Origin of the sequence: Glutamicibacter sp. AOP12-B1-11, from assembly GCF_052379245.1 — a bacterium.
Taxonomy (GTDB): domain Bacteria; phylum Actinomycetota; class Actinomycetes; order Actinomycetales; family Micrococcaceae; genus Glutamicibacter.
In genome coordinates, this window is record NZ_JBQSYL010000019.1 from 1 (window position 1) to 99,337 (window position 99,337).

General features: G+C 59.6%; 85 protein-coding genes, 1 tRNA gene, 1 pseudogene and 1 riboswitch. Of the genes and pseudogenes, 52 read left to right on the plus strand and 35 right to left on the minus strand.

What is annotated here, in order from left to right:
- Positions 1-213: 213 nt before the first annotated feature.
- The 4 genes from ACT3UQ_RS12195 (at position 214) to ACT3UQ_RS12210 (ending at position 5,844) form a co-directional block, all read left to right on the plus strand.
- Positions 214-1,623 carry an L-serine ammonia-lyase gene (locus ACT3UQ_RS12195; RefSeq protein ID WP_105568667.1) on the plus strand — a complete coding sequence of 470 codons (1,410 nt, stop codon included), beginning with the start codon at positions 214-216 and terminating at the stop codon, positions 1,621-1,623.
- Between the two features lie 408 nt (positions 1,624-2,031).
- The gene (mgtE, locus tag ACT3UQ_RS12200) at positions 2,032-3,396 is read left to right on the plus strand and encodes a magnesium transporter (protein WP_444637182.1); all 1,365 of its coding nucleotides are present in this window, start codon (positions 2,032-2,034) and stop codon (positions 3,394-3,396) included.
- Positions 3,397-3,461: 65 nt separating this feature from the next.
- Positions 3,462-4,571 (plus strand): oxidoreductase, encoded by a 1,110-nt coding sequence (locus ACT3UQ_RS12205; RefSeq protein ID WP_444637184.1) that lies wholly within the window; start codon positions 3,462-3,464, stop codon positions 4,569-4,571.
- Between the two features lie 142 nt (positions 4,572-4,713).
- Positions 4,714-5,844 carry a baeRF2 domain-containing protein gene (locus ACT3UQ_RS12210; RefSeq protein ID WP_258133549.1) on the plus strand — a complete coding sequence of 377 codons (1,131 nt, stop codon included), beginning with the start codon at positions 4,714-4,716 and terminating at the stop codon, positions 5,842-5,844.
- 71 nt (positions 5,845-5,915) lie between these two features.
- Here the strand turns inward: ACT3UQ_RS12210 and ACT3UQ_RS12215 are convergent, their stop codons facing one another.
- Complete coding sequence (locus ACT3UQ_RS12215; protein WP_105553327.1) at positions 5,916-7,073, minus strand: CPBP family intramembrane glutamic endopeptidase; 1,158 nt, start codon at positions 7,071-7,073, stop codon at positions 5,916-5,918.
- 156 nt (positions 7,074-7,229) lie between these two features.
- Between ACT3UQ_RS12215 and ACT3UQ_RS12220 the strand changes: the two genes are divergently transcribed.
- Genes ACT3UQ_RS12220 through ACT3UQ_RS12230 form a run of 3 tightly spaced genes read left to right on the plus strand, consistent with a single transcriptional unit; the run spans position 7,230 to position 10,751 of the window.
- Entirely contained in the window at positions 7,230-8,507 is a 1,278-nt protein-coding gene (locus tag ACT3UQ_RS12220; protein WP_444637186.1) for a YibE/F family protein, read from the plus strand.
- 46 nt (positions 8,508-8,553) lie between these two features.
- The gene (locus tag ACT3UQ_RS12225; protein WP_105553325.1) at positions 8,554-9,612 is read left to right on the plus strand and encodes a metal ABC transporter solute-binding protein, Zn/Mn family; all 1,059 of its coding nucleotides are present in this window, start codon (positions 8,554-8,556) and stop codon (positions 9,610-9,612) included.
- Between the two features lie 20 nt (positions 9,613-9,632).
- The gene (locus ACT3UQ_RS12230) at positions 9,633-10,751 is read left to right on the plus strand and encodes a CDP-glycerol glycerophosphotransferase family protein (RefSeq protein WP_105553324.1); all 1,119 of its coding nucleotides are present in this window, start codon (positions 9,633-9,635) and stop codon (positions 10,749-10,751) included.
- On the opposite strand, the gene ACT3UQ_RS12235 is transcribed toward ACT3UQ_RS12230, so the two are convergent.
- The 5 genes from ACT3UQ_RS12235 to ACT3UQ_RS12255 all read right to left on the minus strand — a co-directional run bounded on the left by ACT3UQ_RS12235 (position 10,748) and on the right by ACT3UQ_RS12255 (position 16,770).
- Positions 10,748-12,238, minus strand: a complete 1,491-nt coding sequence (locus tag ACT3UQ_RS12235) for a gamma-aminobutyraldehyde dehydrogenase (protein WP_444637187.1) — start codon at positions 12,236-12,238, stop codon at positions 10,748-10,750. The genes ACT3UQ_RS12230 and ACT3UQ_RS12235 overlap by 4 nt on opposite strands.
- Before the next feature lie 37 nt (positions 12,239-12,275).
- Positions 12,276-12,644 (minus strand): cupin domain-containing protein, encoded by a 369-nt coding sequence (locus tag ACT3UQ_RS12240; protein ID WP_105553322.1) that lies wholly within the window; start codon positions 12,642-12,644, stop codon positions 12,276-12,278.
- The gene (locus ACT3UQ_RS12245) at positions 12,644-14,089 is read right to left on the minus strand and encodes an NAD(P)/FAD-dependent oxidoreductase (RefSeq protein ID WP_105553321.1); all 1,446 of its coding nucleotides are present in this window, start codon (positions 14,087-14,089) and stop codon (positions 12,644-12,646) included. Before ACT3UQ_RS12245 ends, ACT3UQ_RS12240 begins: the two co-directional genes overlap by 1 nt.
- Before the next feature lie 358 nt (positions 14,090-14,447).
- Positions 14,448-14,846 carry a hypothetical protein gene (locus ACT3UQ_RS12250; RefSeq protein WP_105568673.1) on the minus strand — a complete coding sequence of 133 codons (399 nt, stop codon included), beginning with the start codon at positions 14,844-14,846 and terminating at the stop codon, positions 14,448-14,450.
- Positions 14,847-14,850: 4 nt separating this feature from the next.
- On the minus strand, positions 14,851-16,770 hold the full coding sequence (locus tag ACT3UQ_RS12255) for a primary-amine oxidase (protein WP_105553319.1): 1,920 nt from the start codon (positions 16,768-16,770) through the stop codon (positions 14,851-14,853).
- 127 nt (positions 16,771-16,897) lie between these two features.
- Here ACT3UQ_RS12255 and ACT3UQ_RS12260 point away from each other — a divergent pair, with 127 nt between their 5' ends.
- The 4 genes from ACT3UQ_RS12260 to ACT3UQ_RS12275 all read left to right on the plus strand — a co-directional run bounded on the left by ACT3UQ_RS12260 (position 16,898) and on the right by ACT3UQ_RS12275 (position 21,491).
- Complete coding sequence (locus ACT3UQ_RS12260; protein ID WP_444637189.1) at positions 16,898-17,485, plus strand: TetR/AcrR family transcriptional regulator; 588 nt, start codon at positions 16,898-16,900, stop codon at positions 17,483-17,485.
- A 107-nt stretch (positions 17,486-17,592) separates the two neighbouring features.
- The gene (locus tag ACT3UQ_RS12265) at positions 17,593-18,522 is read left to right on the plus strand and encodes an AraC-like ligand-binding domain-containing protein (RefSeq protein ID WP_444637191.1); all 930 of its coding nucleotides are present in this window, start codon (positions 17,593-17,595) and stop codon (positions 18,520-18,522) included.
- 104 nt (positions 18,523-18,626) lie between these two features.
- Positions 18,627-20,063: an APC family permease gene (locus ACT3UQ_RS12270; protein ID WP_105650104.1), complete on the plus strand. Its 1,437-nt coding sequence runs from the start codon at positions 18,627-18,629 to the stop codon at positions 20,061-20,063.
- A 15-nt stretch (positions 20,064-20,078) separates the two neighbouring features.
- On the plus strand, positions 20,079-21,491 hold the full coding sequence (locus tag ACT3UQ_RS12275) for an aldehyde dehydrogenase family protein (protein ID WP_444637193.1): 1,413 nt from the start codon (positions 20,079-20,081) through the stop codon (positions 21,489-21,491).
- 69 nt (positions 21,492-21,560) lie between these two features.
- Here the strand turns inward: ACT3UQ_RS12275 and ACT3UQ_RS12280 are convergent, their stop codons facing one another.
- From ACT3UQ_RS12280 to ACT3UQ_RS12300, 5 genes are all read right to left on the minus strand, one after another.
- Positions 21,561-22,034, minus strand: a complete 474-nt coding sequence (locus ACT3UQ_RS12280) for an HtaA domain-containing protein (protein WP_181148204.1) — start codon at positions 22,032-22,034, stop codon at positions 21,561-21,563.
- Between the two features lie 100 nt (positions 22,035-22,134).
- Entirely contained in the window at positions 22,135-22,596 is a 462-nt protein-coding gene (locus ACT3UQ_RS12285; protein WP_444637195.1) for a hypothetical protein, read from the minus strand.
- A 106-nt stretch (positions 22,597-22,702) separates the two neighbouring features.
- On the minus strand, positions 22,703-24,073 hold the full coding sequence (locus tag ACT3UQ_RS12290; protein ID WP_444637196.1) for an FAD-binding oxidoreductase: 1,371 nt from the start codon (positions 24,071-24,073) through the stop codon (positions 22,703-22,705).
- A 93-nt stretch (positions 24,074-24,166) separates the two neighbouring features.
- Entirely contained in the window at positions 24,167-25,537 is a 1,371-nt protein-coding gene (locus tag ACT3UQ_RS12295) for an aspartate aminotransferase family protein (RefSeq protein ID WP_105553312.1), read from the minus strand.
- A 45-nt stretch (positions 25,538-25,582) separates the two neighbouring features.
- Entirely contained in the window at positions 25,583-27,091 is a 1,509-nt protein-coding gene (locus tag ACT3UQ_RS12300; protein WP_444637198.1) for a CoA-acylating methylmalonate-semialdehyde dehydrogenase, read from the minus strand.
- 124 nt (positions 27,092-27,215) lie between these two features.
- Here ACT3UQ_RS12300 and ACT3UQ_RS12305 point away from each other — a divergent pair, with 124 nt between their 5' ends.
- Positions 27,216-28,838, plus strand: a complete 1,623-nt coding sequence (locus ACT3UQ_RS12305; protein ID WP_105553310.1) for a PucR family transcriptional regulator — start codon at positions 27,216-27,218, stop codon at positions 28,836-28,838.
- A 52-nt stretch (positions 28,839-28,890) separates the two neighbouring features.
- A complete protein-coding gene (locus tag ACT3UQ_RS12310; protein ID WP_444637199.1) occupies positions 28,891-29,703 on the plus strand; it encodes a shikimate 5-dehydrogenase in 813 nt (270 codons plus the stop codon).
- Here ACT3UQ_RS12310 and ACT3UQ_RS12315 read toward each other — a convergent pair.
- Both ACT3UQ_RS12315 and ACT3UQ_RS12320 read right to left on the minus strand, forming a co-directional pair.
- Positions 29,700-31,676, minus strand: a complete 1,977-nt coding sequence (locus ACT3UQ_RS12315) for an acyl-CoA dehydrogenase family protein (RefSeq protein WP_444637200.1) — start codon at positions 31,674-31,676, stop codon at positions 29,700-29,702. The genes ACT3UQ_RS12310 and ACT3UQ_RS12315 overlap by 4 nt on opposite strands.
- Positions 31,677-31,910: 234 nt before the next feature.
- Entirely contained in the window at positions 31,911-32,576 is a 666-nt protein-coding gene (locus ACT3UQ_RS12320; protein WP_105553307.1) for a helix-turn-helix transcriptional regulator, read from the minus strand.
- Between the two features lie 93 nt (positions 32,577-32,669).
- Here ACT3UQ_RS12320 and ACT3UQ_RS12325 point away from each other — a divergent pair, with 93 nt between their 5' ends.
- Positions 32,670-33,086, plus strand: coding sequence for a hypothetical protein (locus tag ACT3UQ_RS12325; RefSeq protein WP_105568679.1), 417 nt, complete (start codon positions 32,670-32,672; stop codon positions 33,084-33,086).
- A gap of 86 nt (positions 33,087-33,172) precedes the next feature.
- Here the strand turns inward: ACT3UQ_RS12325 and ACT3UQ_RS12330 are convergent, their stop codons facing one another.
- Together ACT3UQ_RS12330 and ACT3UQ_RS12335 are read right to left on the minus strand one after the other, a co-directional pair.
- Positions 33,173-34,555: an aspartate aminotransferase family protein gene (locus tag ACT3UQ_RS12330; protein ID WP_105568680.1), complete on the minus strand. Its 1,383-nt coding sequence runs from the start codon at positions 34,553-34,555 to the stop codon at positions 33,173-33,175.
- Positions 34,552-35,025, minus strand: coding sequence for an Lrp/AsnC family transcriptional regulator (locus ACT3UQ_RS12335; protein ID WP_105553304.1), 474 nt, complete (start codon positions 35,023-35,025; stop codon positions 34,552-34,554). Before ACT3UQ_RS12335 ends, ACT3UQ_RS12330 begins: the two co-directional genes overlap by 4 nt.
- 270 nt (positions 35,026-35,295) lie before the next feature.
- Here ACT3UQ_RS12335 and ACT3UQ_RS12340 point away from each other — a divergent pair, with 270 nt between their 5' ends.
- The 9 genes from ACT3UQ_RS12340 (at position 35,296) to rpsN (ending at position 42,625) form a co-directional block, all read left to right on the plus strand.
- Positions 35,296-36,528, plus strand: a complete 1,233-nt coding sequence (locus ACT3UQ_RS12340; RefSeq protein ID WP_105553303.1) for an ABC transporter substrate-binding protein — start codon at positions 35,296-35,298, stop codon at positions 36,526-36,528.
- Positions 36,529-36,538: 10 nt separating this feature from the next.
- On the plus strand, positions 36,539-37,762 hold the full coding sequence (locus ACT3UQ_RS12345) for an ABC transporter substrate-binding protein (RefSeq protein WP_444637203.1): 1,224 nt from the start codon (positions 36,539-36,541) through the stop codon (positions 37,760-37,762).
- Positions 37,763-37,768: 6 nt separating this feature from the next.
- Positions 37,769-38,929, plus strand: a complete 1,161-nt coding sequence (locus ACT3UQ_RS12350; protein ID WP_105553301.1) for an ABC transporter ATP-binding protein — start codon at positions 37,769-37,771, stop codon at positions 38,927-38,929.
- Positions 38,926-39,858: an ABC transporter permease gene (locus ACT3UQ_RS12355; RefSeq protein ID WP_105553300.1), complete on the plus strand. Its 933-nt coding sequence runs from the start codon at positions 38,926-38,928 to the stop codon at positions 39,856-39,858. Before ACT3UQ_RS12350 ends, ACT3UQ_RS12355 begins: the two co-directional genes overlap by 4 nt.
- A gap of 9 nt (positions 39,859-39,867) precedes the next feature.
- On the plus strand, positions 39,868-40,665 hold the full coding sequence (locus tag ACT3UQ_RS12360) for an ABC transporter permease (RefSeq protein WP_105553366.1): 798 nt from the start codon (positions 39,868-39,870) through the stop codon (positions 40,663-40,665).
- Between the two features lie 409 nt (positions 40,666-41,074).
- Positions 41,075-41,575, plus strand: coding sequence for a MarR family winged helix-turn-helix transcriptional regulator (locus ACT3UQ_RS12365; protein ID WP_444637204.1), 501 nt, complete (start codon positions 41,075-41,077; stop codon positions 41,573-41,575).
- Between the two features lie 332 nt (positions 41,576-41,907).
- On the plus strand, positions 41,908-42,144 hold the full coding sequence (gene rpmB, locus ACT3UQ_RS12370; protein WP_096283268.1) for a 50S ribosomal protein L28: 237 nt from the start codon (positions 41,908-41,910) through the stop codon (positions 42,142-42,144).
- 1 nt (position 42,145) lies between these two features.
- Complete coding sequence (gene rpmG, locus ACT3UQ_RS12375; RefSeq protein ID WP_022874359.1) at positions 42,146-42,316, plus strand: 50S ribosomal protein L33; 171 nt, start codon at positions 42,146-42,148, stop codon at positions 42,314-42,316.
- A gap of 3 nt (positions 42,317-42,319) precedes the next feature.
- Positions 42,320-42,625: a 30S ribosomal protein S14 gene (gene rpsN / locus ACT3UQ_RS12380; protein WP_060702423.1), complete on the plus strand. Its 306-nt coding sequence runs from the start codon at positions 42,320-42,322 to the stop codon at positions 42,623-42,625.
- A gap of 91 nt (positions 42,626-42,716) precedes the next feature.
- Here the strand turns inward: rpsN and ACT3UQ_RS12385 are convergent, their stop codons facing one another.
- Positions 42,717-43,328, minus strand: coding sequence for a DnaJ family domain-containing protein (locus ACT3UQ_RS12385; protein ID WP_105553298.1), 612 nt, complete (start codon positions 43,326-43,328; stop codon positions 42,717-42,719).
- A gap of 136 nt (positions 43,329-43,464) precedes the next feature.
- A complete protein-coding gene (locus ACT3UQ_RS12390) occupies positions 43,465-43,611 on the minus strand; it encodes a hypothetical protein (RefSeq protein WP_444637217.1) in 147 nt (48 codons plus the stop codon).
- Between ACT3UQ_RS12390 and ACT3UQ_RS12395 the strand changes: the two genes are divergently transcribed.
- The 11 genes from ACT3UQ_RS12395 (at position 43,591) to ACT3UQ_RS12445 (ending at position 55,247) form a co-directional block, all read left to right on the plus strand.
- The gene (locus ACT3UQ_RS12395; RefSeq protein ID WP_444637214.1) at positions 43,591-44,424 is read left to right on the plus strand and encodes an SDR family NAD(P)-dependent oxidoreductase; all 834 of its coding nucleotides are present in this window, start codon (positions 43,591-43,593) and stop codon (positions 44,422-44,424) included. The genes ACT3UQ_RS12390 and ACT3UQ_RS12395 overlap by 21 nt on opposite strands.
- Positions 44,425-44,596: 172 nt before the next feature.
- On the plus strand, positions 44,597-44,881 hold the full coding sequence (locus tag ACT3UQ_RS12400; RefSeq protein ID WP_096255549.1) for an HU family DNA-binding protein: 285 nt from the start codon (positions 44,597-44,599) through the stop codon (positions 44,879-44,881).
- A 286-nt stretch (positions 44,882-45,167) separates the two neighbouring features.
- Positions 45,168-45,452 carry an HU family DNA-binding protein gene (locus tag ACT3UQ_RS12405; RefSeq protein WP_096255549.1) on the plus strand — a complete coding sequence of 95 codons (285 nt, stop codon included), beginning with the start codon at positions 45,168-45,170 and terminating at the stop codon, positions 45,450-45,452.
- A 185-nt stretch (positions 45,453-45,637) separates the two neighbouring features.
- Entirely contained in the window at positions 45,638-46,228 is a 591-nt protein-coding gene (locus ACT3UQ_RS12410) for a hypothetical protein (RefSeq protein ID WP_105719003.1), read from the plus strand.
- A gap of 58 nt (positions 46,229-46,286) precedes the next feature.
- Entirely contained in the window at positions 46,287-46,889 is a 603-nt protein-coding gene (locus ACT3UQ_RS12415; RefSeq protein ID WP_181148206.1) for a copper resistance CopC family protein, read from the plus strand.
- Between the two features lie 158 nt (positions 46,890-47,047).
- Positions 47,048-47,596 (plus strand): copper chaperone PCu(A)C, encoded by a 549-nt coding sequence (locus ACT3UQ_RS12420; RefSeq protein WP_105568685.1) that lies wholly within the window; start codon positions 47,048-47,050, stop codon positions 47,594-47,596.
- Positions 47,597-48,820, plus strand: a complete 1,224-nt coding sequence (locus tag ACT3UQ_RS12425; RefSeq protein ID WP_105553293.1) for a Dyp-type peroxidase — start codon at positions 47,597-47,599, stop codon at positions 48,818-48,820. It abuts the gene before it with no gap.
- Positions 48,821-48,925: 105 nt separating this feature from the next.
- On the plus strand, positions 48,926-51,040 hold the full coding sequence (locus tag ACT3UQ_RS12430; protein ID WP_444637206.1) for a cytochrome c oxidase assembly protein: 2,115 nt from the start codon (positions 48,926-48,928) through the stop codon (positions 51,038-51,040).
- Positions 51,030-51,797: a hypothetical protein gene (locus tag ACT3UQ_RS12435; RefSeq protein ID WP_105553291.1), complete on the plus strand. Its 768-nt coding sequence runs from the start codon at positions 51,030-51,032 to the stop codon at positions 51,795-51,797. The genes ACT3UQ_RS12430 and ACT3UQ_RS12435 overlap by 11 nt, the downstream gene beginning before the upstream one ends.
- Before the next feature lie 105 nt (positions 51,798-51,902).
- Positions 51,903-53,819 (plus strand): NHL domain-containing thioredoxin family protein, encoded by a 1,917-nt coding sequence (locus ACT3UQ_RS12440; protein ID WP_444637207.1) that lies wholly within the window; start codon positions 51,903-51,905, stop codon positions 53,817-53,819.
- A 162-nt stretch (positions 53,820-53,981) separates the two neighbouring features.
- The gene (locus tag ACT3UQ_RS12445) at positions 53,982-55,247 is read left to right on the plus strand and encodes an MFS transporter (RefSeq protein WP_374954987.1); all 1,266 of its coding nucleotides are present in this window, start codon (positions 53,982-53,984) and stop codon (positions 55,245-55,247) included.
- 7 nt (positions 55,248-55,254) lie between these two features.
- Here the strand turns inward: ACT3UQ_RS12445 and ACT3UQ_RS12450 are convergent, their stop codons facing one another.
- From ACT3UQ_RS12450 to ACT3UQ_RS12485, 8 genes are all read right to left on the minus strand, one after another.
- Positions 55,255-56,256, minus strand: coding sequence for a hypothetical protein (locus ACT3UQ_RS12450; protein ID WP_105650086.1), 1,002 nt, complete (start codon positions 56,254-56,256; stop codon positions 55,255-55,257).
- 40 nt (positions 56,257-56,296) lie between these two features.
- Entirely contained in the window at positions 56,297-58,000 is a 1,704-nt protein-coding gene (locus ACT3UQ_RS12455; protein WP_444637209.1) for a helicase HerA-like domain-containing protein, read from the minus strand.
- A 63-nt stretch (positions 58,001-58,063) separates the two neighbouring features.
- Positions 58,064-58,834, minus strand: a complete 771-nt coding sequence (locus ACT3UQ_RS12460; protein WP_105650085.1) for an amino acid ABC transporter ATP-binding protein — start codon at positions 58,832-58,834, stop codon at positions 58,064-58,066.
- Positions 58,824-59,486 (minus strand): amino acid ABC transporter permease, encoded by a 663-nt coding sequence (locus tag ACT3UQ_RS12465; RefSeq protein WP_105553285.1) that lies wholly within the window; start codon positions 59,484-59,486, stop codon positions 58,824-58,826. The genes ACT3UQ_RS12460 and ACT3UQ_RS12465 overlap by 11 nt, the downstream gene beginning before the upstream one ends.
- 89 nt (positions 59,487-59,575) lie before the next feature.
- On the minus strand, positions 59,576-60,382 hold the full coding sequence (locus tag ACT3UQ_RS12470) for an amino acid ABC transporter substrate-binding protein (RefSeq protein WP_105553284.1): 807 nt from the start codon (positions 60,380-60,382) through the stop codon (positions 59,576-59,578).
- A 158-nt stretch (positions 60,383-60,540) separates the two neighbouring features.
- Positions 60,541-61,470, minus strand: coding sequence for an AEC family transporter (locus tag ACT3UQ_RS12475; protein WP_105553283.1), 930 nt, complete (start codon positions 61,468-61,470; stop codon positions 60,541-60,543).
- Between the two features lie 84 nt (positions 61,471-61,554).
- Positions 61,555-61,625, minus strand: a tRNA-Gly gene (locus tag ACT3UQ_RS12480).
- 104 nt (positions 61,626-61,729) lie between these two features.
- Entirely contained in the window at positions 61,730-62,215 is a 486-nt protein-coding gene (locus ACT3UQ_RS12485; RefSeq protein WP_181150397.1) for an SseB family protein, read from the minus strand.
- 111 nt (positions 62,216-62,326) lie between these two features.
- Between ACT3UQ_RS12485 and ACT3UQ_RS12490 the strand changes: the two genes are divergently transcribed.
- Entirely contained in the window at positions 62,327-64,033 is a 1,707-nt protein-coding gene (locus ACT3UQ_RS12490; protein WP_096283286.1) for a fumarate hydratase, read from the plus strand.
- Positions 64,034-64,108: 75 nt separating this feature from the next.
- Here the strand turns inward: ACT3UQ_RS12490 and ACT3UQ_RS12495 are convergent, their stop codons facing one another.
- Positions 64,109-64,972, minus strand: coding sequence for a M15 family metallopeptidase (locus tag ACT3UQ_RS12495; protein WP_096283287.1), 864 nt, complete (start codon positions 64,970-64,972; stop codon positions 64,109-64,111).
- 242 nt (positions 64,973-65,214) lie between these two features.
- Here ACT3UQ_RS12495 and ACT3UQ_RS12500 point away from each other — a divergent pair, with 242 nt between their 5' ends.
- Both ACT3UQ_RS12500 and dcd read left to right on the plus strand, forming a co-directional pair.
- Positions 65,215-65,709, plus strand: a complete 495-nt coding sequence (locus ACT3UQ_RS12500) for a hypothetical protein (protein ID WP_096283288.1) — start codon at positions 65,215-65,217, stop codon at positions 65,707-65,709.
- A 101-nt stretch (positions 65,710-65,810) separates the two neighbouring features.
- Positions 65,811-66,392, plus strand: a complete 582-nt coding sequence (dcd, locus tag ACT3UQ_RS12505) for a dCTP deaminase (RefSeq protein WP_096283289.1) — start codon at positions 65,811-65,813, stop codon at positions 66,390-66,392.
- Positions 66,393-66,492: 100 nt separating this feature from the next.
- Here dcd and ACT3UQ_RS12510 read toward each other — a convergent pair.
- Both ACT3UQ_RS12510 and ACT3UQ_RS12515 read right to left on the minus strand, forming a co-directional pair.
- Positions 66,493-67,202 (minus strand): annotated as a pseudogene (locus tag ACT3UQ_RS12510) (VIT1/CCC1 transporter family protein).
- A gap of 66 nt (positions 67,203-67,268) precedes the next feature.
- Positions 67,269-68,597, minus strand: a complete 1,329-nt coding sequence (locus ACT3UQ_RS12515; RefSeq protein WP_096283536.1) for an MFS transporter — start codon at positions 68,595-68,597, stop codon at positions 67,269-67,271.
- A gap of 210 nt (positions 68,598-68,807) precedes the next feature.
- On the opposite strand from ACT3UQ_RS12515, the gene ACT3UQ_RS12520 reads away from it, so the two are divergent.
- From ACT3UQ_RS12520 to mnhG, 6 genes are read left to right on the plus strand one after another with little or no spacing between them, the layout of a single operon-like run.
- Positions 68,808-71,783 carry a Na+/H+ antiporter subunit A gene (locus ACT3UQ_RS12520; RefSeq protein WP_444637211.1) on the plus strand — a complete coding sequence of 992 codons (2,976 nt, stop codon included), beginning with the start codon at positions 68,808-68,810 and terminating at the stop codon, positions 71,781-71,783.
- Positions 71,780-72,229: a Na(+)/H(+) antiporter subunit C gene (locus ACT3UQ_RS12525; protein ID WP_096283292.1), complete on the plus strand. Its 450-nt coding sequence runs from the start codon at positions 71,780-71,782 to the stop codon at positions 72,227-72,229. Before ACT3UQ_RS12520 ends, ACT3UQ_RS12525 begins: the two co-directional genes overlap by 4 nt.
- A 2-nt stretch (positions 72,230-72,231) precedes the next feature.
- Entirely contained in the window at positions 72,232-73,836 is a 1,605-nt protein-coding gene (locus tag ACT3UQ_RS12530) for a Na+/H+ antiporter subunit D (RefSeq protein ID WP_096283293.1), read from the plus strand.
- A 12-nt stretch (positions 73,837-73,848) separates the two neighbouring features.
- Positions 73,849-74,481: a Na+/H+ antiporter subunit E gene (locus ACT3UQ_RS12535; protein ID WP_105553278.1), complete on the plus strand. Its 633-nt coding sequence runs from the start codon at positions 73,849-73,851 to the stop codon at positions 74,479-74,481.
- Positions 74,478-74,744 (plus strand): monovalent cation/H+ antiporter complex subunit F, encoded by a 267-nt coding sequence (locus ACT3UQ_RS12540; RefSeq protein ID WP_096283295.1) that lies wholly within the window; start codon positions 74,478-74,480, stop codon positions 74,742-74,744. Before ACT3UQ_RS12535 ends, ACT3UQ_RS12540 begins: the two co-directional genes overlap by 4 nt.
- Positions 74,744-75,157 carry a monovalent cation/H(+) antiporter subunit G gene (gene mnhG / locus ACT3UQ_RS12545; RefSeq protein WP_096283296.1) on the plus strand — a complete coding sequence of 138 codons (414 nt, stop codon included), beginning with the start codon at positions 74,744-74,746 and terminating at the stop codon, positions 75,155-75,157. The genes ACT3UQ_RS12540 and mnhG overlap by 1 nt, the downstream gene beginning before the upstream one ends.
- Before the next feature lie 63 nt (positions 75,158-75,220).
- Here mnhG and ACT3UQ_RS12550 read toward each other — a convergent pair whose 3' ends face one another.
- Positions 75,221-75,472: a DUF4235 domain-containing protein gene (locus tag ACT3UQ_RS12550; RefSeq protein WP_096283297.1), complete on the minus strand. Its 252-nt coding sequence runs from the start codon at positions 75,470-75,472 to the stop codon at positions 75,221-75,223.
- Positions 75,473-75,546: 74 nt separating this feature from the next.
- Positions 75,547-75,665, plus strand: a riboswitch (TPP riboswitch).
- 71 nt (positions 75,666-75,736) lie between these two features.
- Between ACT3UQ_RS12550 and ACT3UQ_RS12555 the strand changes: the two genes are divergently transcribed.
- A complete protein-coding gene (locus ACT3UQ_RS12555; RefSeq protein ID WP_096283298.1) occupies positions 75,737-76,354 on the plus strand; it encodes an ECF transporter S component in 618 nt (205 codons plus the stop codon).
- A 1-nt stretch (position 76,355) separates the two neighbouring features.
- Positions 76,356-78,692, plus strand: coding sequence for an ATP-binding cassette domain-containing protein (locus ACT3UQ_RS12560; protein ID WP_105553365.1), 2,337 nt, complete (start codon positions 76,356-76,358; stop codon positions 78,690-78,692).
- On the opposite strand, the gene ACT3UQ_RS12565 is transcribed toward ACT3UQ_RS12560, so the two are convergent.
- On the minus strand, positions 78,689-79,564 hold the full coding sequence (locus ACT3UQ_RS12565; protein ID WP_105553276.1) for an aminodeoxychorismate lyase: 876 nt from the start codon (positions 79,562-79,564) through the stop codon (positions 78,689-78,691). The genes ACT3UQ_RS12560 and ACT3UQ_RS12565 overlap by 4 nt on opposite strands.
- Before the next feature lie 160 nt (positions 79,565-79,724).
- On the opposite strand from ACT3UQ_RS12565, the gene cls reads away from it, so the two are divergent.
- On the plus strand, positions 79,725-81,221 hold the full coding sequence (cls, locus tag ACT3UQ_RS12570) for a cardiolipin synthase (protein WP_105553275.1): 1,497 nt from the start codon (positions 79,725-79,727) through the stop codon (positions 81,219-81,221).
- A 10-nt stretch (positions 81,222-81,231) separates the two neighbouring features.
- Here cls and pabB read toward each other — a convergent pair whose 3' ends face one another.
- The 4 genes from pabB to ACT3UQ_RS12590 all read right to left on the minus strand — a co-directional run bounded on the left by pabB (position 81,232) and on the right by ACT3UQ_RS12590 (position 84,988).
- Positions 81,232-83,244 (minus strand): aminodeoxychorismate synthase component I, encoded by a 2,013-nt coding sequence (pabB, locus tag ACT3UQ_RS12575; protein WP_444637213.1) that lies wholly within the window; start codon positions 83,242-83,244, stop codon positions 81,232-81,234.
- On the minus strand, positions 83,231-83,740 hold the full coding sequence (locus ACT3UQ_RS12580) for a low molecular weight protein-tyrosine-phosphatase (RefSeq protein ID WP_105553364.1): 510 nt from the start codon (positions 83,738-83,740) through the stop codon (positions 83,231-83,233). Before ACT3UQ_RS12580 ends, pabB begins: the two co-directional genes overlap by 14 nt.
- Positions 83,741-83,854: 114 nt before the next feature.
- Positions 83,855-84,478 carry a LysE family transporter gene (locus ACT3UQ_RS12585; protein ID WP_105553273.1) on the minus strand — a complete coding sequence of 208 codons (624 nt, stop codon included), beginning with the start codon at positions 84,476-84,478 and terminating at the stop codon, positions 83,855-83,857.
- Positions 84,479-84,487: 9 nt separating this feature from the next.
- A complete protein-coding gene (locus ACT3UQ_RS12590) occupies positions 84,488-84,988 on the minus strand; it encodes a MarR family winged helix-turn-helix transcriptional regulator (RefSeq protein ID WP_105553363.1) in 501 nt (166 codons plus the stop codon).
- A 111-nt stretch (positions 84,989-85,099) separates the two neighbouring features.
- Between ACT3UQ_RS12590 and ACT3UQ_RS12595 the strand changes: the two genes are divergently transcribed.
- From ACT3UQ_RS12595 to pulA, 3 genes are all read left to right on the plus strand, one after another.
- The gene (locus tag ACT3UQ_RS12595; RefSeq protein WP_374954771.1) at positions 85,100-87,217 is read left to right on the plus strand and encodes an MMPL family transporter; all 2,118 of its coding nucleotides are present in this window, start codon (positions 85,100-85,102) and stop codon (positions 87,215-87,217) included.
- Positions 87,218-87,520: 303 nt separating this feature from the next.
- Positions 87,521-89,068 (plus strand): DEAD/DEAH box helicase, encoded by a 1,548-nt coding sequence (locus tag ACT3UQ_RS12600; protein WP_105553272.1) that lies wholly within the window; start codon positions 87,521-87,523, stop codon positions 89,066-89,068.
- A 403-nt stretch (positions 89,069-89,471) separates the two neighbouring features.
- Positions 89,472-95,132: a pullulanase-type alpha-1,6-glucosidase gene (gene pulA / locus ACT3UQ_RS12605; protein ID WP_444637216.1), complete on the plus strand. Its 5,661-nt coding sequence runs from the start codon at positions 89,472-89,474 to the stop codon at positions 95,130-95,132.
- A 177-nt stretch (positions 95,133-95,309) separates the two neighbouring features.
- On the opposite strand, the gene ACT3UQ_RS12610 is transcribed toward pulA, so the two are convergent.
- Positions 95,310-95,618: a PLD nuclease N-terminal domain-containing protein gene (locus tag ACT3UQ_RS12610; protein ID WP_105650079.1), complete on the minus strand. Its 309-nt coding sequence runs from the start codon at positions 95,616-95,618 to the stop codon at positions 95,310-95,312.
- A 173-nt stretch (positions 95,619-95,791) separates the two neighbouring features.
- Here ACT3UQ_RS12610 and dnaK point away from each other — a divergent pair, with 173 nt between their 5' ends.
- The 3 genes from dnaK to ACT3UQ_RS12625 all read left to right on the plus strand — a co-directional run bounded on the left by dnaK (position 95,792) and on the right by ACT3UQ_RS12625 (position 99,292).
- Positions 95,792-97,648: a molecular chaperone DnaK gene (dnaK, locus tag ACT3UQ_RS12615; RefSeq protein WP_096283306.1), complete on the plus strand. Its 1,857-nt coding sequence runs from the start codon at positions 95,792-95,794 to the stop codon at positions 97,646-97,648.
- A 15-nt stretch (positions 97,649-97,663) separates the two neighbouring features.
- A complete protein-coding gene (locus tag ACT3UQ_RS12620) occupies positions 97,664-98,236 on the plus strand; it encodes a nucleotide exchange factor GrpE (RefSeq protein ID WP_096283307.1) in 573 nt (190 codons plus the stop codon).
- An 87-nt stretch (positions 98,237-98,323) separates the two neighbouring features.
- The gene (locus ACT3UQ_RS12625) at positions 98,324-99,292 is read left to right on the plus strand and encodes a DnaJ C-terminal domain-containing protein (protein WP_105568695.1); all 969 of its coding nucleotides are present in this window, start codon (positions 98,324-98,326) and stop codon (positions 99,290-99,292) included.
- Positions 99,293-99,337: the final 45 nt, after the last annotated feature.

Genomic DNA, 99,337 nt, shown 5'->3' on the forward strand with positions numbered 1-99,337 from the left:
GGAACTCGCGAAGGTTTCCGAGTAGCAGCTTTTAAGTAAGGAAGGCCCGGAAAGCAAAAACATCGCGTTCCGGGCCTTTCGTCTCTTGTGCGAATGCCAAACAGGCCACTATCGTGCATCACCGGGGACGGGGATCATCCTATTCTCTGCCTCACCACACACATTAGGTGTGAGCATCACCTATTGCCCTAAGTTCTAAGGATGTGAACCGTCATGGCGGTTAGCGTATTCGATCTTTTCTCGGTTGGTATCGGACCTTCCTCCAGCCACACCGTGGGACCAATGCGTGCGGCGCACGCATTCATTGCCCAGGTAATTCGCGAGGGGAAGATTGAGGCACTCGAATCCCTGCGCATCGACGTGTACGGTTCGCTTGCAGCGACCGGACGCGGGCACGGGACCTTCACCGCAATTATGCTCGGGCTGGAGGGCTTCGAACCTGAAGCCATTCTCCCGGCACAGGTAGATGAGCGTCTGGCACAGATGGAATCCACCGGTATTCTTCGTCTCGGGTCTCAGCTGGAGGTGCGCAAGGACCTGAATTACAAGGTCAGTGACATGATTCAGCACCCATTGACCGTCCTGCCCCGGCACACCAACGGCGTGAAGTTCATAGCCTTGGATGCAGCAGGTGCAGAACTGCTCAACGAAACGTTCTTCTCCGTCGGCGGCGGTTTCATTGTCCGCGAAGGCACCGAAGAACGTATCGAGAAGAATATCGAAAAGAAGGTCAAGCAGCAGCCGTATCCCTTTACTACTGCTGCGCGACTGATGGAACATACGCAGGATACCGGCAAGTCGATTGCCGAGATCATGATGGCCAATGAGGAGACCTTCCGTACCCGGGAGGAAATCCGTTCCGGCCTCGTCCACATCTACGAGGTGATGGAACAGTGCAAGGACGCATCGCTCGAACGCACCGGCGTGCTTCCCGGAGGATTGAAGGTTCGCCGCCGCGCACCAGAATGGCACGAACGCTTGCGCAAGGAAGACAAGGACCGCGATCCGGTCTACTGGCAGGAATGGATCAACCTCGTGGCGCTGGCCGTCAATGAAGAAAACGCTTCGGGCGGTCGCGTCGTGACGGCTCCAACCAACGGTGCCGCGGGCATCATCCCTGCCGTCCTGTTCTACGCAACCCACTACGCACCAGGGGCCAAGTACTGGAACGAAGAGGAAAAGAACGACGCCGTGGTTCGCTTCCTGCTCACCGCCGGTGCCGTTGGCGTGCTGTACAAGGAACAGGCCTCGATCTCCGGTGCCGAGGTCGGCTGCCAGGGCGAAGTTGGTTCGGCTTCGTCGATGGCGGCCGGTGGGCTAGCCGAAATTCTTGGCGGTACCCCAGCCCAGGTTGAAAATGCCGCGGAGATTGCCATGGAACATAACCTTGGACTCACCTGCGACCCGATCGGCGGCCTCGTGCAGATTCCATGCATTGAACGCAACGCGATTGCCGCTTCCAAGGCGGTGAACGCGGCCAAGATGGCGTTGATGGGCGACGGCGAACACCACGTCACCTTGGACGAAGTCATCATCACCATGCGCGAGACGGGCAAGGATATGAGCGACAAGTACAAGGAAACCGCAATGGGCGGCCTGGCCGTCAACGTGGTTGAATGCTAATTCAGCACCCCGAAAAAGCGTGCGGCGGGCTCTTGCCCGCCGCACGCTTTTTTCATCTGACGGATGTGATCTTGTCGCCTACGTGGCAACTATTGCCCAAGATGATGATAGAACTAAGGAGAAGGTTCTCGGGCGTACACCCGAACGGATTCCAGGAGGTGAGCTGCATGGACGACGGTTCTAGTCGATCTATGTCCACGCGACCTCCGCATTTCAGCCGCTGAGCTACACGACAATTCCTGTGCAGCGGTGAGTGAGCTTTGGAGAGCCGCGCTTCAAATCCCTCCTCCACGCATGATTCCCGCCAACGATCACTGATGGACTTTTCACCTAGATTTCGCTAGGTGAACGCCTGCCGGTGATTCGCCCGCACCTCTGGAATGATGCGCCAATACACCGTTTGGGCTGATGACCTTGCACATTTCCAAAGAAGTAGACTTCTCTACTATTTCAACGCTGATCCAGGAGCATCTCGGCTCACCGGATTTCAACGAGCTTGCCTTCCTGCTGCGCGGGCTGAGCTTGCAGCAAACCCTCCAGCAGCTGCACCGGCTGCCGGCCAAAGACATGGCAATCGTCTACCGGCTGCTCGCCAAGGATCAAGCCCTTGGTGTTTTCCAACGCCTGGATCCTGCCATCCAGGCCGAACTGATTGGCAGCTTGCAGCAGGACGCGGTCAGCGAAACCTTTGCCGGGATGGCAACCGATGATCGCGTGGCGCTGCTCGATGAACTACCGGCGCAGCTTGCGGCGAAACTGCTGCGAGGCCTAGCCCCGGAGCAGCGCGAGGCGGTCAACGTCCTGCTCGGGTATCGCGCTGGGGTGGTGGGGCACCTGATGAATCCTTACTTTGTCACGACCCGCCCAGAGCTGAGCGTTGCCGAAAGCCTGCAACGGGTACGAGGCCAATTGGATAGTGCAGAGAGTATCTACACGCTGGTAGTGACCGATGAAACGCGTCGCTTGCTCGGGGTAGTTTCACTGCGCGCACTGATGGCCGCCGACGAAGAACAGCGGGTATCGGAGCTGCTCACCGTTGGCGCCGGTCTGCACGCCGAGCAGCCCGCAACCGAGGCGGCTCGCCAAGTGGTGCTTAGCAAGGAACTGCTGATCCCGGTGGTGGATTCCGAGCAGCGGGTCGTCGGAGTCTTTAGCTCCACCGACGCGATCTCGATTCTCGCCGCAGCCGATGAGGAACGCGCTGCGCGCGGTTCCGGTGCCGAACCTCTGCGGCGTCCCTACCTGAGCACCGCGGTGGGTTCTCTGGTAAAAAGCCGCATTGTATGGCTGCTGGTGCTTGCCGTCGGGGCAAGCCTCACGGTCCAGGTGCTTTCGAGTTTCGAAGAAACCCTCGAGTCGATGGTGGTGCTCAGCTTATTCATTCCACTGATCGTCGGCATCGGCGGCAACACCGGAAACCAGGCGGCGACCACGGTCACCCGAGCAATTGCGATGGGCGATGTTCGCGTCGGGGACCTCGGGCGGGTCATGCTGCGTGAGCTCTGTGTGGGGCTCATCCTCGGATTATGCCTGGGAACCCTCGGATTTGCGCTGGCCGGATTCATCTTCGGCGGATCCATTGCGCTGATTATCGGGATCACGCTGGTGGCACTGTGCACGATAGCGGCAGGAGTCGGCGGCATCATGCCGATTATCGGCAAATGGCTGAAAGTCGATCCTGCGGTCTTCTCGAATCCATTCATCTCAACTTTTGTGGATGCCGCCGGGCTGATCGTGTACTTCAGCGTGGCAGTTGCCGTACTCGCAAACTAGCATGCCCCAGCTCATGGCAACTTGCCTGTTGGAATAATATCCCGGGCTACAGCGTCACACTAGATATGCCTCTAAGTAAATTGTTCACCCCAGTCACCATCCCTACGCGCAGCGGAGCGGGCCTGATGCTGCGCAACCGGGTCGTGCTGCCACCTATGTGCCAATACGCCGTTGACAAGACAGACGGCGTGCCCACGGACTGGCAGCTAGTTCACCTCGGCTCGATGGCCCATGGCGGTTTTTCGCTGATCGTCACCGAAGCTTCGGCGGTGGTACCCGAAGGCCGGATCTCGGATCGTGACGCCGGAATCTGGAACGAGGAGCAGGTCCAATCATGGGCACGCGTCAACGAATACGTGCACGCGCACGGTGCCGCAACGGCCATCCAGCTGGCCCACGCCGGGGCGAAGGCCTCGACCTATGGCTGGCTCCAGGAGCTCGAAGCAGAGCAGAAGACCGGAAGCCTCGCCGCGTCCGAGGGAGGGTGGGACACCGTCACCTCCACGCCGAGCGAAATTTACGGTCTGAAACCAGCGAGCGGAATGACTCAAGAGCAGATCGCCGACTCCGTCCAAGCCTGGGCCGCGGCGGCGGAGCGTGCCGATGCTGCAGGTTTTGACATGATACAAATCCATGCGGCCCATGGATACTTGATTCACCAGTTCCTCTCGCCATTGTCGAATAAGCGAACCGATGAGTATGGCGGAAGCTGGGAAAACCGCACACGCTACCTTCGCGAGATCGTGCATGCGGTCGCGGCCCGCTGGCCCGAGAACAAGGCCCTGGGCATTCGCTTCTCTGGAGACGATTGGGTCGAAGCCGGCTGGCGCATCGCCGACACCATTAAATTGGCCGAGGAGCTCTACGCGGCAGGAGTGCGGGCCTTTGACCTTTCCAGCGCCGGAATCGGTGCCTTCCATGGCCCCAGTGGTCCCGGATACCAAGTCCCATTGGCCCAGGCGGTTAAGCAGGCACTGCCAGATGACGCCTTTGTGACCGCCGTGGGCGGAATTACCGAAGCCCATCAGGCCGAGCAGATATTGGTGACCGGACAGGCCGACGGCGTATGCATCGGACGGGCGGCATTGGGCGACCCGCAGTGGCCAAACCGCGCCGCGCAGGTCTTGGGGGCCAGTAAGTCGCACCCCTCGCATTACTGGCGTGGACGCTGGTAAAAAACTTAGGTCGGGTGGCTATTTGGGCTTTGCCCATGCGATCTTTTCGCTTTGCTCTTCCAGCTATCGACGCGCGGTGTTAGGTTAGTCACACGGAGCTAGTCGCACGGCGGCCAGGGGTCGCGTGCGGAAGGGAGTCAGCATGGCACTACGCGCGGATTCTAATGGAATCGACGCTTCGCTTTATCGGGAAAATGGTTCGTGGTGCACCGCTTTGGTGGATGCATCATTGGGAACCACCGCGGCGCACGAAGCAGCTGACCGATTGCCGGGGGAAGTGGCCAAACTACTGAAAAGCCAGCAGGCCAGCTCCAATGATATTGAAGCTGTGACCGGGGCTTTGGAACCGGCGAAGGGGCTTCGTGCACCGGTAGCTCGATTCATCGCAGTCCATGACGGGACGGTGGTACTCAACGAACTCATTCCCGGATTGAAGGTCGAATCCGCCGCCGTGGATGCGGGGCCATTTCCGAATTTCACCGCCCTAGCCAGGGCGCGGGGTGGGGCATTTTCCTATCTTGTGGCCGAGGTCGGGCGCGATGGCGGAGAGGTGCACCTGTACAACACCACGTCCCCGGAGCGAGTGGGCAGCCGCGGGATCGTGGGCTCACCGGAAGAAACCCACCATGCACGCAAGGTGCCAGGCGAGTATGACCAGCCGAAGAATCAGTCCGCGGCCGATGAGATGGCGCGACGCAACGCCGAGGAAGTTGCGGAACTGATCACCGAAATGTGCAAGGACACCTATATCAGGCTCATTGTGCTTTCCGGTGACGTGAAATCGCGAGAGGCCATCGCTGGGATGCTTCCGGTGGCGCTCAAGCCGTATGTCGAGGTCTTGGATGCGCACACGCGCACCGGCGGCGCGGATACCAAGCAGGTTGATGACCGCATTTCGCAGTTAGTCTCCGATACGCACGCCGAAGCGATAGCGGAGCTTGAGCAGCGGGTGTCGGCTCAGGCTGGCAACGGTCGCGCGCAACTGGCCGTAGGCCTCGCCGAGGTGGTGACAGCGCTTCAATCCGCTCAGGCAGAAGTGGTGCTCGTTGGACAGTATCAAGATGAACACACCCTGCGGGCGCTATCCGCCGAACCTTGGGTGGCCCATGAAGAGGGCGATGATCATTCGGACCTGGTCATGGGGCAGTGGCCGGCTCCAGAGGTGCTGCTTCGAGCGACGGCGTTGACGGATGCCACAATCCGTTACGTTCCCGACTCGATTCTTCCCGATGGCGTGGGCATCGCAGCCTTGCTGCGCTGGGCCAAGTCCTAAAACCGAGAAAGCTTCGCCGGTGAGAGCGCATGATGCGTGCTCACCGGCGAAGCTTTTTAGCGCCACCCTAGCTACGGGTTAGGTGCGTTATGGTCGTGGGGGTTCGCGTCCGGCTGGCTGGGATTGGGGTAGCCTTCCAGCGGTGGCTGCGCCGGAGGGTAGGCCGAACCGCTCTGCGGGGCGGGCGGAGCCCAATACGCCGGTGCCGGCGGAACCGCAGGATAGGCCGCCGGCCAAGGCTGCAACAGCTGTGGGGCACGGCGCTGCGGTGCCGGCCCGGCCGTTCTCTCGATATGCCGCCGCTTGGCCACCCAAAGCAGGATGTAGGTCACCAGCGCGGTGAATCCTATCGAAGTAAGCAGGCTAGAGAGCGACGATTGCGTGGCGTTGATATCGACCGCTCCGACGGCGGCCAGCAGGAACAAGCCCACATTGTTGATCACGTGTATTGCGATGGCCGCTTCCAAGCCGCCGGTGCGCCAGGTGAGGAATCCTGCGGCTATGGCGAAGAACGCCACATCAAGCAGCCCGTAAATATCGTATAAGTGGCCAAAGGTGAATAGCGGCACCGGAAGCAATATCGCGAACAACGGGTGTTTAAGCCAGCTGCCAATGGTTTGCATGAGCATCCCGCGGAATACGATTTCCTCCGCCGCTGCCTGGAACGGCACCAGCAGCACCACGAGCAAGGCGAAGAAGAGCGGATTCGCGGGGAGGTTCTCTGCGGGGACATTCGTCGGAGCCACGAGGCCGGCGGCCTCGATGCCTAAACTAATCCCAAAATAAATTGCGTAGAGCACGACCGCGATCCCGGTGCACAGGCCCAGCCATTTCCAGCGAATCCTGCCGGCCACGGAGATCAAGAGCCCCAGTGGTTTGGGGCCGAGCAGCAGGTAGGCGAAATACGCTACCGGGATCAATACGATCAGCGAGAGCATGGTGAAGAGGAAGACCGCAGGGTCGGCCATGTTCATGCTGTCGAAAGCCATCATCACCGGATCGGTCGGCTCGTCAAGCCGCGTCCCCAGCGAGCTGAAGAGCACGATCATGAGGCCTATGAGCAAGATGACAATTGCCACCAGGTAGAAACCCGTGGCCGTTCCCAGCAATGCCAACGGGCGCCACCACGCATATTTCGGATCCCGGCGCATCAGACGATGGAACTCGTATCGAGGTTCATCGGCGCTTGCTGCATTGGGTGTAGGCCCATTTATCTCTGGCTTGCTCATAATACAATTTTCGCCCCGAACAGGTTCTTTAGGTATGAACCTTGCGGAGGATTTGTTGGATCATCCTTTAGGGGTGTTCATTACCGGGTGTACAGGTTGGCTGACTAGACTTGGGCGCGACGAGTTCTGAAAATTCCTTTGAGGAGTACACCGCACGTGGGGCATCACCATCACGATCAGCCGATTTTGCAAGACCCGAGCCGCAGGCGCCGCGCTTCAATCATTCTGTGGGCCCTGCTCGCCCCCGTCGGGGCGCTCGCTTTGATCATGGTCATCGCGCTCTGGCCGCAGGGCAACTATGATCGCTTTGCCCTGAATGGCGCAATGGAGACAACCGGTGGCGCGAGCATGCAAGTCGGCACCGTGACCAGATCGGCGATTGAGGACTGCCCCTCGAGCATCGGGCTTGAAGATGTCGGAGGCAAGACGCTGGAATGCAACGTCACCTACCTGATGCCAGATAGTGGCGGCGCCGAAATTCAGCTGGAGATTCCGCCGGAGACGCTGCATTCCCGCGAAGCGCGTTCCGGTGACCAGATTCGATATTTGGACCTGTCAAGCGTTGACTCGGGCAGCGGCAGCCCCTATGTCTTTGTGGATTTCGTGCGCACCTTGCCGATGGCCCTGCTGGCGGTGGCTTATGGCCTGGTGGTGGTACTGGTAGCTGGCTGGCGTGGTGCTCGCGCGGTCATTGGGCTCGTTGGCGGCATCGCGTTCATGATCATCTTCATGGTGCCGGCGTTGTTGGAGGGCGGGAATCCCGTGCTGATTGCGCTGACGGGTTCGACCGCGATCATGTTCGTGGCGTTGTATTTCGCCCATGGGCTCAACGCGAAAACGTCCACCGCACTGCTCGGAACGCTCTTTGGCTTGGCGGTGACAGCCGGTTTGGCGGTGTGGCTGACCGACGCCGCGGCGCTCACCGGCGCCAATGATGAACATGCGATGACGCTCTCCACCGTGGTGCCGCAAATATCCCTGCCCGGCCTGCTGATCTGTGGCCTGCTGGTGGGCGGCATGGGTGTGTTGAACGACGTCACCATCACCCAGTCCGCAACGGTCTGGGAGTTGGCGGAGACCGCTCCGCATGCTTCGGCCAGGGAGTTGTTCTTCAAGGGCATGCGCATCGGTCGCGACCATATCGCCTCGACCGTGTATACGATTGCCTTCGCCTATGCCGGTGCGGCACTGACGATCTTGGCCATCGCGGCATTGAGCGATCAAAGCTTCGGGACCACCCTGAGCTCGGGCTCGATGGCGGAGGAAGTCATCCGAATCCTCATAGGCTCCATCGGCTTGGTCCTCGCGATCCCGGTCACCACGGCTATCGCCGTGGTTGTCGTGAAGGCGACTGGTACCGGCGGTGCACACGGTAAAAGCAGTGTGCCGCTCGGACGGCGAGCAGCGCTAAGTGCGAATGGTTCTCAAAACTAATGTAGAATAGTTCTCAATAGCGTGATGGGTGAATGGAGACTAATAGATGAAAAACCGTGGAATGCTGGCCTCATTGGTGACGATCCCACTGACCGGCTTACTGCTGGCAGGATGCTCGGCAAATACAACCGCCGAGGCGCAGGGCACCGAGGAGCCAGCTGCCGGTGGCAAGGTTGAGGTTGTCACAACGATGAATGTGTACGGGCAGATTGCCCGGGCTGTCGGCGGCGAGCATGTAGAAGTCACCGAAATTATCACCTCCACGGCGCAGGATCCGCACTCTTACGAGCCAACCGCCCGGGACAAGCTCACCGTGTCCAAGGCCTCGATCGTCTTGGCCAACGGCGGCGGCTATGACCAATTCATGGACTCGCTGGTTTCCTCGTTGCCTGCCGAGCAAGCCGAACAGGTGCAACTGATCCACGCTGTGGACTCCTCTCCGGTAGCGGCAGAGCACGAAGAAGGCGAAGCGCATGCCGAGCATGAGGGCGAGGAGCATGCCGAGCATGAGCATGAGGGCGAGGAGCATGCCGAGCACGAGCATGCAGAAGAAGCAGCCGATGACCATGCTGGACATGATCACGCGGAATACAACGAACATATTTGGTATGACCTGGATTCAATGGAAGCCCTCGCAGCCAGTTTGGCTACCGAGCTTGGCGAATCCGACCCAGAAAACGCCGAGACCTTCAAAGCCAACGCTGCAAGCTTCGCGGAGGGGATCGGTGGATTGCAGGAGCAGCTCGCATCCGCGAAGCTTGGCAAGCGCAGCTACGCCATGACCGAGCCGGTGCCATTCCATCTGCTCGAGGATGCAGGAATGGAAAATAAGACTCCCGCTGGACTGAGCGAAGCCGTCGAAGCCGGCGAAGGGATCGCGCCTCTGACGCTCAAGTCATTGAGCGACACACTGGATGCAGGCGAACTGGATGTGCTGGCTTATAACGTGCAGACCGAAGGGCCTGAAACTACGGCACTTCGTGCGAGCGCCGAATCCGGCAAGGTGGCGGTAGTGGACTTCCGCGAAACCATCACCGACGACTCCAGCTACCTTGAATGGATGGAGAAAAATATTAGCTCCTTGGCTTCCGCGATTGGCGAGTAGTTAAAACGTAGACTAGAGGCATGTCTCTGATTACCTCCCAAGTCAATCAAGTCGCAGGCCGTGCAAGGTCAATTTTCGCTGAACGTGCGGTGCGAACGCAGATTGCCGAGGCCAAGCAAGACTTGGATAAGGCGGAGAATGTCCTCTTTTTCGCCGAGGGTCCCGGACAGTTCTACCAACTTGGGGTTTGGCTGGAAACCTTCGAACGGTTGGCGGCGCAGGGGCAATCTGCCGGCGTAGTGGTCATGGATGCATTGACTGCCCGCGAAGTGCTCAAGGTCAGCAAATTGCCGGTCTACTTCACGCGGTCCATTGAGCAGATCGAGCGAAAGCTTACCGAGTTGGGAACCAGGACCATTTGCTACGTGAATAATTCACAGCGCAATTTCACCATGCTCCGTTTTAATGGACCGGCGCATATTCACCTGAACCACGGGGAGAGCGAAAAGGCCTCCATGGTTTCAAACCAGCTCAAGGCCTATGACTATGCCTGCGTTGCCGGCCCGGCCGCCGTGGCACGTATTTCCGAGTCAATAGCTCGTTTCGATATCAAGCACCTGGTGCAGATAGGCCGACCGCAACTGGACGCGTTGACTCCTGAAAGCCCGTCGACAAAAATTCGAGTGCTCTACGCGCCGACGTGGGAGGGCGACTCGGAGGCGATGGATTATTCCTCGGTGGTGCGGTTGGGTGAAAGCATCCTGACCCAGTTCGAGGGCGACCGCCGCTTCGAGGTGCGATTCCGTCCACATCCCAAAACCGGTGACAATTCTGCAGCGACCAAACGCGAAATCGCGGCGCTACGCACCCGATTTGCCGCGGAACTTGATCCGCTGGCCGACCCGGGACAGTCATTGGTTTGGGCAGACGTCGCGATCTGCGACACCTCGGCGATGGCCTACGACGCGGTGGCGTTAAACGTTCCGCTGTTCCTGACCGGAAAACGCCCCTCGCAATTGCGTGATCGCCTACCGCAGGAGCAGCTATTGGGCTCGGCAAACGGGCTGGCGCAGCGTGTGGCCGAACTGGCCAAGGCCGGCGTATCTGGGCGACAAAAGCAACTGGCCCAGTATTTCTTCGCCACCACCTCTCCGGGAGACGCTACGAAAAAGTTGGGCCAGTTGCTGGGTTCCGTCTAGCGCTGCAGAAACACGGTATTCTGCCATTCGCGGTGAGTATCCGTGTCGTGCGAGATCAACACATGCTTGACGTTGGTGTATTCATCAAATGAATACTGGCTCATGTCCTTGCCCATGCCGGAGGACTTGTAGCCGCCGTGAGGCATCTCGGAGACGATGATGATGTGTTCATTGATCCACACGCATCCGGCCTGAATCTGCGCACTGGCACGCATGGCCCGGTTAAGGTCCTTAGTCCAAGCGCTGGCAGCCAGGCCGTACGGAGTATCGTTGGCTAGCTCGATCGCTTCCTCATCGGTTTCGAAAGGCAAGGCCACCAGCACCGGGCCAAAGACCTCGTGCTGTACGATCTCGGAATCTTGGCTGGCCCCAACAAGCAGCGTAGGACGATAGAAGTTCCCCGGGCCTTCGAGCCGGCGTCCACCGGCCAGGACGCTGGCACCGGAGCCAACCGCGCGCTGCACCATCGAGGAGACCTTCTGCAGATGGGCCGCGCTGATCAGTGCTCCCATATCGGTGTTCGGATCCTGCGGGTCACCGACCACCATGGCGTCCATCAGCTGGGCAACCCGCCGGGTGAATTTCTCGAATACCGACGAATGCACATAGGCGCGCGTGGCGGCGGTGCAGTCCTGCCCCGCATTGATCGTTGAACCGGCAACCGCCCCATGGGCTGCCGCCTCGATGTCCGCGTCGTCGAAGACCACAAATGGAGCCTTGCCACCGAGCTCCAGATGCACACGCTTTCCGGTCTCGGCCGCCATCGTCATGACCTTCTGGCCGACTTGGGTGGAACCGGTAAAGGAAGTCATGCGAACCTGCTTGTGCCTGACCAATGCCTCACCGACGCTTGCGCCGCTGCCAACCACAACGTTGATCACGCCGTCGGGCAGACCCGCATCCTTGGCGGCCTGAGCGAAGAGCAGGCTTGTTCCGGGAGTTAGCTCGCTGGGTTTGAGCACGATGGTGTTTCCGGCGGCGATGGCCGGCAGCACTTTCCAAGCGGCCATCTGCAAGGGGTAGTTCCACGGCGAGATAGAGCCAACCACGCCGATGGGCTCCCGGCGAATCATCGAGGTCGTATTACCCGCGTAATCTCCGGAAGCCAGACCCTGCAGGTTGCGTGCGGCTCCAGCAAAGAAGTTCACGTTGTCGATCGAACCGGGCACATCAAACTCGGTGGACATGCGCATGCTCTTGCCGGTCTGCGCGGTCTCCACTTCGGCCAGTACCTGTGCGTGGGATTGCAGCTCGCGGGCCAGCGCCAACAGATGATCGGACCGCTCCCCGGGGGTGAGGGCCGACCAGATCTCGAAGGCCTTCGCCGCCGCCTGGACCGCTTCGTCTACCTCGGCCACGCTCGCAGTATCAACTTCTTCGAGTTGCTCTCCGGTCGCCGGATTGATTCGAATAAGTAGCTCACCGGTACCGTGGCGCCAGGAGCCGTTGATGAATTGGTGTCCTTGTGAAAAATTGAAACCTGACATGTTCTATCGTTCCTTGGATTTGTGGATTCTTTGCGGGCTAGAGACTCAGATAGATCTTGCGCAGAGTTTTCGTGACGCGCCATTCGGTATGCATCTGGGCGTGCAGCCGCACCAGGGCACCGGGGAATAGCTCAATTTCTTGCGCGGCGAAACCCGCGCTCTGCGCAATCTTGATATTTCCGGACCCGGAAAGCACCACGAAGTATTCGTCCGCTTCGATGTCGCGCATTGCGCCGATCGACATCTCCCAGATCCCGATGGACGTCCCGGCCAGGTCACCGACCTCGTGCACGGCGGTGCGGGTGCCGGCCGCGTCTAGTTCCAGATGCTGCGGAATTGGTTCGGCCGCTAGCGGGATGCTGGCAGCGTCAACGAGGGTGGCTAGCGGTCTGTTTTCATCTGCCATTAGGAATCGAAGCCCATGCCGATCTTGTCCATGACCTTGAGGAAGGCCGGCCGTTTACCCTCATTGCGATCGGCGCTGATCAGCTGACTGGTCATGAGCTTAACCCCGACATACGCGGCGGGTTCCGGAGGGAAGGGAATCGGCTTGGTGCGAACCATTTCCAGCTCGGTGAGCTCGGTCTTTTCGCCCGAGAGCAGATCCAACATGACCTTCGCACCGAATCTTGTGGCGCCGACACCGAGTCCGGTGAATCCTGCGCAGTAGGCCACCTTGCCGCCGTGAGCCAGGTCAAAGAAGGAGAAGAAGCGTGAGCAGGTATCGATTGCCCCGCCCCAGGCGTGGGAGAACTTCACGTCCTTCAGCTGCGGGAAGTTTCCGAAAAAATGGGCTGCGAGCTTCTCGAATGTGGAGTTATTGGTGTCGTAGCTCGAGCGGACTTTGCCACCGAAATGGTAAATGGCATCGTAGCCCCCGTAGAGGATCCGGCAGTTGCCATTTTCATCTACGGTCGGTCTGGCGTAGTGGAATCTATTGTTCAGATCGGCCAGCCCGACTGGCTCTTTCCAACCCAGCGAACGGTGTTGCTCTTCGGTCAGCGGTTCGGTCATCAACGCGTAATCGTAGACGGGGATGACCCTTGCCCGGTGACGTTTGAGCAAGGAGGGGAAGACGTTGGTGGCTAAGGCCACGCGCTGGGCCCGAATGCGCCCGGCTGCCGTCAATACGAGTATTTGCCCATTGTCCTCTTTCAGCTCGGCAGCGTGGGTGTGCTCGTAGATGCGCACTCCCAGCTCCCGGCAGACCCGGGCCAGTTCCCAAGCGAGTTTTGCTGGGTGCACCAGCGCCGTGGACGTTCGATCCAAGGAGCCCGCGAGGAAATCCGGGGAGTTGATGACTTCCTTGACTTGTTGGCCATCGAGATATTCGGTGCCTTCGGACTCGGCCGCTTCGGCAACCCAAGGGACCTGATGCGGCTCGGTGGCCACTTCGAGTACGCCAGCACGAGTGAACTCCACATCCATGCCATAGCGCTCGACGGTGGCTTGGAACTCATCGAGGTTTTGAGTTCCCAGCTTGCCGAGCAGAGCATTTTCCCGAGGCAAGTGGTTTTCGCCGTTGGCCTCACCGTGTACTAGTGAGGCTTCGCAGAAACCGCCATTGCGCCCCGAAGCAGCCCAGCCGATGCGTTGCCCTTCGATGAGGACCACATCCCGGTGGGGGTCTCGTTCTTTAGCTTGAAGCGCCGTCCAGAGACCGGTATATCCACCGCCGACAACGAGCAGGTCTGCCTCGATCGAACCGTCTAAAGCGTGCGTTGCATCGGGGCGGTGCTCGTTATCAAGCCAGTATGAGGTGTGCTTGGCACCGGACAGGGATTCTTTGATGTGCCCGGCCGCGGCATTTGCTTCGTGCCGGTCAAAGGTAAGGGGCAAATTCGTGCTCATTATTGGTCCTCGAGTCGTATCAGTGTGAAGTTTGCTGTGTTGGGCTACGACAGGGGAACCACGAGCGGGCACAGGATGGCAGCGGGGATCTGGTCCCCAGGGATTGCAGGCATGACGGATGCCGATTGCCGAAGGGCAGGATCGCGTTTTGCGGCAATGCGGTGCGCGGCATGATTCGATAGCCATTGGCTGGCCACGGATATCCCTCTTCTCGGAGTGCTTGCCTCGCAGTGAACGTCATTCATTACTTATCTAAGCCCGGTTTCTCGGGCAGGTCAAGGGAAAATTCAATTCTCTGTGCAGCGAAATGATGACATGAAACGGCTGAGGACCAGATCCATGATCTGATCCTCAGCGATTAATTTGCCGCGTATTGCGGTTTTGGCGTCCGACTTCGTGAACGGTTGAGTAACACGGCCGCGAAGAACATCAGCAGGAGCTCGGCGACTCCCACCACGAGCATTGGCACGGCGTGGGCAACATGTTCAGGCGCGGCGCCTGATGAGTGATGGGCGGCGCCTCCGGGGAGTCCTAGCACCATGATGATGTGCGCCAGCCCCATCAACGCGCTCATCAGCATCAGCGCCTGCGGTGACTCGCCTTTCGCCACCGCCAGCGCGCATTTTATGCACCATGCGGTCATGAGGAGCAGCACCAAGGACCAGCCAAGGTCATGCGGCGCCGCGATGAGCAGCACCAGATGGGTAGCTGACATGATGAGGGTCGCGGCCACCAGGACCCGGAGAGCCGCCGGCACGGGATTAGCTGTTCGTGGAGCAGCATCCACCGGCGGAGTCCGATGCGGTTGAGCAGCAACCGTGCTTGGCTGGTTCCGGGACGTCTAGTGCCGGTGAACGGTCAAAGAACCCTTCGGGGCGGATCTTGAATCCAACGGTGTCCACCGGCATGATTGGCCAGTCTTCGGTGCGTGGGAAATGGGTCAGCGCAAAGGTGTGCCAGAGGCTCACCGCCTCGCCGTCAATGTTCTTATCTTCCTCTATCCAAGAACCAATGCCGGCAACTCCCGGGTTCTGGTTGACGAAATCTCCGGTGGGGTAGCGCTGTGCCGCATTGCGCTGGGTAACCCAAAGGGCCTTGGAGGCAAATTCGGCACGCTTCTGCACCGAGGAGCCCTCGGCGGCAAGCAAGGTCGGCAGCCCCTGCGGCATGAGCTTGTAGCCTACCGGCTTGCCGAGGTAATTCTTCGACTCGGGATTGGTCACTACCCATGAACGTCCCGCGGCCATATTCGCATCGCGGACCGCTTGCTGCTCGGTGGCCAGCACGGTGTGCGAACGGCTGAAGGCGTTGCCGCGCGGGTTCTCTGCGCTGATCGGCAGGCGGACGGCTTCCTCCTCGATGACCTGGCTGGGGCCGCCGTCGAGGGCGAAATCGAGGCGGGCGCCGAAGATGTGCTGGTGGAATGGTGCCCCTAGTCCCGGTGCCATTTCGGAGGCGAAGCGCTCATCGAGCATGGCGGAGGTGAAGACGACGCCGGTGGCCTTGGCCTCGAACTCGATGGTGCCGTCCAGGTAGAGGTACCAGTAGAAGCCGTAGTCGTAGTTGCCCACGGTGGTGAAGAAGCTGATCACCAGGCGACGGTTGCGCCGGGTGTACTTGACCCCCGACCAATCATCGGAGTGCTTTGCGAGAATCGAGGCATCCTCCTCGTGCATGCAAATTCCGTTGGTAATTGTTTGGGCCTCGCCGTTGGCGTCGGTGATCACCGGGGAGATGTAGTGGATCTCGCCGAGGCAGTCACAACCCAGTTCCAGCGAGTTGGCGAATCGGCCCACCAGGTATTCGCCGGTATCAAAATAGTTCTGCCAGCTGCGCACCGGAGAAGGGTCGCCGTAGGGGACCACCATTTCGGCGATGGAAGCGCGATCCAGGATGCGGCGGCGCTGCTCCTGGTCGTCAAAGGCGATGTTGTAGAGCACTAGGCCTTCGCGCATATCGAAGCCGATATCCAGCGACCATTTCTCCCACTCGACGTGGTTTCCCTCGGTTACCGTGAAGCTTGCGCCCTCGGGCTGCGTGATTTCGATCGGTCGTTGGGTGGTGCGGACCGGACCGGTGAGTTCCGGATCCGTGTAGTTTCCATGTGTTTCCGGCACCGGAACGATACCAAAATCCAGGAGCTGGTCCACGGTGCCGGCGATGGTGTCGAGGTAGACCACGAGCCCATCCACCGGGTGGGCCCAGGCGGAATCTTCGGCAAAGTCCTGGCGGAAGGCCAGGCCGCGCAGGATCCGGCGTCCGGATTCCTGCGGGTACTCGAAGACGCCGGCGGATAATGGCGCGACCCGAACCTGCTCGGGCTTCAGATTTCTTTTGGCTAGGGCCGCGGCCCACTCCTCGCTCTTGGCCAAGATTGCTTCGACCATTTCGAATTCTTCCACGAGCACCGGCAGCTGGCCGGTGGCCCCTGGATCCAGCTCCACGAGCGTTTCAATCTTCCCAGTGGAGAGGTCAAGGACTACATCCTTCGGCTCATTCTCCAGCCGGTCCATCAGCATGGCGCGGACCCTGCGCCCAGGGGCCTGCGGGTTTGGATCTTCAAGTCCCATGTAGGCAATGCGGGTGTTCTGTCCGTAAATCCCCGCGGTCACCAAGATCTTCTTGGCCGCGGCAATTTCTTCTGCAGAAAGCAGGGAGAAGTTAGTTTTTGTATCTTGCATGACAAACGCATCCTTTGGATTGATGTGAGTCGAACCACTTTTTATTCTCTGCTTGTAGAGAATACGGAAAATGGCGACTCGTGGCAATAGCGCGCCGAAGAAAACTTGTCTTAGCTAGGCTGGGTGCATGCCAAGAATTGTTGACCACAACCAGCGGCGCCGCGAGATTGTCGAAGTCACCTGGCGCTTTATTGCCAGGCAAGGCTTCGACAAGCTGAACCTGCGCGACCTGTCCGCCGCGGCTGGCTATGCCAACGGTGGATTGAAAACCTATTTTCCGAACCGTGACGCGATTCTGGTTGCGACATTCAATTACGTTGCCGACTCAACCAGCCGACGCATTGCCGAAAAGACCGCGACGCTCAAGGGCGTAGACGCGATTCGCGCCTTTGCGCTAGAGGTGCTCCCCTTGGATGAGGAGCGTCGGGACGAGGGGCGTGTTGCCGTGCATTTCTGGCATCTGGCACTCGGCGAGCCGGATTTGGCTGAGGTGAATGCGGTGGCGATGGATCGCTGGCGCACCATGCTGGACGGCTGGCTGGTCGATATCTTGGGTGATGGGCACCCGGGTGCGATGGTGGCACGTGACTCGCTGCTCAACTTCATGCTTGGTGCGCAGGGTGCGAGCGTGCTCGACGCCCGGACGAATACCGCTCAATCGCTGGTTGAGCAGCTCGAATACCAGCTGCGTGCGCTCGTGGCCCCGCCGCGATAAATATTCTTTATTCTCCGCCTGAAGAATAAAGGTGACTTTGGAGTAGAACTGCCGTACCCTCAAACGTGATGCCCGACACAACAGGGGTGCGTTCCAGAGAGGTCTCGATGTATCAGATTCAACATGTTGACTCGTTCAGCGCATGGTCCAGGCTGATCTCTGATGCCTTCGTGCAATTACGCAGCGAGCAGGTAACCGCCGGTCACTTCTCGGCCAGCCTCGGGGTCAATATGCTCGGCAACATCGGACTGATGCGAGTGAATTCCAAGGCGCACACCGTCTTGCGTACCGAGGACCTGACCTCCACCGGAGACGGGGAATTCTACAAAGTCTCTTATCAGCTCGCCGGGCACGGCCTGTTGATTCAAGATGGACGCGAAACCGTTTTAGCCCCCGGAGACTTGGCAATCTACGATACTCAGCGGCCCTACACGCTGAGCTTTGACCAGGCGGCCTCACTGATGGTGGTGCTCATTCCGCATCATCAGTTTCGGCTCTCGCGCCACCAGGTCGGCGAAATCACCGCTACTCGAATGGAAGCCGGGCATCCGCTCACCGGAACTGTTACGCCGCTGTTGCGGCATTTGGGCGAAAACCTGGCACAGTGGGATCGATATGGTGGCGCGGGGCTTGCCCGCAATACCGTGGATCTGCTGGCGACCTCGCTGGGCGGTGTGCTATCCCATGCCCATGCGGTGGACCCACGGATTGCCCAGCGCGAACGCATTATCGAATTCATAGAGCAGCGCCTGGACGCTCCGGAGCTAACGCCCGCTTATATTGCAGAAGCCCACTTCATCTCGGTGCGAACCCTGCATGCTCTCTTCGCGGAGGAGCCACGCAGCGTTGCCGCCCTCATCCGGCATTATCGGATGAAATACGCTGCCGAGCTTTTGAGCGACCCATTGCTGGCACAGGTGTCGGTCCAGAGCGTCGGCACGCGCGTAGGCATCGTCGATGCACCCGGATTCACCAGAGCCTTCGCCCGCGAATACGGGCTGACTCCCGGTAAATTCAGGCTCAAGGCGTTGGCCTGAGCCATCCTATGCGCGCATGGGCAAGAGCCCTGCACGCAACGGCAACGTGAATGTGAACCCCGCCATGGATCCTTGAGATATCGATAGATTGAGTGGGGAAACCAATGGGACTCGAACAACGCACCTTATCGGTGCCAGCACTGGTAGTCATGATTATCGCGGCCAGCGCACCGCTGACGGTTGTCGCCGGCGGCGTAACGACAAACTATGCGGTGACCGGCATGGATTCGGTGCCGCTGTCATTTGTCATTCTGGGAATTATCCTGTTGATCTTCAGCATCGGCTACACCGCGATGAGCCAGCATATACCTAACGCGGGCGCCTTCTACGCGTATATCGCCGGAGGCCTGGGCCAAGCCGCCGGCGTCGGCGCGGCTATGGTCGCGGTTGTCAGCTACAACCTCATGCAGATCGGCATCTATGGGCTCTTCGGGTTCGCGGCGGCTTCCTTCGCTTCCGGCCTCTTAGGCTCCACCATCCCTTGGTGGGTTATGGCGCTAGTCGCTTGGATTCTGGTCGGTGCGCTGGGTATGAACCGGGTCGATTTCTCCGTCAAAATTCTTGGATTCGTCGTCGCGCTGGAATTCCTCGTGGTCATTGTTTATGACGCGATGACCTTCGCGGTCGCTCCGGAAGCACCAGAATTCAACGCTGCATTCAACGTCGGTGACGCGATGGCGCCGGGCATGGGCGCGGTCATGGCGTTCAGCATCGCGGCATTCATGGGGTTCGAGTCTGGAACTATCTACAACGAAGAGGTCAAGGATCCAAAGCGCACGGCCCGCAGTGCCACGCTGATTGCCGTCACGATCATCGCAGTATTCTATGCCTTCTCCGCGTGGGCCGTTGCCGTGGGCGAGGGGCAGGGAAATGTCGCCGCGGCCTCGGCAGAATTCGGACCCGATCTGATCTTCGTATTCCTCGGTGCCCATGCGCCGGGCTGGTTCGTTGACATCGCTAACCTGCTGTTCATCACCAGCCTGTTCGCCGCGCTGCTTGCCTTCCACAACGTGGTGGCACGCTACTTTTACTCCATGGGCCGCGGTGGCGCCTTGCCGAAGTTCCTCGCGAAGACCTCACGCCGAACCCACGCGCCGGTCGCCGGTTCCCAGGCCCAGTCATTGCTTGCCTTGCTGGTGATCGTGGTATTTGCGGTGGTCTCCGCCGGCAAGGACCCGATATTTATCGTCTTCACCATGTTCACTTGGATGACAAACTCCGCCGCCTTCGGGCTGGTGCTGCTGATGGCGCTGACTTCATTCGCGGTGTGCGGATACTTCGCCAGGAACCGTACGGCAGATTCGCTGCTCACCCGTGTTATCGCCCCAATTGCTGCCGGGCTGGCGCTGAGCTTTGTCTTTGTCCAGATCGTCATTAACTTCGATGTTCTGATCGGCTTGGAGGAACCAGGGGCGTTGCCCTATATCTTGCAAGCAATAGTCATTGTGCCCGGTATCCTCGGCTTCCTGCTTTCTTGGTGGGTGCGAAAGATCCGGAATAAGTCTGCTCAATCTAAAATCCATGAAACAACTCTGAACTAACCAAGGGAGATCTCAATGTCATACTCCAACGCACAGGAACTGCTGTCCGCTATTCAGCCGGCTTCCGGCGGCACCGAAATCTTTGACCCGGCCACCGGAGAGCTCGTCGGCCGGGTAGCCCAAAGCAGCGTGGCAGATTTGGACGCCGCGGTGAGCGCCGCCCGAACTGCGCAACCTGCATGGGACGCACTCGGCCACGAAGAGCGCAATCGTCTGCTGAACCTGGCCGCGGATCGCATCGAAGCCAACGCCGAGGCCTTGGCCGAGCTGCTTTCCCGGGAACAGGGCAAACCGCTAAACGGTCCCAACGCTCGCTTCGAAATTGGAGGATGCGCGGCTTGGCTGCGCGCCGCCACCGCCTATGAGGTGGAGCCGGAGGTCGTGGTGGACGACGGGGAAACCTACGCCGCCAAACACTACCGTGCCCTAGGCGTGGTCGGCGCCATTGGACCGTGGAACTGGCCGATGATGATCTCCATCTGGCAGCTGGCGCCTTCGCTGCGCATGGGCAACACCGTGGTCATGAAGCCAAGCGAATACACCCCGTTGTCGGTGCTGGCCTTGGAGCATGTCCTCAACGAGGTCTTGCCAGCGGATGTGCTGCATGTAGTGGCCGGTGGCCGTGAAGTAGGAGAGAAGCTCTCCGCCCACCCAGAGATCAATAAGATCATGTTCACCGGGTCCACCCCGACAGGAAAGGCGATCATTCGCTCTTCGGCCGACACCGTCAAGCGGCTGACCCTCGAGCTGGGTGGAAACGATGCGGGAATCGTCATGGAGGACGCCGATCCGAAGGCCATCGCCGAGGATCTGTTCTGGGGCGCATTCATCAACACCGGCCAAACCTGTGCCGCCTTGAAGCGCCTGTACGTCCCGGAATCCATCTACGCGCAGGTCTGCCAGGCCTTGACCGAGGTGGCCGCCAAGATGCCAATGGGCGTGGGCCTTGATGAAAACAACGTCCTCGGCCCGCTGCAGAATAAGGCCCAATATAAGATCGTCGCCGACCTGGTCCAGAGTGCGGTGGACTCCGGTGCGACGGTGCTGCTGGGGGCCGACCCGGACAGCGAAGCTGCCGGATACTTCTACCCAACCACCCTGGTGGCAGATATCAATCCGCAAAATCCTCTGGTCACCGAGGAGCAGTTCGGTCCGGCCTTGCCGATTGTCAAGGTTAAGAACGTGGAAGAAGCCATAACCCACGCTAACTCGTTGGAGACCGGACTGGGCGCTTCGGTCTGGGGCTCGGATCGCGAGCAGGCTCTTGCCGTAGCGGCACGGATCCAGGCCGGTACGGTCTGGATCAATTCGCACGGCACTATCGATCCGCGCATTCCGTTCGGCGGGGCCAAGCAGTCCGGCTATGGTTTGGAATTCGGGTTGGATGGGCTCAAGGCACTGGCTCAGCCGCAGCTGATCAAGGGCTGATAAAAAAGCGCAAAGGGTCCGCAACTCCGGCAAGGAGCTGCGGACCCTTTGAAGCATGGTGCCTGCCCGCTAGCCGCGCAAGACGACCTCAACCGGTTCCATGTCTTGGCCGGACTTGTACTGGCCGTTGAACAGGGCCGAGCCCTGTTCCGTCAGTGATGCCGCGAAGCGGGTTTTGACCAGACCGAAGGCATTGGACACCGCGGTTTCGACCAGCTCGGCGATGGGCAGGCGCTCGCCGTTTTCGTTGGCGACGCTGAGCAGGACCAAATCATCGTGTTCTTCGATGCGCGGTTCGATGAGGTCCAGCTTCATCATTCCGCCATGGCCCACGAAGGAGACACGGCCGTTGAAGCGCAGCTCGCCTTCGGGGGATTCGGCGTCCACGGCGACCGGGAACGCGAGGTTATTGCCAACCTGCCACACCCCGTTGGACGCTTCGATACGGCCGTCGGGAAGCGACGAAATATAGCCCACAAAGGAAGCCTTCAGGCCCCACTCGAGGTGAGGCTGGAACGGATCACCCGCCGGTGCACCATTCATACCCATCATCGTGTTCATTCCCCTTTGCGGCTTGACGTCGCGCGCGGTGCGCAAATTAGATCCGGGGATCAGTATTGCATATACATTAGCTTGAAAGAGACTACTGGCTACCTTGTTTGCGCTCGTGGTACCAAATCTCCTCGATAAATGGTTCCCCGGCCTCACGAACCTCGACGACGACGTCGCTGAACGACGTGCCGTCGGGCAGCACCAAGCTGGTGGTAGCCCAGGAACCATTCCAATAGCCCAGATCCAGGCTTGTCGGCTCGTACTTCAGCGCAATGTTCGCCTCGAGGTGCTTCATGGCGGTGAAATAGCCGCTGGCGGCGACGATCGTGCACACGATGGCAAGCAAGCCGGAGGCACCGGCAACGATCAGTTCGGTGCGTATCGAAGACTTCAAGGCATAGGTTTGCAGCCCGTCGGGCTTCCGCTGGAAGTCGCCGCGGCGGATCAGCCCGTGGATGAGCGTGGGGAAGCAGATCAGCACCAAGGTCACCGCGACACCAAAATAAACCAGTGGCCGCAGAAAATCTATCGGTTCGTATCCCAGCATCTCCATGGTCCGATCCTAGCCAAAGATACGCTAGCTGACCAGAGGTATTAAACACCAGTAGATCGTCCAATGAGTGGGGACCGGTCCCTTGTGGGCGCCGGGCAGCACGCGCCTAGATCCCCTTGCCGGGGTTGAGGATTCCCTGCGGATCGAATACCTGCCTGATGGAATGCTGCAGCCGCAGCGAACGCGACCCGATTTCTTCCTCGAGCCAATCCTGCTTGAGCAGGCCGATGCCGTGCTCGCCGGTCAGCGTGCCGCCCAAGCGTTGGGCCAGATGGAACATGTCGGCCAGTGCCGCCTTGGGCGCCCCTGAGGTGATGGACTGCCCCGGATCCACCACGATGACCGGGTGCAGATTGCCGTCTGCGGCATGGGCGATGGTGAAGATGCGCACGCCGCGCCGCTCGCCGATTTCGGCCAGGCCGGCCAGCGCCTCGGCGAGTTTGCTGCGTGGCACCCCGATGTCGCAGATCGATACCGTACCTAGCCGCTCCATGCTGGGGATCGCCTGGCGCCGTGCTTCCATCAGCTGAGCCGCCTGCGCTTCATCCTCGGCGCGGTCGATGCGCGAGGCCAGCGGCGTAATGGCCTCCACCAGTGCCTGCATTTCCAGTTCGGCGCCGAACCCGTCGGTTTGCGCCAGGAGCAGGGCGCCACCTAGCTCCCGGTGCCCGGTGCCCAGGGCGCCATCGATGGCCCAGAGGCTGGGCCCATCCATGAGTTCCAAAACCGAAGGCTGCAGCCGAGCGGAAATAATCGCCGCCGCGGCCTGCGCGGCGCGGGACTCATCGGGGAAATAGGCGGCGGCGGTCGCGGTGCGAATCGGCTTGGGGCGCAGGCGCAGCACGGCTTCCACCACAATGCCCAAGGTTCCCTCGGAGCCGATGAAGAGGGCATTCATGTCGTAGCCGGCCACGCCCTTGATGGTGCGGCGCCCGGTGCGCAGCAGCTGCCCATCGGGGAGCACCACGGTCAGGGCCAAAACCGATTCGCGGGTCACCCCGTACTTGGCGCACCACATGCCCCCGGCGTTGGTGGCAATATTTCCACCGATGGAGCAGATGGCGGTGCTTGCCGGATCCGGGGCATAGAACAGGCCGAGCTCACCGGCGGCGGCATTAACCGCCGCATTGATGACGCCGGGCTGAACCACCGCGATCTGCTCGACGGGATCGATGGAGATGATCCGATCCATTTTCGAGACGTCCAGGACCACTTCGCCGCGCCGGGCCGTTGCGCCGGCCGCCAAACCGGTTCCGGCGCCACGCGGCACAATCTTCACCCCGAACTTGCTGGCCAGCTCCATGGCCAGCACCACGTCCGCGGTGCTCCGGGCAAAAACCACGCCGTCCGCGAAGGATTCCGGGAGATATCCCGAGCGGTCGATGCTTGCCCGTTGGCAGTCTTCCGGACGTATCGAGGCCTGTGGATGCGCGTCTAATAGCTGCTTGCTGGACTGGTTGGCTTCTCCGGGGATCACTGGGACGTCCTTGGCTCGAGAGGGGGTGGGGGTGTTAAAAAGGCCCGGCGGGAGCGCATAATGCACTCCCGCCGGGCCCGATACAACTCATGGCTAGCCGGTCACGAACTTGTCGGCGACAACCAGCGCCTGCTCCAGCCGGTCCAGGGCTTCGACCAGGACATCGTCCGGGATGTTCAGCGCCGGAACCACATGCAGCCGGTTGAAGTTGGCGAAGGGCAGCAGCCCGGCAGCCTTGGCCGCGGCCACCACCTCGTTCATCTCGGGGGAGGAGCCGCCGTAGGCCGCCAGCGGCTCGCGGGTTTCACGGTTCTTGACCAACTCGATGGCCCAGAACACCCCGGCTCCGCGGACCTCGCCCACCGAGGGGTGCTGCGCGGCGAACTGCGCCAGCCGCGGGCCGATGATCTCATCGCCCAGGCGCTTGGCATTGGCCACCATGGACTCGTCCTCCATCGCGTGGATGGTAGCGACCGCCGCCGCGCAGGCCAGCGGGTGGCCCGAGTAGGTCAAGCCGCCAGGGTAGGGGCGTTCGCGGAAGGTCTCGAAGATCTCGTCGTTGATCGCCACGCCGCCCAGCGGCACGTAGCCCGAGTTCACCCCCTTGGCGAAGGTCAGCAGATCCGGGGTGACGCCCCAGTGGTTGACCGAGAACCACTGGCCGCTGCGCCCGAATCCCGCCATCACCTCGTCGGCGATGTACACGATCCCGTACTTGCGGGTCAGCTCGCGCACCCCGGCCAGGTAGCCGGCCGGCGGCATATAGATGCCGGCGGTGCCCGGAATGGATTCGAGGATCAACGCGCCGATGGTCGAGGCGCCCTCCAGGACGATGGTGTCTTCCAGGTGCTTCAGCGCCCGCTCGGTTTCCTCCGCTTCGCTGGTTGAGCCGAAGTAGGACCGGTAGGGGTAGGCGGGGAAGAAATGCACTACCCCGTCGGTGGCATGGTCCGAGGCGAAGCGCCGCGGGTCGCCGGTCGCATTGATCGCCAGCTGCGTGCCGCCGTGGTAGGAACGGTAGGCGGAGAGCACCTTGTGCTTTCCGGTGTGCAGCCGAGCCATGCGGATGGCATGCTCCACCGCGTCGGCCCCGCCGTTGGTGAAGAAGATCCGATTCAGGTCTCCCGGGGTGCGCTCGGCGATGAGCCGGGCCGCCTCGGAACGCGCATCGTTGACATGCTGCGGGGCGATGGTCGCGATCTTCGCGGCCTGCTCCTGGATGGCCGCGATCACCTTGGGGTGCTGATGGCCGATATTCGTGTTGACCAGCTGGCTGGAAATGTCGATCAGCTTCCGGCCTTCGCCATCCCAGACGTAGGAGTCCTGCGTCTTCAGAATGGTCATCGGGTTGAACGGTCCCTGCGCCTGCCACGAATGGAAGACGTGGTCGCGGTCCAGCTGGTAGGCGCGCTTGCCTGCTTCGATCTCTTCCGCCGAGATGTCGGCGGTGAGCTGTTCGGTCATGAATCTAGATCCTTCTACTCAAACCACGTGGGCACGCGGGGAAAATTAGTCGTTCTGCGGGAAGCCGAGGTTGATTCCGCCGTGGCTCGGGTCCAGCCAGCGCTTGGTGATCACCTTGTTGCGGGTGAAGAACTTGAATCCCTCCGGGCCGTAGGCATGCTGGTCGCCGAACAGCGAGGCCTTCCAGCCGCCGAAGGAGTGGTAGCCCACCGGGACCGGGATGGGCACGTTCACGCCCACCATGCCGACCTGGATTTCGTTCTCGAAGCGGCGCGCGGCGCCGCCGTCGTTGGTGAAGATCGCGGTGCCGTTGCCGTACTTCGAGGCGTTGATCAGCTCGATACCCTCGTTGAAGGTATCCACGCGGACCACCGAGAGCACCGGGCCGAAGATCTCATCGGTGTAGATGGACATGTCGGTGCCGACGTTGTCGAACAAGGTGGGGTGCAGGAAGAAGCCGTTGCCGTCCGCGTCCAGCGCCCCGGTGCGGCCGTCGACCACCAGCGAGGCGCCGGACTCGATGCCCGCCTCGATGTAGCCGGCGACCTTGTCACGGTGCTCGCCGGTGATCAGCGGGCCCATATCGCAGCCGCGGGTGCCGTCGCCCACGCGCAGGTTCTTGGCGCGCTCGGCGATCTTGGCGACCAGCTCGTCGGCGATGTTCTCCAACGCCACCACCACGCTGATCGCCATGCAGCGCTCGCCGGCCGCGCCGAAGCCGGCGTTGATGGCCATGTCCGCGGCCAGGTCCAGATCGGCGTCGGGCAGCACGAGCATGTGGTTCTTGGCGCCGCCGAAGGCCTGGACACGCTTGCCGTTGGCGGTGCCGGTGGAGTAGACGTACTGGGCAATGGGGGTGGAGCCGACGAAGGACACCGAAGCGATGCGCGGATCGTTCAGCAGCGTGTCCACGGACTCCTTGTCACCGTGCACCACATTGAGCACGCCCTCTGGCAGGCCCGCCTCGGCGAACAGTTCGGCCATCCACTGGGCCGCGGAGGGATCCTTCTCCGAAGGCTTGAGCACTACCGCGTTGCCCGAGGCGATGGCGACCGGGAAGAACCACAGCGGCACCATGGCCGGGAAGTTGAAGGGGGAGATGATGGCGGAAACGCCGACCGGCTGGCGCTGGGACTGCACGTCCACACCGGTGGAGGCGTTCTCCGAGTATTCGCCCTTGAGCAGGTAGGGGGCGTTGCAGCACAGCTCGACAACTTCCATGCCGCGGGCCACTTCACCCAGTGCGTCATCGAGCACCTTGCCGTGCTCCGCGGTGATGATGGCTGCCAGCTCGCCCTTGCGCTCGGCGAGCAGCTGGCGGAAGTTGAACATGATCGCGGTGCGGCGGGCCAGCGAAGTATCGCGCCACTTGGGGAATGCTGCGTGGGCTGCGGCGATGGCGGCTTCGGTGGTGGTCTTGGACGCCAAGGCGACTTCGCGGGCAATCTCGCCGGTGGCAGGGTTGTAGACCTTGCCGGTGCGGGTGTCGCCTTCGCCGGAGAACGGTGCGTTATTGACCCAGTGCTGCAGAGTTTCGGTCATCGTAGTCGTCATGAGAAAGTCCCTTCAAGTGCGTTCGTGGTTATCTGATTCCATCTTGCGCCACCAATATGACAAGTAACACAAGCGATGTGTCATGATTTAGGCGGAAGGTCTTACGCTTTGTAAAGGTTGACGGATGAGTGCTGAAACAACTGGTTCCCTGACCATGGCCGACGTGCTGGCGCTGAAGGTCGTGCAGAACGCCGAACCGCTGGTCCTTTCGGGGGAGAAGAACCTCGATGTGCGCCTGCGCTGGGTGCATGTCACCGAGTCGGCAGAGAACGTCGATCTGCTCTTCGGCCGCGAAGTCGTGCTCACCACCTTGCGGAATGTGGAGCCCAGCGTGCAGCGGCTGCGTGCGTTCATGACCAAGCTGGAGGATTCCGGAGCGGCCGGGGTGGTGGTGGAACTGCTGGAGGATCCCGGCGGCGCGGATGCCGGCATCGGCGCACGCCTGGCCGAAGCGGTGAATGCCCTGGCGCTGCCGGTGATCCGGTTGCGCAAGAAAGTGCGTTTCGTGGAGATTACCGAGGTCATCCACGAGCGTCTCGTGGCGGAACAGCTGGCCGCGGTGCAATTTTCCCGAAACGTCCACGAGATCTATACCGAGCTTTCGCTGCATGAAGCCGATGAACAGCGCATCGTTGAGCGCACGGCGGAGCTTTTGCAGGCTCCGGTGGTCTTGGAAGATGTCCGCCACCATGTGCTCGCCCACGCCGGTGCCGGATACGGGGCCGAATCGGTGCTGGAACACTGGATCAATCGCTCGAAATTCGTCGGATACGCCGAACAGACCGGGCGTGGCCACGGCGCCGAAAGCTGGCTGCAAACCCCGGTCGGCGCGGTCCGCAGCCGATGGGGCAGGCTGGTGGTTCCGGCCGAGCTCGAGGACGAGCACAACGCCGCTCTGGTCTTGGAGCGGGCGGGCCAAACCTTGACCATCGCCCGATTAGCCGGCCGCGACCAGCGCGAACTTCTCTACCAAGCTCGCACCTCGATGCTGCACGAGCTGCAGCAGCACCACTCCTACACCGACAAGGAAGTGGCCGTACGCGCCGAGTCTCTTGGCCTGGATGCCGGAGCGCACTATGTCCCGCTGGTGGTCTCGCTGGCCGTGGGGGAGGCCCACAGCCCCACGGACATCCAGCTCCGCGAACGAGAAGTGCTGGAAGTCGTAGACCAGGTGGCCGAGAATATGCGTCTGGGAGTGCTCGCCGGATCGCTGCGCTCCGGATACCTCGGGGTCATTCTCCCCGTCGCGGCGAAGCAGCTGGTGGAAAACTCGCTGCAGCGGTTCACCCGACAGCTGACCGAGATGCTCTCCGCCCAGGTCGCCGTCGGGGTGGCGGCCGAAGAAACGAGCATCAGCGCGAGCGCTCGCCGGTTGGAAGAGGCGGCCCTCGTCGCGGAGATCGTTCCCAACCTCCCGACCCGAGCCCGGCCCTACTACCGCTTCGCGGACCTGCGCTTGCGCGGGGTGCTCTCGGCCATGGGCCAGGATGCGCGCATGCGCAGCTTCGCGCTGACCGAACTATCCGGGCTGCTGAACCCGCCAGATGAATCCGGCCTGGAGCTGCTTCAGCTATATCTGGAGCATGCAGGCAACAAAAGCGCGTTGGCCAAACAGGGCTACCTCTCGCGGCCAACCCTGTATGCCCGATTGGCGAAGCTCGAAGAGAAGCTTGGGGTATCGCTGGATTCTGCAGAATCCCGAGCCAGCTTGCAGGTAGCGTTGCTTTGGTATCGAATGCACGGATAACTGGATCCGGCAGTTGCACCCACCACGAGGCCAGCGGAGAAACGGAGCACCCATGCCCATACTGAACAAAGATATGACCCTGTGCATTTCGCTCTCGGAGCGTCCCTCGAATCTCGGCACGAGATTCCACAACTACCTCTACGAGGAACTCGGGCTGAACTTCATCTACAAGGCGTTTGCTACCCAGGATCTGGACGGTGCCATCGCCGGGGTTCGGGCCTTGGGCATCCGCGGTTGTGCCGTCTCAATGCCGTTTAAAGAAGATGTGATGGAGCTCGTGGACGTCATCGAGCCCTCGGCAGCGTCCATAGAATCGGTGAACACCATCGTCAATGACCAGGGTGTGCTTCGCGCGTCGAATACCGACTACGAAGCCATAGCGAAGTTGATAACCCACCACGGGCTGAACCCGAACGCCTCGGTGCTGGTCCGGGGATCCGGAGGCATGGCGAAGGCGGTCGTCGCAGCATTCCGCGACGCGGGATTCGAAAACTTGACGGTGCTGGCCCGCAACGCAGCTAGTGGAAAGGAACTGGCCACGAAGTATGGCTACCGCCATCAGGTTGGCGACCCCGAACCAGGGCACGATATTTTGGTGAATGTGACCCCGCTGGACATGGACGGGCCGCACCAGCAGGAGTTGGCCTTCGAATTACCCCATCTAGCGACCGCAGAAACCGTCTTCGACGTGGTAGCTTTTCCGGCGCAGACACCGTTGATCCGCGCCGCAGAACAGCTGGGGAAACAGGTCATTACCGGTGCCGAGGTCATCGCCTTGCAAGCGGCGGCGCAATTTGAGAAGTACACCGGAATTCGGCTCAGCGAGGACCAGGTGCGACGCGCTTCGGAGTTCTCCCGCAGCTAGTCCGCGCTGGGGCGCCGCGCGGCGGCGCCGTAGGGTCTGCGGACATCCTCGCGAGGTTCCGCGGACCATTCGGCGATCCACGGGCCGGTGCCTTCCGAGACGTCACGCACGCCCTCTTCGAGCCATTGGAAGTCACCATCCAATAGCTTGGCGGCAACCTGTTCGTCACGGTGCGTGGTATTGCTCCACAGGTGGCTGAAGTGCTCTTCGCAGCGTTTGGTCGCCTGTTCGCAAAATGCCTGGGCCAGGGTTTCGGCAGAGAATCTTTGGGCGGCGCCCGAATCGTGGAGCGACAAGGTCTTGGTGATCGTTGCCGACATGGCGAACAGCTCGGCGCCGATGTCCACGATGCGTCCCAGGAATACCTGCTGTTTCTCCATGCCGGACTGCCACCTCGCCATTCCGGCAAAGGTCTGGCGTGCCAGGCGGCGTGAACTGCGTTCGATATACCGCAAGTGCTTGGCCAGCGGCCCCCGGTCCGAAAAGGACCCCGGCACGGTACCGGCTCCGACCATCAGCTTTGGCAGCCAGCGGGCATAGAAGCCGGAGGCCTCCATGGCGGCTCGGGCCTTTTCTTCCAGCGTGGCATCGCTCTGCGCCAATGCCCCGGCGGCTTGGAGGTGAGCGTCAACCGCCTCGCGGGCGATCAACAGGTGCATGATTTCGGTGGAGCCCTCGAAGATGCGGTTGATGCGCAGGTCGCGCAGCAGCTGCTCGGCCGGGACCGCCCGTTCGCCCCGGGCGGCCTGGGAAGCGGCGGTTTCGAAGCCACGCCCCCCGCGGATCTGAATGAGCTCATCGGCGATCTTGCAGGCGGCTTCGGAACTGTAGAGCTTGGCGAGCGCCGCTTCGATGCGGACATCTTTCATTCCCGCATCGGCGAGGCTCGCGCTCAGTTCAAAGACCGCCTCTAGCGCGTAGGTGCTTGCCGCCATATAGGAGAGCTTGGCGACCACCGCCTGGTGCTTGCCCACGGGGTGGCCCCATTGCACCCTGGCTGCGGACCATTCGCGAGCAATTTTTGTTGCCCATTTCCCGGCGCCCGCGCACATCGCGGGAATTGACAACCGTCCGGTGTTCAAGGTGCTCAGCGCGATTCTCAGCCCCGAGCCCTCTTTGCTCAGCCGATTCTCCACCGGTACCTTGACGGCGGAGAAACGGGTGACACCGTTTTCAATCCCGCGTAGCCCCATAAATGCGTTGCGGTTTTCCACCGTGATGCCCGCAGAGTTCGCCTCGAGGACAAACGCGGTGATCCCGCCTCGTCCTGCCGGCTCGGTTCCGCAGACTTCGTGGGGCTTCACCGCTGCCATCACCACCAGCAGGTCTGCCACTACGCCATTGGTGGTCCAGAGCTTCGAACCTTCCAGAAGATAATGCGTACCGTCCTCGCTCAACGTCGCGTGGGTGCCCAAGCGCGCCGGATCGGAGCCGACATCGTTCTCGGTCAGGAGAAAGGCGCTGATTTCCCCTGCCGCGCAGCGTGGCAGGTATTCGCGTTTCTGGGCATCCGTGCCGAAGCGCTTCACGGGCTCTGGGACGCCGATGGATTGGTGCGCCGAAAGCAGCGCGCCGAGTGCGGGGGACACCGAACCGACGCGCATCAAGGCGCGCCCATAATCCAGCAAGCTCAGTTCCATCCCGCCGTATTCCTCAGGGATTTTCATGCCGAACGCGCCCACATCCCGTAGCGCGGCTATGTATTCATCCGGTACGCGTGCGTCTTCTTCAATACCGGAAACGTTGAAGCCATCCAGCACGGTTTTCAGCTCGGCAAGGAATTTTTCTCCGCGCGCCGCGGCCTTCGGGTCCGGAACTGGCATCGGGGTGATCAGCGAGAAATCAACCTCACCCATATAGAGGCCCTTGGCGAAACTAGGTCGTTCCCAGCCTTGCTCGCGAGATGTCTCGGCAACTTCTCGGGCTTGGGCCGCGTCGATGCTTGCGCTTGATGGTTCCGGATTCGGGCACATGGCAGATCCTTTGCACTCCAGGCGCGTTTTGCCCTGGTGGCATCTGCGCCTGTCCTTTGGTTGGCCCAAGCCTAACCCTGAACTAGCAGACAAGAAAGGGGGCGTGCCTTGGCGTGCAGAAGAGGAACCGCCACTCGATGAAGAAGTCGAACAGCACCGATGGCTGCTGGCCGGCGAGCACCACGGAGCATGAAGCGAAAATGCTGCAAGACCTAGCCCTAGCATTGCCTCTCGCTAGGTCAGCGGGTCCAAACGTACACAGCAATGCCCGGTTTCTGGTGTGACCGGACAGGCACGATAAGGGGCATCGCCGGATTCGAGGAGCGCCGCTAAGAGCTCGCGGTTCATCAGGCATACGGTGTCCCGGTGCTGTGCCGAAAGCTGGTGGAAGGGACAATCGGTGAGGTGAATCGAGCCTGCGGTATCCGTCTGTGGCAGATAGCCGCCATTGGCCAGGGTCTGTTGCAGGGAGTCTTTGGAGGCCGCGATACCCCGTCCGGTTTCGCGCGAGACTTCGGCGAGCAATTCATTGACCGGCCGTTGTTCCAGTGTCGCCCGTTCGATGGCTTTAGCCATAATTTGAGCGGCCAGCGTGTATTCGCGGTGCGGGACGCTCGCCTCGATCTCCCGTGCAACGGGTGAATACAGTTTTGCGGGACGTCCCGAGCCGGGGCCGGTGTTTTCGCGCAGCTTGCGAAACTCATAGCTCAGCAGGCCCTCCTTGACCAGCCGTTCAAGCTGAAATGACACCGTATTTCGCGGTAGTTCCAGCGCTTGCGCCACCGCATCGCGGCTGGCCGGCTCCGCGGAGCGGGAGAGGAATTCGTAGATTCTCGCGCGGAGCGGGTCGGCTAATGCGGAGACCGCCTGGACCGAACGTTTGCGGGGAAAGAACTGCATAAGTTAAGTGTAAATCTAAAATTGGTTTTTGTTGACTTAGAGAGTACGGGGTTCTAAAATAAGATTATCTGATTTTAGAAAGGAGGGGTGGACATGGCTTCGACGGCTATGAGCGCAGCGGAAGTCCGCTCGCGCGCACTGGAGCATCAGGCGTTCGTGCTGCTGCGCACAATCTTTACGGTGGCCCCGATCTTGTTCGGCTTGGACAAGTTCTTCAACTTGCTCACCGACTGGACGGTTTACCTCGCACCATTGGCCACCGACATCATTCCGGTGTCGGCCCAACAATTCATGTACGCCGTCGGTATCGTGGAAATTGCCGCCGGCATCTTGGTGGCTCTGCGGCCAAAACTGGGTTCTCTCGTGGTGAGCCTCTGGCTGCTGGGAATCATCGTGAACCTGCTGATCCTGCCCGGGTACTTTGACGTTGCCTTGCGCGACTTCGGACTGCTAGTCGGCGCACTGGCGCTCAATCGGTTGGCTGCGGCACGAGCGGCGGCGCACCGATAGAGCTGACTTCCAGATGAATGTAGCGACCGGCTCCTTGACGGAACCGATCGCTATATCCAGTTTGGAGCCTATTGTCCTGGGGTCGACTAGATCTTGTTGGAGGCCTCAGAAAGTACCGCACGCAAGATCGATTCAATTTCATCGAATTCCGGTTGCGCGATGGTTAGCGGGGGCGCAAGCTGGATGACTGGGTCTCCTCGGTCATCGGCGCGGCAGTACAGCCCGGCCTCCCACAACGCAGGGGAGAGATACTGGCGGAGCAGCCGTTCGGATTCCTCATCGTTGAAGGTCTCCTTGGTGCTCTTGTCCTTGACCAGTTCGATCCCGTAGAAGTACCCGGCACCGCGAACGTCACCGACGATATCCAGGTCCTTGAGTTTGTCCAGCGTCGACTTGAAGTTCTCGGCATTGTTCTTGACATTGTCGTTGAGTCCCTCGCGCTCGAAAATGTCGAGGTTTGCCATAGCAACGGCTGCCGCCACCGGGTGACCGCCAAAGGTATAACCGTGATAGAACGTGGTGTCGCCCTTGGTGAATGGCTCGAAGAGCTTGTCCGAAACCACCATGACGCCCAGGGGTGCGTAACCGCTGGTGAGCGCCTTCGCCGAGGTGATGATGTCCGGAACGTAGCCGAAGTCATTGCAAGCGAACATCGAGCCGATGCGGCCGAATGCGCAGATGGTTTCGTCTGAAACGAGTAGCACATCGTGCTCATCGCAGATTTCGCGTACGCGATCGAAGTACCCCGGAGGCGGTGGGAAGCAACCGCCGGAGTTCTGGACCGGTTCCAGGAAAACCGCCGCGACGGTGTCGGGGCCCTCGAACTCGATAGCCTCGCGGATTCTTTCCGCCGCCCACAGCCCGAAGTCCTTTTCATTGTCGGCAAACATTTCGGGTGCTCGGTAGAAGTTGGTATTCGGAACCCTGAAGGTTCCCGGAACCAGCGGTTCGAAGGGTGTCTTCATATCCGGCAAGGAAGTAATCGCCAACGCACCTTGCGGTGTGCCGTGGTAGGCCAAGGCCCGCGAAATGACCTTGGTTTTTCCCGGCAGACCCTTCATCTTGAAATGTTGCTTGGCAAGCTTGAAAGCCGACTCCACCGCTTCACCGCCACCGGTGGTGAAGAAGACCCTGTTCAGATCTCCCGGTGCATAATGCGCTAGCCGCTCGGCCAGGTCGATTGCCGGTTCGTGCGCGTAGGACCAAAGCGGCATAAACGCCAACTTTTCGGCCTGTTTGGCGGCCGCTTGCGCAAGCTCGGCGCGCCCGTGTCCGGCGTTGACCACGAACAGTCCCGAGAGCCCGTCAATATACTCCTTGCCCTGATCGTCATAGATCTTATGCCCGTCGCCGCGGGAAATAATTGGCACATTGCCACCGTTGTGAAGGCCTGAGTGGCGGGCCATATGCATCCAAAGATGATCGCGAGCTGCCTGCTGGCGATCGGTACCGCGTGGAGTTGTACTCATCGTGTTCCCCAGTTGTATTCCTGTTTTTTCAAAGAAAGGTACGTGTACGTATTCGTGCTGACGACGCCTTCGGTGCCGCGGATCTTGCTGATGACGCGGAGGAGGTCTTCATCGCTGGAACAAATGACTTCGGCCAGGATGTCGGCGCTTCCTGCGGTCACCACGCAGTAGTCCACTTCTTGAACTGCTGCGATGCGGTCCGCGGTCCCGTTGATGTCGCTTGAAGCGGTAATTCCGATCATTGCTTGCCGGGTGAAACCCAGCTCCAATGGGTTGGTTACCGCCACAATTTGCATGGCTCGACTGTCCACCAATTTCTGCACGCGTTGACGGACTGCTGCTTCGCTCAGGCCCACGGCCTTGCCTATCGCCGCGTAGGATCGGCGACCGTCTTCTTGCAGCTGTTCGATGATTTCCTTGGAAATCTCATCGATTATCGCCGTCGCGTGGCCATTCGGTGGCATGGTCATTCGGTATCGACCTCCCAGGTCTTTCGATGCGTATTCGCCACCCAAAAGCATCAAGCGTTTGGGTATAGCACCGACCCTACAGCTACTGATCCAGTTGCGAAAGGGGGAAATTTTGTTTGTTTCCAGCATTGGAAACACGAAATTAACAAGGATTCTTGCGTCCAACCCTTGTTTCGCCAGCAAGGAACTGACATTATGAACGTCATTGATATGTTGTGTGGCACGTCACAGTCACCCGATAATTTGGACAATTCAAGTTAGGACAGATCCATGTCTCACTCGCGAGGACAACTTCCTGAAGATCCAAAGATCCGAGCTCTCGTGCAAGCGATGAGCCAGCGATCGATGTCTCGACGCGGCGTGCTGGGGGCAGCCGGCGCCTTGGGGCTAACCGGTTTGCTGGCAGCCTGCGGCACCGGCGGATCCGGCGGTGGCTCCAACGGGCCAGCGGCCGCCGTCAAAGACATTTCGGAAACCGACCCCACGGTCAATTGGGCCAACTGGACCTTGTATCTGGATTATGACGACAAGGAGAAGACCTACCCCACCCTTGACCAGTTCACGAAGCAGACCGGAATCAGCGTCAATTATGTCGAGGACATCGACGGCAACGACACCTATTACGGGAAGGTGCAAGGCCAGCTCAATGCCGGTCAGGACATTGGACAGGACCTGATTACGCTCACCGACTGGATGGCTGGACGCATCATCCGCCAGGGATACACCCAAGAGCTGGATCACGCGAACATCCCAAATATGGCCAATTTGCTTCCGAACCTCCAAAATGTCGACTTCGACCCAGGGCGAAAGAATTCGCTGACCTGGCAGACCGGCTACGCCGGAATCGCTTGGAACAAGAAGAAGTTCCCGAAGGGGCTGAAGAACGTCTCGGATCTTTGGGATCCTGCGCTCAAAGGTCGCATCACGGTGCTCGATGAAATGCGCGACACCATGGGCCTGCTGATGTTGGAAAACGGCGTCGACATCACCGGTTCGTGGGGCGAAGCGGAATTCGGTGCGGCACTAGATGACCTGCGCAAAAACATCGGCAACGGCCAGATTCGACAGGTTAAGGGCAACTCCTACAAGGAGGACTTCATCTCCGGCGACGCGGTGGCAGGCGTTGTCTGGTCCGGGGACATAGTGCAGATGAACTTCGAAAACGATGACCAATGGGAATTCATCATCCCGGAGGCTGGCGGAGCCCTGTGGAGCGATAACTTGATGGTTCCCATCGCTTCACCGCGAAAGAGCAATGCCGAAGAGCTCATGAACTTCTACTATGACCCGAAGGTTGCCGCGGAAGTTGCAGCCTATGTGAACTTCATTTGCCCGGTTGTCGGCGCCAAGGAAGAAATGGAAAAGATCGATCCTAGTTTGGTGGACAACCCGCTGATCTTCCCGACAGACGAAGACCTGAGCCACGCACACGTCTTCCGTTCGTTGAGTGCTGAGGAGGAAAACACCCTCGGCAGTGAATTCCAAAGCGCGATTGGAGCCTAGGGATAAAAATATGTCACGCCAACGAGCCATTAACGAACAACGAGGCCGACTTTCCCAAGCCATCGGGCAGGCACAAGCGAGCCGACGCGGAGTGCTTGCCGGGGCGGCAGGCCTTGCGCTCGCTGGACTGCTCGGCGCCTGCGGAACCAAAGGGGCCAGCAGCGGTCCGGCGCAAGCATTAACCCCGGGAATAGATATTTCGGATACCGAAGAACTCGTGCGATGGGCAAACTGGACCCTGTACTTGGACTATGACGACAAGGCCAAGCACTATCCAACGTTGGAACAGTTCAAGAAATCCAGTGGTTTGGAGGTGCGGTACGTAGAAGACATCGACTCCAATGATTCCTACTACGGAAAGGTGCAGTCGCAGCTGGCATCCGGACAAGATATCGGCCAAGACCTGATGGTTCTCACCGACTGGATGACCGAACGCGTGATTCGGCTGGGATACGTACAGGAGCTTGAGCATGCAAATATTCCGAACCTGAAGAATTTGCTTCCCAGCCTGAACGATGTCCGGTTCGACCCTGGACGCACCAAGTCACTGACCTGGCAGTCCGGTTACACCGGTCTGGTATGGAACAAGGAAGCGTTCCCTAAGGGGCTACGCAACGTGGAAGACCTCTGGGCTCCTGAGCTCAAGGGGCGGGTGACGCTACTCGACGAGATGCGCGATACCATCCCGATTCTGCTCCTTGACCAAGGTATCGATATCACGGGCCAATGGGGTCAAGACGAATTTTCCGGCGCGATCGAAATTGTGGAGAAGAACATCCAAAACGGACAGATCCGCCAAGTTAAAGGCAACTCCTATAAGCAGGACCTCATCTCAGGCGATGCATTGGCCGGGATCGCTTATTCCGGCGATATCACGCAGCTGAACTATGAAGAGGGCAACAAGTGGGAGTTCATCATGCCCGAGCGCGGTGGATTGATCTGGTCAGATAATTTCATGGTTCCCATCGGAGCGACGCATAAGAAAAATGCCGAAAAGCTGATGGACTTCTACTACCAGCCAGATGTCGCGGCAGAGGTCGCAGCCTACGTCAACTATCTGTGCCCGGTGGTTGGGGCACAGGAAGAAATGGGAAAAATCGACCCGGATCTGGTCAACGATCCGCTGATATTCCCAACCGAAGAATTCCTGAACAAAGCAAGCACGGAACGAGAACTGTCGGTCGAAGAAGAAAACGACTTCCAAAACCAGTTCCAAGAAGTAATTGGGGTATAGAACGTGATGAATACCAACACCGCAGAGCCATCGATCAAGCAGGTGGAACTGCCGCGCAGCGACGGCGCGGACCTGAATCTTAAAGGCGTCACCAAACGCTTCGCGGAATTTATTGCGGTCAAAGACCTGGACCTCATGGTTCCCTCCGGGACATTTTTCGCTCTGCTCGGGCCTTCGGGCTGCGGCAAATCAACCACTTTGCGCATGATCGCCGGATTGGAAGCGCCAAGCGAAGGCCAAATTTCTATTGGCGGCAAGGACGTTACCGCGCTGCCAAGTCATCAACGCGAAGTCAACACGGTCTTCCAGTCCTATGCGCTCTTCCCGCACATGACGGTGCTGGAAAACGTGGCTTTCGGGCTAAAACGCAAAAAAGATAAACAGGCCATGGAAAAGGCCAGGGCCGGGCTCGAAATGGTGGAATTGGCGCACCTGGCAAACCGCCGCCCCGAACAGCTCTCTGGCGGACAGCAACAGCGTGTCGCCCTGGCGCGGGCACTGGTGAACCGACCCCAGGTGTTATTGCTTGACGAGCCGCTCGGCGCCCTCGATATGAAGCTGCGCCGGCAGATGCAGATGGAACTGAAATCCATTCAAACCGAAGTCGGCCTGACCTTCATCCATGTGACGCACGACCAGGAAGAAGCCATGACCATGGCGGATGTCGTCGCGGTGATGAACGAGGGCCGAATCGAACAGATGGGCGCGCCGCGCGACCTATACGAACTTCCTAAAACAGCCTTTGTGGCAAACTTCCTGGGTAAATCAAACCTCATGCGCGGAACGGTTACCGGGGAACGCGACGGACTGCTGGAAGTTGCGGCCTCCGGGCACAAAATAGTCGTCGCCGTGGACCGGGCAGTGCAACACGAAGGCGAGATCGTTGTTGGAGTGCGCCCGGAGAAGCTGCACTTGAACCGTGAAGCGCCCGCCGAGGCGACGGGGTACAACGAGCTCAGCGGTGAGGTTATCGATGTTTCGTTCACCGGAACCACAACCGAATACCTGATCGAAGTCGCTGGCATTGGCCGAATCGGAACTTTTGCGCAAAACCGTGGACAACAATCGGCCGAAGTGGGGGAGACCGTATATCTCAGCTGGGATAGCGCACACTCCTTCGGACTAGCCGGCGATGAACTTGTCGATGCCGGAGTTGATAAGACATGAGCAATACGGTGATGACCAAGAAAGGAAAGATTGCGGATCTGCGCAGCCGCGACGAGATCAAGGCCGAACGACGCAAGGGGCGAACCGGTGTATATCTGGTGGTGCCCGGCCTGCTGCTGCTTTTGTTGTTCTTCGCAGTTCCGGTCATGGTGTTGCTTTCGATGTCGCTGTACGCGAGACCAGAAGGGGCCAGCATCGGTGAATTCGTCCCGGCACTTGAATTCCGCAATTATGCGACGGTGCTCGGATCGTACTGGCCCGACTTATTGCGCTCCTTCGGTTTTGCGCTCATCGCTACGGTGCTGGCACTGCTGATCGGCTATCCGATGGCGTACCTCGTCGCCGTGCGCTTGCGCCAGCATGGGCTGCTTCAAGGAATCTTGCTGGTCCTGCTGATCGCACCTTTTTTCTCCAGCTTCATTCTGCGCACCCAGGCGTGGAAGCAAATCCTGGCTGATGAAGGATTCGTGGCGCAAACGATGAAATTCCTTGCGATCCTGCCCGCGGATGGGCACCTGACCGCCACCCCATTTGCTGTGGTGGCCGGTTTGACCTATAACTTCCTGCCGTTCATGGTGCTTCCCATCTATGCGAACCTTGGCCGTTTAGATACGAGACTGCTAGAGGCCTCCGGAGATCTGTATGCCGGGCCAATGACCTCGTTCTTTAGGGTGACGCTGCCGTTGTCTGCGCCAGGTGTTTTTGCCGGCACGCTCTTGACCTTCATCCCGGCGGCCGGCGACTACGTGAACGCTGCGCTGCTGGGCAACAACCGCAACACCACGATGATCGGACAAGTCATCGATTCACGATTCTTCAAGGTCATCGACTACCCGGGAGCCGCGGCGCTGAGCTTCGTGTTGATGCTCTCGATCTTGGTACTGGTCACGATCTATATCCGACGATTCGGAACCAAGGAATTGATGTAGGAGACCATGATGAAACAAAAAATAGGGCGCTGGATCATTCCCGCCATTGCTGGACTGGCTTTCATCTACCTGCTGGTACCGATCGCGTATATCTTCGTCTTCTCATTCAACGATGCAGGACGTACAAACCTTGAATGGCGCGGCTTTACCTTGGACAACTGGCAGAACCCCTGCGGTGCGCCGGCTGTTTGCGAATCCTTGGTCAATTCCTTGCAGGTCGGCGTGGTTGCCACGATCGTGTCCACCGCGCTGGGCACCTGTATTGCTATCGGCCTGGTCCGCTACAAGTTCCGCTTCCGCAAGCTGACCGACGTGCTGATCATCCTTCCCCTGGCAACTCCAGAGGTTGTTCTCGGTGCTTCGCTCCTGGCCCAGTTCCTGAACCTCGGGTGGGAATTGGGGTACACCACGATTGTGATCGCGCATTCGGTGTTCTGCATGTCCTTCGTCATCGTGACAGTTCGGGCTCGAGTCTCTTCGCTGGATCCGCGCCTGGAAGAAGCAGCAGCCGACCTGTACTCCACCCCGCGGGCAGCCTTCTTGAAGGTCACCTTCCCGCTGTTGGTGCCCGGCATCGTTGCCGCAGCGTTGCTGTCCTTCGCGATGAGTTTTGACGATTTCATCATCACGAACTTCAACTCCGGAACCTTCCAGACCTTCCCGAAGTTCATCTATGTTGCGGCGACACGTGGCATTCCGGCTCAAGCCAACGTCATCGGTTCGGCCATGTTCATCACTGCGTTGCTGGTGGTAGTCATTGGACAGGTGATGGCCTATCGAAAGCGCAAACGCCTAGAGCAGGTCTAGGGCAGCATAACCATTGCTCGGGGTCCGCCGGTTCCTCCGCGCTGAGGAGCCGGCGGGCTCTGCCAGTTGGAGCAGATACTTGGGACTAGTTATTTGAGAACCCCGGGGCAAGGTACTGGTCGCGGGTTCCGCTTCGGCACTCGATGATATTCTCCGATTAGCTGTCGAACCGTGGCTCGAAGCATTGAGGCCCTGAATATCTTGCGACGTTCGCCGAGCCCAACCCTCGGAAACATCGTGGCCTTTCAGCTACGGGTCGGCAGCTCGGGGTCGCTTACTTGCATTGCTGCAGGAGCGGAGCTGGCCTCAGTATCCGGCAGGCGACAGGGTAGGATTCAACCGATTAGAATATTCCCACAATGTGGTAACGACTTACTGCGTGTGCGGTAGAGGAATGGTGTGAAAATACATGGGTGAACAGGTCGTCTGGCTTTCTGCTGAAGAGCGAAAGGCCTGGCTGGGGCTGAACACAATGATGTCCTTGCTGCCCGCCGCATTAGATTCAGACCTTCAAGGCCTCGAAGGGATCACTCTCTTCGACTACCATATGCTGGCCATGCTTTCCGAAACGCCGGACCGTGAACTGACCATGACCGATCTGGCCGCTCGCACCAGCGCTTCACTGTCGCGCTTGTCTCATGTGGTGAAGAAGCTGGAGAAGCGCGGATGGGTAGTTCGTGCTCAATCTGCCGGAGACGCACGTGTGAAGATCGCCTCATTAACCAAGGAAGGTTGGGACGCGGTGGTCAAGATGGCACCGCATCATGTCTCCACCGTCCGTGCGCTTCTCCTTGAAACCTTGGATGACAAGGACGTTAAGGATCTTGCGAGGATTTCGCGCAAGGTCGTGAAGGTTTTGGACGCGGATCACTGGGTCTTAGCGGATTCCACCTCCGATTTGGCTCCCTGAGCAATCCCAGATATTCTTATAGCGCGTTAATCGCGTGTTTCGTTGTGCCGCCATTTCGGTGGAGCAGCGGGTACGCGTAGCCCGTAATACCGAATATTGCGACCATCTGAGTACGGGGAAATTGCTCAACCGGTTGCGAAGTTCACCGACTTACATACTTTAAGGCTCTTCGGTTGGTTCTCACCCAGCCTGGTTACCTTCCTAGTGTGCAGTATTAACGGTGTTTCACTGGTTGGCGGGGCTCATAACGCACTAAGTGGTGTCGTTATTTCGGTAAAGACACTGCGCGCGAGAACCGCCGAATTTTACTACTAACTAACTAAGGAGTGATCATGGCAGCTGTTTGCCAGGTAACCGGTACTACCCCGGGCTTCGGACATAGCATCTCCCACTCGCACCGTCGCAACAAGCGTCGTTTCGATCCGAATATCCAGAAGAAGCGCTACTGGGTTCCGTCCCTGCGCCGCAACGTGACCTTGACCCTTTCGGTTAAGGGCATCAAGCTCATTGACGTTCGTGGCATCGACGCTGTTGTTGCCGACATGCTTGCGAAGGGTGTGAAGCTCTAATATGGCAAAGAAGGATAAGGACGTACGTCCTATCATCAAGCTGAAGTCGACCGCCGGTACCGGATTCACTTACGTGACCCGCAAGAACCGTCGTAACGATCCAGACCGCATGGTTCTGAAGAAGTACGACCCAGTTGTCCGTAAGCACGTTGAATTCCGAGAGGAGCGCTAAGACATGGCCAAGAAGTCCAAAATCGCAAAGAACGAACAGCGCAAGGTCATTGTCGAGCGTTATGCTGAAAAGCGCCTCGAACTGAAGAAGACCTTGGTTGACCCGAACGCAACCGATGAAGCCCGCGAGGCTGCACGCGTTGGTCTGCAGAAGCTTCCACGCGATGCTTCGCCGATCCGCGTCCGCAACCGCGACTCCATCGACGGCCGTCCACGTGGTACCTTCCAGAAGTTCGGTATCTCCCGTGTTCGCTTCCGCGACATGGCACACCGTGGTGAGCTTCCGGGCATCACCAAGTCTTCCTGGTAAGCCACAAAGTCTTACGGCTTTAGCTTTCTAGCACGAATGCCGCCTCAATCCCGCAAGGGTGTGAGGCGGCCTTCGTCGTTTAATCCGCCAGCTACTTGCGACGCGACCACCAGCGGCGCCTCGGCGTAGGCGCTTGCTGCGTCGGTTCAACATTCTGGACGGTCCGGCGTGCTGTCCAGGCCCGCACCTCGGCCTCGATATCGCGCAGTTTGGTGACCACCGGTGGACCGCCGAGTAACTGGCGGCGAGCGTCGACGATGCGCTGATTAAAATTGGCGAGGTGCTCGCGTACCGCGGCGGTAGTGGGCAGGCGATCTAGGGTCTGGTGTAGCTGCTCGTCTTCAACCCGCAAGGTCAAGGCCGGCGGACCGAGACCGGAGAGCTGCTCTCGCTGCATCATGGATTTTAACCACCAATCTGGATCGGTAGTGGCCGTGATGTGGTCAATATTCTTGCCAGCCAAGGGCAGGTTATCGAAATCTCCTCGGGCGAAAGCCTCATCCAAGGCGCTATTTGCCACTTCCCAGGCTTCATCTTGGGCATGATATTGCAGGGGTGTACGCGCCGGTCCGGTGACGCTTGGCTTACCCGTTTTCTCGGCATACTCGTCTACCGGAACCGGTGCATCGGAGCCGGCGGCCATTTGATAGCGGGCGGCATTCAACGCTGCGTTCTGGGCCGATTTCTCCGGTTTGTTGCTCACCTGTTAATGGTGGCATCCCGAGCACAGACCGGCAATAGGGCACGGTAAGGAGGGCTAGTGGCATCGCGATCTGCAGAGCAAGGCATAGTAGCGTTGAGCCATGAGCATTGAAGCCCGTGCCGGAACCCTGGACCGCTTAGGCTATGGAACGCCGCACCACGACGTATACGCCAATCGAGCCCGTTGGGCAGGCCTCGGCGAGGGGAAAGCCGCCGTCGTAACCGGCGCTAATTCCGGCCTTGGATTCTTCACGAGCCTCGCACTGGCGGAAAGCGGCGCCCATGTGGTGCTCGCCTGTCGCAATGAGGCGAAGGCCGAAGCGGCCATGAAAGAGATCCAACGGCGTGTACCCCAGGCGAAATTAGAGTATCTTCCCTTCGAAGCCTCGTCCCTAGAATCTGCAACGGCGCTTGGGAACATTTTGCGTCACCGGGAACTTGATATCTTGATCGCCAATGCCGGGATGATTCGCACGCCGGCAACCCGAGTGGTCGGCAGTCTGGGATACGAGTCAACAATGAGCACAAACTTTTTGGGACACGCCCGACTAGTAGGGGAGCTCGCCGAAAATTTCCGCAGCCGGCCGATGCGCTTCATCGGCCTCGGATCGGTGTCTACACTGTTGCTGAAAACAGACCCAAATAACTTGGCGCTGGATCACGGCTACCACGCCTATCGGGCCTACGCCCAATCCAAGGCCGCGGTTCAAGCATTCACTCTAGCCATGGACCACCGCTTGAAGCAGCTTTCGTGGCCTTCGCGCGCCATCGCGGTACACCCCGGATATTCCATTTCGGGATTGACCCTCCAGGTGCCCGGAATCAACGAACCACCCTATTTCAAGCGGGTCCGGGACCAAATGCAGGCCAGTTTCGCGCAGGGCAAACATGAAGGTTCGGTGTCCCTCGTGGAGGCGGCGCTTAACCCCGGGATATCCGCAAGTCCCCGGGGGACCTATCTTGGCCCGCGATTCCTCTCAAAAGGCGAATCTTCGCTGGCCAGACCGGCAAAAGTCACTCGACAGAAGCGACTTATGGACCCCGTTTGGAAGATCTTTATTGAAGCGAATCAAGGGATGGATCCATTCAAAATCTGAGCTTCAGTGAACTTTCACACCATGTAACTTGACCGAATATCGGTAAAAACCGCGGATCCGTGCGCCTTCTGTCGGTAATTGCTGGTAAGTTCTCTCAAGTAAGCCCGTGCGAGCGTGCGGCATCCGGCCCCCGGATTGGGGCGGCGGATCACTAGTCCAGGAGGACCACACATTGGCTATGAACCGTAGCGAACTTGTTGCCGCTGTTGCAGCTAAGACCGAAAACTCCCAGGTAGCCGTCAACGGTGTGCTGGATGCGCTGTTCGAAGTTTTCGTTGACCAGATCTCCCAGGGTGAGAAGGTTTCGATCCCAGGTTGGTTGGCAGTGGAGCGCACCGATCGTGCAGCTCGCACCGGACGTAACCCACAGACCGGTGAAGCTATCCAGATCCCAGCTGGCCACTCGGTCAAGCTGACCGCTGGTTCGAAGCTGAAGGCTGCTGTCTCCAAGAAGTAATGCCACGGCGCACTTTGTGCATTTCATTGACCCGTTACCCGAATTTATTTCGCGGTGGCGGGTCGATGTCGTTAACTACCAGATTCTCGGTATTTGCTTCCCCTCAACCTAAAAAATAGACCGTCTGGCGTTTTGAACCGTAAATAGTTGAAAAAATCCCCAGAATTCGCACGTTTTCGTCGGTTTCGGGGTCAAAGATTTGATATGTTCTCACTGATAAGTCCGCACGAACGTGCGGCACCGTGGCCCGCCGGGTCATGGACCACTAGTCCAGGAGGACCACACATTGGCTATGAACCGTAGCGAACTTGTTGCCGCTGTTGCAGCTAAGACCGAAAACTCCCAGGTAGCCGTCAACGGTGTGCTGGATGCGCTGTTCGAAGTTTTCGTTGACCAGATCTCCCAGGGTGAGAAGGTTTCGATCCCAGGTTGGTTGGCAGTGGAGCGCACCGATCGTGCAGCTCGCACCGGACGTAACCCACAGACCGGTGAAGCTATCCAGATCCCAGCTGGCCACTCGGTCAAGCTGACCGCTGGTTCGAAGCTGAAGGCTGCTGTCTCCAAGAAGTAAGTCCCCCAGACTTTTGCCGAGGGCCCGATTCTCTTCAAGGAATCGGGCCCTCGCATTCTTTAACGGTGAATGACGCCAACCCCTTTGGGACATTGTTCTACCTAGCGTAGAATCGATCTGCAGGGTCAAACACTCCAACTGAACGGTAGCTCTTCGTGCTCAAGGACTTCGGCGCAGCTCGCGTAATGCGCGGTTGGCTAGCTGCGAGCCTGTGCACCTGGACGGCATTTGCTGCGCACGCGCACAGTGCGCCAACGCGAGCTTCGCTCGTGGTGATGGTTTTGATTACCTGCGTCTCGGCGGTCATTGCTATCGCCATGCTTGGCAAGAAATTCAGTTTGCTAGCTACCAGCATCGTGGTGCTGCTCAGCCAAGGGCTCTATCACCTAGCACTGTCCGTCATGACGCACCATGCGCCGGCCGCATTGCCGATGGCTCAACAACATGCCGGGCACCATCACGGTGTTGAGCTTGCAGGAAATATTGCTTCCCAGTACGGTGCGGTGCAATCCGATTCGATGCTTTACGCCCACATCTTGGCCGCGGTGACCAGCATTGTCGTATTGCATACCGGCGAACAGCTCTTGGCGATCATTGGCGGCCTGCTGACGTTGAGCACGGTGCGCCATATTCTGGCCCGCGCCCGAAAGCTCGTTCCAGAATTCCCGCAGGTACCAGCGACATTCATCGAACCGGTACTGAACCAAATCTCTGTCCTGCTCCGACTTCCGGCCCGGCGCGGGCCACCTTCCAACGTATTGACCCTCTTCGCCTAAACGAATCAATACGCTTCGATCGTGCACCGTGGTGCACCGATCATTGGAAGGAAAAATCTTGAAAACCCTCACTAGCCAGCAGTCATCCCGTACGCATCTCGCGCGAATTTCGGCCGCCATTCTCGTGGCATTCTTCGCGGTGTTCAGCAGCGTTAGCGCCGCTTCGGCCCACGACCAATTGATCTCCTCGGATCCAGCCAGCGGTTCGACAGTGACCGAATCACCGGAACAGATCGTCCTGGAATTCTCCGGAGTTCTGCAGCAGCTTGCTGGAGCGGAAACCAGCGTGGTGGCCTTGAGCTCCGAGGACGGGACAAAGATCGCCAGCGAAGCCACGACCAAGGGCACCAACGTCACAGTGGTACCAGAAGCGAATCTGAGCTCGGGAACTTACACATTGACCTACCGTGTTGCCTCCTCTGACGGTCATCCAATCGAGGACAGCATCTCCTTCACCGTGGACGTGGCAGCGGAAGCCCGCGAGTCCGCTAGCGCCTCAGCGAACAACGCGCCGGTTGAATCGGAACCAGCAGACCAGCAGCCTGAGCCGATCCAGGAACTTGGCTCACAGGTGAACCCGATTATTTGGGTCGTGATTGGCGTGGTTATCCTCGGTGCTGCCATTGCGGTACTGGTGAAATTCACTCGCCAGAATAAGTAGGCCGTAGCGCCCCACGCGCAACAGCATCCTCCCTTATGAGATCTTCGCAAGGCGACGTGAGCCAGATTAATACAGGCTGACCTATCGCGCGCATTTGCGCGCCCGATTCGCCGGCCCTGCTGGATCAGCCTTGCGAGCTAGCGAAAGCTGACACACCAATGAAGTATTTCAAGCTCACCGCCGCTCTTGCCGCGGCCACCACGCTACTGTTGACCGGCTGCGCCCAAGAACCTTCGGCGGTAGCACCACAAAGCTCCACCGACCAGATGCAGGGTACCCAGGCAGAAGATCTGCGCACGAACGAGACCTGGGCTAAAGCCGCCGAGCATGGAATGAGCGCCGCGTTCGGCGAATTGCGCAATGAAGGCGCATCAACGCTGGAACTTGAATCTGTCACCGATAAAACTCACGGCACGGTGATCGAAATCCATGACACGCAGGGCCAAGGAGCCGAAGCGCGGATGGCGCAGCACGAAGGTGCATTGCTCATCAAGCCAGCCGAAGAAGTTGTTTTGACTCCCGGCGGCACGCACTTCATGTACATGGATCTGAAGACCGAGCTGGTGGCTTCGCAAACCTCGACGCTGCAACTGAACTTTAGCGACGGTTCCAGCGCTGAAGTGCAGTTCCCGATACGCAACTTCAGCGGCGCCAACGAAAGCTATCACGGGTCGCCCGAAGAGCATGCTGATCACGAGGGCCACTAGATGGCAGCGGCTAATGTCCAACCGACTAGGCGCGTAGTACTCGGTGGTTCGGCCGCCGCGGCCATTGGCGGCGTCTTTGCGGGCTTCGGAGCTGGGCGCGCTACCGCCGCCGAGAACGGTGGTGCCGCGCCAAAGGCAACCACGGCTGCGCACAACCCGCGATTCCAACCTTTCCACGGCAAATATCAAGCGGGTATCCTCACCGAACCGCAGGCTCATGCGGAATTCCTCGGATTCAACGTGCATTTTGAAGATCTGGCTCGCTCCGAAGGGATCGAAAGGATTCGTTCGATCCTCAAAATGCTGTCCACGGATGCCCAGAGGCTGATGTCCGGTAGGGGAGTGCTTGCGGATACCGAACCGGAAATGTCGCATGCGGCATCCGATTTGACCGTGACGGTGGGAGTCGGCCAAGGCATCTTGGACGTTCTCGGGTATAAATCCGCGTTCTTGGGAAAGCTTCCGGCATTCGCGGGAGAGAAACTCGACGCGCGCTATGGCCAGAGCGATTTGATCATTCAATGCTGTGCTCAAGATCCGACCGTGCTGCACCATGCGGTACGTGCGCTGCGTAAGAATCTACGTGGAATTACCGAACCCGCCTTTGCCCAAAGCGGTTTCCTGCACGCGGCTCACCCCGTACGCCAGGGTCCGGGATTCCGAAACCTGTTCGGGCAACTCGACGGGATCAACAATCCCACCGGGGAGGCGCGCGAATTAGCGGTGTTTGGCGATGCCCAGGAGCCGAGTTGGATCGCTGGCGGCACCACCTTGGTGCTTCGCCGCATCGAAATGAATCTGGACAAGTGGGACGAGGTGGATCGGGCCGGACGCGACTTCGCCTTGGGCCGACGGCAAAGCGACGGCTCCCCGCTGTCCGGGACGAAGCCAACGGATCCGGTGGATCTGCAAGCGGTCGACGGTCTGGGGCTGCCTGCTATTGCCGCTCATGCCCATGTCGCCAGGGCGAAACCGGAAACGGCTGATGAGGTACTGTGGCGCCGCGGCTATAACTACCACGAGACCCAGAGCTCGGGGTTGTTATTCGCTTCGTACCAGCGCGATCCGAGGAGCAGTTTTGTGCCGGTCCAACGCCGCCTGGCGCAAGTGGATGCGCTCAACGAATGGATCACACACGCGGGCTCGGCGTTGTACGCGATCCTCCCAGGGGTCGCGGAAGGCAAATATTTGGGGGAAGAACTATTCTCCCAAAATAAGCAGTAGGAGCGTTACCAAGCGGTGAGGCGGTGTGAGATGCACCGCCTCACCGGCCTAAAACCACTACCCGATTCAAAGCCGGGTAAATGCAAGTGAGATGATGGAGAGGTTATGGCCACTCAAACTCCAAAGCCACCGGCGACCAGGTCGGCACCGCAGCAACCCTCCATATCGCGATATCTGCTACCGGCAATCCCGGTTATGGCGCTGGTCTTCCTCGGCGCGGCGCTATTCACCGGAATCGCCGCTCCCAGCCAGCTCGCAGACCCCGGGGCTTTCGTGCGTTGGGCGTTGCCCATCTCCCGAGCGATCCACCACAGCTCCATGGCAATCACCATCGCTGCGCTGATCTTTGCCGCGGTCATACTTCCCCGCAGCACCAAGATCCGGCGCCCCAGCGTCGACGACGCGCGCGTAGAGGTGGGCCAGAGCCATCCGGCTTTCAACCGCGCCATGAACATTGCCGCCGGCGCCGGTGTGGTGTGGACCCTCGCGGCAGCTACCGTGCTGCTGCTGACCTTCTGGGACCTGGCCGGTGTCCCGATGAACCTCGACGCGAGCTATACCGCGGCAATTCTTGACTACATTCTGCAGTTGGCCACCGGCCGGGCCTGGGCTTGGATGATCGTCATTGCTGCGATCACTAGTTCTCTGGCCCTGGCCATCCGTTCCCACACCGGGGTGGGACTGGCCGCGGTGTTTTCGCTATTCGGCATTGTCCCCATGGCATTTATCGGCCACGCTGCCGGCGGAGATGACCACTACGGCGCGGTGAATTCCATTGCCCTGCACCTGTTGGCCGTGGTCATCTGGTTCGGCGGCATCGTGGTGCTGGCCTTGCTTTCGCCGACGCTGACTTCCGCGGCCCCCGGACGCTTCGAATCCCGTCCGGTGCTTGCCGGGCTGGTGCTCAAGCGTTTCTCCGCCTTGGCAACCGTCGCCATTGTCTTGATGGTGGGATCCGGTCTGGCCTCTGCAACGATCCGCATCACCGAGCTGGACCAATGGCTTTCGAGCTACGGGCTAGTGGTGATCGCCAAGGTGGTCCTGACTCTGGCGCTGGGTTTCCTAGGCTTCATGCACCGCCGCCACGTCATTCCGCAACTGCTGGCCGGGAAACTCACGACACTCAATGCGGCTTGGCGTGTGGTGCTGGCCGAACTCATCCTGATGGGCGCCACGATGTCGCTGGCTACGGTGCTGGCACGGACCGCGCCGCCCACCGATGACCAGCCCCCGGTGGAGGCCACCCCCGCGCGTCTGCTGACCGGCTATGAACTTCCGGCGCCGCCGACCACTGCCAGCTGGTTCACCGTCTGGCGCCTGGATTGGCTGTGGGTTGCGGTGTGCTTCTTCCTGCTGGCCTTCTACCTCTGGGCGTTTATCATCCTGCGTCGACGCGGAGATAAGCCAAGCTTCCCGCGGCTCTTCAGCTGGATCATCGGCTTGGTGGTGCTGTTCTACATCACCAGTGGTGCGCTGGCCGTCTATGGCAAGGTGCAGTTCTCGGTCCATATGGTCGACCACATGTCGCTGACCATGATTGCGCCGATCTTCTTGGTGCTCGGAACCCCGATCACCCTGGCCCTGCAGGTGCTTGGCTCACGAACCGATGGAACGCGTGGACCACGCGAATGGATCTTGTGGGCGGTGCACTCGAAGTATTCGGCTGTGGTTACCCATCCGATCTTCGCCGCGGTGATGTTCGCCGGATCGATTGTCGTTTTCTATTTCACCCCGATCCTGGAAATCGCGATGAAGTACCACGCGGGGCACGAACTGATGAACGTGCATTTCCTGCTCACCGGCTATATCTTCGCGCTGTCGCTGGTCGATGCGGACCCGATCCCTAAACGCTACCCGTACCCGATGCGACTGATCGTGCTCCTAGCCACCGTCGCCTTCCACGCCTTCTTCGGGGTGGCGCTGATGGGCAACGAAAACCTGTTGGCTCCGGACTGGTACGGCAATATGGGGCGCACCTGGGGCGGCACCGCGATGGAGGATCAAGTGGTGGGCGCCGGGGCGATGTGGGCCATTGGAGAGGTGCCAACCTTGGTTTTGGCCATGCTCGTGGTGGTTTCCTGGCTGCGCCAAGATAAGAAGGACACCAAGCGATATGACCGCCAGGCTGACCGTGATGGGGATGCCGAGCTGGCAGCCTACAACGAGATGTTTGCGAAGATGAAGCAGCAAGATACAAAGGGAGAATATCGTGGCCGCTAAGGTATGGAAGCTGACCGCCGGAATGCTGGCCGGGGCACTGCTGTTTTCCTCCTGCTCGGCCCAAGAAGCTGGCACTGAAATGCCTGATGACCTCACGCACCAAAAGGCCACCGAGCCACCGAGCGAATCGGCCAAGGATCCAGCGCCATCAGGCTCCGCGGAAGCCGAACTGACTAAGGCGCAGGTGGTTGCCTCCACCGGTGCGGTGATGGCAGCGACCCTGGGTTTCCCCAACTCACGTCAGATTACCGCGGAGGAGCTCGAAGGCCTCGCGGTTGCCCCGACCGACACGCTGAAGGGTGTGGTCGTGCTGCCCGCGCAGTGCTCGGAACCGGTCGAAGAGCTGAATTGGTCCCCGGCGCAGCTGGGTACCGAGGTTGCGCGCACCGACTTCACCAATGAGGCGCAGAACATTGCCGGTTCCATCGAAGTCGCCGAGGTGAAAAACCGCGAGAAGCTCGAGGATCACTACCGCACCGTGTTGGAGATCCGCACCGAATGCAAGAGCGTGAAGCTCAACGGACCGGAATACACCGAGACGCTGAAGTTCTCCAGCCCCGGAATATCCGAGGTCGAGTCTCAGTTGTACTACACACGCACCGGAGATTCCGCGAACGCCCGCGAATCGCTGGTGTTATTGCAGAGCAAGGGAGACTATGTGGTGATGGTTTCATTCATGTCCACCGCTTCGCTGGCCGAGCAAGAGTTCAACGACGTAGCCAAGACCATCATGGACACCGCAATCGCTCAGCTCTAAACGGCTTAGCATCGCTTCATACTGTTCTGCGGTGCAGGGCTAGTGGCAGATAATTGAAATCTCACTGTCGCATCTAGATAGTGAAGTCGCCTTGAAAGGACAATCATGAGTGCAACTTCCGACTCGGTACGCGCAAACTACAAGGTCAGGGCCAGCGAACTGGTGGGCCGCAACTGGCTGAATACCGGCGGTGAACAACTGAATCTCGAGGCCCTGCGCGGTAAGATTGTCCTTCTGGATTTTTGGACCTTCTGCTGCATCAACTGCCTGCATGTGCTGGATGAACTGCGTCCGTTGGAAGCGGAGTACTCCGATGTCTTAGTCACCGTAGGCGTGCACTCGCCAAAATTCGAGCACGAGGCAGACCCGGAGGCGCTCGCCGCCGCCGTGGAACGCTACGAAATCCACCACCCGGTGCTTGACGATCCAGAGCTTGTCACCTGGCAGGCCTACGGCGCTCGCGCCTGGCCGACGCTGGTGGTGCTCGATCCCGAAGGCTACATCGTGGCGCACCTTTCCGGCGAGGGCCATGCTCAGGGGCTGGGCTCCCTGGTCGACGAACTCGTGGCAGAGCATGAGGCCAAGGGAACCCTGCACCGCGGCGACGGACCCTACGTGGCGCCCGAGGCCCGCGAAGGGGATCTGCGCTTCCCGGGCAAGGCAATCGCCTTGGAGAACGGGAACTTCCTGGTCGGCGATTCCGGCCACCACCGCCTCGTGGAGCTGGGCAATGACCTGAGCACCGTGGTGCGCACCATCGGTGCAGGGGTCAAGGGCTATGCCGATGGCGACGCGGATACCGCACAGTTCAACGAGCTGCAGGGCCTGACCATACTGCCGACGGAACTTGCCGCGAAGGTCGGCTACGACGTGATCGTCGCAGATACCGTCAACCACCGGCTGCGCTCGGTCAAGTTGAGCACCGGGGCGGTCGGAACCGTGGCAGGCAATGGAGTGCAGCGCCTCCTGGACGCGGAGAACGCCCGCCAAGAACAGCAGCCAACCGAGCTTGGCACCGACGCGTTGAACATCTCGCTGTCCTCGCCCTGGGACGTGCTCTACCACCCTTCGGGCAAGGTCATCATCGCAATGGCCGGCACGCACCAGATCTTCTCCTTCGACCCGGTCACCAGCGCGGTTAATGTCTTTGCCGGCAGCGGCCTGGAAGGCCTGGCCGACGGCAAGCCGCTCGAAGCGTGGTTTGCCCAGTCCTCGGGTTTGAGCCTGGACACCAATGACGATGTGTGGATCGCCGACTCTGAGACCAGCGCCCTGCGCCGGTTGGAAATCGACGCGCAGGGCAATGCGGTCGCGGTGCACACCGCGATTGGCGCGGGACTCTTCGACTTCGGTTTCCGCGATGGCGAAGCCGAGCAGGCTCGCCTGCAGCACCCGCTGGGCGTGACCGCATTGCCAGATGGTTCAATCGCGGTGGCCGACTCCTACAATGGTGCGGTGCGCCGGTTCGACCCGGTGACCGGTATGGTTTCGACCTTGGCCAAGGGGCTGAAGGAACCTGCAGACGTGTTGCTGGACGATTCAGTCGATGGGGCCCCGGTGCTGCTGGTTGTGGAGACCAACACCCACCAGCTGATCCGTATCCCGGTTCCTGCCGAGGCACTAGTGGTGGACGAGGGTGCGAGCCAGACCCAGCGTCCGAAGACCAAGGTGCAGTCCGGCAACCACGAGATCCTGGTGCGTTTCGCCGCACCGAAGGGCCAGAAGCTCGATGACCGCTGGGGCGACCCGACACAGCTGAAGATCTCGGCCAGCCCCGAGGAACTGATCCTCGAAGGTTCCGGTACCTCGGTGGGGCTGACGCGTACCTTGGTGCTGAACCCTGAAATCACCGACGGCGTCCTGCATATCACCGCACGCGCGGCGGCCTGCGATGGCGAGCCAGGCGGCGAGATCCCAGATCATGCCGCGTGCCACCTGTACCAGCAGGATTGGGGCATCCCGGTAGAACTCGATGCCGGCGGCGACAACGAATTATTGCTTGATCTGCGTGGCGTGAACTAGCAGTCCCGCACTCAGCTCGGGGCGCACCAAGTACGACTTGGTGCGCCCCGAGTATTTAAGTGACAGGAAATTGAGGAAACCTCACCAATTTTGCGTTGCCCGGTCGCTAGACTGGATGCCGACGGGAGGAGCCGAAACATCTGGTGTTCGGCTAATTAATTCGTGGCAAATAGGATGTTCCGGGCACTGGAAGTGCCGAACTATCGTTTATGGGTTATCGGTGCGCTCGTTTCAAATATCGGAACCTGGATGCAACGCGTGGCCCAAGACTGGCTGGTGCTCACCGAGCTGACAGATCATGACGGGGTGGCCACCGGCATCACCACCGGCCTGCAGTTCCTGCCCATCTTGCTCCTCGGCCCCTACGCCGGCCTGGTTGCCGATCGGTATGACAAACGCAAGGTCCTGCTCGCAACCCAGACCTTTATGGGCCTCTGCGCGCTGGTGCTGGGCACCTTGGTCATCACCGGAACGGTTCAGCTGTGGCATGTCTATGTCCTTGCCACCCTGCTAGGCATCGGATCGGCCTTTGACGCCCCCGCCCGTCAGGCATTCGTCTCCGAGATTGTGCCCGGCACTCATCTGACAAACGCGGTGGCGTTGAACAGCGCCAACTTCAACCTTGCCAGGCTCGCGGGACCTGGAATTGCCGGTGCGGTGATCGCCTTGGTCGGGACCGGCCCGGCCTTCCTGCTCAACGGTTTGTCCTTCCTGGCGGTGTTGTTCTCGCTGAGCACCATGAAAGTCTCCGAACTGAGCCAGTCCAAACCTGTGGCGCGCGCCAAGGGGCAGGTGCGTGAGGGATTCAGCTACGTTAAAAACCGCAAGGACCTGCTGCTGATCTTTGCCATGGCATTTGTCATTGGCACCTTCGGGCTGAACTTCCAGATGACCAACGCGATGATGGCCGCCGAAGTGTTTGGGGTGGGCGCCGCAGAATACGGAATCCTGGGCAGCATCATGGCGGTCGGCACCTTTGCCGGCGCCTTGCTGGCGGCACGTCGCTCGAGGCCACGCTGGCGATTCGTGATCGGTGGCGGCATCGCCTTCGGTGCGACCGCATTGCTCTCGGCGTTCATGCCGCACTATCTGCTCTTCGCGGCGAGCCTGGTCCTCGTCGGGCTGAGCGCGCTGACCTTCCTCAACAGCTGCAACACCATGGTGCAGACCTCTGTCTCGCCACAGTACCGGGCCAGAGTTCTGGCGCTTTATCTGATGGTGGTGCAAGGCGGAACACCCTTGGGCGCGCCGCTGGTGGGCTGGCTCGCCGAGCTGCTGGGGGTGCGCGCAGCGGTGGCATTCGGCGCGGTGCTTTCGCTGCTGGTCAGCGTAGTGGCCCTGCTGGTTTGGCAGCGCTTTCGTCCCGATGCGGTGCCATTGCGTACCCAGTTCAGAGAACTCGTACCGGTTCGCAAACGACGAGGCTAAGCCGGGCTTATTCCTCGGTGCCTGCTACCGGAACCACGCTGACTTCGGAGGTGCTGGTGGTCAGCTGCGCGGTGAAGGAGAACTGCTCATTCACGGTCTTCTTTTCCAGCGTACCGGTACGCAGGTCCTGCTCGGTTAACGACAGTTTTGCCGTCACTTTCAACGGGCTGAGCACCCACGCGCCATTGTAGTAATTGACTTCAATGGTCGGGTATTTCGCGATGGACCATTCGATGGTCTCGGGGTTCACCCGTGAGGGGGTGTGATAGGCGAAGGGGCAGCCCGAAGGCATCAGTACCTGCTGCGCGGCGCATTCATTGAGGTAGGTTCGTACCTTGGAATTGACCTGCGCAATAAACTCCTTGGTCGGCTGCGTCTTCAAGGAAATTTCCACCGGTTCCTTGGCCGGACCGGTCACTACTACTCCACGGGTGTCGGCTTCGAAGTTCTTGGTGCTGAAGCTCGCGTCGGTAATCGAGGGGTAGAACACCGGCAGGGTGCTCACCCCCTTGACCAGAGGGATCTTTTGATCATTGACGGCAACCTCGTTGACGGTATTGGCCTTGACCCGAACGGTAGGGAGCATCACCGGTTCAAAGGACCACTGGTCGAAGAACAGCCAGGACTTGCCGGTGCGGCGCAGCGTATAGGTGGATTCTTGTTCGACACCGTCGGCCTTGTACGTGGCGGTGACCGTATGCAAATCCGGGTCGTTCTCGGAAGAATCGGCCTTCTGCGCGTCGAATTCCGTAATCCCCGCTTGGGTGCGTTTGAGCACCTCGCCGTCGAGTGCTACGGCGTCGCCCTGGGGGACTTGGGCACCCATCAGGCCAAGCGCCTCGGCGCCTTCACCGGCAAGCAGATGCTTGTGCAACGACTCGACCGCATGCTCTGCTGAGAACAGCGTGCGGTTGGCAACAAGGGCGCTAGTTACCGCCAGTGCAACGATGATGATGGCCGCAGTTGCCCAGCGCAGGGCAAGGCGCGGCACGGAGATACGAGATTTCATTATTAATCAGGCTAGCGGGTTTCCGTTCAGAGGTTGTAACTCAACGTCGGCGTCGTCGGCGTTTTGTGCCGAACATGCCGCGGAGCATTTCGCGCCCCACCATCTTCGCCGCGTCCATCGCGAAGTCCATCAGCGGGTTGACTTGATTGTTTGAAGAATCGTTGGAGCGTTGTGGGGGCGCGGAGGATGACGACGGTGATTTTGTACGTGACGAAGACGGCGGCGTGGATTCAACCGGTGGCTGTTCGGACGGGCTCTGCGAACTGGGCGGTACCGAAGTGGGCTTGCCAAGAATTGAATCCGCGATCCGGCGTGCTTCGGCATCGACATCTTGCGCATCCGAAGTACCGGAGTCCGGCGCCGCAGCCGGTGTTGCCGGCTCTGTGGCCGCCGGTTGGCCATTGAGCATCTCCATGGCCGAATGCCTATCGACCGCCGTGGCGTATTTTGCTGCCAGCTCAGAAGTCTCGATCAGCGAAGCCTGAGTTTCCGGGGACGGTGGACCAATGTGTGAGCCCGGCGAGGTGAGCTTGGTCCAAGCCACCGGCGTCGGCGCACCGCGCTCATTGAGCACGGTAATGACCGCTTCGCCAACCCCGGCTTGGGTGAGAGCCTGGCGCAGGTCCAGAGGACCAGCAGGGAAGGTCTTGATAATTGCCTTGAGTGCTTCGCCGTCCTTAGGCGTGAAGACGCGTACCGCATGCTGTATCCGGTTGCCGAGCTGGCCGAGCACCTCGTCGGGCAGGTCCGCGGGCGATTGCGTGACGAAGAACAGCCCAACACCCTTGGAGCGAATGAGGCGAACGGTCGAAATGATCGCATCGACGAATGCCTTGGAAGCGTCTTTGAACAGCAGGTGCGCCTCGTCGAGGAAGAAGACGAGCTTTGGCTTGTCCAGATCGCCGGCTTCTGGCAAGTCATCAAAGAGGTCGGCAAGCAACCACATCATAAATGTGGAGAACAGCAACGGTTGGCGATTCAGTGAGGGCAGTTCCAGGCAGCTGATGATGCCGTTCCCGGCCTCGTCGAAACGTAAAAAGTCGTCGGTATCAAATTCGGGCTGGCCGAAGAATTTATCTAGGCCTTGTGACTGCATGATGGTCAGTCCGCGCAAGATGACTGCGGCCGTTGCGGCAGGAACTCCGCCGAGACCTTCGAGATCCTGCTTGCCTTCATCGGAGAGCAAGAAATTAAAGACCGCTTTGAGATCCTTGAGATCATCCATGGGCAGCTCACGCTGGTCGGCGTAGTGGAAAACCAGCTGGAGGCATTCCTCCTGCGTCTCGTTGAGTTCCAAAACGCGTGCAAGCAAGATCGGGCCGAAAGAATCAATGGTGGCACGTACCGAAAGCCCGTCGGTGCCCTCGCCGAGGGTCAAGAATTCCACCGGGTTCGCTCGTGCGGTGAACTCGTGGCCGATACCCGAGAGGCGTGCGGTGAGTTTGTCGCTGGGCTCTCCCTGCTGGGCCAGGCCGCCCAGGTCGCCCTTGATATCCGCCAAGAAGACCGGCACGCCCTGAGCGCTGAGCTGCTCTGCCATCACCTGCAAGGTGACGGTCTTGCCGGTGCCCGTGGCACCGGCAATGATGCCATGTCGGTTGAGCATTCTTAAGGGAACACGAACTTGAGCCTCAGGCTCCGGCGTTCCAGCGACAATTGCCGCGCCAAGCTCCAGGCATGTGCCGTCAAAGGCGTAACCAGCCCGAAGCTGCGCGATGATCTCCTGCGAGGTACTTTCAACCATGCACATAGCCTACGCATCGCGTGGCGCTATCGGGAGAACGGCACGTAAAAATTCGTAGAAGACTTAGAAGGGATGCAAAAGCCGCTGCATAAAAGCCTTGGTGCGATGATGCGATGGATTACCGAGAACCTGGGCGGCGGACCCGTGCTCGACCACAACTCCACCATCCATGAACACCACGGTATCGGCCACGTCACGGGCAAAAGCCAGCTCGTGGGTGACTAGCACCATTGACCATCCCTCCTGCGCCAACTCCTTGATCACGGTCAGCACCTCGCCGACAAGTTCCGGATCCAGGGCACTGGTTGGCTCGTCAAAAAGCAACAGATCCGGCTGCAGCATCAGCGCCCGCACGATGCCCACACGTTGCTGCTGACCGCCGGAGAGCGAAGAAGGATAAGCCGCGGCCTTCTGCGAAAGGCCGACCCGCTCCAGCAATTCATTGGCTTTAGCCATCACCTCTTCGCGGGGCCGGCGCTGCACCTGCAAGGGGCCAATGGTCACATTTTGCAGCACCGTGAGATGGGGGAACAAATGGTGACCTTGAAAAACCATCGCTGAGCGATCGCGGAGCACCTGGGCCTTCTTAGGTGAAAGCCCAGGTGCAAAGCGCACCTCGGGGCCACCGGCAAAAGCTACGACTCCTTGATCCGGATTTTCCAAGCCGTTTAAGCAACGCAGTGCGGTAGTTTTACCCGAACCAGACGGTCCAATGAGTGCTACAACTTCACCGGAATGCACGGTAAAATCTATGCCGCGCAAAACCTGATTGCTGCCAAATGCCTTGTGCAGCCCGGTGACGTTGAGCAAGGGGGTGGGGTTCCTAGGCGACATACTTTTCAAGCCTGCTTTCCATGCGGTCCTGGATTGCCGAAAGGATCAGGCAAATGACCCAATAGATGGCTGCCGCTTCGAGGTATAGCAGCATGAATTCATAGGTGGTAGCGGCGATTTCCTGGGCACGCCGGAACATCTCGGTCACCAGAATCATCGATGCCAACGACGTGTCTTTAACCAGCGAAATGAAGGTGTTCGACAGCGGCGGTACTGCCACACGCGTCGCCTGCGGCAAGATGAGCCGATACAGGGTGCGCGTGCGGGACATCCCAATGGTGTAACCGGCCTCCCACTGCCCACCAGGCACCGACAGGATTGCGGCGCGGATGATTTCCGCGGCATAGCCTCCGACGTTGAGGGTGAACGCCAAAATAGCCGAAGGCCAAGGATCAATGGTGACTCCCAAGGAGGGCAAGCCATAGAAGATCACGAACAATTGGACCAATAACGGGGTGCCGCGGATGATCGAAATATAACCACGGGCAATTCCGGAGACCAGCTTGTTCGAGCTGATCCGCATCAGCGCGACCATCAACGCCAACGCCAGGCCCAGGCTGAAACTGATCAAGGTCAGGGGAATGGTGGCCATTAATGCGCCGCTGACCATCGGCCACAGCGAATCCAAGGCTAGCTGCCAGAGTGAATCCATTTGTTATCTTCCCGTCCTAGACAGCGGACACTGGCCCAAAGTGGGTCCTTGGGCCAGCTTACGTGTCGAGGTGCGACGATCGAGGCTAGTTACTTGGTGATGTCTTCGCCGAAGTACTTTTCGGAGATCTTGGTGAGGGTCCCGTCAGCCGACAATTCCTCCAATGCGGTGTTGATGGCATCGCGAAGTTCGGTCTGGTCCTTCTTCAAGGCGACGACGGTCTCGGACTTCTCTTCGGACTCGGCAGCGATCTTGATGCTGTCATCCGGGTTGGTCGTCTGCGAATCCAGGAAGGTGAGTTTGTCGTTGACCGTGGCATCAACGCGGCCCTGCTTGAGCAGCGTGACGGCCTGGGCCCAGCCCTCGACCGCCTGGATCTTGGCGCCCGCATCCTTGGCATCATCGTGGAAGCTACTGGTCAGCGACTGCGCAGTGGTTTTACCGTCCAGCGAATCGAAGGAAGTGATGTCGGTGTTCTCGCTTTTGGTGACGATGACACCGCTGGAGAAGTTGTATGGCTCGGAAAGCAGGTATTTCTCAACCCGTTCCGGGGTTACGTTGACCTGGTTGGCGATGACGTCAAATCGTCCGGCTTCCAGGCCGGCGAAAATGCCATCCCATTGGGTTTCTTGGAACTCGACCTCTACGCCGAGCTGATCGCCGACTGCCTCAATAACTTCGACATCAAAACCGGTCAGCTGATCGCCTTCGTGGAAGGAGAAGGGACGGTAGGTGCCTTCGGTGCCCACGGTCAGCACGCCGCTGTCTTTCACATGCTGCAGCAGGTTTTCATCCGCGGCGGGGGAGCTGGCGGAGTCTGTACTTGAGGCACCGCATGCACTCAGTGCCAGTGCGAGTACTGCCGTAATTGCCAGAAGGGGAGCTGTGCGCTTCATGATGACCTAACATTTCGAGGTGACGAGGTGTTCTCTACCCAGATCAACGGTGCTGACTTACCGGGTATTCCGTAAGATTTCCGTGAATAAACCTATGAAGCAACTGACATGTCATATATCTTCTTCTGGGAATCGATCATCCGTCGCCGAATCTTCCGCTAAAGCCCGAGGAGCAATGCCAGAATCATCATCATGGGGACGGCGCAGATAGTGGTGATTAACACCGTATCCTTGGCGACCGTCACACCACGCTCGTAGCGTTGCGCGGTGACGAAAATATTCTGTGCGGTGGGTAGCCCGGCCATAATGACCGCCGCGACCAGCATCCCACCGGAAAGGCCAAAGAGGTAGGCGGCGGCCAGCCACGCGAGCAGCGGCTGCAAGAATAGCTTCGCAACCGAACCCAGCAATACATCTGCCCGGCGTCCGGACTTCTTTTCCAAGGGTTTGGAGCCGACCAGGGAGATGCCGAATGCCATCAGCATGGCCGGAATCGACGCACCAGAAATTAGTTCGATAGGTGCCAATACCAATTCGGGAACCTCGAATCCAGTCAGCGCCACCACCAGTCCCAGCATCGAACCGATAATCATCGGATTCTTCGCGGTGGCAACCACCAAGGCTATCGGGGTAGTGCGATGTGTGCTGGTCGTAGCATCTAGCATGGCCAGATTGATCGGCTGGTAGAGGGCCAACTGAAACAGGATGATGGGCGCCGCATGAGACACGTCGCCAAGCACGTACAAGGCGATGGGCAGGCCAAGATTCGCGGAGTTCACCGTGGAGGCCGACATGGCCGCCACGATTCGTTCGGCCGGCTCGCGTTTGAGCCACTTATAGGTCACCAGATGGTAAGCCAGAGCCGTCAAACCGGCAGAGATCGCGGCAACCCACATCAGCGGCCCCAGTACGGCCACCGGTTCTGACTCGGCCAAGGTGACAAACAACAGCGCCGGACTGGCGACGAAAAACGTCAGGCGGCTCAGCACATGGCGTCCCTGTTCGCCCAGCACTCCGGTGCGACCCACCAGGTAACCCACCAAGATCACTATCCAGATGATTGAGAATCCTGACAGCACACCGGTCATGGAAACTCCTCGGTTCGATAAGGCGCGGGATGCCAACGCAAAACGTCGAGACACCTGAGGTGTCCCGACGTTCGGCCTAATGCGAGCGGGCGACGGGAATCGAACCCGCGTATCGAGCTTGGGAAGCTAGCGCTCTACCATTGAGCTACGCCCGCAATGCTCCGGGCGGCCTATTGGCGGCCCGGGCGAAGTCCAGCTTATCCTACGAAAACGCAGGTCAGAAATCTGCGAACCAAGATGTCCGAATTTTGACCCGAACTTACTCGGCCCGTTTTTCCTTGAGCAGTTCCTCCTTCAGGATGGCCACTCCATCCGCTGGAACTTCAAAGCTCAGCTCATCTCCCGGATTCACCACGAAACCGGTTCCTTCCAGCGCGCGCACAATTGTGGCACCCTGAACCTTAACTCCATAGGGGGCCATGTCGATGTAGGAGCCAGGGATACGATCCAAACCGGTAAACAGCGCGACCATTGCGGCCCCAGCCGGGTTGGTGAGCAGCATCGGCTGAGCGTTCTTGTTCTCCTCGGTCACCTCCTCGCGTGAGAGGAAGTAAACCTCGGCGGTCATGAAAGCGCTGATCACGGATCCGGAAAGTTCGGGTTTGTTAAGTCCGGCCTGCAACATCATCTCGAAGTGCGTTTTGGGACGTTCACGTTCCTTGTCCATTGGCGTTTCGACGACCATATTCGGCTGGTCGTCGGGATTGCGTCCGTCCCGCGGGGCGTTGCTGTTATCGGAGCTCATGTACTCAAGCATGTCGCGCCAAACCCGCAGGTGCAAACGCCGAATGAGGAAAATCGGCGCAAAGGCCTAAAATAGTTGAAGAGCAATCATCATCATTTCCAAGGACTGAGCATGCCTGAATTTCGCTATGAAGATCTTCTGCCAATTGGCGAGGATCAGACCCCATACCGCAAGATTTCCTCCGAGGGCGTCAAAGTTGTCGCCGGACCGGATGGCAAGAACTTCCTGCAGGTAGCCCCCGAGGCACTGGAACAGCTGGCCGAAACCGCACTGCACGATATCTCGCACTACCTGCGTCCGGCCCACCTGCAGCAGCTGCGCAACATCCTCGACGATGACGATGCCAGCCCGAACGACAAGTTCGTGGCACTGGATCTGCTGAAGAACGCAAATATCGCCGCCGGCGGCATCCTGCCCATGTGCCAGGACACCGGAACGGCAATCGTCATGGGTAAGCGCGGCCAGCGTGTGCTGACCGAAGAGCAGGACGAGATTTCGCTATCGCGCGGCATCTACAACGCGTACACCCGGCTGAACCTGCGCTACTCGCAGCTCGCCCCGATCACCACCTGGGAAGAGAAGGCCACCGGCAACAACCTGCCCGCGCAGATTGACCTGTACGCAGACACCAAGGCCTGCCACGACACCGACTACAAGTTCCTGTTCATGGCCAAGGGCGGCGGCTCCGCCAACAAGTCCTTCCTGTACCAGGAGACCAAGGCGATCCTCAACGAGAATGCGATGCTGCGGTTCTTGGATGAGAAGTTGCGTTCGCTGGGAACGGCCGCTTGCCCGCCGTACCACCTGTCCATCGTCATCGGTGGAACCAGCGCCGAGATGGCCTTGAAGACCGCCAAATACGGGTCGGCCAAATACCTTGATTCGCTGCCCACCGAGGGTGCCATGACCGGACGCGGATTCCGCGATACGGAGCTTGAAGACAAGGTGCTGGAGCTGACCCGCCACTTCGGCATCGGCGCCCAGTTCGGCGGCAAGTACTTCTGCCACGACGTGCGCGTGGTGCGCCTGCCACGCCACGGTGCCTCGCTGCCGGTGGCTATCGCGGTATCCTGCTCCGCCGACCGCCAGATGATGGCGAAGGTCACCGCCGACGGACTGTTCGTCGAGCAGCTGGAAACCGATCCGGCGCGCTTCATGCCAGATGAGAACCACCCGGCGATCGCCGCGCACGACGACGAAACCGCTGGGGTCTCCGGCACCGGCGGATCCTCCGTGGTCAAAATCGACCTGAACAAGCCCATGGATGAGATCCTGGCCGAACTGTCCAAATACCCGGTCAAGACCCGACTGTCGCTGAACGGTCCGCTGGTCGTGGCTCGCGATATCGCGCACGCCAAGATCAAGGAACGGCTGGACGCCGGCGAAGAGATGCCGCAGTACCTGAAGGACCACCCGGTCTACTACGCGGGTCCGGCGAAGACTCCCGAGGGCATGCCCTCGGGTTCCTTCGGCCCAACGACCGCCGGTCGCATGGACTCCTACGTGGATCAGTTCCAGGCAGCCGGCGGCTCGATGGTCATGCTGGCCAAGGGCAACCGCTCCGGCCAGGTCACCGAGGCCTGCAACACCCACGGCGGGTTCTACCTCGGTTCGATCGGCGGCCCGGCCGCCCGCTTGGCGCAGGACTGCATCAAGAAGGTCGAGGTCGTCGAATATGAGGAGCTTGGCATGGAAGCTATCTGGAAGATCGACGTCGAAGATTTCCCGGCGTTCATCGTTGTCGATGACAAGGGCAATGACTTCTTTGAAGCGACCATGAAGCCGACCTTCACCGGCATTCCGGTTCGCGCCAAGTAGTACGCGAACGTGGCTTAAATGCTTGGGGGCTCACCGAATGGTGAGCCCCCAAGCATTTAACATATGGATATTGAACTACTTTTCGGTGAAACCGAAACCCCAGTCGCGATACGGGGGAAGGAAACGAAGCACCAGCAGGTCGTCGTCCTTGACCGGACCTGATTCGTCCTTCTTCTTGGAAGCCGGCGGAGCGGAATCTTCTTCGACGGTTGCCGCGTTTTCCACGGTTTTCTCGCCAGCCTCTTCGCTTGCCGCTGCTTTCGCGTCGTGCAGGAATTCGTGATACTCCTCGAAGGTTTCGGCCTTCGATTCCTTCATGGCCGCGGCGTGCTCCTTGCCGATATAACGCACATGCCATGGCTCGTACTTATAGCCGGTGATCTCTTCCATGCCTTCCGGATAGCGAATGATCAATCCGTAGTCCACCGCATGCTCGGCAACCCACATGCCGGCGTTCGTTAGGCCGAAAGATTCTTTGAGATCGGTGCTGCCGCCGATGCTTCCAACATCTGCGGCCAAGCCAAGCTGGTGCTCGCTGGTTCCTGGGCGTGCAGAAATGCGTTCGGCATAGGCCGTACCGTATTTGGCCTGGTACTGGTTGAAGAGCACCGCTTGGCGTCCATAGGATCGGTAGGCGCTCAAAAGCTTGATGGGGTGACCGGACTTGCGTGCCCCGGCAATCAAAGCCTCAACGGCCTCGGCCGCTTCGGGGCGCAGCTTATGGGAAGTTCCCGCGACATCCACCAGCTTCTTTGGCGTGTAATCGGCAGGGGAGAGCTGGGTGTCGGGATTGATCAACGCGAGGAAGCTTGCGGCATCGGTAAACTCTCCAGCCTCGACTACTGGCAGCGCTTCGGGAGCCGCATGAGCTGCCACGCTGCCAGAGAGCACAACAACGCCCGCCAAAACGGCACTAGTGACTGCTGAAGCCAAGCGCATGAAACGTACCTTCTGTTGTGGATCGGCGAATGGGACACAAGTCCCTAGACCACGATAGCCTCAAATCCTCTATAAACTATGGGAATTTGAGCAGAACCACATGTTTCGATGTCACCGGGTTCACCCGGTGCACAGCACAGTGTCCGCGAGAATGACCGGTAGCATCAAGGAGACGAATCAAGAGTCTTGCTTCGCGCATAAGATCCGCACCTAGCCCCAATCATGCAAGGAACTCGATCTAGTTGAATAAGAACGAACTCAAGGCCGATGGGTTCACCGGTTTTCGGCCCTTTAAGGCGCTGGAGACGAACCGTGTGCCACAGCGTCAGGGCATCTTTGCGGTCTTGCGCCCCGCGGATTTCGAACCGCGTTTCCTGGCGCGCAGCGGCGCCGGAATATTCAAGAAGAAAAACCCTTCGCTGCCGATTGAAGACTTGAAAGCCCGCTGGGTCCAGGAGGCGGACATCTTGTATATCGGAAAGGCCAGCCCGGGCAGCCAAGGAAATCGTGGCCTCCGCATACAACTTAAAGAGATCATCGATTTTGGGGCGGGCAAACCCCCGGGGCACTGGGACAGCCGTTTGCTCTGGCAACTTGCGGGCTCCGGGAAGCTCATCATTGCCTGGAAGGAACTACCAGCCGAAGACCTGAACCAGGCTCTGGCCAACTATCAAGCGAAGTTCCTTGCGCACTATGGCCAGCTACCCTACGCGAATATCGTTCAAACGCGCGCCTAGGGTGAGCGATTCAGCAGATTCGGGAATAGTTTGCCCTAAAAACGCTACTTTTTGGGTTTCCTACTGCGACTTACAGCGATGAACAGGATAAATTTAGTTACGTGTTGTATTCAGATCGTGATATTCGTCGAGAAATTGTATCCGGTGAAATTGGCTTAGAGCCGTTTGACCCTGAGATGGTGCAGCCCGCATCGGTTGATGTGCGCTTGGACAGATTCTTTAGGCTCTTTGATAATCACAAGTACGCTCATATCGATCCGGAACAGGATCAGAATGAGCTGACCCGGCTTGTTGAGGTCGCCCCGGACGAACCCTTCATCTTGCACCCGGGAGAATTCGTGCTGGGATCCACCTATGAGGCGGTGACTCTTGGCCATGGAGTTGCTGCGCGGCTCGAAGGCAAGAGCTCCTTGGGTCGCCTGGGTCTGCTGACGCACTCAACCGCGGGATTTATCGATCCGGGTTTCTCCGGTCACGTAACCCTGGAGCTGTCGAATATGGCAACACTGCCGATCAAGCTTTGGCCGGGATCGAAGATCGGGCAGCTGTGCTTCTTCAAGCTGACTTCGGATACCGAACACCCCTACGGCTCGGGTCCATACGGTAATCGCTACCAGGGGCAGCGCGGGCCGACCGCTTCACGTAGCCACCTGAATTTCCACCGCACCACTATCGAAGAATAAGTCCCGAGTTCCCCGCGCGCTGTTCTAGGGCAGGCTGCCCGGATAGGCCTTCGAGGTGTGGTTGCTCCTTAGCGCTAAGGAGCAACCACACCATCGCCATTTAAAGCATCATGGCGCTTCCGCCGAGCCAAGAGCCGATGGCGAAGGTGACGACCAATGCCGTGGCCCCACCGATCAGCACGCGCAGCGTTGGGCGTAGCACCGGTGCGCCACCGAGCTTGGCACCTAAGATGCCGGTGACCGCCAGCGCGAGCAACACCGCGGCAAAGGTCACCGGAATCTTCAGTGGCCCAGGCAGCAGGACGGCGGTGGCAAAAGGCAGGACCGCACCGCTGAGGCGATGGCCGCGTGCCACGGACTGAGCACCTCATCCGGATCAAGATTCAATTCGGCATCCAAATGGGCTCTGAGCACATCGTGCTCGGTCAGCTCAACGGCAACCTGTGCCGCGGTGCGGGCGCTCAGCCCCTTGTCCCGGTAGAGCTGGGTCAGCTCTTCGAGCTCGGCTTGGGGCGTGTCGCGCAGTTCGGCCTGCTCCTTCTCGATCAGCGCCCGCTGAGAATCTGCGGCGCTGGCGACCGACACATATTCACCGAGAGCCATGGAGATGGCTCCACCAATCACGGCTGCGGCGCCGGCGGTGAGGATCGGAGCGTTGGCGGTCGTGGCACCGGCAACACCGACGACCACGGCGGCAACCGAAACGATTCCATCATTTGCCCCGAGGACTCCCGCGCGTAACCAATTGAGCCGTTCGGCCACCCCCGAATCATGCGGCTCGACACCGTGCTCGGTATTTTCTGCGTTCATGAGCGACAGTCAATCACTAGTGCACCGGGCTTAGCCAGCAGGAGAAGATTTACGGCATTCGCGTTTCTAGCTGCCCGGTGTTTTGTGAGGCGAGCGGATCGGCAGCAGCAACAACAGGCCTAGCAGAAGCACCACTAAAATTCCCAGGATTCCATAACGTTGTGCCTGACCGCTCTCCACCAAGGGGGTGGCAAGGGCAATGGACAGTCCAAAAAGCGTCGGAGCGAGGAAGGAGACCGCACGTCCGGTGGTCGCATAGAGGCCGAAAAGTTCGCCCTCGCGCCCTTCGGGGATCATCCGGGACAGGTAGGAGCGCGAGGCCGACTGGGCCGGTCCCACGAATAGGGTGAGCAGCAGTCCGAAGATCCAGAATCCTGAGGCACCGGGGGAGAAGAACACCCCGGCCCCGGCAATCAGCAAGCCAATGAGCGAACCGGTGATTACCGCCTTCGGTCCAATCACGTCATCGAGGCGACCGCCTATTACCGCGCCGAGCGCGGCGACCATATTGCCCACAATTGCGAAGATGATGACCTCGGTGAGCGTAAAACCGAAGGTTCCGGCGGCAATCACGCCGCCGAAGGTAAAGATCGCGCTGAGCCCATCGCGGAAAACGGCCGAGGAGCCTAGGAAGAAGAGCAGATTGCGGTCTTCATGCCACAGACCCACGATGCGGCCCCACAACACCTTGTAGGACTGCGACAACGGAATCTTCGTCGACACCGTCGAGGTGCTTTCGGGAATGACGAAGAATAGCGGCAGCGCAAAGATCAGGCACCACAGTGCGCTGAACACCGCGACCCACCGCAAGTTCAGCGAGTCGGCGGTATTCGCTCCGGGCCAGTCGACGATTGGCTGGACGAATCCGAAGAGCACCAGGGCCAGCGCCAGAATTCCGCCGACATACCCCATGCCCCAGCCGAAGCCGGAGACCTTGCCAACTGTGGCGCGCGTGGAAATCTGGTTCAGGACCGCGTTGTAGTTCACCCCGGCGAATTCAGAGAACAGCGACAAGGCCGCAATGATCCCGACACCAAAGAGCAGGTAGTTCGGATCGGGGTAAACGAAGAAGCCGGCGGCGCAGACCAGCACAAGCAGCAAGGTATTAACGATGATCCAGAGTTTGCGCCGCCCGGCGGCGTCCGCCCGGAGCCCGGTCACCGGAACAAGCAAGGCGATCAACAAGCCTGCGATGGATAGGGCTTGCGAGAGGACCAGCGATGAATGGTCGGTATCACCGAAAAGTTCACTGGTCAGATACACGGTGAACACGAAGGTGATCATCACTGCGTTGATCGCCGCCTGGCCCCAATCCCAACTTGCCCAAGCCCAGGTGTACTTATTGAGCCACTTGCCACCGTGTTGGTCTACCACCGGTTCAATATTCGATCCCATGTGGGCATCGTACAGGTTTGCGGTGATCAGAAAATGAATTAGCACATGCATATGCCAGTGTCGGAATTCATCATGTTGTTCTCCGGTGGCGCAATTGCTCCCCGAAGCGCTCAACAGTGCATAAAATCCCCTCTGGACTGATAAAATTGCGTAGCGGACATTTTCTGTTCGTCGGACTCTGGCCCCTTGTTCAGTCGACAGAGGAGACATGTGTTAATAATTCTCATTGCACTCTTTGCAACGGCGGCGTTGTCCCCAATGCTGTTCCGGGCGCTCAAAAGAAACGCCTTCTATGTAGTGGCAATTGTTCCTGCAGTGGGTTTTATTTGGCTCATCACACGCATGCCGGCCGTCCTGGCAGCAGACCAGACCTTGTCATCCGGGGCCCCGAACGCGCCACCTTCTTTGAGCATCGACTGGATCCCGGGCCTGAATATCGGGCTGAACTTCCGCATGGATGCGCTAGCCGCAAGCCTGCTGCTGTTGATCCTCGGCGTTGGCGCACTCGTGCTGATCTACTGCGGACGCTATTTCAAGAACGATGACCCGCAAATCGGTGGCTTCGCCGCCAAGATGGTCGCCTTCGCCGGCGCCATGACCGGCCTGGTGACCGCCGACGACGTCATCATCATGTTCATCTTCTGGGAAATCACCTCGGTGCTTTCCTACCTGCTCATCGGCTTCAGCCAGCACCTGATCACCGCGCGACGCTCGGCAATGAACGCGCTGATCGTAACCACCTTCGGTGGATTGGCCATGCTCGCCGGGCTGCTGATGATTGGCGCTCAAACCGGCAGCTACCGGCTCTCCGAGTGGATCGCGCAGTCCGAACAGCTGGTCTCCACCGGAATGTTCGTTGACATGGCCATCGCCTTGATCCTGCTCGGAGCCATCTCCAAATCCGCGCTGGTTCCCTTCCACTTCTGGCTGCCCGGAGCGATGGCCGCACCGACCCCGGTTTCCGCCTATCTTCACGCCGCGGCCATGGTCAAGGCCGGGGTATACCTCATCGCCCGACTGGCCCCGGGCTTTTCCGAAACTGCTTTTTGGGTGCCGCTCACCGTAGGCATTGGCGTGCTGACCATGCTGATCGGCGGTTACCGCGCGCTGAAACAGTATGACCTGAAACTGATCCTTGCCTTCGGCACCGTCTCGCAGCTTGGCTTCATCATTGCGATCTTCGGCTTCGGCACCGCCGAAGCCGCCTTCGCCGCGCTGGCATTGACGCTGGCACATGGCTTGTTCAAGGCCACCTTGTTCCTCACCGTGGGCATCATCGACCACAACACCGGTACCCGTGATATCCGCAAGCTCTCCGGACTGCGGCGCAGCATGCCGATCCTGGCGCTGATCGCCGCTATCGCCGTCGCGTCGATGGCGGGGATCCCGCCATTGTTCGGATTCGTCGCCAAGGAGGCGGTCTACGAGGCCGCCTTGCACCTGGACACCGGCTGGGGGACGTTCGCGCTGATCGGGCTGGTTCTGGGCGCCGCGCTGACCATGGCCTATTCCTTGCGCTTCCTCATCGGGGCCTTCGGCGTGAAACCGAAGATCGCCGGCGAGACCACGTATAAGCGTCCCTCGCTGATCTTCCTGAGCCCCCTGCTGGTGTTGACCTTGTGCACCCTGGCGCTGGGCCTCTACCCGAAATTCATCGAACCGCTGATCGCCCACTGGTCGCTCCTGCAGGGCGGACCGGGGCAGATGCATCTAATGCTTTTCGCCGGGTTCAACCCGGCCTTGGGACTGAGCGCCATCTCGGTGGCCATCGGTATTTTGTTCTTCTGGCTGCGCAAGCGCACCGATACCGGAGCGCCGTTGCGGCGCAGCGTGATTTCCGCCGAGGAAATCTACCGCGGGAGCATCAACGTGCTGGACCGTGTCGCCATTTGGACCACCGGTCGTACCCAGCGTGGTTCGCTGTCCTTCTACCTGGGCGTGATCCTCATGGTCGTGCTCATCTTGCCGCTGTCCATCGCGCTGACCGTCGAAACTCCGTGGCCCACCAACTGGGTCATCGCCGATCATCCGGCCCAGCTGGTCATCGGCGCGATCATCATCACCGGTTGCGTGATCGCGATCGTGGCGCCGAAGCGTTTCATGGCGGTGCTGATGGTCTCTGTGACCGGCTACGGGATGGTTGCCATCTTCGCGCTGCAGGGCGCCCCGGATCTGGCGCTCACCCAGCTTTTGGTGGAAACCATCGTGCTGGTCTCCTTCGTGCTGGCGCTGCGCGCCCTGCCCAAACGCCTCTGGGTTGGCCTGACCGAGATCAATTGGGGCCGCGCGGTGCTCGCCATCGCGCTGGCGATCATGGTGGTGTATATCGCTATCGCGATGATGGCCGCACGCACCGAAGCCCCGATCTCGCTGGCCTACCCGGATCTGGCTTACTACGAGGGCTTCGGCGAGAACATCGTGAACGTGACGCTGGTGGACATCCGCGTCTGGGATACCTTCGGCGAGATCACCGTGCTGGCGGCTGCGGCCACGGGCGTGGCCTCGCTGATCTTCGCCGGCCGGAGCTTCGGGCAGCGCGTGCGCGCCCATCATGTAGCACCGGGAAGCATCGACCGCGGCTCCGAAGCCATGGGCGACCAGCGGAGCAAGGAAGTTGGGCTGCGCGTGGCCCGGCGTTTCGCCAGCTCCAGCAACCAGGACTGGCTGATGGCCGGCAACACGCTGGTGGCCGAACGGCGTTCGATCATTTTCGAGATTGTCACCCGGCTGGTATTCCACACGGTGTTGCTGCTCAGCGTCTATGCGCTGATCGCCGGGCACAACGCTCCCGGCGGGGGATTCGCCGGCGGGCTGATCGCGGGGCTGGCCTTGACCATCCGCTACCTTGCCGGCGGACGCGTGGAGCTCTCCGAATCGATGCGTGTCGCACCTGGCATGCTGATCGGTGGCGGCTTGGCCCTGGCCGGAATTGCCGGAGTGATTCCGGTGCTTTTCGGCGACCCGATCTTCACCACCTACGTATGGGAATTCTGGCTGCCGGTCTTTGGCGAACATAAGTTCGTCACCTCAACGATTTTCGATATTGGAGTGTATCTGGTGGTCCTTGGCCTCGTACAGGACGTCCTGCGCTCCCTGGGTAGCGAAATCGATGAGCTCTCCGAGGGGCGCTCACCGATCGAACAACACGATGTCACCCACGCCACGGCTTCGGGGGTAGGACGATGAGCGTGAATATTACCTTCCTGGTGATTACCGGCGTGCTGCTGGCCGCCGGATTCTATCTGGTACTGGAACGTACCCTGACCCGCGTGCTGCTTGGCATCATGCTCTTGGGCAACGGGGTGAACCTGCTGATTCTGACCAGCGGCGGACGCCGCGGGGTGGCGCCGCTGTTCGATTCGAGCATTGCCCCGGAGGAGTACTCCGATCCGTTGCCGCAGGCCTTGATCCTCACCGCCATCGTGATCACCTTCGCGGTGACCGCGTTCCTGCTCGCGATGATCTATCGTTCCTGGGCGCTGACCAGCGCCGATGTGGTTGCCGACGATACCGAGGATATTAAGGTTTCGCAGTCCACCGCATATGACGAAGAAGAAGATTCGCCGGTAGCCGAGGACACGACAGAATTCGTCGATGAAGAAGGCCGACCGATTAGAGAAGGGGAAGAGTAACCATGGAATTTCTCGAACTCTCCCCGCTGGCTGTGCTGCTGCCGATATTCGGTGCCGGCGCAGCGTTCCTGGCGCGCCGCCGCCTCCGTGTCCAGCGGCTGATCACGATCGGCATCCTCTGCCTGACGCTGGTCCTCGAAGCCGGCATGGTGGCAGCGGTGTGGGGCGGCGAAAGCTATGCCATCCACATTGGCGGCTGGGACTCGCCGTTCGGCATTGCGCTGATGGTCGACGGCTTCAGCTCCTTCATGCTGCTGATTTCGACCGTGGTGTCCCTCGCGGTGCTGTTCTACGCGACCAGCCAGGGCCTGGCCGATGGGGACGAACCGGGGCCGGTATCGGTCTTCCACCCGGCCTACCTGATTCTGCTCGCCGGCGTGTCCAACGCCTTCCTCGCCGCGGATCTATTCAACCTGTATGTCGGCTTCGAAATCCTGCTGACCGCCAGCTACGTGCTGCTGACCCTCGGCGGTACCGCCGAACGCATCCGCGCCGGAACCACCTATGTGGTGGTTTCGGTGGTGTCCTCGGTGATCTTCCTGATGGCGATCGCAATGATCTATGCCGCCACAGGTACCGTGAACATGGCAGACTTGGCGGTGAAGCTGCCCGAACTGGACCAAGGCCCGCACCTGATCCTGCACGTGCTGCTGCTTATTGCCTTCGGCATCAAGGCCGCCGTTTTCCCGCTCTCGCTCTGGCTTCCGGACTCCTATCCAACGGCTCCGGCCCCGGTCACCGCGGTATTCGCCGGGCTGCTGACCAAGGTCGGGGTGTACGCGATCATCCGTACCGAAACGCTGTTGTTCCCCGGCGGGACGGTTAACGCCGCGCTGCTGGTGGTTGCGGCATTGACCATGGTCATCGGTATTCTCGGTGCGCTGGCCCAGACGGACCTCAAACGTATGCTTTCGTTCACGCTAACCAGCCACATCGGCTACCTGATCTTCGGTGTTGCCGTCGGCGGACCGCTGGCCATCGCCGCCACCATCTACTACGTGGGCCACCACATCATCGTGCAGACCTCGCTATTCATGGTTGCCGGGCTCATCGAACGCCGAGCAGGCAGCGCGAACGTGACCAAACTCGGCTCGCTGGCCAAGCTGTCTCCGATGCTTGCCGTGCTCTTCTTCATTCCGGCCATCAACCTCGGCGGCATCCCGCCCTTCTCCGGATTCCTCGGGAAGTTCGGGCTGTTGCATGCGGCGTCGTCCGAGGCAGACGCCTTGACTTGGGTGGTCATCGGCGCCGGGCTGCTGACCAGTTTGCTGACCCTGCTTGCGATTATTCGTGTGTGGGCGCGTATGTTCTGGCGCCGTGCGGCGGATGCCGAGGTGCCAAACGCGCAATTGATCGCAGAATCGACGCGGGTTCTGGAACATGCCGCGGCAGGCGGCGCCGAGTCCCCGCATCTGGGCAGGAAGCTTGCCCGCGAGTTGGAATCCGAGTCCCTGCCTTGGGGGATGCGCTACGCGACCGGTTCGCTCGTTGCCGCAGGTATCGCGCTGACCATATTCGCCGGGCCGATCTTCGCCTTCTGTGAACGCGTGGCGGCCGAATTGATTGCACGTGAACCATTCATCAACGCAGTACTACCGTTGAGTTAGGAGGAAAGGCGCATGAAGGACAAGAACCTCAAACATCGTGACCAGCGCATCGATGATGCGCTGGATACCTCCGGTGTCCGTCACCGTGCCACCTTCAAGCAGGAGTGGCCGTTGCTCCTGCTGCTCATCTTCGTATGGGGTGCACTGTGGCAGGACTTCTCGGCCGGGAATCTATTGTTTGGCGCGATTATTTCGATCGTCATCGTGAATCTATTCCCGCTGCCGCCGGTGGTGCTTCCCGGACGAATAAACCTTTGGTATTGCCTGAAGCTCTTCGCGTGGTTCCTCGGTCAGGTATTCGTCGCCAGCGGCCATGTGGCGCGAGTTGCGATAGTACGCCGTAAGAAGGCACGCAGCGCGGTGATCGCAGTGCCGCTGCGCACCGAATCTGACTTGGTAGTGATGACCGTGGGCCATGTGCTGACCCTGATCCCAGGTTCCTTCGTGGTGGACGTGGACCGCAGCAGTTCCACCTTGTACCTGCACTATCTCGATGTGAATAGCGATGCGGATGTGGAAAAGGCGCGAGCGAATATCCACGACATTGAACGCCGGTTGATCATGGCCATCGGAAGCCCCGATGAATACGAGGCGATCAAGAATGAATGCGGTCCGGATTTCTCCAGCAGGAAGCCCAAGAAATGATTGAAATAGCTGTATGGATTGGCGGAGTGATGTTGGCGCTGGCCTCTATCGCTTGCCTGTGGCGGGTTTTCAAGGGCCCCTCGATTCTTGACCGGGTGCTCGCTCTCGACGTCATGCTGTTGATCATTTCCAGTGCGCTGTGCCTAGACATGGCGCTGAACCGGCACACCGATTACCTGCTGTTCACGGTGGTTGCATGCACCTTGGGATTCATCGGCTCGGTTACCGTCTCGCGGTTCGTATCGGATCAGAGGAACGCCTAATGGACACGTTCTTAGAAGCACTCGCTGCGCTCTTGCTGGTACTTGGTTCCCTGATGTCGCTGATCGCCGGAATCGGTTTAATTACCTTCCCGGATCTGCTTTCACGCATGCACGCGGCCACCAAACCACAAGTATTGGGCTTCCTGCTGCTCTTCGCCGGACTCATCATCCACTTGCGCAGCTGGGGACTGATCCCGGTCTTTGCATTGGCCTGGGGATTGCAGCTGCTGACTGCCCCGGTATCGGCGCACATGATTGGCCGCGCCGGATATCGCACGAAGCACGTGGCGAAAGAAACCTTGCATGTTGATGAACTAAAACAGGTCATTAGCAATCATTCGCAGACGACCGGAACCACCGCAGCGGTGCCGCCAGCGAAACCTGCACAGAACGACGAGCCCGAGAGCACCTAGCTGCTGGTTAAACTTTGGTGGGGCAGGCCAAATGGCCTGCCCCACCAAAGGAATTCGGCAATGTTACTTGCTGAACTTCTTCATGGCCTTGTTGGTGCCGCGATCAGCCAGCACCTGGATAATCGATGCGACCACGGCGGAGAAAATGGCGAACCCCAAAGCCTGGCGCATACTCGCTTCCGCGGCTGCTTCCTTGCCGTGACGTGGCGCGTCGTTTCCGGTGAAGCCTTTCCAGACCTTGTCGACCAGTCGGCTTCCAAGCATTCCCGCTCCCATTGAAATTCCAAGGGTAACAAGCTTCTGCACTGAGTTCATGAGGACCTCGCATTCGCGTCGTAAGGTTTCGTTCTGTAGCCCAGCATACCTGCGGTATGGTGGTTGAGCAGTAATCATTCCGACAGGGGAGCGTCATGCCGTTCGCGGTGCAAGACGCTGAGAGTGCGATAGATCGCAGACCCTCGAACCTGCCCCGGCTAGTACCGGCGAAGGAAGTCGAGCATCTCGGATGCGGATCATGGCGCGCGATTAAACGCCCACCGGTCCGTGCATCTCCCCTCCTTACATAGGAGGACAAACCTTATGAACGTTGCACCAGCAACTAACCGTGCCAGCTGGCGCGTGGTCGACATCGTTGTGGCCTCGGTAATCGCGGTCGCCTCGGGCGTTATCTTTTGGGCTTGGAACGCCGGATACGGATTGGTCAGCCTTGCTTTCGTGGCGTTCCCACCGGCAAGCGCCTTCGTATCTGGCATGTGGCTTTTTCCCGCGGTGCTCGGTGCGTTGATTATCCGGAAACCCGGTGCCGCGCTGTATTGCGAGATCCTCGCCGCCGTCATCTCAGCCTTGCTAGGTTCCCAATGGGGATTAGCGGTGCTGTTCTCCGGCCTGATCCAGGGGCTCGGAGCCGAGGTGGTCTTTGCCGCAGTGCGGTACCGCCGGTGGAACCTGCCGGTGGCACTGCTTGCGGGATTCATGTCGGGAATTTTCGGCGGAATCGGCGAAGCCTACCTGCTGGGGTACTTCGCTGAGTACACCGAGGCGATGAAGCTGTTCCACGTAGTTGCCATGGGCATTTCCGGCCTAGTTATTGCCGGACTTCTCTCGTGGTTGGCAACCCGTGCTCTGGCGAAGACCGGTGCCCTGGGAGCATTGGCTAGCCGTTCGGCACACCTTGAAGGTTCGCTGCGCAGTGCCTGAATTGAGTTCTTCGACTACCGAAGCCACCCCCGGGCACCTCGGCGGTGGCGGCTTTGAGATCACGGCCGACAACTTTGGCTGGCACCATGCCGAACGTCCATTGCCGGCGCTTAGCGGACTGGACCTGCATATTCCCGCCGGGCAGAAGGTCCTGCTGCTAGGCCCATCTGGCGCCGGTAAATCAACGCTCTTGCACGCCTTGGCTGGAGTTCTGGAGATCGACGAACGGCAGCAGGCCACTGGCAAACTGCAGATTCAGCGACGGGATGCCTTTGCCCGCAGCTTCCCGGTCGGGTTGATGCAGCAAGACCCCGAAACACAGATCGTGCAGAGCCGGGTCGGCGACGATGTCGCCTTCGGTGCGGAGAATCTTGGAATGGCTCCGGAACTGATCCGCGCGCGAATCCCCGAGGTGCTTCGCGCGGTAGGACTTGGGAATCTGGATTTGTCGCACCGCACCCAGGAACTCTCCGGTGGCCAGAAGCAGCGGCTGGCCTTGGCCGGGATTCTTGCTATGGGCCCCGGTCTGATGCTCCTGGACGAACCCACCGCAAACATTGACCCGTCGGGGATCGCGCCGCTGCGTGATGCGGTGATTGCCGCCGCCAATGCCACCGGTGCGACACTGCTTGTGGTGGAACATCGCTTGCAGGCCTGGGCAGAACACGTAGACCGCGTACTCGTCCTTGCCCCTGGCGGAGGGATCGCCCATGACCTCGAGCCGCGGGCGCTCTTTGAGAATGAAAAGATTCGCCGTGAATTAGCCAGGGCGGGCATTTGGATTCCCGGCTACGTTCCGCACACCGAACCTCTTCACTCACGCGAGGGAGCGGAACTGCTCGCGGCGGTGAACCTGCGCGCGGCGCGCCATCCGCAGGCGGTGCGCACGGCCGAAATCAACTTGCGGCTGCGCGCCGGCCAAGCGTTGGTAATTCGCGGGGAAAATGGTGCAGGGAAATCCACCTTGGCGCTGACCTTAGGCGGATTGCTTGAGCCGGCTACGGGCAGTGTCGAAGCAAGCAGCGACCTGGCCGATGGGTTGAGTCCGCAACCCTTCAGCTGGCGGGCAGGGGCATTGGTTGCACGGATCGGGTCGGTATTCCAGGAACCGGAACATCAATTCGTCACGCAAAGCGTCCGCGAAGAATTGGCATTCGCACCTACCCGAGCACGCCAGGCCGGGGTGGAGAACGAGAAGTACGCTCCAGCGCAGATTGCTCTGCGGGTGGAGGAACTGCTGGACCGCTTGGGGCTTGCCCATCTGGGCGAGGCCAACCCGTTCACGCTCTCCGGTGGCGAGAAACGCCGACTTTCGGTAGCGACGGTGCTGGCCGCCTCACCAGATGTATTGATCTTGGACGAACCGACCTTCGGGCAAGATGCCAATACGTGGCTGGAACTGGCAAACATCCTGATCGAGGCGCTCGAATCGGGGATAACCGTGGTCGCGGTGACCCACGATGAAGATTTCGCTCACGCGCTCAACGCGGCGCAGATCGTAATGACTCGCGAGGAGCCGGATGCCAAGCCGGCAGCGGTACGCCAAGGCCCGATGCTCGACGCGCCCTTGGGGGATAGCTGGCTGGCAAAAATCAATCCGTTGGCCAAGCTGGGTGCGATCGCTGCGGCAACCTTGCCGTTGATCTCGACCATCGACTGGGTCTCTGCCTGCGTGGTCATCCTTGCTACGCTCTTTGCCTTGCCGCTGGCGGGCTTGCGTTTGGGCACGTTTATGCGCCGCGGCTGGCCGCTTATTGTTGCCGGGGCCCTCGCCGCCTGGGGAATTGCCTTGGTAGGTGAAGACTCCGGCGAAACGCTGCTAAGCCTGGGGATACTCAGCATTACCGAAGGATCGGTGAGCGCCGGAGTAGCTACCGGATTGCGTACCCTGGCGCTCGCGGTGCCCACGGTGCTCTTGCTCAGTTCCACGAACCCCAGCGACCTCGGCGGCGCCTTGGCGCAACAGCTCAAGGTTCCGCACCGATTCGTCTTGGGAGCCCTTGCCGGGATGCGGTTGCTGGGCTTGCTGGTGGAGGAATTCACCACCCTGACGCTGGCCCGCCGCGCGCGAGGAGTCGGCGACCTTCGCTCACCGACCCAACGGGTGAAGGCGAAGCTCGGGCAGGTGCTCGCGCTGTTGGTGCAGGCATTGCGCCGTGCCGGAAGGCTTGCGGTGACTATGGAAGCCAAGGGCTTTGGCACGGGAACACGTACCTGGGTGCGCTCGGTGTCCTTCACCTGGCGTGACGGCGCGGTGTTGGCAACGGGTGTGCTATTGGGTACCGTGGCCATCGGTGCCGCCTTGTGGGCGGGCACCTTCAACCTGGTCTGGAGTTAGCGGACCGAAGCGCTGAGCTCGCTGAGCTCCGCATGGAGCTCGGCGTCTAGGCGCAGCGGTTTCGCGTCAAGGGTGTGGACCGCAGTGAGCAGCCGTACCGAAGAAACCAGCCAGACCCCATCGGCCTGATAGAGGTCCTCCGGTCGGAGCGGACCGTAGCCCAGCTCCCAACCGTACTGTTCCGCCGCGTCGAAGATCGCGCTTTGGGTAGTGCCGGGCAGGATGCCAGTTTCAAGCATCGGGGTGATCAGCCGTTTGGTGTCTCCATCGCGTTGGGCAATGAGCACGGTTGAAGTTGGGCCCTCCAAGACCACACCGTCCGAGGAGGTGAAGATGACGTCCTGGGCTCCGTGCTTGTGCGCGAAACGCAAGGCCGCCATATTCACCGCATAGGACAAGGTTTTGGCGCCCATCAGAAGCCAGGGGGCCCGCTCGGCAAGCTTCGAATCGTAGCCGCGGTCCAGCAGCAGAACGTCGATTCCGGTCTCGCGCTGGTCTTTGCCCAACTGCGGGGCGGGGGCCACGGTTACCCAGCACAGCGCCTGCTCGGCATCGGAATCAGCGCGCGAAACCACGAGTTTGACCACTGCTTCTTCGGCGCCGCCATCGGCGTCAAAGTCAGCCACGGCGGTATCGATGGCCGCGCGCCAACGGTGCTCGTCGGGGATGACAAGATCGCAGGCCTCGGCGGAAATAGCCAGACGGGCCAGATGCGCTTCCATTTTGCGTACGGCCTGGTTGGTGTACAGCATCGACTCGAACACGCCATCGCCTCGAGTCACGCCTTGGGCGGTTACTGGAAGTTGTGGTGCGTTAATGTCTGCCAAGCGCCCGGCAGGATACGCCGGATCAAGGAATACGAGTGAGCTCATAGTTAAAGATTATCGAAACTTTGCCGCACTACGCACCAATGAGGGCTTCAAGCACGCACAAGTCGCCACGGATTGGATAGTCTAAGTCAAGGAGTTTGGCGCGCTGACTGCGTCAAAGACGCTAAATTCGTAAATGAAAAAGAGAGCGGAGCGTGTTTAGATGTTGCCTAGCGGCGAACTGTTGCTTCAGATTGGTGCCGTCCTGTGGCCAATTGCCGTAGCAATTGACATCATTGTGCGCTTCGTGATGATTGGCATCGTCCCCGGAAACCGCCGTCCAACCACCGCCATGGCCTGGCTATTGGCGATCTATTTCATTCCCGTGGCAGGCCTGGCCGCCTACCTGCTTTTTGCGAATCCGAGGCTTTCGCGGCGTCGTTTGGAGAAGCAACGCCGCGCCAATGAAAGCATCACGAACGCCACCTCCCACATGCAGCTTCCCGAAGAATTCCACTCCACCGAAGAATGGGTGGAGTCTGCGGTCGTCCTCAATCGCAAGCTTGGGGCGTTCCCGCTTGACGGAGGAAACAAAATTGAGGTGCTTTCCAATTACAAGGCATCCCTGGAATCCATGCGCCAGGCGATCGAGCAGGCGCAACGCTACGTGCACATCCAGTTCTACATCATGGGCGATGATGAAGAATATGTTGGCCCGGTCCTCGACGCATTGGAGGCCGCCGCACGCCGCGGGGTGAACGTCCGCCTGCTCTTCGACCATCTAGGCACCTTGCGCGTGACCGGCTACCGGGATTTGAAGAAGCGGCTGCGCAAATCGGACATCGAATGGCGCGCGATGCTGCCCATCGACCCGATTGGCCGGCGCTGGCGACGCCCCGATCTGCGCAACCACCGCAAGATCCTCGTCGTGGACGGTGCGGTAGCGTTCACCGGCAGCCAGAACCTGATCGAACCGGGCTACAAGCGCGAGTCAGCCCATGCCCTAGGCCGCGAATGGGTCGAGATGATGCTGCGCGTCGAGGGTCCATTGGTGCGTAGCCTGGACGTCACCTTCGCGACCGATTGGTGGCAGGAAGATGACACTACCGATGTCTTGTCGGATTTGACCGAAGCCTCGCACCCGCTGTCGCAGGCAGACCAACCCGGAGCAACACTCGCCCAGGTATTGCCGAGTGGACCGGGCTACGAATCCGAAAATAACTTGCGGCTATTCAATACCCTGATGTACTCGGCCACCGAACGGCTGAAAATCACCAGCCCGTATTTCGTGCCCGATGATTCGCTGCTCTATGCCATCACCACCGCCGCGCAACGCGGCGTGGAGGTCGAGCTTTTCGTCTGCGAAAAAGGAGACCAGTTCCTGGTGCATCACGCGCAACAGTCCTATTATCAGCAGCTGCTGCAAGCTGGCGTGAGAATCTACCGCTACCCGGCCCCGAAGGTCCTGCACACGAAGTGTTTCACCGCCGATAACGATGTTGCCGTGGTCGGCTCCTCGAATATGGATATGCGGTCGTTCAGCTTGAATATGGAGATTTCGGTGATGATGCTCGGCCCGGAGATTGTCGACGCGGTGAACAAGGTGCAAGATCACTACCGCGAAATATCTTCGGAGCTGACCTTGAGCGAGTGGCGCCGCCGTCCACGCTTGCAGCGCTGGATCGACAACGTCTGCCGGTTGACCGCTACGCTGCAGTAATCCACGGGGCTCAGTCCCGCACCGGGAATTCTGTGCCGAGCGCCGAAAGCACACCCACGGATTTGGTGAGCACTTCTTCCCATTCCTCCTGCGGGTCGGAATCGGCGGTGATGGCACCGCCAAGCCCGAGGCTCAATTCCCAGCCATCGGTGGACAGCCGATCGCAGACAAGGGTACGGATGACTACCGAAAAATCCGCCGATCCATCGTGGCCAAGGTAGCCTACGGCGCCCGAGTAAAGCCCGCGGGGCCGTTGCTCTTCCAATTCGTCGAGGATCTCCATGCTCGAGAGCTTCGGCGCTCCGGTCATCGACCCCGGAGGAAACGCTTCGCGCAGGGCCAGGGCCGCGTCTTGGCGGCTTCGCAGCCGGGCATCAATGGTGGAAACCATTTGATGAACCGTCGCATAGGTCTCCACCGCGCACAGGCGCTTGACGGCTACCGTGCCGGGGAGCGCATAGTGCGACAGATCGTTGCGCAGCAGATCCACGATCATGATGTTTTCGGCGCGGTCTTTCGGGTGCGTGGCCAGATCGTGGGCCAGCGCCAGATCTTCGGGCTCGCTTTTACCGCGCGGGCGGGTTCCCTTGATCGGTTCGGCACGAAGTTTGCCGTGGGCGTCCAAGCTCAGGAATCTTTCCGGGGAGATGCTGGCGACCTCGAGATCCGCCATGCGAAGGTAGTGCGCAAAAGGTGCGGGGCTGGATTCGCGCATCCGGCAATAGGCTTCGAAGGGCGAGAAATCTTCGACCCGGGCTTTCAGCACAGTGGTGAGGCAGGCCTCGTAGGTGTTTCCCTCAAAAATCTGTTGTTGAACCGTCCGGACCTTCTGCCGATATCCGTTGGCGGAATCTGCGCATTCGAAGTCCAGGGCCGGCAATGGGGCGCCCTGGCGCGTACCGGCCGCGGCGGCCGCCGCGATGATCTCGCTAAGCGCGGCTACGCGGTCGGCGGCGCAGTGGAGCATCAGGCGATCCAACCGGTGGTCGACGACCAAGAGGGCATCGGGGCAGAAGAACTGCGCGTCGGGCCGAGTGCTGCCATCGGCCAACAGGACGCTGCGATCTTGTGCGCCGAGCTCGCGGCTCAATTCATAGCCCAGATAGCCCACCCATTGCGGCAGCGGATACTCCTGGGCCAGCGCCGAGTGCGGGGGCCACAAACGGTGCAGGGCGGTGAAGAACTCCCCGCCTTGCTGCACGGTGGCCGAGCCGGCATGGACTACGGTTCGATTCGCTACGCTCGAAAGGACTGCGGCGGCGGGATCCAGCGCCAAGGCGAGCACCGAGTACCTATTGCGATCCAACGGATCGGTAAGTTTGTGGCTCGTGGATTCCAGCAGTGCGGCCCTCGGCAGGGCGGAAGCTACGGCCTCAAACAGGGCCGCTACATCTGCCGGCGCCGCGAAGGTCGCCTGCAGCGCTGGGGCCGGCGCCGGGTCATCGTGGGGGAGCAGGCGTTGCAGCGCGGCCGGGAGGAATCGATGCGCCGTGCGTAGCTGTTGGCTCGGGGTTTGCTCCGTTGCCGCATTCAGCACGATGGTGACGTGTTCTTGCGGGGCCTCTGCGTGGAGATAGGCCGTCTCTTGGGCAGCCCACTGCTGCCAGTACGGGCGGTAGGTTTCGCCGTCTCGCGCCAACGCCCGCTCGCGGCGCAGGGTCGCGGGCGCGTCCAGCCAGATGCTCACATCCACGAAGTCGCGCGCAGCGGTTCCAGCGGCGCCAACGCCTTCGATGATGAGCACCGGGCCGGGGGCAAAGGTTCGTGGCGCCCCGTATTGGTTCGTTTCCCAGTCCCAGGCTTGCCAAGCCACTTCGTGGCCTTGAGCCAGTTCGGGAAGGAGCTCAGCGTAGAGCTTCCGGGCGCGTCCAAGCCCATCCCATCCGGGATACAGGTCTTCGAGGTGCAAGATATCTGCGCTTGCGCTGGCCCCCAGGGTGGTGGCTAGGGCGGCCGCGAATTGTGTTTTGCCCGCGCCGGAACGACCGTCGAGGGCAATAATATATGGTCTAGCGGTTTCCACGGGAGGCGATATTACTCCGCACATAATCGACGAGGGCGGGCAGGCTGGCAGCGATCATCTTCCAAGTTTCCCTGAAATCCCCGGCGTCGCCATACCAAGGGTCGTAAACGCCCTGGCTGTCATGGGGCTCGTTGGCAATTGCCGGATCGAAAGACCGGAACATGCGAAGCAGCGGTCGATCGGCTTGGTCGATCTCGGCTAGGTCCGGCACAAGGAATTCGAAGTGATCGGTGTCCATTGCCAATACCAGGTCCATATGCGCCAGTTCTTCGACGGTGACCTGTTGCGCCACATGCTCGGTGGCATCAAGACCGTGCTCGCGCAGGGTGTTTGCCGCCCGCGGGTCGATGGGATGGCCAACTTCCCCGTCGGTGGTCGCCCTGGAAGAGAGCTCGACCTCGGAGACCCCCGCGTCGCCCAACGCATTTTTGAGCATGTACTCGGCCATAGGCGAACGGCAGATGTTTCCCGTGCACACGATCATTATCCGGAACATGTCATTAGTCTAGGCACAAGTGGGGCTAACCTTCGAGAGCTACGCGCCCTATTTATGAGAACAAAAAGGCAACGATTTTGCTACGCGCTTCGGTGCCCTGGTGCTGCGCGGTGACTAATGCAGGAAAAGCAGCAGTGCGGCCACGAAAATGAAGAGCGTGCCAAAGACCAGATTAAGGATCTTCGCTCCGCGCGTGGTGGCGGTGAATCGTTGAAAGGTGCGTGCCGTGGCGGCGAAGAAGAACCACATCACCAAGATATCCACGCAAATGATCGTGCCGATGTAGATGGCATACTGCGCGATCAGCGGCTGGTCCGGACGAATGAACTGCGGTGTGAACGCCAGGAAGAACACGATGGCTTTGGGGTTCAGCAGATTCACCAGGATTCCGCGCCGAACCATGGCCCAGCGGCCCACCGCACCGCCTTGAGTGGTTCCGTCCGAGGCGACATCCGGTTTGGAAAGAATCATGCGGATGCCCAAATACACCAGATAGGCCGCGCCGGCATAGCGCACCGCGGCGAAGATCGCCGGTGATCCGGCAACCAGCAGCCCGACTCCAGCGGCAACGATGATCACGTGCATGAGCAACGCGATCTGCTGGCCGAGGATTCCCCAGATGGATGAGCGGAAGCCAAGCCTCATCGCGTTGGTCATCGTATTGATTGCGCCAGCGCCCGGGGTGAAGCTGATGACGATGCTCGCTCCGAGCAGGGAGATCCAAAGTGCAAGAGTCACTGGATCAGCTTAGTGTGTTTCGGCCCCCGGAGCGGATTTGGCTTCGTGACGTGACACGACTTCAGCTCTGGCGGCGTCGACCCCGGCTACGACTCGGCTCATGAAATCGGTAATGAGCGAGATTTGCTCGGAATCGTAGTCGGCGACGATTTCGAGCATGTTCTTGCCCAGCGGCAGAAACATCTCCTTCCCTGCGCGGCGTGCTTTGTCGGTCATCGCGATGCGCACGACCCGGCGGTCCTTGTCGGTTCGCTGCCGTTCGATATAGCCGATCTTTTCCAGCCGATCGAGCATCGCCGTCGTTGCCGGCGAGCTTAACTGCAGGTCCCGGCTTAGATCCCGCGGGGAGGGAAGGGCGCCGCGCAGCTGATGCTTCATGATGATCGAAAGCGCGTTCATATCCGTGCGGTGCGTGCCGTGGATCGATCCGGTCGACTCAACATATCGATCGGATGCAAGGCCGAATTCTCTTAATAGCGCCACAAGCTGATGGTTTGTAGTCGTAGACATGACTTTGATTGTATAGTTCATTTAATCATTCCATGATGGAACTACTTTCTGCTAGGCTGAGCTTGCCCGACATTCTTGGCAGAACCGTGTCATTGCGAAAAGGAACAAATCGTGCCGCATCTGAGAAAGCCAGAGTTGCCTTCGAAAAAGAAAGCCGTGGGAGTCCGCTTGGGGGTGTATTCCCTGGTGATCTTGCTTTGGTTGGCGATTGCAGGGGTGGGCGGGCCAACTTTCGGCAAGCTCTCCGAAGTCCAGACGAATGACCAGGTTGCCTTCCTGCCGGCAACCGCAGAGGCGACCCGAGCCCTTGAATGGCAGAACAAGTTCCGCACCTCGGATGCGATTCCGGCGGTGGTTCTGGTCACGAGCGAAACCGACCTCCCGGCCAGTGCCGGGGAGGACCTGGCCGCGCAGCTCGCGGACTTCGCCTATCTTGACGGGCAGGTTACCGGCCCCTTCGTTTCGGAAGACGGGCAAGCCGTTGAACTGCTGGTGCCGGTGAGCGCAGAGGTGAAAGCGAATGTTGGAGTCGAAGACCTTCGGGCGAAGCTGGCGCAGATCATCCCCGATGGCACCACGGGTTATGTCACCGGCCCCGCCGGGTTCAGCGCCGACCTCACCGAAGCCTTCGGCGGAATTGACGGGGTGCTTCTGGGCGTAGCCCTCGTGGCCGTGCTCGTCATCCTGCTGCTGGTCTATCGATCGGTGCTGCTGCCATTTGCAGTATTGCTCACCTCGGTGGTGGCGCTTTGCGCGGCGATCCTCACTGTTTACTACATGGCCGATGCGCAGTGGATCAGCCTCGACGGGCAGTCGCAAGGAATCCTGTCGATTCTGGTGATCGGTGCGGCGACGGATTACTCGTTGCTCTTCGTGGCGCGGCACAAGGAAGCTCTGGCGGAAGGCAAGGACAAGCGCCAAGCCGTCGCCAAGGCCTGGCGCAGCTCCTTGGAGCCGATTGTCGCCTCCGGCGGCACCGTGACGGTCGGCCTGCTCTGCCTGCTGTTCTCCGATCTGAACTCGAACAAGGCGCTGGGGCCGATTGGGGCCAGCGGCATCATCTTCTCCATCATTGCCGCTCTGACCTTCCTGCCCGCAGTGCTTGGCCTGCTCGGCCGGGCCGCCTATTGGCCATTCCCGCCGAAAGCCGCACAGCACGGTGAGCATGCCGTGGTGAAAGAAGGGCTGTGGGGGCGCATCGCGAACTTCGTCGCTGCCCATCCGCGTCCCATCTGGATCCTCACGTTGTTGGTTCTTGCCGCGGGTGCGCTGGGGGTAACCCAGCTCAAGGCGCATGGCGTTCCGCAAAGCGAGCTGGTCATTGGCGGTTCGGAATCACGGGACGGGCAGGCCGCCCTCGGTGAGCACTTCCCTGCGGGATCCGGCTCACCAGCCATCGCGGTGGTGAGCGAAGCCGATGCGGCCATCATCCTCGAAGATGTACTGGATGTCACCGGAGTGGACTCCGCTTACTTGCAGGCAGAAGACGGCGGGCCAGCCATGGCCGCACGCGGTGCCGACCCGCAAGTGATCGAGGGACGCAGCCTGATCTCCATCACATTGAGCGACGCCGCGGACTCGGATGAAGCCAAGGAAACCATTGGCGCACTCCGCGCGGCGGTTCATGCGGTGGACGCCGAGGCGCTGATCGGCGGAACCACCGCGACGCAGCTCGACACGGCCGATACCGCTCTGGCGGATTTGGCCAAGATCATTCCGCTGACACTCATAGCGATCCTGATCATTCTGATGCTGTTGCTGCGTTCGGTGCTCGCGCCGGTGCTGTTGATCGTCACCACGGTCATCTCCTACGGAACCGCAATGGGCGTGAGCGCCTTGGTGTTCAACGGCATCTTCAACTTCTCCGGCGCAGACCCGGCGGTGCCCCTGTTCGGTTTCGTATTCCTGGTGGCCCTCGGCGTGGACTACAACATCTTCCTGATGACCCGGGTGCGTGAGGAAACCTTGAAGTATGGAACCCGCGAGGGCATGCGCCGGGGGCTGAAGGTAACCGGCGGGGTGATCACCTCGGCGGGTGTAGTTCTGGCAGCGACTTTTGCGGCCTTGGGTGTCGTGCCGATCATGTTCCTCGCCCAGCTGGGATTCATCGTGGCCTTCGGGGTTCTGCTTGATACCTTCGTCGTTCGAAGCCTGCTGGTGCCGGCGCTAGTGGAGGAAATCGGGCCGAAAGTCTGGTGGCCCTCGAAGCTCGCGAAGAAGGCCGAATAACCCCCGACGTGTCTGAGATCTCTTGATTTGCGGGCATTTGACGGACTCAGGCACTGTCTGGGTCCGTCAATGGCCTGTAGACTGGGGTTGTGCGCACCAGTAAGTGATTTGGTGATTCTCCCGGAAAGCTCGGTGCGCATTCGTCGACAGTTTAGATTTCCCGCTGATGATCTGCGCCGCAATGCGCCTTTCCTCTCCCCAAGTTATCGGCCCGATTATGGCTTTTGCTTGTGGTGGACTTCCTCCTGGCTCGGCGAAACCAAACGTCGAAACCGGCGTGCGAATCAGAGAGAAAGTTTGAGCGTGACTACAACTTTTAGCGCCCTTGGCGTGCCCGAAAACCTATCGAATGTCTTGGCGAAGCTAGGCATCGAATCGGCCTTCCCCATTCAGGAAGCGACCCTTCCCACCACACTTGCAGGCGGCGACGTCCTGGGCCGTGGACAGACCGGTTCCGGCAAGACCCTTGCCTTCTCGATCCCATTGGTAGCGCGCTTGGCGCAGCGACCACAGCGTCGCAAGGCTCGCTTCCCACGAGCATTGATCATGGCTCCAACCCGCGAATTGGCCACCCAGATTGCCAAGGCAGTGGACCCACTGGCGGCAGCCTCCGGACTGCGCACCACCGTGATCTACGGCGGCGTGGCTCAGAGCCGCCAGGAGAAGGCCATGAACGAGGGCGTTGACATTGTCATTGCCTGCCCCGGCCGCCTTGACGATTTGATCAAGCAGAAGGTCGTTGACCTGTCCCAGCTGGAAATTTCGGTTCTGGACGAGGCCGACCACATGGCCGACATGGGCTTCTTGCCGGTAGTGCGCCGCATCATGGACCGCATGCCAACAGGAATCCAGCACATGCTGTTCTCCGCCACCTTGGACAATGGCGTGGACAAGGTCGTCAAGCGCTACCTGAGCAATCCAACCATCCACTCGGTTGATGCCCCGGAAGCCGCGGTGAACACCATGGAACACCACGTCTTCGTGATCCCGGCTGACGACAAAAAGGAACTGATCCGTATTCTGGCTCAGGGCACCGGACGCCGCATCATGTTCATGCGCACCAAGCACCACGCCAAGAAGATGGCAGTTGTCCTTTCAAAGGCTGGAGTCCCGGCAGTTGATTTGCACGGCAACCTGTCGCAGAACGCTCGTGATCGCAACCTCGCAGCCTTCTCCTCGGGTGAGGCGAAGGTACTGGTAGCCACCGACGTGGCCGCCCGTGGCGTACACGTTGATGGTGTGGAGCTCGTTGTGCACGTGGACCCACCGGCAGAACACAAGGCCTACACCCACCGCTCGGGCCGTACCGCACGTGCAGGTTCGGATGGAACCGTAGTGACCATCTGCACCCCTGATCAGCAGGGCGACGTTTCGACTTTGCTGAAGCAGGCCGGGCTGAAGGTACCTTTCGAAAAGGTCAACCTGAACTCGCCAGTTGTGGCTAAGGTCGTCGGCGAAGTTGCCGAACTCGTTCCTTATGTTGCTCCAGCACAGCAGACCCGCAACCCAGCGAAGAAGAAGCCTGCCGGCGAATCCTCGAACGCCCGTGGCGGACGCGGTGGCGCACGCAATGCACGCGGCGGCAAGCCTGCCGGTGAGGCGCAGGGCCGCGGCGGAGACCGTCGCCGTTCAGATCGTTCCGGTGCATCGAACCAGTCGGAGCGTCCAGCACGCGAATCACGCGGCGCTAATGCTGAGCGTCCAAGCCGTTCGGCTCGTGGAGCGAATGGCGAGCGTCCGTCGAACTCCCCACGCTCAGCACGATCCGGAGGCCGCAATGCTGCAGGTGCCGCAGGTGGTCGCTCACGTGGACCACGTCGTGCATCAAGCCCTGCTACCGGCGGACGGTAAGAACTAGTACGAAAAAGAACCTCCAGACAGCCAAAAGCTGTCTGGAGGTTCTTTTTGTAGTGGGGTTGCCGACCTGACCGGACAATGGGAATTGGAGACTTTTGCGCCGCATTGTGCAAACGTTTCCTATGTAAAAAGTTGGAAAAATACTGAAAAGTTTGATGTTTTCCCTGCATCCGAGTGTAAATGTTGGAAACGCTTGCACTTGATGGAATTCGCTCAGTAGTGTGGGCTGAATCACTGGCGAGTCAGCTCTTATGGCTTGCCGCTCGCACCTTCGAACTCAATGGAGCATTTCGTGAACAGCAAAAGCGCTGCTTCCTCCGTGCGCAGTCAGCCTCTGCCACCATACCTTCATAAACGTAGTTGGCGTCGTTGGGTCACCGCCTTGGCCGCAACCCCGATGCTGGCGCTCGCACCCCTGGCTAGTATTCCCGCCGTGGCAGATGAAACTTCTGTGACTCTGGCCGGTTCTTTTCAGTCGTTGTTGGGATGTTCCGCTGACTGGATGGCTGACTGTGAAGCTACCAGCCTGCAATCCACGGACCAGGAAGGGCAATACAGCCTGGAAGTGGAAGTTCCGGCGGGGAACTATGAATACAAAGTAGCGTTGAACAAAAGCTTTGACACGTCTTATGGACTGGATGGGGGAGAAGAGAACATTCCCCTAGCCCTGAGTGCGGATAGTCGATTGCGCTTCACCTTTGATACGGCCACTGGGCTGACACAAGTTGTGCCACTGGACCTTCGCGGAGAATATTCAGATACTGATGCCGAATTGGTCGCTGCGCCGGTCAGGCAAGCCGGTTCTGGTGAGCAATTCTATTTCGTCTTGACAGACCGCTTTGCCAATGGCTCAACGGCTAACGACACCGGCGGTTTGGAAGGTGATCGACTAACCACCGGGTTTGATCCGACGGACAAAGGATTCTATGAAGGCGGTGATATCGCAGGCTTACACTCCAAGCTCGACTACATTCAGGGCCTTGGCACCAGCGCCATCTGGCTCACGCCCAGTTTTAAGAACATGCCGGTTCAGGGTAGTGGTGATGATGCCAGCGCCGGATATCACGGCTATTGGGTCACCGATTTCACTCAGATCGACCCACATCTAGGCACCAATGAAGAACTCTCCGAACTGATTGATGACGCCCACAAGCGTGGCATCAAGGTGTATTTCGACATCCTCGTGAACCATACCGCGGATCTCATCGACAATAAGGAAAAGAAGTATTCCTACGTTGAGCAGTCTTCCCTTCCCTATAAGGATGCTCAGGGTCAAGCCTTTGACCCGGCGGACTACGCAGGCAGTGATACCTTCCCAGAGCTAGACGCTTCCAGTTCCTTCCCTTATACCCCGGTTGTTTCTGACCAAGTCAAGAAGGTCCCCGACTGGCTCAATGATCCAACGCTCTATCACAACCGCGGGGACTCAACCTGGGAAGGTGAGTCGGTCACCTATGGCGATTTTCAGGGGCTTGATGACCTCATGACCGAAAATCCTAAGGTTGTCAACGGTTTCGCAGAGGTCTACAAGAACTGGGTGGACTTCGGAATTGATGGCTTCCGCATCGACACCGCAAAACATGTGAATTTTGAATTCTGGGAACAATGGACCAAACAAGTTCAGGACTATGCACGAGCCCAGGGTAAAGACGACTTCTTCATGTTTGGCGAAGTTTATGATGCCGATGCAAAGAAGCTTTCGCCCTACGTGCGTAAGACGGAAATGAATTCCGTCCTTGATTTCACGTTCCAATCTGCTGCTGCCGGTTTCGCGGGAGGAAATTCAGCCAAAACGCTAAGCACGCTGTTCTCGGCGGATGACTACTACACCACGGCAAACACCTCAGCTGATGCTCTACCAACTTTCCTTGGCAATCACGATATGGGGCGCATTGGGTACTTCCTGAACAACAGCAATCAGAAACTCAAACGTGATGAACTGGCCCATGAACTGATGTTCCTGACCCGTGGCCAGCCGGTGGTTTACTACGGTGACGAACAAGGATTTGCAGGCACCGGTGGAGACAAGGATTCTCGCCAATCACTGTTCGCTTCTCAAGTCTCGGAGTATCAGAACCAAGAATTGATTACCGGAGAAAAGCTCGGAACCCAAGATCGTTATGACAGTGATTCTCCGTTGTACCAGCACATCGCGGCCCTTTCTAAACTTCGCGAATCAAACAAAGCGCTGAAGGGCGGGGCACAAGTAGAGCTATACGCCCAAGATTCCAAGGGAGTCTATGCATTCTCGCGTGTGGACCGTGACGAGAAAACCGAATACCTGGTGGCCCTGAACAACTCGGAAGAATCCGCTGATGTTGAGTTGTCGACTCTGACCTCCGACGCAACCTACTCAGCGCTCTATGGCGCCGAAGACAAACTCAGCAGTGCTGCGGACGGGAAACTCAACGTGACGGTGCCAGCGCTATCTGCAGTGGTTTATAAAGCTGACAAGAACGTAGATAGTGCTGCCTTCACACCTGAGATTTCCGCTCCAAAATCTGGGGCCGGGCTCAGCGGCGTAACACCCGTATCCGTGGATTTAGGCGAACAGGCGTGGGCTGAAACAAGCATGTCGTGGCGTGAAGTGGGCACCGAGAAGTGGCACCTACTGGGCGTGGCAGAAGACCACACCCCACGAGTCTTCCACGACGTTTCATCGCTACCACAAGGCACCTTGGTGGAATATCGTGCCGTGAGTAACAATGCCGCAGGAGAACGCAGCGCCGCTTCCACCTATGCTTCCGTGGGCAACGACGTTTCCGGGTTTGCGAAGGAAAAACCGGCTGAATCGGATATCTCCATGGTCACCGTGCCGGGAAGCCATAACACCGAAATGGGTTGTGTCACCGACTGGGATCCGGCCTGCGAGGCAGCCAAACTCACTGAACAGCCTGGCGGGGTCTATTCTGGTGAATTCGATGTCCCAGCAGGGGACTATGAATACAAGGTAGCCATCAACGGATCATGGGATCTGAGCTACGGCGCTGGTGGTATTGCCGGTGGTGACAACCTTAAATATTCTCACGAAGGTGGGACCGTCAAGTTCTTCTTCGATCCCCGCAACAACATCGCACAAAGCGATCAACAGGGTCCGATGATCACCTTACCGGGAAGTTTTCAAGACGAATTGGGCTGTAAATCCGACTGGGATCCAACCTGTCTCGCTACTTTAATGGCGGACGCTGATGCTGACGGTACCTACGAATTCACTACGGAGAAGATCCCGGCTGGTACCTACGAATTTAAGGTGTCACACAACTTCGGGTGGGACGAAAATTATGGCGTTGACGGTGCCGCCGGAGGTGCTAACTACAGTCTTTCGGTAACCGAAGGAAAGCCAGTGAGCTTCAGCTACGACTCGAAGACTCACCTGTTGCAGTTTGGTTCTGACACCCAAACAGTCGCCGGCGTTGGTCAAATGAAAGCGCAGTGGATTTCCGCTGACACCCTAGCGATTCCTCGTGATCTAGGCACTGGTGAAAACTATGCCCTCTACGCTTCAAAGGACGCCAGCTTGAAATTGGAGGGAGAAGAGATCTCCGGTGCGAAGCCAATCGAGCTCAAAGAAATTATTGGTGGGTTGAGTGCCGAACAACGCAAGAAGTTCCCACACCTTGCCGACTACCGTGCCTTGCGTGTTGAGCTAGATCGCGAAGACGTAGCCTCTGCATTGCGTTCACAACTGGCATTGGCACGATTTGATGGCGAAGGGGATACCCAGAAACTCACCGCCTTCACCGGAGTTCAGAGTGCTGGTGTCATTGATGATCTCTATGCCAAGGCGCTTGACGATGTAGAACTCGGCGTGAGCTTCACCGGAAAACGCCCTACCTTTAGGCTCTGGGCACCCACGGCCCAAAAAACAACACTGCTGATTACTGACAAGAAGGAGAAGACTGCACGATACGCTGCTAGCTATTCGAAGGACAGCGGTGTGTGGACGGTAAAGGGTAAACCTCAGATGGCTGAGGCGAAGTACCGGTGGGAAGTTCAGGTCTTTGTCCCTGAAACGGGCAAGATCGAAACGAATATTGTTACCGATCCATATTCGGTTGCGTTGACCACTAATTCCACCCACTCGGTCGCGGTGAGCTTGGAAGACCCTCACCACCAGCCAAAACAGTGGCGTAAGGCCAAAGCCAAAAACGTCGAAAAGGACGTGGACCGCAGCATCTATGAACTGCAGATCCGTGACTTCTCGATTTCAGATGCTTCGGTGCCCGAGAATCAGCGGGGCCGCTACGGAGCGTTTGGAGCAAATGGGGCCGGGAGTAAACAGCTCAAACAGCTTTCCGAGGCTGGCCTGACTACCGTTCACCTGCTGCCAAGTTTTGATATCGCCACCATTGAGGAGGAACAGTCACAACGTGTTGAGACGGACTGTGATCTGAAGTCGCTGCCGGCAGCTTCCAGCAAACAACAAGAGTGCGTTACTGCCCACGGTGATGAAGACGGATTCAACTGGGGGTACGACCCCTTCCATTTCATGGCTCCGGAAGGTTCGTACGCCACGAACCCTGAAGGAGCGAACCGTGTCGAAGAATTCCGCTCGATGGTTGGATCCTTGCACAGCATGGGGCTAGAAGTAGTGCTTGATCAGGTGTTCAACCACACCGCAGCCTCGGGTCAAGCCGATCGCAGTGTGCTGGATAAGATCGTGCCTGGCTACTACCACCGACTTGATGCCACCGGGAAAGTGGAAACCTCGTCCTGCTGTCAGAACCTGGCCACGGAACACGCTGCGGCGCAGAAACTGATGGTTGATGCCCTGGTGGTGTGGGCCAAGGACTATAAGGTTGATGGATTCCGTTTTGACCTCATGGGCCACCACTCACGAGAAACCATGGAAGCCGTACGCAGTGCATTAGATGAACTGAAGCCGGGACGTGACGGAGTGGACGGCAAGTCCATTTACCTCTATGGCGAAGGATGGAACTTTGGTGAGGTGGCGGACAATGCTCGCTTCTATCAAGCGACTCAGGGGCAAATGAACGGTACCGGCATCGGGACCTTTAACGACCGACTGCGCGATGCCGTTCATGGTGGCAGTCCTGTTGATTCATCCTCAACATTCCGTCAGGGCTTTGGTACTGGCTTGGGAACGGATCCCAACGGTAATAAGGTCAATGGGAGCACCGAGGAAGCGTTGAAAGATCTCGGCCACGAAACCGACCTAGTGAAGCTCGGCTTGGCTGGCAATCTCGCAGACTTCGAATTCCTCGCTTCGGATGGCAGTGTGCACCGTGGTGATGAATTGGATTACCGCGGAGCGAAAGCAGGCTATGCTTCGCAGCCGGGAGAAGTGATCAACTATGTTGACGCGCACGATAATGAAACGCTCTACGACCTCACTGTGCTCAAGTTGCCACGAGATACTTCCATGGAGGATCGGGTGCGGATGAATACTCTCTCGCAAGCAACCGGGATGTATACACAAGCTGGTCCGTTCTGGCATGCCGGAACCGAGTTATTGCGTTCAAAGTCTTTGGACCGAAATTCCTATAACTCGGGGGACTGGTTCAACCGCATCGACTTCTCCGGAGTGGAAAATACTTTTGGCTCGGGTCTTCCGCCCGAGGCAGATAACGGGGAGAAGTGGGATCTGATGGCTCCACTATTAGAAGACCCTGCGCTCAAGCCGGATGCCAAGGCCATGGCTGATGCTGAAGGGGCAGCCTTGGACTTGCTGCAGACCCGCAAGGAAGTTGGACTCTTGCGATTGGGCTCAGCTGATCTCATTGGGCAAAAGGTGAGCTTCCCGCTGGGCGGGTCTGAGGCTGAACCGGGAATTATCGTGATGCGCATTGACGACACGGTGGGTAAGGATGTCGATCGCAAGCATGACGGTGCCTTAGTCCTCTTCAATGCCTCGCCGAAGGAGAGCACGCAAAAGCTTGAGGAGCTGGTAGGTCACGACTACTCGCTTGCCAAGTCTCTTGCGAAAGGCAGTGATGACCGGGTGAAGTCAACTTCGTTCGACAGTGCCACCGGTGAGCTGACTATTCCGGCGCGCACCGCGGCAGTCCTAGTGGAACCTCAGGGCTCGGCTAAGTAGTAGAACGGAGCATTCCTACTGGACCATCTGTAGGGATTATTCGCAGGACCATTGTTGGTAGATGAACTGATCTAGCCAGTGTGGCAATCGAGTTTTTCATTGCCAAAGCGTCCACGCTGACAGCGAACAACCCGCTCTCGTCATCACGAGAGCGGGTTGTTCCATTGTGTCTGTAAATCAGTTTTGAGGGTCTTTGCGACGCCCAAAAACAAAGTAGGAAATGCTTCCTAGTACGTTGAGGCAACTGACCACGGCCCACAGTGGTTTTGGCCCTCTCGCCAGCTGAACGGGGCGTCGACGAAGATCGCGCAAGGCTGCAAACATCAAAGTCAGCTCGATAATTCCAGCGAGGATGACAGCAACCTGGGTGCGGCGATCCAGCTCCCGGAAGGACCGTTTTTTCGGTAGGTTGAGGCGCCGGGAGGGCAGGGTGGATTGTCCTTGAATGCCTTGGGTGTCCTGTGTCTGAAAATTATTTTTCGGCATGGGAATCATTCTTGCCCTTTGTTCGTTGAAGAAGACAGAACGCAAAGTTGAGTGAGGTTGGCTCAAGTTAATTTGACAGTCGAAAGCGGCTGAGTAAACTTGAGTCCAGAACGCTCAATCAGGATAAAAATCCTCAGCGTTAGTACTTTCAACCAAGGCAAAGGAGAGCCATTATGTCGCGTGCCGTAGGTATCGACCTAGGAACCACCAACTCCGTAGTTTCCGTGCTCGAAGGTGGTGAGCCAACCGTTATCGCAAACGCGGAAGGCAACCGCACTACCCCGTCGATCGTTGCTTTCTCGAAGAGCGGCGAAGTTCTGGTCGGCGATATCGCCAAGCGCCAGGCAGTGAACAACATCGACCGCACCATCGCTTCGGTCAAGCGTCACATGGGTACCGACTGGTCCATCGACGTAGACGAGAAGAAGTACACCGCTCAGGAAATCTCCGCGCGCACCCTGATGAAGCTGAAGAACGACGCCGAGTCGTACTTGGGCGAAAAGGTCACCGACGCGGTCATCACGGTTCCTGCATACTTCAACGATGCCGAGCGCCAGTCCACCAAGGAAGCCGGCGAAATCGCGGGCATGAACGTGCTGCGCATCGTCAACGAGCCAACCGCCGCGGCGCTGGCCTACGGCCTGGAAAAGGGCAAAGAAGACGAACTCATCCTGGTCTTCGACCTCGGTGGCGGTACCTTCGACGTTTCCCTGCTCGAAGTTGGCAAGGACGAAGACGGCTTCTCCACCATCCAGGTCCGCTCCACCGCTGGCGATAACCGCCTCGGCGGCGACGACTGGGATCAGCGCATCGTTGACTGGCTGCTGGCTCAGGCCAAGCAGAAGGGCGCAGACCTGTCCAAGGACAAGATCGCGCTGCAGCGTCTGAAGGAAGCTGCCGAGCAGGCCAAGAAGGAACTCTCCTCGGCCACCAGCACCAACATCTCGTTGCAGTACCTCTCGGTCACCCCAGAGGGTCCGGTGCACCTGGACGAGCACCTTTCGCGTGCCAAGTTCCAGGACCTGACCAAGGATCTGCTCGATCGCACCAAGAAGCCATTCCACGACGTGATCGCCGAAGCCGGCGTGAAGGTTTCGGAGATCGCACACGTGATCCTCGTTGGCGGTTCGACCCGTATGCCAGCCGTTGCCGATCTGGTCAAGGACATGGCCGGCAAGGAAGCCAACAAGGGCGTCAACCCTGATGAGGTTGTCGCCGTGGGCGCAGCCTTGCAGGCAGGCGTGCTGAAGGGCGAGCGCAAGGACGTGCTGCTCATCGACGTCACCCCACTGTCCCTGGGTATTGAAACCAAGGGCGGCGTGATGACCAAGTTGATCGAGCGCAACACCGCGATCCCAACCAAGCGTTCGGAGACCTTCACCACCGCTGAGGACAACCAGCCTTCGGTGTCCATCCAGGTCTTCCAGGGCGAGCGCGAGTTCACCCGCGACAACAAGCCGCTGGGCACCTTCGAACTGACCGGCATCGCCCCGGCGCCGCGCGGCATCCCGCAGGTCGAGGTCACCTTCGACATCGACGCCAACGGCATCGTGCACGTCTCCGCCAAGGACAAGGGCACCGGCACCGAGCAGTCGATGACCATCACCGGCGGCTCCTCGCTGTCGAAGGAAGACATCGAGCGCATGGTGCAGGAAGCTGAAGCCCACGCCGAAGAGGACAAGGCCCGCCGCGAGGCAGCCGAGACCCGTAACGCCGCCGAACAGGCAGCCTACTCGGTTGACAAGCTCATCAAGGACAACGAGGACAAGCTTCCGGAAGAGGTCAAGACCGAGGTTCAGGCCGACGTCGACGCGCTGAAGGAAACCCTGGAGAAGCAGGACAACGACGACGAGGTCAAGGCCGCGTTTGAGAAGCTGCAGGCTTCGCAGACCAAGCTGGGCGAGGCAATCTACGCCAATGCCCCGACCGAAGGCGCCGAAGCTCCCGAGGGTGAGCAGGCTTCGAATGCTGATGAAGACATCGTCGACGCCGAGGTAATCGACGAAGACGACGAGAACGTCAAGAAGTAAGGGAGAGACGGGAATATGTCCGAGGCACAGGACCAGAACGCCAACTCCGGCCAGGAGCCGGAGAACGAGCAGGATGCCGCCAATGAGCAGCAGACTGCAGACGCTTTGGGTCAGGCCGAGGCGATCCTGAACGAGGCGGCCGCCGGCGTCGAAGAGGCGCAGGCTGAGGTCACCGAGAAGGAAAACGAGTTGCGCAACGACCTGCTCCGCCTGCAGGCCGAGTATGTCAACTACCGCAAGCGCGTCGAGCGCGACCGGGTGGCAGTGCGCGACAGCGCCGTCCAGTCGGTGCTCTCCACCTTGCTGCCGGTACTCGATGACATCGATGCCGCTCGTGCTCACGGCGACCTGGCCGATGGACCGTTTGCGGCCATCGCCAACAAGCTGGACACGGTTTTGGCATCGCACGGCCTGGAGCGAATCGACGAGGCTGGGGTCGAATTCGACCCTAACGTCCACGAAGCTTTGCTGCGCCAGCCGGTCCCCGAAATTCCGGCGGACCATGTGGGACAGGTATTGCGAGCCGGTTACCGCAAGGGCACCTACACTCTGCGCGCCGCGCAGGTGCTGGTCGCCACCGGCGAATAGCCGCACATCTAGATAGCGAAACTGCCCACTGCCGAGAATTCGTCAGTGGGCAGTTTCGAATCGCTAGTCGAAAGAAAGGGGGCCCTGATGGCAAGTCAGGACTGGATCGACAAAGACTTCTACGCCATTCTGGGCGTCTCCAAGGACGCCAACGAGGCGGACATCAAGAAGGCGTACCGCAAGCAAGCGCGTAAGTACCACCCGGATACCAACCAGGGCGATGCGGACGCCGAGCGGAAATTCAAGGACATCTCCGAGGCCAACTCGGTGCTTTCCGATAAGGAAGAGCGCGAACAATACGACGCCATCCGCGCCATGGGTGGAGGCGCCCGGTTCAGCGCCGGCGGAGCTGGCGGCGCCCCGGGCGGCCAGGCGGGATTCGACGACGTCTTCTCCAACCTCTTCGGCGGTGGGGGAGGCCCGCGCGGCCGCGGCGGACAGCCCGACTTCTCCGATCTCTTCGGCGGCGGGGCTGGATTCGGCGGCGGATTCGGCCAAAGCGCCCCGCCGCGCAAGGGAGCTGACCGGACGGCCAGCACCACCATCTCCTTCGCTGGTTCCATCAAGGGCACCACCATCGGATTGCGTGAGCAGAGCGGTGAAGTCATTGACGTGCGTGTTCCGGCAGGAATCAAGGATGGCCAGTCGGTGCGTGTGCGTGGACGAGGCCAACCTGGCGGAGCCGGCAACGGCGACCTGCTGGTCAAGGTCAAAGTCACCGAGCACCCGTTCTTCAAACGCGAAGAGAACAACATTCGTGTGCACCTGCCGGTTACCTTTGATGAGGCAGTCCTCGGAGCCAAGATCCACGTGCCGACTCTCGACGGGGAACAAGTAGCCGTGAAGGTGCCCGCCGGTTCGAACTCGGGTCGTACCTTGCGCCTGAAGGGGCGTGGGGTGAAGACCTCGAAGTCCACCGGTGACATGCTGATCGTCTTGGATGTGGTGATTCCACAGAACCTGAACGACAAGGCGAAGGCGGCCATCGAAGACTTCGCTGCCGCCACCGCGGGGGAAGATCCTCGCGTGGGACTTGAAGCCAAGGCCAGGCTCTAGGATTAATCCAGGAGCGATGTAGTGCAACGCGGCGGCGGGGCCCGC

Coding starts and splice junctions, on each gene's coding strand:
- ACT3UQ_RS12195 (WP_105568667.1), top strand. CDS start 214: ATGGCGGTTAGCGTATTCGATCTTTTCTCGGTTGGTATCGGACCTTCC.
- mgtE (WP_444637182.1), top strand. CDS start 2,032: ATGACCTTGCACATTTCCAAAGAAGTAGACTTCTCTACTATTTCAACG.
- ACT3UQ_RS12205 (WP_444637184.1), top strand. CDS start 3,462: ATGCCTCTAAGTAAATTGTTCACCCCAGTCACCATCCCTACGCGCAGC.
- ACT3UQ_RS12210 (WP_258133549.1), top strand. CDS start 4,714: ATGGCACTACGCGCGGATTCTAATGGAATCGACGCTTCGCTTTATCGG.
- ACT3UQ_RS12215 (WP_105553327.1), bottom strand. CDS start 7,073: ATGAGCAAGCCAGAGATAAATGGGCCTACACCCAATGCAGCAAGCGCC.
- ACT3UQ_RS12225 (WP_105553325.1), top strand. CDS start 8,554: ATGAAAAACCGTGGAATGCTGGCCTCATTGGTGACGATCCCACTGACC.
- ACT3UQ_RS12230 (WP_105553324.1), top strand. CDS start 9,633: ATGTCTCTGATTACCTCCCAAGTCAATCAAGTCGCAGGCCGTGCAAGG.
- ACT3UQ_RS12235 (WP_444637187.1), bottom strand. CDS start 12,238: ATGTCAGGTTTCAATTTTTCACAAGGACACCAATTCATCAACGGCTCC.
- ACT3UQ_RS12240 (WP_105553322.1), bottom strand. CDS start 12,644: ATGGCAGATGAAAACAGACCGCTAGCCACCCTCGTTGACGCTGCCAGC.
- ACT3UQ_RS12245 (WP_105553321.1), bottom strand. CDS start 14,089: ATGAGCACGAATTTGCCCCTTACCTTTGACCGGCACGAAGCAAATGCC.
- ACT3UQ_RS12255 (WP_105553319.1), bottom strand. CDS start 16,770: ATGCAAGATACAAAAACTAACTTCTCCCTGCTTTCTGCAGAAGAAATT.
- ACT3UQ_RS12260 (WP_444637189.1), top strand. CDS start 16,898: ATGCCAAGAATTGTTGACCACAACCAGCGGCGCCGCGAGATTGTCGAA.
- ACT3UQ_RS12265 (WP_444637191.1), top strand. CDS start 17,593: ATGTATCAGATTCAACATGTTGACTCGTTCAGCGCATGGTCCAGGCTG.
- ACT3UQ_RS12270 (WP_105650104.1), top strand. CDS start 18,627: ATGGGACTCGAACAACGCACCTTATCGGTGCCAGCACTGGTAGTCATG.
- ACT3UQ_RS12275 (WP_444637193.1), top strand. CDS start 20,079: ATGTCATACTCCAACGCACAGGAACTGCTGTCCGCTATTCAGCCGGCT.
- ACT3UQ_RS12280 (WP_181148204.1), bottom strand. CDS start 22,034: ATGAATGGTGCACCGGCGGGTGATCCGTTCCAGCCTCACCTCGAGTGG.
- ACT3UQ_RS12285 (WP_444637195.1), bottom strand. CDS start 22,596: ATGGAGATGCTGGGATACGAACCGATAGATTTTCTGCGGCCACTGGTT.
- ACT3UQ_RS12295 (WP_105553312.1), bottom strand. CDS start 25,537: ATGACCGAACAGCTCACCGCCGACATCTCGGCGGAAGAGATCGAAGCA.
- ACT3UQ_RS12300 (WP_444637198.1), bottom strand. CDS start 27,091: ATGACGACTACGATGACCGAAACTCTGCAGCACTGGGTCAATAACGCA.
- ACT3UQ_RS12305 (WP_105553310.1), top strand. CDS start 27,216: ATGAGTGCTGAAACAACTGGTTCCCTGACCATGGCCGACGTGCTGGCG.
- ACT3UQ_RS12310 (WP_444637199.1), top strand. CDS start 28,891: ATGCCCATACTGAACAAAGATATGACCCTGTGCATTTCGCTCTCGGAG.
- ACT3UQ_RS12315 (WP_444637200.1), bottom strand. CDS start 31,676: ATGTGCCCGAATCCGGAACCATCAAGCGCAAGCATCGACGCGGCCCAA.
- ACT3UQ_RS12320 (WP_105553307.1), bottom strand. CDS start 32,576: ATGCAGTTCTTTCCCCGCAAACGTTCGGTCCAGGCGGTCTCCGCATTA.
- ACT3UQ_RS12325 (WP_105568679.1), top strand. CDS start 32,670: ATGGCTTCGACGGCTATGAGCGCAGCGGAAGTCCGCTCGCGCGCACTG.
- ACT3UQ_RS12330 (WP_105568680.1), bottom strand. CDS start 34,555: ATGAGTACAACTCCACGCGGTACCGATCGCCAGCAGGCAGCTCGCGAT.
- ACT3UQ_RS12335 (WP_105553304.1), bottom strand. CDS start 35,025: ATGACCATGCCACCGAATGGCCACGCGACGGCGATAATCGATGAGATT.
- ACT3UQ_RS12340 (WP_105553303.1), top strand. CDS start 35,296: ATGTCTCACTCGCGAGGACAACTTCCTGAAGATCCAAAGATCCGAGCT.
- ACT3UQ_RS12345 (WP_444637203.1), top strand. CDS start 36,539: ATGTCACGCCAACGAGCCATTAACGAACAACGAGGCCGACTTTCCCAA.
- ACT3UQ_RS12350 (WP_105553301.1), top strand. CDS start 37,769: ATGAATACCAACACCGCAGAGCCATCGATCAAGCAGGTGGAACTGCCG.
- ACT3UQ_RS12355 (WP_105553300.1), top strand. CDS start 38,926: ATGAGCAATACGGTGATGACCAAGAAAGGAAAGATTGCGGATCTGCGC.
- ACT3UQ_RS12360 (WP_105553366.1), top strand. CDS start 39,868: ATGAAACAAAAAATAGGGCGCTGGATCATTCCCGCCATTGCTGGACTG.
- ACT3UQ_RS12365 (WP_444637204.1), top strand. CDS start 41,075: ATGGGTGAACAGGTCGTCTGGCTTTCTGCTGAAGAGCGAAAGGCCTGG.
- rpmB (WP_096283268.1), top strand. CDS start 41,908: ATGGCAGCTGTTTGCCAGGTAACCGGTACTACCCCGGGCTTCGGACAT.
- rpmG (WP_022874359.1), top strand. CDS start 42,146: ATGGCAAAGAAGGATAAGGACGTACGTCCTATCATCAAGCTGAAGTCG.
- rpsN (WP_060702423.1), top strand. CDS start 42,320: ATGGCCAAGAAGTCCAAAATCGCAAAGAACGAACAGCGCAAGGTCATT.
- ACT3UQ_RS12390 (WP_444637217.1), bottom strand. CDS start 43,611: ATGGGCGCCGCTTTCCGCCAGTGCGAGGCTCGTGAAGAATCCAAGGCC.
- ACT3UQ_RS12410 (WP_105719003.1), top strand. CDS start 45,638: ATGCGCGGTTGGCTAGCTGCGAGCCTGTGCACCTGGACGGCATTTGCT.
- ACT3UQ_RS12420 (WP_105568685.1), top strand. CDS start 47,048: ATGAAGTATTTCAAGCTCACCGCCGCTCTTGCCGCGGCCACCACGCTA.
- ACT3UQ_RS12425 (WP_105553293.1), top strand. CDS start 47,597: ATGGCAGCGGCTAATGTCCAACCGACTAGGCGCGTAGTACTCGGTGGT.
- ACT3UQ_RS12430 (WP_444637206.1), top strand. CDS start 48,926: ATGGCCACTCAAACTCCAAAGCCACCGGCGACCAGGTCGGCACCGCAG.
- ACT3UQ_RS12440 (WP_444637207.1), top strand. CDS start 51,903: ATGAGTGCAACTTCCGACTCGGTACGCGCAAACTACAAGGTCAGGGCC.
- ACT3UQ_RS12450 (WP_105650086.1), bottom strand. CDS start 56,256: ATGAAATCTCGTATCTCCGTGCCGCGCCTTGCCCTGCGCTGGGCAACT.
- ACT3UQ_RS12455 (WP_444637209.1), bottom strand. CDS start 58,000: ATGGTTGAAAGTACCTCGCAGGAGATCATCGCGCAGCTTCGGGCTGGT.
- ACT3UQ_RS12460 (WP_105650085.1), bottom strand. CDS start 58,834: ATGTCGCCTAGGAACCCCACCCCCTTGCTCAACGTCACCGGGCTGCAC.
- ACT3UQ_RS12465 (WP_105553285.1), bottom strand. CDS start 59,486: ATGGATTCACTCTGGCAGCTAGCCTTGGATTCGCTGTGGCCGATGGTC.
- ACT3UQ_RS12470 (WP_105553284.1), bottom strand. CDS start 60,382: ATGAAGCGCACAGCTCCCCTTCTGGCAATTACGGCAGTACTCGCACTG.
- ACT3UQ_RS12475 (WP_105553283.1), bottom strand. CDS start 61,470: ATGACCGGTGTGCTGTCAGGATTCTCAATCATCTGGATAGTGATCTTG.
- ACT3UQ_RS12485 (WP_181150397.1), bottom strand. CDS start 62,215: ATGAGCTCCGATAACAGCAACGCCCCGCGGGACGGACGCAATCCCGAC.
- ACT3UQ_RS12490 (WP_096283286.1), top strand. CDS start 62,327: ATGCCTGAATTTCGCTATGAAGATCTTCTGCCAATTGGCGAGGATCAG.
- ACT3UQ_RS12495 (WP_096283287.1), bottom strand. CDS start 64,972: ATGCGCTTGGCTTCAGCAGTCACTAGTGCCGTTTTGGCGGGCGTTGTT.
- ACT3UQ_RS12515 (WP_096283536.1), bottom strand. CDS start 68,597: ATGGGATCGAATATTGAACCGGTGGTAGACCAACACGGTGGCAAGTGG.
- ACT3UQ_RS12525 (WP_096283292.1), top strand. CDS start 71,780: ATGAGCGTGAATATTACCTTCCTGGTGATTACCGGCGTGCTGCTGGCC.
- ACT3UQ_RS12530 (WP_096283293.1), top strand. CDS start 72,232: ATGGAATTTCTCGAACTCTCCCCGCTGGCTGTGCTGCTGCCGATATTC.
- ACT3UQ_RS12535 (WP_105553278.1), top strand. CDS start 73,849: ATGAAGGACAAGAACCTCAAACATCGTGACCAGCGCATCGATGATGCG.
- ACT3UQ_RS12540 (WP_096283295.1), top strand. CDS start 74,478: ATGATTGAAATAGCTGTATGGATTGGCGGAGTGATGTTGGCGCTGGCC.
- mnhG (WP_096283296.1), top strand. CDS start 74,744: ATGGACACGTTCTTAGAAGCACTCGCTGCGCTCTTGCTGGTACTTGGT.
- ACT3UQ_RS12550 (WP_096283297.1), bottom strand. CDS start 75,472: ATGAACTCAGTGCAGAAGCTTGTTACCCTTGGAATTTCAATGGGAGCG.
- ACT3UQ_RS12555 (WP_096283298.1), top strand. CDS start 75,737: ATGAACGTTGCACCAGCAACTAACCGTGCCAGCTGGCGCGTGGTCGAC.
- ACT3UQ_RS12565 (WP_105553276.1), bottom strand. CDS start 79,564: ATGAGCTCACTCGTATTCCTTGATCCGGCGTATCCTGCCGGGCGCTTG.
- cls (WP_105553275.1), top strand. CDS start 79,725: ATGTTGCCTAGCGGCGAACTGTTGCTTCAGATTGGTGCCGTCCTGTGG.
- ACT3UQ_RS12580 (WP_105553364.1), bottom strand. CDS start 83,740: ATGTTCCGGATAATGATCGTGTGCACGGGAAACATCTGCCGTTCGCCT.
- ACT3UQ_RS12590 (WP_105553363.1), bottom strand. CDS start 84,988: ATGTCTACGACTACAAACCATCAGCTTGTGGCGCTATTAAGAGAATTC.
- pulA (WP_444637216.1), top strand. CDS start 89,472: ATGCTGGCGCTCGCACCCCTGGCTAGTATTCCCGCCGTGGCAGATGAA.
- ACT3UQ_RS12610 (WP_105650079.1), bottom strand. CDS start 95,618: ATGCCGAAAAATAATTTTCAGACACAGGACACCCAAGGCATTCAAGGA.
- dnaK (WP_096283306.1), top strand. CDS start 95,792: ATGTCGCGTGCCGTAGGTATCGACCTAGGAACCACCAACTCCGTAGTT.
- ACT3UQ_RS12620 (WP_096283307.1), top strand. CDS start 97,664: ATGTCCGAGGCACAGGACCAGAACGCCAACTCCGGCCAGGAGCCGGAG.
- ACT3UQ_RS12625 (WP_105568695.1), top strand. CDS start 98,324: ATGGCAAGTCAGGACTGGATCGACAAAGACTTCTACGCCATTCTGGGC.